Genomic DNA, 113,259 nt, shown 5'->3' with positions numbered 1-113,259 from the left:
TGCTGGCGACCATAGCAAGAGTGAACCACCTGATCCCTTCCCGAACTCAGAAGTGAAACCTCTTCGCGCTGATGGTAGTGTGGGGTTACCCATGTGAGAGTAAGTCATCGCCAGCTCATTATTCAAACACCCTCAACTAGCGTTGGGGGTGTTTTTTATGAGGGAAAGAAAAGTAGAAAGAAATCTGAACAGAACTTCTGATTAAAATCTTTATGTCTTTTAATGAATCTATGTTATACCTAATAAAACGGCATAGAAATTGCTTATCAAAAACTTATATATTAAGTTGTTGAAAAACATAAATTTAAAAGAGTGGGTGAAAATGAAGTTATCGGTTGGATTAAAAGTTGCAAACTCCTTGTCACTGACACCGCAGTTACAACAAGCCATTCGTTTGCTTCAACTTTCGAGCTTGGAACTTGAGCAAGAAGTTCAAATTCAGTTGGATAGTAATCCCTTATTAGAAAAAGTCGAAGAACAAAGTAGTGTTGAAAGTTTATCCACCTTAGAAGAACAAGAACGTGATCAAAAGGATTTAACCAAAGAATTAAATGCAGATCATCTACCGAATGATTTGCCTGTCGATACAGACTGGGATGATGTGTACACCCATCTACCAACGAGTTTGGGAGCAGCGGAATATGAAGAGCGCGAGGATAATCGTCAGGGGCATTTAGGTTTAAAAGAGCACATGATGCAACAAATCAATCTGTTGCATTTTTCTCAAGTCGAGCAGCTCATTGCCTATTGTATTGTTGATGCTTTGGATGACAATGGTTTCTTGGATTGTGAAATATCTGAAATCACTGCATCTGTACAGCATTTATTGATCTCCATGGAATACGAAGATGAAGTTGAAGACGATGAAGTTTTGGTGGTTTTGAAACATATTCAGCGTTTAGAGCCGATTGGTATTGGTTCGCGTAATTTGGCGGAATGTTTATCTATTCAGCTTGAAAGTTTGGCTACAGATGTGCCTTATCGGCAGGAAGCACTGCAACTCTTGCAGCATTATGAGTTATTAATTTCGAATGATTTAGCCAAGTTAATTAAGCAAACGGGGTTAAGCGCAGATCAGCTACAGCATGCAGTGGCTTTATTAAAAACCTTGAAAGCGCATCCTGGTACAGCATTTGAAGATCAGGAGTCAGATTATCAAATTCCAGATGTAGTGGTCAGTAAAAAGCAGGACCATTGGCAGGTGCAGCTGAATCCTGATGTTGTACCGAAGCTTAGAATCAATTCATTTTATGCCAATATGATTAAACGCGCAGATCAAAGCGAAGACAATCAATATTTGCGCAATCAAATGTTGGATGCAAAAAACTTTATTAAAAGTGTCGATGAGCGTCATAAAACTTTATTAAAAGTTGCAACCTGTATTGTGCAACATCAACGTGAATTTTTAGAAATTGGTGCTGAAGGAATGAAACCGTTGATTTTGCGTGATGTAGCTGATGAGGTGGAGTTGCATGAATCTACAGTTTCACGGGTGACCACCAATAAATATATGTTAACTCCACGTGGTTTATTTGAATTGAAATATTTCTTTTCAAGTCATGTTGGAACAAGTTCAGGTGGAGAAGCATCCTCAACTGCGATTCGCGCGAAGATTAAAAAGTTAATTGCAGATGAAAATCCACGTAAACCTTTGTCAGACAACACAATTGCAAACCTTCTTAAGGAAGAAGGAATTGATGTGGCACGCCGAACAGTTGCGAAATATCGTGAGTCATTAAATATTCCGTCATCTTCTGAACGAAAAGTCTTGATCTAATTTTTAAAATCGGTCTATTCTAAGGATTCATTATGACCAAATAATGAATCTTTTTTGAAGGAATAGTTAGACATGATTTAAAGTGACCTCTACAGTGATCTGTTATTTGGCAATCAATCATGTGAACTATGCCTTCCTAATCCTAATGAAGGTGAGGGATAGAATTATGCAAATAACAATTCGTGGACATCACTTAGCTATCACCCCTGCAATTGAAGAAAATATTCGACTTAAGTTTGCACAAATGACCAAACATCTGGATCAGGTCAATAGTATGCAGGTGAAATTAAGTAAAGATCATCAAATCGATAAACATTCTAAAAAAGGCAGTGCCAATCATATTGCTGAAGCGATTATTCGCTTGCCCGGCACCGAGCTGTTTGCGCAAGCTTGTGCGGATGATATGTATACTTCTATTAAGATGATGACTGAAAAATTAAAACGCCAATTAGAGAAGCATCGGAAGATGCAACTGGACTATCAGCCTTTAGCGATTTAGCCGTAAGGTAGTTTTAAAAGAGGTTTTGGATAAACCTCTTTTTTTATTGCGATAATGTATACGATTAATGAATTATTTTTTCTATTTATAGTAAAATGACAGGTTTTTACACCGTTGGTCCTATATGAGGTCTTTGTGATGAATAGTGAACAGCTCACTGAAATTTTAAAAGCTGCTTTTCCAGAGGCTGAAGTTGCTGTAAGTGGGCAAGGCGGCAAGTTTGATCTTCGTATTGTAGATAATCAGTTTGAAGGTAAGCGTCCTGTTGCTCGTCAACAAGCAGTGTATGCACCATTGAATAGCTATATTGCCAGCGGTGAAGTTCATGCGGTTACAATTCGTGCAATGACACAAGAAGAATGGCGTAAAGCAAGCTTATTTGGAGCTTAATAATTTAATGGATAAATTTTTAATTCAGGGCGGTAAAAAGCTCGAAGGTGAAGTGCGTATTTCTGGTGCAAAAAATGCAGCGTTGCCACTTCTTGCTGCAATGATTCTTGCAGAAACGCCAATTACATTGAAAAACGTTCCAAATTTAAAAGATGTAAATACCTTGGTGAAGCTGATTGCGGGTCTAGGCATTACTATGTCCTATGAAGGCGATACAGTCATTGCAGATACATCAACGTTGGACAACCAATTTGCACCTTATGAATTGGTAAAAACCATGCGTGCTTCTATTTTGGTGCTTGGCCCATTGGTCGCGCGCTATGGTAGTGCAAAAGTATCTTTGCCAGGTGGTTGTGCAATTGGTTCACGTCCTGTCGATCAGCATCTTAAAGCACTTGAAGCTTTAGGCGCAGAAATTGAAGTTGAAAATGGCTATGTGAATGCCAAAGTTAATGGTCGCCTTAAAGGTGGCGAAGTGGTCTTTGATATGGTCACTGTTGGCGGAACAGAAAACATTCTCATGGCTGCGGTATTGGCAGATGGTGTTACCACTATTCGTAATGCTGCACGTGAACCTGAAATTACCGACCTTGCGCAAATGCTCATCAAAATGGGCGCTAAAATTGAAGGTTTAGATACCGATACTTTAGTGGTTACAGGTGTTGAACACTTGCATGGTTGTGAGTATTCAGTAGTTGCTGACCGTATCGAAACAGGTTCTTATTTGGCTGCAGCTGCAATTACGGGCGGTAAAATCAGAACCACACATACCGATCCTGCCTTGCTAGAATCTGTGTTAGATAAGTTTGAAGAAATGGGTGCGGAAGTCACACGTGGCGATGACTGGATTGAACTGGACATGATGGGCAAGCGCCCTAAAGCCGTGAGTTTCAGAACTTTACCACATCCTGAATTTCCAACAGACATGCAAGCACAGTTAATGGCGGTGAATGCGATTGGACGCGGTTTTGCTACCATTTCGGAAACTATTTTTGAAAACCGTTTTATGCATGTCCCTGAGTTGTCACGTATGGGTGCCAATATTCAGGTAGAAGGCAATGATGCGGTGGTGACAGGCGTAGAAAAACTTTCTGCTGCACCTGTTATGGCAACTGATTTACGTGCCTCATTCTCGTTGGTGTTAGCAGCATTGGCGGCAGAAGGCGAAACATTGATTGACCGTATTTATCATATTGATCGCGGTTATGAAAATGTAGAACAAAAGTTACAAGGTTTAGGCGCCCAAATTAAGCGAGTAAATTGATGAATGACATGAGAAACGATGATCCAAATTTTGACGTCATGGGCAATTTTGATCATGGTTTAACTTTGGCATTAAGTAAGGGGCGAATTTTAAAAGAAACTTTGCCTTTATTAGAAACTGCGGGAATTAATTTACTGGAAGATCCAGATAAATCACGTAAGTTGATTTTCCCAACCACACATAAACAAGTGCGTATTTTAATTTTACGTGCCTCTGATGTACCAACTTATGTTGAAAATGGTGCGGCAGATATTGGGGTTGCGGGTAAAGACGTGCTGATGGAGCATGGCGCTCAAAATGTATATGAGCCGCTGGATCTGAAAATTGCCAATTGTAAATTAATGACTGCGGGCAAAGTTGGTATGCAGCGTCCAAAAGGTCGTTTAAAAATTGCCACTAAATATGTGAATTTGACCCGTCAATATTATGCCAGCTTAGGTGAGCAGGTTGATGTCATTAAACTCTATGGCTCAATGGAATTAGCACCATTGGTCGGTTTGGGTGATTACATTGTCGATGTGGTTGATACAGGTAATACTTTACGTGCCAACGGTTTAGAGCCGCTAGAAGAAATCTGTAAAGTATCTTCACGTTTAATTGTCAATAAAGCCAGTTTTAAGCGCAAGCAAGATTTGCTCAATCCAATTTTGGCACAACTTGAAAAAGCTGTGGCAGAACGAGAGTTGGCAAAACAATCTGCTTAACTTTGTATCCATCATCCTGCCTTCTCAAAAAACCGTCATTTAATGGCGGTTTTTTTATGTTCGTGCATGATTCTGTTCTTGAATGATTTCGAACGTGAATTTCCATCAAAACATACTGCTTTCGCCATGTATAGATTCCCACAAAGCCCTAGAAACAAGGTAAACTAAACTTTTCTATCAAACCTTGTGGGTAAATTGATGCGACGTTTATCGACTCAAGATCAAAGCTTTAAACAAGCCTTTGCAGACTTGTTGGCTTTTGAAACTGTCAGTGATCCTGAACTTTTAAAAACTGTAGATCAAATTATTGCTGATGTACGTCAGCATGGTAATGCTCAGGTTCTTAAACTCACTCAACAGTTCGATCGACATCCAGCGCATCAATTTTCAGAACTTGAGTTAAGTCAGGAACAACTGAAAGCCGCATTTGATGCTTTAGATAATGAAGTCCGTGAAGCTTTGGAATTGGCTGCTGTACGTATTCGTGAATTTCACCAAGCGCAAAAACAGGATGGATGGAGTTATGTTGATGCTTTGGGCAATACACTTGGGCAAAAAGTCACGCCATTAGATCGCGTTGGTATTTATGTACCGGGTGGCTTGGCATCTTATCCATCTTCTGTGCTCATGAATGCCGTGCCTGCGCATGTTGCTGGTGTACCTGAAATTATTATGGTTGTGCCTGCACCGAATGGTGAACTCAATCCATTGGTTTTGGCGGCTGCATATTTGGCAGGGGTGACTCGTGTATTTACCATTGGCGGCGCGCAAGCCGTTGCTGCGTTGGCGTATGGTACAGAAACCATCCCATCGGTAGATAAAATTACGGGGCCGGGTAACCGCTTTGTGGCGGCTGCAAAACGTGCTGTGTTTGGTCAGGTCGGCATTGATATGATTGCAGGGCCATCCGAAATTTTGGTTTATGCCGAAGGTGAAAATAATCCTGAATGGTTGGCGATGGATTTACTTTCCCAAGCCGAGCACGACACGGTTGCACAATCTATTTTTATTACACCAGATGCGCAATTGCTGAATCAGGTTGAACAAGCGATTGAACAGCACTTGGCGAATTTGCCTAAAGCTGAAATTGCCCGCACTTCTATTGCAAATCGTGGTGCATTGATCTTAGTCAAAGATCGTCAAGAGGCGATTGAATTGATCAACCAAGTTGCGCCCGAACACTTGGAGTTGTGTATGGATGATCCACAAGTGATGGCAGAAGAAATTCGTCATGCGGGTGCGATCTTTATGGGGCGCTATACACCAGAAGCTATTGGTGATTATTGTGCAGGGCCAAACCACGTATTACCAACGTCGGGTACAGCACGTTTTTCATCGCCATTGGGTGTTTACGATTTCCAAAAACGCTCAAGTCTGATTATGTGTTCAGCTGAGGGCGTGAAAAGTTTGGCGAAAACCGCTGATATTTTAGCGAAGCAGGAAAATCTGGATGCGCATGCACGATCAGCACGTTATCGTTATCAATCATAAATAGCATTACAACCTCTCCCTGACCCTCTCCTAATAAAGAGAGGGGAATTTAAACCACACAAATTTTGTGTCTTTAGTAATGAAAATTCCTCTCCCTTTGGGAGAGGTTAGGAGAGGGTTTAAAGAGAATACAAAATGAATATCACAGCAGAACAAATGCGTTTTTGGAGCCCTGAAGTACGTGAGCTAGAGCCTTATGTACCGGGTGAGCAGCCAAAAATTCAAAATTTATTAAAATTGAATACCAATGAAAACCCGTATCCACCTTCGCCTAAAGTGGTGGAAGCGGTGCAAAAGGTTTTAGAAAACTCGGCAGATGCACTGCGTTTATATCCAGATCCAGATGCGTCTGAGCTTAAGCAAGCCATTGCGAAACAGCAAAATGTAGCTGTGGGAAATGTCTTTGTTGGCAATGGTTCAGATGAAGTCCTTGCACATATTTTTAAGGCTTTTTTTGTTCAGGAACAGCCGTTACTGTATCCGGATATCACCTATAGCTTTTACCCTGTATATAGTCAATTTTTTGGGGTGAAAACTAAAATTTTGCCTTTAAATGATGATTTTGAAATTGTAGTTGATGACTATAAGCAAGCCAACGGTGGCATTATCATCACCAATCCGAATGCACCGACCAGTATTGCTTTAGGTTTAAACGCTATTGAAGAAATTTTACAGGCCAATCCAAATTCAGTGGTCGTGATTGATGAGGCTTATGTCGATTTTGGTGCAGAGTCTGCAGTAAAATTGGTGGAAAAGTACGAGAATCTAGTGGTGTGTCAAACCACCTCTAAATCACGTTCTTTGGCAGGTTTACGTGTTGGTTTTGCGATTGCACAACCACATTTAATTGCCGCATTGGAAGCCGTAAAAAATAGTTTTAACTCATATCCAATGGATCGTTTTGCCATTGCAGCTGCGGTGGCATCTTTTCAAGATCAGGCGTATTTTGAAGCCCAATGCCAGAAAGTTATTGCTAGCCGTGAGAAATTGGTGATGGATTTAACCAGCTTGGGCTTTAAGGTATTACCATCACATGCCAATTTTATTTTTACATCACATCCTCAACAGGATGCGGGTGAATTAGCTGCAGCATTACGTGAACGCGGTATTATTGTGCGTTATTTTAATAAACCACGTATCAATCAATATTTGCGCATTACGATTGGTACTGATGAGCAAAATCAACGCTTAGTCGAAACTTTAAAACACGAGATTTTGGTCTAATAATCAAAATATAATAGTAGCGAGTGAAGTTTTGAATTCACTCGCTTTTTTTGTTTTTACTTCATGCTATAGCACAGGTTTATACCAACGATTCAATAAGTCCAACATCGCTGAAACCTTGTCAAAACATTCTTGATATTCTGCTTCACATACAGATGCAATCGTGACTCCGCCACCTGCCCATAATGAAACATCTTGCTGATATTTTTGAATAGAACGGATCAAAATATTCCAGGAACCCGTTCCATCTGCATCAAAATAACCCATAGAGCCGCAATAGGCGCCACGTGCTGCACCTTCTAGTTCATCTATAATTTGCATGGCACGAATTTTCGGTGCGCCTGTAATTGACCCACCTGGCAAGGCAGACATCAACACATCAAAAGGATTCATCTCGGCTTTTAGTGTTGCGGTCACTTCACTGACCATGTGATGCACTTGGTTAAAAGACTCAATATTGAATAACTTTGGCGTTTTGACGCTGCCAGTTTCGGCATAAACACTTAAATCATTACGTAATAAATCCACAATCATCACATTTTCGGCCTGATCTTTTTTAGATTCACTTAATTGTTGTTTCGATTGTCGGTCTAATTCAGGATCATCATAGCGTGGCATCGTGCCCTTAATGGGTTTGGTGGTAATTTTTCGATTTTCCTCAAAATCGATAAAGAGTTCGGGCGAACAACTTAAAATTTCAAAATCACCAATACGTAAATAACCTGCATAAGGTGCATTGGTCAGTTGCCAAAACTGAGCAGCAGTTGCTAAAAGTGGACCTTGAGCCTCAGCGCTAAACTCTTGCGTAAGATTAATTTGATAACAATCTCCTGCCACTATATAGTCTTGAACATGTTGAAAGGCGCGTTGGTAATCTGTGAAATTCCAGCGTGCTTGACACTTTTGGCTTAATTGGAACTGTTCAACTACGGTTGATTGAGTATATAAATTAAAGATAAAATCAAAAGTTTGTGTTGCATTGTCGTCTGAACTATAAAAATACCAGCCATCTGGTTCTTGCTGTAAATAGCTTTTAAATTGACCTAAAAAAATACTTGGCTGGGGACGAGACTGCATATTGATGTGTTGCTGTGCTGCTGCATCATACGAAACAAACCCCATTACACTGCAAAATGGGGCGGTGTCAGCATCTTCTAAAGCACCGAGATGAGCTGTTAAATCTAATTGAGTTGGACTTAATTCATATTGATCCAATGCCGTTTTTTGAAAGTAAAAATGTTGATGGTTTTGTTCCACACAATAGCGTTCAGCCAAAAAAGCAATACGTGCCTTTCCATTATTTTGCAAATAAATACAATGTGAAAGTGCTGCCAAAGCTTGCAGAATTTTTGCAGCCTCGCATTCAGATTCACAGAATAATTTTTTAAAATGAGTAGGATAGGACATAAAGTGTAAACAGCTGAGAGATTTTAAAAGGCTATTTTACATGATTACAGCACATAAAAAGCAAATAACCGTTTGTCGGTAAGATGTGGATTGCGACCAACAGCAGTTGAACAAAAAATAACTCAGATATACCTTTGTATGTGCAAACCGGCTACTCAAGGAATGTGTGTCAGTGTTGTCCTCATCAAATAAAAACACAATCACTGGCACTGAGTGGTAAAACCAAAAAAATAATACTCTCGGGAGAGTAACAAGATGAAAAAATTTACTAAACTTGCTTTGGTGTCATCAATTGCGTTAACGACAAATGCAATGGCAATGCAGGCAATGGACGATACTGCATTAAGCGCAACTACTGGTCAAGATGGTTTAAGCATCGGGATTGGTATTTCTAAAATCGAAATTGAAAAGCTTTTTATTCACGATAACGATGGTTTGGCTGCTAAAGGTGTTGCTGGTGACCTAGGTTTTGGTGGTACTGGAAAGGCTGGTGCGATTGTAATTAAAGGTAATGGAGAAGGAAAAACAGCGAATCATGGTGTAGTCATTGAAGCTAATATGTCTGATTTAAGTAATCCGACAAAATATTTATTAGATTCTCATAATTTAGCAGATTTAGTCATTGATACAGATGCTGGTGAGACTGCTAATGGTGGTGCATTTATTAATGTAGCTGCTCAAGTAGCTGGGCTTGAAATTAATATTGGTGAAATTGGTGTCTCTGCATCGAATGCTAAGCCAGTAGCTGGTGCTACGAGCATTCGTCGTGGTAATGATGATAACAACTATAATGCAATTTTATCTGGCTTAACGTTAAAAACAGGTAAAATGGATGCCAATATTCAATTGGGTGCAGCGCCACAAGGTGCAATGATTAAATTAAATACCACAATGCTGGGTGGTTTAGAAATCGCAAACTTAGGTATTTTGGACAACTCAACTAAGCAAGGTACTGGTGATGGTACTAAAGGTAATCGTGCAGCAGGTCAAATCTTTATTGAAAGCATTAAGTTTGCAGATGCTAATTCTACGGACTTAACCTTAAAGCAAGATATTAGTGTGATAGGTAAGGAAGGTGCAAACAATGGCTATATTCAAATCATTAGCCATGGTGGTGCAAAAGATAATTATGTACAAGGTATCCGTTTAGGCAGTAAGACTGCTGCTTCTATTGGTGATATGGAAGTTCAAGGCTTACAAACTTATTACGGTGGTAATACATTGCAACCTGCTGGTTATACACAAGGTGCAAAAATCACCATTTCTGGTCACTAATTTAAACACTGAAAAAGCGCGTGAATTCACGCGCTTTTTTTTACAAATAAACTGATGAGTTCGCAAAAAAATAAAGAAAGCTCTTTTTTTTTCTATAAAACGAGTATCTTTCTAAATACAAGGAAGTAGAGTGAAAACTCTAAAAATAAAAATATTAGGCAGGTATTGCCGAGAACTAAAAAGTAAAAATATATGTTAGAGATCGCTTTGGGCTCGGCATTGATCTATTACGCTGCCACACAAGCCTTTGATTTAAAAGAACAGCATCCTGAAACTGTGCGTTACACAGAAACTTTGGATTCTAGAAATAATTCATTTACCCGTATGCACAGAGAGCCTGTGCAAATTAAACCTGCTTTAGAAGATCAATTTCGTGGAATTGTGCGCCAAGCCTATGACTATAGTTGTGGTTCAGCGGCTTTAACAACCTTGCTGAATGGTTATGTAGGAACACAATTAAACGAGCAACAAACCATGAGTGGCTTGCTACGTTATGGAGAGTACGAACGAATTATCGAGCGTCGTAGTTTTTCACTATTGGATATGAAGCGCTTTGTCGCAGCTTTAGGCTTTGAAAGTGGCGGATATCGCGGGGAATTTTCAGATTTAGTGAAACAAGGACAGCCTGCAATTGTGCCGATTTCATATGCAGGATTTAAACATTTTGTGGTGTACAAGGCATATAAAAATGGACGTGTCTATGTGGCAGACCCTGCATTAGGCAATATTAGTTTCGATGAAGAACGCTTTAAGGAGGTTTGGGAAAACAATACTCTGTTCTTAATTAATGTCGCACCGCAAAATCGTCAAACTATGTTGGCATTACAAGAAACAGATTTACGTCACGTGGAAGATGCAACAGTGAATCGCTATGCCTTTGTTGATATTCAATATCCGCAATTTGCGATGGAAAAAATAGCTGATAAAGCATCGACCATACGTCTAGAACGCAATGTAAATAAAGATTCTGAAAATTATGGACAGTACGAGCAGCGTTTTTTAAGACTCTACTACAAAAACAAGTAATTAGTTGTTCACGAAATACAAAAATAAAAATGGAAGGGGTAAATCATGGATCGTAAATGGATGAATAAAACCTTATTGGCTCTCAGTATTCAAATGGTATTTGGAGTGGCTTATGCCGCAGAGGAGCCGCAGTTAGGGGAATATGAAACCACAGCTGAACAGGCAGAAGTCTCAGATACAGCAGCATCTACTGCAGATACAAGTGTTGAAACGAATAGTGCAGTTGTATCTGCAAATGGTGCGCAAGCAGCATCATCTGCTTTGCAACAGCAAGAGGGCGATGCAACCAAAGAGGCGAATTTAGAGGAAGTTTTTACCTCGAATGAGCGTCAATATTCCCTCATGAAACAAGGTGAAATTTCATCTTATTATGATATTGATTATACCTATCATCGTGATACGCAGCTCGATCTAGAAATGGCTCAAGGTCAGTTGTATCAGCTTCGTGTGCAAGAAAATGCCTCGCATGCATTAACTAACACCTTCACCGCACAATATGGTTTGCGTGACAATTTAACTTTATCTGCTTCTGTACCATTGGTTGCAAAGTCAGATTTATTAAAGGATGCTACTGCAGCAGGTTTGGGGGATATTTCTTTAGGCGCACGTTGGGAGCCATTCCCATTAAAAGCGGGGCGTTTACCTTTAATTTTATTCGCAAATTTATCGACTAAAACGGGTGATAGTCCTTACGAGATTAACCCTGTTAAAGATTTATCAACAGGTAAGGGTTATTACTCTGCAGGCATTGGTGCAAGTACGCGTAAGTATATTGACCCTGTTGTATTGTTTGCTTCTGCTTCAGCCAACTATGGTTTTAAAGAAAGCGGTCTCAATCAAATTCGCGGTAGCCGTATAATTGAAGAATTTGAGCCAGGTATTAGTGGTGGTTTTGCTTTTGGTTTTGCTTATTCGTTTAACTACGATGTGTCGATGACCATGTCCTATCAGCAAAGCTTTAATACAGGTTCGGAGTTTACTTATCATACGGGTGAAAGCTATTCACCTGCAGACCAGACCAGTTCGACTTTGGCTATTTCATTAGGCGTTCGCGTTTCACCTGAAACCATTGTGAATGGTACGGTAGGAATCGGTCTGACCGAAGACGCGCCAGACGTATCACTTGGTTTGTCATTCCCACTGGATATTCTCGGTTTCGGTAAAAAAATTCGCTAAGAGGCTAGTCGCATGAAAATGATACGACTTCGCCCGTTAGTGACTGCAATTATACTGTCGGGCTGTTCAGGGGCTGCTTTTGCGCAGCTTGGACAAAACTTATCTGTCGATATTCGTTCTTTGACTATGGGGAATGCGGTCACTGCAGATCCTCCTGGTATTAGTGCGATTCACTTTAACCCTGCTGCACTGACCAAGATTGAAGGTTTGCAAACAGATGTGCAAGGGGTGTTGGCACATTTTGATGTACAGCGTGAGCTTTCCGTTCCAGCAGGTTATGACGTATTTGGTTATTCTGATGACCCTGTGGTGTGTAACGATGGACCAGAAATTTTGGCCGATTTTTGTACCGATTTTAAAGGTACAGTACAAGCCGATGTAGAATATCCAACGCTGTATGTCCCGATTCTGAAAAAATTTGTCGATTTGGGTAAAGGCATGCCACTGGCAGCGCCAACCAACGGTATTGCCTATAATCCACCAGGTTCCAAAGTGACCTTTGCCACCGCATTATATGCGCCGTTGATTGCGGGCTTTGGTGCCGAAAATGGTAACCCTGGTAACTTTATGGGACAACAGGTTGCCTTAGAGCGTATTACTTATCTTTCTCCATCTATCGCCTATCAAGTCAATGATGAATTGTCAGTCGGTGCGTCAATAGGGATGTCTTACCAAGCCATCGCCATGAATACCGATTTACGCTTCCCGAATGAACTGATCGGGATGTTACGTATGGTGGATGAAGTGGTCTGTACGCCATTTAAAGAAAACGCCAATATCATCACCGATATTTTGTTGCTCGGGATTTGTAATGCCGAAGAAGGCATGAATCCATTTTCCCGTTTTGGGCAAATGCAACTGGCGGTTGAGCAAAGTTTAAGCCCGAGTTATAACTTGGGTATTTTGTGGGAACCGACAGAAGATTTTAGCTTTGGTATGGTGTATCAGAGTGCAGCTAAAATGCGCTTAAAGGGCAAATATCATATTGATAACTCGAAAGCACCGCGTGAGTTAATTAATGGTTTGATGTCTTCACCAACAGGTCAGATTTTAGCGGCAATTTTAGGTTTCCCAAGTTATATTCCAGCCAGTGAGTCTGGTTTGGTTTCTATGGATTTTGAATATCCTGCGCACTTTCAAGCGGGGATAAAATATAAAGTCATGCCTGATTTACAAGTCAATTTTGATGTGGGCTGGACTGACTATAAAGCATGGGATAAATTCAAATTCGAGTTTGACCGTCAAATCTCGGCATTAAAAATTGCAAAATTGCTTTCGGAGCATGTGTCTGATGACAGTTTAGCTTTGCCATTAGAGTTTAAGTCACCGTGGAACTGGGGTGTTGGCATCGAATATTCAGCCACAGACCGTTTAAAACTGCGTGCGGGTTATGAACCACGTGGTAGTGCGATTCCTGACAATAAACGTAACACCATGGTACCAATTAATAATGCACGTTTATTCGGTCTAGGTGTGGGATATCGTTTTGATGCAGATACAGACCTTGATTTATCCATCGGCTTTTTACAAAGCAAGGATAAAATTCCAGCCAATACCAGTAGTTTAGCTAATAAGGAAGGTGTGAATAACCTACTGTTAAACCCTTATGCGGGTTTGAATGTGAAAACGGATACAAAAATTACAATTCTTGGATTGAGTTATAGAACACGATGGTAAGTTCAGTACGGAAAATAAAACGGACTTTATTTTCAAAGTCGATACTCACACTGATTTTCAGTATGGGATCTGTGTGTTACGCGAATCAGTTTTACACCATTATTGGACCAGATGGTCGTCCAATTGTGGTGCAGCGTAATGCTGCAGAAAAAAAGCAAACGATACAGGCGTTGGAAACCGCACAAAAACAAAAGAAAGAGCAGCAAAAACCAGCTCAAACCGCTGTTCAAGCTGTTCCTGCACAACAAGTGATACCAGCCACCTCACTACAACTTAAAAGTGCATCGGAAAATGCTGCTCAAAAGACTCTCAAAGAGCAAATACAAGAAACTGCACCAAGCTCTAAAGTTGTTGTTCAGCAAGCAAGAACGATGCAACAGCAGCAAAAAGTACTCGTAACTCAAGATGTTGAGCAATCCAAGCCATCTTTAATTGCAGAGAAAACTGACATAGCCTCAAGCACACAGAAGCTTGTAAAAGCATCTAGCGTAGATGTTGAGAAAACCAAGCCAAAAATATCGAGTGTAATCGGCTTGGAAGAAAATTCTGCATCACCTCTTTCTCAGTCTGCAATTGTGGTTGAGGCGAAAGCTGAAACTGACGCGACATCATCAGGTTTTATGGAGATGGCGGGTGAGCAATATGTCAAAAGTGAATATTTAGAAGACCAAGAGTTTAATTTAGAAGGGAAAAAGCGTTTTTACAGCATGCCAGAAGGGGTAATTGATACGAAGCATGGTGGCGGTGCACGTATGCAGGTGGTTGAGCGTGAACGTGGTGTAAGCCGTTCCGTTCTCAATAAATTATTTAAAAAGCAATCGGTTGCTGAGCCTCACGCTATTGTTTTGGCTGCAGACTATTATCGTGTTAATCAAGCTGAAGCAATTGAGGGTTTGGGGCAGCAATGTTTTGCTGAAAGCAAAAAAAATAAAGCTAAAACCTTAAAAGCACAACAAGATTTAAATTTGTGGCCTAGAGCTCCCTTAACCGAAAAATTTGATTATGAATTGGTGAAGTTAGAAGGCAATATTCAAAATATTCAAATCAACTCTTATGCCATGAAGCAAAATCAACCGACCTTTTATTGGCCGTTTGTGGTTTTTCTGGATCAAAAAGGCTGTGTGATTGAAGGTGCTGGTGGTTTTAGAAATCAGGATACTGCAGGCAATGTCTTACAACATGAGGTGATAGAGGGCATGCTGCAACTTCCAAAAAATAGCCACTATGTATTATTAACGCCATTGGCTTCTGCAGTGGATATGGAACATCGCGCGCTCAGTAACCAAGGGCAATTAAAACTCATTGCGATACGCTAACAACAATAAGAGAATTCAGGATGAAAACAAGACATATTTTACCTTTTGCAACGACAGCATTGATGGCGGCATTGAGTGGCTGTGGTGGAGAAAGTGCCAATATTAATCCAGAGCCTAATGCTGTGGCGTATATCAACGGGAGTTGTGCCAGTACAGCAAAAAACTGCGTGGAATTTGCATTAGATTATCCTGTGGATGGTTTGAATTTTACCTGTAGCAGTGATACCAGTAAAACCTACATCACCATGATTGAGCCGAAAAGTAATGCGGCAACAGGTAAATGTAGTGAAGGAGATAAAGTCCACTTCTTTATTCAGGAAAAGACCAATCAATATATTGATTTAGGGACAGTGTCATTGTCTGATATTGGAATGGTCAGTACTGCAGGTGCGGGTTATCCACGTTTAAGTGTGTTAGATATGGCACGTGGATTAACAGGACGCCAAGCAACGAGTTTAAGTAGTAGTGACGAAACGATACAGGTCGCGACTGCAATTGTACGCTTGCTACAAGCACTTTCTGTTGAAGGTGGAGGAACCATTGCAGGTGATATTCAGCCTTTAACGATTACGACACTCAAAAAAGAACAATTGGCAAATATTGCTGAGTCCGTTGACGTTGGGGATTATCGTTCAGGGGCTTATGCCAGTATTTTACGCCCATGGGTAGATGTGTCACAGGTGTCTCAAGATGATGCTTATCAAGCATTAAACACCTTGGTTTATATGAATAACTCGGCATCTTATCAAGCCAACTATCCAATTTTAGCCAAAGAAGATTCACAATTGCCACAAGGTTTATATGGCTGTAATTTGGCAGACTGTAAATCTACGGTCGCAGATTTGAAACACCTCATTGGGCAGTATCAACTGATCACAGACCGTTCTGGATATACCTTCGGTTATGGTATGCAATGGAAAGGTACAGTGTCTGCAAACACCACCAACCCAATTTTAACGGTGAGTGGTGAATTGATTCGTAAAGTTCGTCCTGAGCGAATGGTGGCATCAGCACAAACCACATGGGTTAACCCATTGAATAAACGTATTCAGGGGCCATTCCATTTTAGTGTGAATGAAAATGCGTCTGATGATTTTAAAATAATCCAAGGTAAGGTATTTAATGATTATTTAATTGCGGGTACGGAAGGTTTTTATAAATTATTGACAAAATCTACAACAGCAAATCCTGCAGATTATGGTCAATGGCAACAAACCATAGGCACCGATCAGTTCAAAGGATCTTTTGATGCCTATAAATTCTTTTCTGTGAACTTTTTGGATAATCGTGTTTTTAAAACTCAGAAAAATGTACCTTTAGGCAGTCGCTATATTTTCCCAATTTATGCAACCTTGACCTTTAATTTTGATGGTGGAACGACGACAGATAGCATCAAATTAGGTATTGTTTTAGATGAGGATGGCAATATTCGTACAGATATAGCACCAAATGCCACAGAAACCGATATGTCTGGTCAGTGTGCAGCAATTCGTCAGTCTGGTGCTGAATATGTTGATACAAATGGTGTGCAGCAATACCGTATAGGTGTGTTAGGTGCAACCGATATCGACAATAAAGCAGTCACTTTACGTATGATTTTAGCCAATCCAAAATTTCATAAACTTGATGGCGCAGTCATTGGTTTGAATACCAAAATTGAAGCGGTTGAAGGTGGAAATGGTCAAGTGGTGGGCGGTGCACGTGCCAATATTGGCAATTTAGTTGCAGCCAACTCTACACGTATTACATTGTCTGATTTCAATGGCTCAACAGTGAAGTGGAGCAATATTTATCATGCGCAACTTGCAACTTACGTGGCTCAAAACCCTGCTTTAGCAACTGATGCAGATAAAGCTTTGGTGAAAGCCCAAGGTGGAGCTGTAAGTCTAGATGTTGCTGAGTGTTATAACCCAAATAAAGTGCGTATTTAGCTTTCATTTTAGGTGACATAGTGATGAAAATAGCCCACTTTAGAGTGGGCTATTTATTATTCGAATTTTAGCTTGATTCAAATGAACATCATGTGGGGTTTTTAACCCGTATGATCTGTACGTGAACCTAAGGTTTCTAAGTGGGTCGTAAAATGATTGTTTTTTCGATCTGCAAAGTAGTGTTGTAAAGTACGTTCTACACTTGGGAAAGCCAATTCAGACCACGGAATTTCATCTTCACTAAACAAGCGTGATTCGATGGTTTCTTCACCTGCACCAAATTGACCATTCAACAATTGAGCTTTGAACAGCACATAAATTTGCCCAATCCGTGGAATGTTATACATGCAATAAAGTTGTTCGATTTCAATTTCCGCTTCGGCTTCTTCGCGGGTTTCACGGGCAGAACCTTGCTCCATGGTTTCAAACATTTCCATATAGCCTGCGGGTAAAGTCCACAAACCATAGCGTGGTTCAATTGCACGACGACACAACAATACTTTATTTTCCCAAACGACCAATGCCCCACAAATGACTTTTGGATTGACGTAGTGAATGCTGCCACATGCGCTACACACTTGACGCAATTGCTGATCGCCAAGCGGAATTTTCGTTATTGTTTTTTGCCCACAATTTCCACAAAAGTTCATAGTGATCGTCATTGTTAAAGGGAGCCCTCAGAATAACTGAAAATTTCAACTTTGGCATCCTCTCTATCTATTGCATGTCTATTTCAGCTATGATGAAAACTTAGACAAGGAGAATAATAAGGCATGATTGATCATTCGCTCACGCATCTATTACAGCAACGTTTGCGCTTTTCTAAAACGTTCATGGAAGCGCATGCAGCGGTATTGATTGCCATTACCGATGAGTCCGATCCTAAGGTGTTGCTCACACGCCGGTCTACCTTGCTCAATAATCATGCGGGTGAGGTGTCTTTCCCAGGCGGTAAACGCGATCCGCAAGATACCAGTAATATTGTGGTGGCGTTGCGCGAAGCACAGGAAGAAACCGCATTAAATCCATTTGAAGTGCAGTTGATTGGCGATTTGCCCATGCAAAAAGCCCGTAATGGAATGTTAGTCAAACCTGTGGTGGGGCTGATTCCCCCAAAAGTAGAACTAATTCCACAACCTTCAGAAATTGATCGCATCTTTTTTGCCTCTTTACAGCATTTGATGGAAGCGCCACCAACGCCGTATGAAGTGAGCTTTGCACAACAAAAATTATATTTTCCGAGTATGCAGGTTGAAGATGAAGTGGTTTGGGGTTTAACAGCGCGGATGTTAGTGTCTTTATTTGAATATGGTTTGGATTATCGTAAAGAATGGCCGTTTTTGTTAAATTCACCAACATTTAAGAAATAGAAAAATTTTGATGTGAGGATAGGAAAGAACCATGTTGTATAAATTTAAAGGATATGCGCCTAAAGCAATGCGGCAACCGTGGGATGGTTGGGTAGCGGATAATGCCACAGTCATTGGTCAGGTTGAGTTGGGACAGAAAGTCAGTATTTGGTTTGGGGCTGTGGTGCGCGCCGATAACAGCAAAATCAAATTGGGAAATTTTAGCAATGTTCAGGAAAATGCTGTGTTGCACACCGATGCAGGTATTGAAATGCAGATTGGTGATTATGTGACTATTGGCCATCAGGCGATGTTACATGGTTGTACTGTGGGAGATAACAGTCTGATTGGTATTAATGCAGTAGTGCTGAATCATGCGGTGATTGGTAAAAACTGTATTATTGGCGCCAATGCTTTAATTCCTGAAGGGAAAGTGATTCCCGATAATTCTGTGGTGATGGGTTCTCCCGGTAAAGTAGTTAAGACTTTGGATGAGTCTGCTGAAGCACGTTTAAAAATGAGTGCGCTACACTATGCTGAACATTTTCAACATTTTGTAAACCTAGAACCTTGCACACTTTAAAATTGAATTTGCATCGTACAGTCAAACGCATATTTTCGCTGTAATGACTTAGAATTTTATACGCAGGAATTGCAATCTGGTACGTGTAAAACCTCGCTTGAATTTCAGGACTGGAGTATCATAACGCCAATTTTTGATATTTAATTCTTGAAGGTTGTGCATGAAATTGCTGGCATTGGAAACTGCCAATGAGCAGTGTTCCGTTTCGATAGTAGATGAAACACAGGAACTTTTTTTTCAATTAGATGCGCGAGCAAAAGCACAAACGCAAACCATCTTACCGATGATTGAGCAAGGCTTTGCTGAAACTCAAATCAGTACAGCCGAGCTAACTGCAATTGCCTTTAGCCGTGGTCCGGGTTCTTTTAGCGGTGTGCGAATTAATGCTGCAGTGACGCAAGCTTTGGCGTGGTCACATGATGTACCTGCAATTCCTGTATCGACTTTGCAGGCATTGGCGCAAGCGGCTTATCGTCTTGAAGGATTAACTGCAGTTACTGCTGTGTTGGATGCACGCATGAATGAAGTGTATATCGCCAGTTATGAGCTAGATGCACAAGGGATTATGCAGGCGGTTGATCAGGAACAATTATTGAATTATAGCGATGCTGCTCAGGCGGTTCGCTTTCAATTGGTTGGTTCTGGGTCGGGTCTGATTGATCAAGAACAAATACAATACAAAGGCTTAAGTGCAACCGCACAAGATATTGCTACTATTGCACGCGTCTGTGTACAGCAACAGCAATGGGTCAGCGCAGAACAAGCATTGCCTGTTTATTTACGTGACAATGCTTGGAAAAAAATTCCAGAACAAGGCAAGGCATAATTAGGGTTATTTATGGATCTTTTACTGCTGCTCAAAGCAGCAATTATGGGTATTGTAGAAGGGATTACCGAATTTCTACCCATTTCTAGCACAGGACATTTGATTCTAGCTGCAGAGCTAATGGACTTTTGGACCAAAGAAAAAAGCGATGTATTTGTAATTGCCATTCAAATGGGGGCAATTGCAGCGGTCATATATGAGTATTGGGCACGTCTATGGGGCGCAGCCACAGGTATGTTTACAGGCGAAGAAAAAGGTCGACGCTTAGGCTTTGGTCTGATCATAGCATCTATTCCAATTATTCTGATTGGATTGACCTTTGGGCAGACTGTAAAAGAATTACTCTTTAATGATGTTGCCGTAGCGATTGGTTTGATTATTGGCGGCTTTATCATTATGTGGATTGAAAAACATCCACCACAAGTACGTGCCCATGAGGTTGAAGAACTAACTTACCGAGATGCGATTTGGATTGGTCTAATTCAGGTATTGTCGCTGATTCCGGGGACTTCGCGTTCAGGTGCAACCATTATTGGCGCGATGTTCTTAGGTGTGTCGCGTAAAGCGGCAACTGAGTTTTCCTTCTTTTTGGGGATTCCTGTCATTATTGGCGCAGGCTTGCTCGACTTATATCAAAGCTATGATGTATTCCAAACCACCGAAGATTGGACCGTACTCAGCTTCGGGATCATCGTTTCTTTTGTTTCCGCACTTTTGCTGATCCGTGCATTGGTGGCGTATGTGGCTAAGCGAGATTTTATGATTTTTGCTTGGTATCGTATTGCTTCAGGTTTAATCATTTTATTGTTCGCATTCACAGGCTGGAAACTATGGTAAGCGAACTTCGCTTATACACTGAAGCCGAGTGTCTCACTCAAGCACAGCATTATTCTGCTGTGCTTTTGTCTAGAGGCGTGCAAACGCGCATTGAAACAGTAGAAAAACTCAATGCGCGTTTTTTGCGTTTGACCCCTGAATTGGCATTGTGTGTCGATGCTGAAGGGCTGTGGTTGTGTGCCCATGGCATGAAAATGCAACCCGATTGGAAAGCTGAAATTGGGCGGTTAAAGCGTGCCTCGTTAAAATCGGAAATGATTGCTCGCGCCTGTAATTTGTCGGAAAAACCAAGTTTGATTGATGCTACGGCAGGATTAGGACACGACAGCTTACTCATGGCACACTTGGGTGCTCAGGTCACGTTGTTGGAGCGTCATCCTATTCTTTTTACTTTGTTGGAGGATGCTAAACGCCAAGCCGCAGATGATCCTTTTTTAGCAAGTGTTGTTGCCCGTATCCAGTTGGTTTTTACAGATTCAGCAGATTATTTACGCAACTGTGCGACGCAGGGCAAAGTGGTTGATGTGGTGTATTTAGATCCAATGTTTCCGCAGCGAGATCAACATCAACAGGCGCAGAAAAAGCAGGCGCAAGTCAAAAAACAAATGCAGTTATTACATTTGTTGTTACCTGAAGATGGTGAAATGGATTTGGGTGATCATTTACTGGGTTTGGCACAGCAAATTGCCAAACGTGTTGTGGTGAAGCGTCCACGTTTAGCAGTGTTTTTGGCGGGGCAGGAAACCACACATCAATGGCAGGGTGATGCTTGCCGATTTGATGCTTATTTCCAAGCAAATTTGAACAACGGGTAGATTTCTACCACTAAAGCAGTGGCAAGGCGTTCAATGCTTCTATAATGCGCAAAGATTTGTTATATAGTTAAAATTGACAATTGATAATTACGACGACAAGCATAAACTTGGAGTGTGGAAACGCGAGCTGCGATTAACAGAATCCTATGATTGACTTCAAACCCTCCATTAATTTTTGGCACGATTTTAAAAGCAACCAAGCCGCGGGCGTTTGGTTATTTTTGGGTTCGCGACGCTCTTTACAAATTATTCGACCTTCTATCTTACAACTGATTTTTTGGGGGGTTTTAGGCGGTCTTGCCAATACCTTATTCAGTTGGTTGGTGGCGGGAGAAGTGGGGGAATTTAACCCACAGGGTTTGGTTAGTTATGCTTTGTGGCCTTTTATTGCCTTAATTGTCGGAATTATTCTTTCTCAGCGTGTCAATAACCCGCGTTTATTGTTAGTACCTGCTTTGTTGTGGTTGGTATTAGATACTCACGTTGCTTTATTGCAAAGCTTGATTCAATACATGGGCATGATGGATGTCTTGCCGTATGTGTTATATGACTATTTACCTACCATTTTTATGGTGCTGTTTGTTTGGCAAAGTTTGGCAGTAGTGTGGGTGTTTTCACGTGAGCTGCATTGGCCGTGGTGGGAACGTGCGCTGATTGTTTTAGCGACCTTATTCACTTTGGTGGTTTGGCAAATGTCAGTGAAAAGTCAGCCCATTTGGAAGGTAGAAGAAGTTCCACCAAGTCTAAGCGAAGCAGCTTTTTATGCACAAAGCCGTGTACTCAATAAAGCTTTAGACAGTATTCAATATGGGGAATTTGCCCAATCGCATTGGTACTTTTTAGGGGTTGCAGGGGCGAGTTATCAAGACGTATTTATGTCTGAAATTGAACGGATTCGTGAACAGTTTGATACTCGTTTTGGTACTTTTGGGCGTTCGATGGTGTTAATTAATAACCCAATGACCCGCAATGTAATTCCAATTGCTTCACAAACTAGTATTGAATTAGCGCTGCGCCGTATTGGACAACGCATGAACCGTGAAAGTGATGTGCTGTTTTTATATATGACCTCACACGGTTTAAAAGATCATTTTGAAATTGAAAATGCACCACTTGACTTAAATCAGGTCGATCCGAAATGGTTACGCGATACTTTGGATAAATCGGGTATTCGTTGGCGTGTGATCGTCATTTCGGCCTGTTATTCAGGTAGCTTTGTATCTGCTTTGCAAGATGATAATACCTTAGTGATTACTGCTTCGGCGGCAGACCGTGAGTCATTTGGCTGTTCAAACGAAGCTGACTATACTTATTTTGGTCGTGCCTTTTTTGATCAGGCTATGCGTGAACAAAACTCTTTTGCTAATGCTTTTAATGAAGCCAAAGTGACTGTGGCGAAATGGGAGCAAGCGCAAGGTTTTGAACCTTCAGAGCCGCAATGGGCGATGGGTAAAAATATGGAATTGATGTTGCCACAATTAGAGCAGCGTTTGTTTCCTCAAAAAAGTGTTGCAACATCGGCTGAAATTCAATTGAGTGCGCAATCTGTTCAATAAGCCAAAGAGGAGAGGGTGATGGAGTTAATTCAGAACAACCGCTGTTTTGAGGGTGAGCAACGAATTTATCGTTTTCATTCCAATGCTTTACAGACTGAAACTCAGTTTGGCATTTTTTTACCAGAACAAGCTTTGGCGGGGCAGGCTTGTCCTGCGGTATTTTATTTGGCAGGTTTAACCTGTAACGAAGAAACCTTTGCGATTAAAGCACATGCGCAGCACATGGCAGCGCAATTGGGACTGATTTTGATTAGTCCAGATACTTCACCGCGTGGCGAAGCTGTTGCCAAAGGCGACCATTGGGATATTGGACAGGGTGCAGGTTTCTATATCAATGCGACACAAGCACCGTGGGCGGCACATTATCAAATGGAAACTTTTGTCACCGATGAGCTTTATCAATTGGTGCTGCAACAGTTCCCAATTCAGGCACAGCACCTTGGCATCATGGGGCACAGTATGGGCGGTCATGGTGCATTGACCCTCGCGTTTAAATATCCTGACAAATTTAAGTCCGTGTCTGCTTTTGCTCCGATTTGTGCGCCAAGCCAATGCCCGTGGGGTGAAAAAGCATTTTCTAATTATTTAGGTACAGATCAGCAAGTATGGTTACAGCACGATGCGACTGCTTTGGTGCAGGTCAAAGGTGCATTGTTCAGTGAAATTTTGATTGATCAGGGATTGAAAGATCAATTTTATAGTCAGCTCAATCCTGCATTATTTCAGCAAGCTTGCGATGCGGTTGGGCAAAAATTGAGTTTGCGGGAACATGCAGGCTATGATCATGGCTATTATTTCATTCAAAGCTTTATAGATCAGCATTTGCAATTCCATGCGGTACAATTGCAAACGGACTAAGCCAAGTACTCAATTTTACGCATTGATTTTTAAACTTTTCTAGGCAAGTTGTTCACTTTTTATTAGAATGGTGAACACTTGCTTTTTTACCATTTGGAAACATTGCTCATTTGGGTTTGAGTGTCTGGGTAAAATAACGACCGCACAATAAAATAAATAAGGCATCACATGCACAATTCAGAATGGGATTCACCACAACAAGCAACGCCATCTTCCCCGTTTTTTCCAGTGGAACCGACAACGCCACCCGCACGGAATCCATTACTTGGACGGATTCATCATTTTCAGTTTCATGGTAGCGCCTCAGAGTATTTTGGTATTTGGATTGTCAATATTCTGTTGATGATCGTGACCTTTGGGCTGTATGCACCGTGGGCAAAAGTACGTCGTTTGCGCTACTTTTATGGCAATACCGAATTAATCAAACGTCGTTTTGATTTCACGGGCATCCCACATAAAATTTTATTGGGACGTTTAATTGCTATTGGAATTTATGTTGCGATCTCGGTGATTTCCAATTATTCAGTAAAAGCAATGGTCATTGGCGTGGTGGTTTTATATTTGGCTGTGCCGTGGTTGATTCGAGCGACCATCCGTTTCAAGGCGCGAAATAGTAAATTTGGCAATGCCCGTTTTTATTTTTCAGGCAGTAACAAAGAAGCCTATTGGGTATTTTTAAAATGTATCGTAATTAATTTGTTTACTTTGGGCTTATTTTTTCCTGTGTTGGTGTGGATGTATAAGCGTTATTGCCTAGACCATTTATATGCAGGACAGCTTAAATTTAAGCTGAAAGCAGATTGGCCAGCCTATATGCGCGCAATGTACATACCTGTTTTTTTGTTCTTTGGCATTTTGCTTGCAGTCGGGATAATGTTGGCTTTGGCAGGACAGTTGAGTCGTAATCCTGCGCAGTTGATTTGGTTATTTGTAGCGGTTTATCTGTTGGGGTTGTTTTTAATTTGGCCATTAATGTCGGCGCGAATTTTTATCACTACATGGAACAATACCAGTATCAGTCGTAGTGAATTTCAGACCGATTGTGGGCAGTGGCACTATACTTGGATTGTGGTGACCAATTGGATTGTGAAAGTCCTGAGTTTGGGTTTAATGACCCCATGGGCAGCTATTCGTTTATATCGCTATCAGGTTGAGTCTTTAAGTCTACATTTAAAAAATGATCCAGATTTGATGATCAATCAACTGCAAGCTGAACATAGCGCACTAGCAGAAGAAATCAGTGATATTTTTGATATTGATGTATCGCTGTAAGGTAGGAGATGAAGATGGCGGCACAGATCGTGGATGTGGTGTTTTATGATGGTGTGGTGTCTAAACCATGGGCAGCTAAAATCTCTCCTATAGATGCTCAGTCGGTATTTATTCGTTATGGTGAAAATTTAGAGCAACAGCGGCGCTATCATTATCAAGACATGATGTTGGTGGGGGCACTAGGTAAAATTCAACCTGTCATTGAACTCAAAGATGATGCGCGTATTGAATTTTCCCAAGCCTTGCCTGAGTGGTTTCAACTGCGAAATAAACAGGTGCAGCATTCCATCTGGAAATTGGAACGCACGCCAAGTCTGATAGTATTTAGTCTGGTTTTTGTGTCGTTGATGGTATTTGTCACAGTGCAGTGGGGCATCCCAAGTGCATCAAAATACGTTGCCTTTCAATTACCTGCGAACACCTTAAATCAAATTGGTGATGAAGCAGAGCGTTATATCTTAGACATGACATCGCCAAGTCAGCTCCCCGTAGCGCGACAGCAGAAAATTCTGACAGATTATCAACAGCTCATTGCAGGAGATTCACCTGCCAAAGTGTTGTTTCGACAAGGTCATGGAATAGGAGCGAATGCTTTGGCAATTCCGAATAACACCATTATTTTGACCGATGAATTGGTGGAATTGGCGCAGAATGATCAGGAAATCATTGGCGTGTTGGCACATGAACAAGGGCATTTGGCAGAACGACACAGCTTGCAACAGGCTTTATCGAGCTTAGGGTTTAGTATTATTTTGCTCGCCATTACAGGAGATGGTACAGATTTAGTTTCGACCTTGCCTGTGGCGCTCGTGGGGGCAAATTATTCACGTAATTTTGAATCTGAAGCAGATCATTATGCTTTAAATACGATGCACGCTCAGGGTATTCCAACCATTCATTTCACTCATTTTTTGGAGCGTTTGGCAGAAGATGCAGGTGAAGACACCGCCAAAAGCCCTTTGGATTTTCTGCAAAGTCATCCTGCAACACAAAAACGTATTCAAGCGGTTAAGGATTTTGAGCAGACGCAGCGTTTAGCGCCTTAACATGAAACAGTTAGTGTCGTTGCCAAACCGCGCTCAATTCTGTTTGTCCCATACGACTTAAATGATCAAGCACGACGTGTTCGAGGTAACTTAAATCTGTTTCAGCATCTTTTACCTGAATTTCAACTACAAGCTCATGTGTTTGAGGTGTAAGCAGAATTGTGGCAGCTGGCATCATAATTTGGTATTGGCTTGCGTTTTCTGCAACATCAAATTTATGTTTCCAGTGGTTGAGTAGACGCTTGGCAATACGGCTTGCTTGCGTTGTTTGAATATGGGCAGAACTGTTCATTGTCTATAGAAACCAGCATTTTGTTCAAATGAGTAAAGATGTTCACCATAACAAAGCCAGACTAAAAGAACAGTGGAATGCTGCAACAGAGCGTTGCGGAGATAGAACTATCAAATTGGCTGATCGACCTGAATCATCCAACTGAATGATCCAATCGTAACAGAATCCACCACACCAAGCAGTCTTTGCTATAATGCGCCACAATCCCAATATTTAGCTAGGTTCTCCCATGTCCAAGCCTTATTTAATTGCGCCGTCTATCTTATCTGCAGATTTTGCTCGTCTAGGCGAAGAAGTGGAAAATGTACTTCAGGCGGGTGCTGATGTGGTGCATTTTGATGTGATGGATAATCACTATGTACCAAATTTAACCTTTGGTGCAGGTGTATGTAAGGCATTGAAAAACTATGGTATTACTGCGCCAATTGATGTGCATTTAATGGTAAAACCTGTAGACCGCATGATTGGTGATTTTCTGGAAGCGGGCGCAGATATTATCACGTTCCATCCTGAGGCTTCAGAGCATATTGACCGTTCATTGCAACTGATTAAATCGGGCGGGGCAAAAGCGGGTTTGGTCTTTAACCCTGCTACACCGCTACATTATTTAGATTATGTACTTGATAAAGTCGATCAGATTTTACTCATGAGTGTGAACCCAGGGTTTGGTGGGCAAAAATTCATTCCGATGACTTTAGAGAAATTACGTCAGGCACGTCAAATTATTGATGCGTCAGGTCGTGATATTCGTTTAGAAGTCGATGGTGGTGTGGGACCTGCCAATATTCGTGAAATTGCAGAAGCGGGTGCAGATATGTTTGTTGCAGGTTCAGCAATTTTTGGCAAGCCAGACTATAAAACAGTGATTGATGACATGCGCGCTGAATTGGCAAAAGTTGGCGCAGTCGACGTATAAGTATCTATAATCACAAGGTCTTAAGCTGTGGATAACTTTGTAGATAACCGTATGGATATCTATGTTGATAACACTATGGATAAACAGATTAATTTATAAACATTGGTACATCAGTGGTTTATGAATTATACAAAATAAGTATAAAAAGGATTCAATCGAATCCTTTTTGTTTATTTTAAATACACTGAATTTATTGAGTATTTACTCAGTTAATTATAAAAATAAGTTGCTTAATATATAACTTGATTGTTTTAGTTGGCTTTCAAATCGCACTGATTCATTCTGTTTTTCAATGTAGAACATATTGTGTATAAGTGGAGCATGAATTATATTGAGTGAATTGTAGATTGTGGATTGCACTTGGCAAAAATGTTCAATTCTTGTGCAAGTTCAGGTCTGCATCTTTCATACTCAGGAATTTATTTAGTGCTGACTCAACCCTACAAACAAATGTGGTTTGTTGTCCTGATGGCATTTGTCATAGGGTGGAGTGGTATTGTTAGTGCTGCGGTAAAACCTGCACATGATTGGATGATGTCAAATCAGGCAGCAGGGTCTGAGATTCGACATTCTGCAACCGCAGCGAGTGAAATGACATCTTTACCAGATTGTCATACCACAGCTTTACAAACGTATCCTGAAACCAAGCAGCATATATCTGGGCATGATGCCAAGGCCAACCATCATCTCAGTCAGCACACATCCGCAACGGATACCGATTTAAATGCGGCAGATTGTTATGGCTCGGCTGATTTTTCTACTGCAAAGACGAATTGTCAGGACTGTGCGCAGTTGCATTGTCAAAGCTTAAACAGTGTGTTGAATGTGCAAGTCCCTGAACTGATTCAACCTATAGCACTTACATCGGTCAATATTCTATTGCCTGCTTATCAAGCTCAACATTCACTTGGGCATTGGCAGCAAATTTTACGTCCACCCAAAGCTTAATCCTGAATTCAAAACACCTTTACGTTTTATTTTAAGGATTAAGTCATGTCTAAATTTTATCAGCCTGCGCTGTTTTTAACAGTCTGTGCATTGTGTTCGAGTTCTGCATTTGCTGCGGTCAAGGAATATCACCTGACCATTGCAGAACAAACGGTCAATATCACGGGAAAACCTGTTCAACGTATTACAGTCAATGGACAATTTCCCGCGCCTGCACTCGAATTTGAAGAAGGCGATGAGGCGGTAATTCACGTTAATAATCAATTAAAAAATCAGGACTCATCTATTCACTGGCATGGTTTATTGTTGCCCGGTTTGATGGATGGAGTGCCTGGATTTAATGGTTTTCAAGGGATTAAGCCACAAGGACATTTTGTTTATCAATTTAAAGTACGTCAAAGTGGTACCTATTGGTATCACGCACATTCCAAAGGTCAGGAACAAGATGGTCTATACGGCTCTTTGGTGATTCATCCTAAAGCCAAGCCAGCCGTAAACGCACATGAATACACAGATCGTGATTATGTGGTGATGCTGTCAGATTTTCATGAAAAATCTAGCAATCAAATTCAGAAAGATTTAAAAATTTCAGCCGAGTTTTATCAAAATCAGCGTGAAACCTTAGGTGATGTTTGGCGTCAAGTACAGCGTGATGGGCTAAAAGCCACATGGTCAGACCGCAAAATGTGGAATCAGATGCGCATGCTGAAAACCGACCTTTCCGATGTCACAGGCTATACTTTTTTAATGAATGGCAAGACACCTGAACAGCACTGGACAGGTGTATTTAAGCCAAATGAAAAAGTGCGTTTACGTTTTATCAATGCCTCTGCCATGTCGTTTTATGATGTGCGGATTCCAAACTTAAAAATGACAGTGGTCAGTGCCGATGGTCAGCCAGTCAAACCTGTTACTGTGGATGAATTTCGTATCGGCACTGCAGAAACCTACGATGTGATTGTTGAACCTCAAGCAGCACACTATCAAATTGAAGCAGAATCGATAGACCGCTCGGGTTTTGCAGTGGGGAGCTTGCAGAGTGAATTTCATTCTGCAACATCAAATCTACAGCTACCGGCAGCGCGTCCGCGTGCTTTACTCACCATGCAAGATATGGGGCATGCCACAGAGCATTCAGGTGATGATCATTCCAAAATGAATCATGCATCAATGTCTGAGATGGATCATTCCAAGATGAGTCATGTTGCGATGTCTGAAATGAATCACTCCAAAATGAATCATGCGGTAATGTCTGAAATGCATCACTCTAAAATGAACCATGCAACGATGTCTGAAATGGATCATTCCAAAATGAATCATGCAGCGATGTCTGAAATGGATCATTCCAAAATGAATCATGCATCAATGTCTGAGCCGGATCACTCCAAAATGAACCACGCTGCAATGTCTGAAAATGCCAATACACAACATCGTATGCCTTCAGCAGAACACAAAAATGCGATGGTATATGGATGGGCGAATGCTTCTACACCTGCAGGGCATAAAGCCTTGCACTATGAAGATTTGAAATCGCTGCAGCCACAAGCAGATACACGTGAACCAAGCAGTGAATTGGTCGTGCGTTTAGGTGGTACGATGGAGCGTTATATCTGGACAATCAACGGTAAGAAATTTAGTGATGCCACACCACTCAAGGTGAAATATGGTGAGCGTATTCGGATTAAATTTATCAATGACAGCATGATGGCACATCCAATGCATTTACATGGCATGTTTATGCAGTTGGAAAATGGTCAAACGGCAGCAGAAATGCCGAATAAACACACCTTAATTGTGCCGCCAGGTCAAACTGTAACTGCACTGCTTACTGCAGATGAATTAGGTGAATGGGCAATACATTGTCATTTGCTCTATCACATGAGCGCGGGAATGATGAATAAATTGATTGTAGCGCAGGTGAGTGAAAATGAACCGCTTTCAACCACAGCAATTCAAGCCACTCAAACCCCTTCAGCGACAGCGCAAAAAGGAGCAGCACATGCACAACATTAATCTTTTTGCGAAAACAGTTTTAAGTATTTCTGTCTGCTGCATCAGTACAGTTGGGCTAGCAGCGACAGAGGTGCATAGTGCACATGCCAGTTCAGCAGAGATTGCAACAATTGCAGCTCAGGCTGATACTCAATCGCATCAATCGCATCAATCGCATCAATCGCATCAATCGCATCAATCGCATCAATCGCATCAATCGCATCAATCGCATCAATCGCATCAATCGCATCAATCGCATCAATCGCATCAATCGCATCAATCCGATTCGTCCGTGCAAGAGTCGCAGTCACACGATCATCGTAAAGAACATGGTGCGCAGGTGTACGCGGTGAGCACTTTAGATACGCAATGGCAAGTGAATGATCATGCCGAGGGAGTGCTCAAATCTAAATTACAAACTCGTATCGGAACTGATGAAAACAAGTTGTTTGTGAAAATTCATAGCGATAAGCAAGAGTCACAAGCGACTGAATATGATGCCAAGTTGTTATACAGTCGTATGATTTTAGATTTTTGGGATGTGCAAGCAGGTGTGCGTTATCGACACGAAGTGAATCAGCAAGAGCATCAAACAGACCGAGAAGATAAGTTTGACGCTGTGTTTGGCTTACATGGTTTAGCTCCATATTTTTTTGAAACCGATGCTTATTTTTATTTGGGTGAGGATCAATGTGCGGCTTTGAGTTTGGAAACCACACGGGATCTGTTATTGACTCAGAAATTGATCGCACAGCCTTATTTAGATGTAGATGTTATTCTGCAGGATGATGCCAAATATGCGAAAAAAACAGGACTCAACCGCGCAGCTGTGGGTGTGGAAATGCGTTATGAAATCAGCAAGAACATCATGCCGTATATCAGTGCAGGTTATGAGTATACGAAAGGTGATCAACACACTGCTTGGCAGTCTGCAACCGATTCCGAGCAGAGCGGCTTATATGCGCTAGGCTTGCGTTTCAGGTTTTAATGATTAGGGGTATTTATCAATGATTAAGTCAATGGATCGTTGCTGCTTCTAAATAGAATAGATTGTCCCTAAATACATAGGCTTGGTTTATACTGAGCCTATTGTATTTTTGGGTGTGGCGTATGTCTTCATCAACTCAAGATCCTCAATCTAATCAAGATAAAAACTTAGAAAACCAAAATCTAAACAATATTGGCTGTGGTTGTGATACGCAAAAAAATGTAAACCAGCCTTGTGCAACTGCGCCTACACACTCCAAGTCATGTGGCGATACAGGCTGTGGTTCGTCTTGCGATACAGAAAAAAGCTGTGCTGATCAAAATAGCTGTACATCTGCAACGACTGCCAAGACAGATAAAGCAACAATTTTGGATTCGGAACTTTTGAGTCCGTGGGTGAGTGCATACCATATTCCTAAAATGGATTGTGGCGCAGAAGAACAAATGGTGCGGATTGCTTTGGCAGATCATAATGATATTGCAGCCTTGTCTTTTGATTCACCTGCACGACTTTTAAAGGTTTATCACAGCAACCAATCTGCCACAGAAATTACCCATAAATTAGAAGCATTGGGTTTGGGTGCTGTGTTGCAACAGACTGAAGCCAATACACAAACTGAACTGCCTGTATCTAACAGCGCTGCACAACAAAAAGTGCTATATGCCTTGCTTGGTATTAATGCCGCTATGTTTTTGGTGGAATTAATTGCAGGTTTAATTGCATCTTCGACTGGGTTAATTGCTGACTCCTTAGATATGTTTGCCGATGCCGCCGTGTATGGTTTGGCTTTATTTGTCGTGGGTCAATCCGCCAAGAAACAGCTCAAAGCTGCACATTTGTCTGGTTGGGTACAACTGGGTTTGGCTGCACTGGTTATCTTTGATGTCCTGCGCCGTTTCTTCTTAGGCAGTGAGCCTGAATCCATGTTGATGATGGTCATTGGTGCTGTGGCATTGCTGGCAAACGTCACCTGTTTATGGCTAATTTCAGGGCATAAAGATGGTGGAACCCACATGCAAGCCAGTTATATTTTTTCCGCCAATGATGTGATTGTGAATTTAGGTGTGATTATCGCGGGCGGTTTGGTGATGCTGACAGGGTCGAATTATCCAGACCTGATTATTGGCTTAGTTGTGGCCATGTTTGTATTGAATGGTGCGCGCAAAATTTTAAGTTTAAAATAGACGGATCATCGCTGCGCGGTGGCTTAAATTGCAACAGGAGGAACGACCTCCCTTGTTTGGGTTTTTAGAAATAGTCAAAGTGACTGAACACTCGACAAGAAAAATCTTCAGGACGGCCTGATTTCATGCTATTGAAGGAGGGCGTTATGGCCTGGATGATGTTGATATCGGCGGGTATTTTTGAAGTGGTTTGGGCATACTCCATGAAGTTGTCTGACGGCTTTAGTAAATTAACGCCCAGTATCGTGACTATCTTTTTTATGATTTTAAGTTTTGCGCTTTTGGCCTATGCCATGCGTACTTTGCCATTAGGCACGGCTTATACGATTTGGACAGGTATAGGCGCAGTCGGTTCATTTTTAGTCGGTATTTTTGTTTTAGGCGAACCTGCCAGTGCTATGCGTATGTTGGCTGCAGTTCTGATTATTTCAGGTTTGGTGCTTATGAAAATTTCATCCAGCTAACTTGGAATGCAGTCTTTTAGTGTGTGCTCAATAACAGATCGGTTTGAGTTAAAAACAGGATGACCTGATACCCAACCTGCTTGAGGAGAAAAATAATGCAATTGGCATTTACTGAAATGGACACTCCTGTAGGCGTGCTTAAATTGGTGGCTCACGATCACGCATTGGTTGCGGTAATGTGGGATAACGAAGATCATAAACGGGTACGTTTAGCCAGTTTAGTTCGACAAGATGATCATCCAATTTTGCTCAAAACTCAGCAGCAACTCCAAGAGTATTTTGCAGGTCAGCGTCAGCAATTTGATGTGCCTCTTGATTTTGAAGGCACTGAATTTCAGAAGAAAGTCTGGCAGGCGTTATTAAGCATTCCTTTTGGGGAAACTCGTAGTTATAAGCAAATTGCCGAACAAGTTGGTAGTGAGAATGCGATGCGTGCCGTAGGGGCGGCAAATGGCAAAAATCCAATTTCGATTATTGCACCGTGTCATCGGGTGGTGGGTGCAAGTGGAAAATTGGTGGGCTTTGCAGGCGGGTTGGATAATAAAGCGATTTTGTTAAAGTTAGAATCTTCAACTTCAAAAGTTTAAATGACTGAGATTCAACAACAATTTTGATCAAAATAAAATAGAGCAGGGGAAATGTTAAAAACATTATTGTTGCAGTTTTGGTGGCTTATTCTGCTTGTTGCAGGTGTAGGGCTGATCAAAATTTTCAAACCTTTTCTAAAGGGAAAGGTGGGGGAACTCGCAGTAAGTACGCATGTGAAGTTGTATTTAGATGAACGTTATATCTTGTTGAATGATGTAACTTTGCCTGATGAGTTCGCAGGAACAACTCAAATAGATCATATTTTATTGAGTCCTTTTGGGGTTTTTGTGATTGAAACAAAAAACTATAAAGGCTGGATTTTTGGTGGAGAACGCCAAAAAGTATGGACACAAAAAATTTATAAAAAGACCTACAAGTTTCAAAATCCTGTCTATCAGAACTATAAGCATATAAAAGTCTTGGAATCAGTATTGAGCGATATTGTCGAGCCTGAATATCTGCATTCTGTGATTGTATTTATGCCAGACTGTGAGTTTAAGACCTCTTTGCCCAACAATGTTTTTAAAGGCAGTGCATGGGTTGAGTATGTCAAAGGTTTTCGGCATGAAGTCATTTCACCGATGAAACTGAAACGTATTCAGCTGAGAATTGAAAAAGAACTACTTGATAAGTCTTGGAAAACCAATCGTCAACATGTCGAAAATTTGAAACAACGGCACGAACGTTAAAAAGTTGCAATGAAAAACCCTGATACAAGGTGATCAGGGTTTGAAGGAGTTGAACGATAAGCACTAAAACCTTTTCGGAATTTTCTGTCCGTTCGGTACAGGCGTTTCCGCATATTTAAGCACACCAAACAACCAAGTTTCAGCATGTTGTACCGCTTGTTTCAGTTGATCTCCCATTGCCAAGCGCCCTGCAATAAAGCTCGCCAATGAACAGCCTGAACCGTGATATTCACCTTCAAGCCGTGGACAGCGGGTTTCTGAAACCATTTCATTGTTAATATACAGTGCATTACGAATATGATCAGGGGTATCTTCATGCCCACCTTTGACCAAAACGGCCTGCGCGCCCATTGCAAATAATTTAGCTGTTGCGCGTTCTAAATCATCTTCACCCGTTAAGGCACGTAATTCCACAGTATTTGGCGTGATTAAAGTCGCCAGTGGAATCAACTCGACAAATGCCTGAACCAAAGTCGCTTGATTACCTAAAGAACCACCACTATTAGCAACCAAAACAGGGTCAAGCACATATAAATAATCAGGATGTGCACGTAAAAAATCTGCCAGCGCTGCAATATTGTCAGTGGTGCCCAACATGCCCGACTTTACAACTTTAATGGGCAAATCATTCACCACCGCATTGGCTTGCGCCAATAACAATTCTTTAGACGTTGCTTCAAAGCCAAATACTTGCTGAGAGTTTTGAATGGTCAGTGCTGTGCAGGCAATCGCTGCATGTGCACCGCTATTGCCAACGGCTTCAATATCAGCCTGTAAACCAGCGCCACCCGAAGGGTCTAAACCAGAAAAACATAGTACTGTTGGTCGCACACACATATCCTTAATTGCTTCTATTTACGTTAGTATAGGCAACTTTGGAGTAACACTCGATAGTCATTTAGGCACATAGGCTGACATTGTGATAAAGAACCTTTTAATTGATTTAGATGGCACGCTGACCGACCCGAAAGAGGGCATTACCGCTTCTGCGCGTTATGGTTTGGCTAAGGTTGGACATCCTATTGCAGATACGGAAAATATTGATTGGATTATCGGGCCGCCCTTAAAAGCCTCTTTGGCAAAATTACTTCATGTAGATGTGCATGACGTATTGGCAGAGCAAGCCTTAGCAGGCTATCGAGAGCGTTTTGCTGCAACAGGCTTATTTGAAAATCATGTCTTTGAAGATGTTGCTGCAACATTGGCAGATTTAAAACAGCAAGGCTATCGACTGTTTTTAGCAACAGCCAAACCTGAAATTTATGCACGCCAAATTTTAGATCACTTCGATTTATTGCAATATTTTGAATATCCCTACGGTAGCGAACTAAATGGTGAGCGTACCAATAAAGCGGATTTAATTGCCTATATTTTGCAGCAAGAACAATTGCAACCTGAACAATGTTTAATGATTGGAGATCGTGAACACGATATTTTAGGTGCACGAGCCAATGGAGTCGATTGTGTTGCAGTCGAATACGGCTATGGTTCGGCTCAGGAGTTAGACTTGGCTGCACCAAAACATAGAATTCAGTGTTTTGCGCAAATTTTGTCGGTGCTTGAACAGTTATCTGGATGAGCGAGATGCTTACATCTGTTTGCATTTCTAGCGCAGTGTTATTGCAAAGATCGTGCTTCAATATTTAATTTGAATATTTAATTTTAATATTGAAAGAGGGTATGTGATGAAGATATTTAGTCAATCTATTGCAGTAGTAGCGGTTTCAATACTGATGACTGCATGTGCCAATCATGCTGCTACATCCACAACACCTACTGCGCAGGTCGAAATGTACACATCATTGCAACATCGACAGTGTGAGCCAGACTCAGGTTTAACCCTTACAGAAATTGTTCAGCGTCTACAGCAGGCACAGATTCAAGTGAAGCATGCCAGTGTAGGTTCAGATGGGCGGATGTATGCACAGGTCTGTGGCGGAGCAGATGGAAAAATTGCTATAGTCACGATTCCTCAATCTCAGCAGAAACAAGCAGCGGCATTGGGCTTTCAGCCTTACTCACAAATACGTTGAATTAAAGCATAAATGCTGTTTTTAGTTGTCACCCATAAAAAAACCTCAGTTCCTTAAACTGAGGTTTTTACAACCGAATCAGGTTGAGATGTCTAGATGCTTAACGTTTCAAATTTTAAAATTGTGGTTTTACCACGACTAAAATTACAATCGCTAATAACAGTACCGTTGGCATTTCATTAAAGAATCGCCAGAACTTGTGTGATTTATAATGTGCATTGCCAATCAGTTTTTGGCGGTAATAGCCACAAACTAAATGGTAAATCACCAATAACCCGACCAATGCTACTTTCAGGTAAAACCATAACGCATCGTGGTAATTGCGGGTCGCATCGCCCCAATCTACCAAAAAGTGTGCCGTAATGAGGGTGGCGATCATAGATGGCCACATAATCCCTCGGTACAACTTGCGCTCCATGATTTCAAAACGCTGATGACTCAGTGTATCTTCACTCATGGCATGGTAAACATATAAACGTGGTAAGTAGAACAATGCAGCGAACCAGCAAACCACGGCAATAATATGTAATGCTTTTACCCATAAAAAAGCATCAGAAGGTGCATCCATCGACTATCCTATAGGAGATTATTCATCCCACTTCTTGAAAATAAGGCAGGCATTTACACCGCCAAAACCGAAACTGTTACTCATGACAGTATTCAATTTTGTGTCGCGTTTTTCAAGTACGATATCAAATGCTTTCGCGCCTTCATCCAGTTCAGTGACGTTGATGTTTGGTGCAATGAAATCATTTTGCATCATCAAGACAGAATAAATTGCTTCTTGAACGCCTGCAGCACCCAAGCTGTGACCTGTCATCGACTTCGTTGAGCTGAGCGCAGGTACTTTACCTTCACCAAACGCACGTTCCATGGCTTTCAATTCAGTTACGTCACCTGCTGGGGTAGAAGTACCATGTGTGTTGACATAGTCAATTGCGTCTACACCGTGTTGTTTCGCTTCGTCTAAAGCCATCAAGATACAACGTGTTGCACCTTCGCCGCTTGGAGCAACCATGTCTGCACCATCAGAGTTTGCAGCATACGCAACTACTTCAGCTAAAATGTTTGCACCACGTGCTTGAGCGTGTTCAAGTGATTCAAGAACCACGAAACCACCACCACCAGCGATGACGAAACCATCACGGTCTGCAGAATACGGACGAGATGCTGTTTCTGGTGTGTCGTTGTATTTAGAACACAATGCACCCATCGCATCAAACAACAAGCTTTGTGACCAGTGATCTTCTTCACCGCCACCTGCTAGCATTAAATCTTGTTTACCCAATTGAATAAGGTTGTAGGCATAACCAATTGCATCGGCAGAAGTTGCGCATGCACTGGTAATTGAGTGCGCAATACCTTGTAATTTGAACGCAACGCCCAAGTTAGCTGTAATCGTGTTCGACATGTTACGTGGTACGAAGAAAGGACCAATTTTACGTGCGCCTTTTTCTTCAAGTAGCTCAATCATTTCTGCAACAGATGCTGTAGAGTTACCGCCTGAACCACCCGCGATACCGTAACGTGGGTTGCCTGCTAAATCTTCTTGCTTTAAGCCCGCATGTTCAATGGCATCTACTGCAGCATTGTAAGCGTACATCGCACACACGCCCATAAAACGTTTTAATTTTCGGTCAATATGGTCAAAGTTTTGTTCTGCTGCTGCACTTACGTGGCTTTTGAAATTAAGTTCAGCATAAGTTGGGTTGGAACGTGTCCCAGAAATACCGTTTTGTAAAGAATGAGTCACAGCTTCTAAAGTATTACCAATGCACGAGTTAATGCCCATGCCGGTGATTACAACACGTTTCATCTACAGATCCCTTTTATGGTGAAAATGTTGAGCCGAACACCGTAATTGCCAAGCAATCGCTGATACGGTATGACTCATGTCTTACAATTGCGTTCATAATAACAGAAAGAATTTTGAATTCTTATGGCAAATATGATGCCACTTTGCAGAGAAGATCAAACCGCAGTGAACCATCAAATAAGATGCAGGAAGCCAACCAAAAGATACACAATCACATTGAGATAAACTTAGACTACACCTAGTATTTACCTATAAATCATAGAAATTAAAAATGAGGAGTAAGAATGTCAGATTCCAACAATAAACAATCAAGCGGATTCTTCTCGAATGCGATTGGAGTGGCTAAAAAGCTCAGCAGAACAGGCATCCATGTTTTGCAGCAAGTTGCACCAAGTGCTGTAGCAAAGGATGAGCACAGTGCAAAATCAGGACAAATTATTGAAGGTCAAGCGCGTAGCTTTAGTGCTTTTCAAGCACGTCAATATGACAATCCTCAACACATGCTCAGACAGCATGTGCCTCAAGTTTCACGTCAGCTTTTAGGTCGTCATTATAACCGTGTCAATCAGGTGGCAAGTTTTGTGTCGCCCGATTTTTCTGACAAAATTTCAGATTATTTATTTGATCAGTTGAATAGTTTTACTTCCAATATTAGCTCAGTTGATGATGTGCTTGATCAGGCAGGCGTACGCGATTTAGAAGAATTGACTCAAGATGTAGATCGTTCTAAGCGAATTGGTCAAGCACTCGCAGAACAAAATAAATGGATTGCATCACTGCAAGGTGCATTGACAGGTGCAACAGGAGTAATTGGTTCAACCATTGATGTGCCTGCATCTATTGTGATGTCTTTGCGTACCATTTATCAGGTGGGGCGTGCCTACGGTTTTGAACTGAATAAAGATACCGAGCAAGAAATTGTTCAGTTTATTTTTAAACAAATTGATTTGGGCGTTATTGCAGAAAAGCAAGCAGTGCTGATGGGGCTGAAAACCTTATCCAATATGCTACAAACTCATGATGTGCATCAATTACAAAATATGCTCGGTTCAAGCAATGATTATGAGGCATTAAAGAAATACTTCTTGAATGAGCAAGGTCAAGTCAAATGGCCGTGGTTGAATCATGTACCTAAGTTTTCCATGTTGAATAAACTCACGCCTGTAGCAACCGCATCGGTGAGTGCAGTATATAGCTGGAAATTGGTGGAAGATGTGCATCACAAGGCACAGCAAGTATTTTCCAATGCCCGTAGCTATTTAATTCAGCATAAAGACAGCAATTTATCTGCCATTCATGCGTATGAAAAATCGTTGGAATTGCTGGCACAGGCTGCGCCTAAACTCTTGGAGCAATTGAAGGGCAATGAAGCTAAACATGCGGAGCAAGATGAATTAGTAGCGGGGCAAGAGCGCGCGGAATCTGCGCCGTCAGATGCTTTAGTGCAAACCGTATCAGACCATGAAAGTATCCGAGCGGTAAAAGTGCAGAAAAAATCGGACAAAGTGGAAACAATTGCAGCACAGCTCGATGAAAATATTCAGCAAGGTCTAGAAGAATTGGCAGATCAAATGCTAGAGCCACATGCTGAAGTTGCACCGCAAAAACCTGCTGTACCTGCAGAAGAAATTGATGAATATAGGCTGGAAGATGCTTTGGAGCCAGTGGAAGATTCAACTCAAGTGGCTGAAACTGTTTCGGAAAATCCAGTAACATCAAGCAAAGAAGCTGCAAAGCAGGTTACAAAAAAGCCGAGAACTCGTACAAGTACTCGCAAGCCAAAAGCTGAATAAAAACAAGTGATAAGTAGAAATTTGGTTGGTATTTTAACTGCCTATGAAATATTGACCATTTTTCTATCTTCGCTTACAATTGCATGCCCTCAAAAAGTAGTATGTTTTTGGGGCTTTTTATTAACGGGAGAATTGCCACATGGCAACAACAAATCAGTTGATCCGTAAGGGTCGTACGACTTTGGTTGAAAAATCAAAAGTTCCTGCGTTGAAGGCTTGTCCACAACGTCGTGGTGTTTGTACACGTGTTTACACAACTACACCTAAAAAACCTAACTCAGCAATGCGTAAAGTTTGCCGTGTTCGCTTAACTTCAGGTTTTGAAGTTTCTAGCTACATCGGTGGTGAAGGTCACAACCTACAAGAGCACAGTGTTGTTCTTATCCGTGGTGGTCGTGTTAAAGACTTACCAGGTGTACGTTACCATACCGTTCGTGGTTCTTTAGACTGTGCTGGTGTGAAAGATCGTAACCAGTCACGTTCTAAATACGGTGCTAAACGTCCTAAGAAATAATCTTTTAAAGATTAAACTCTTAGTTCGTAGAACTGCAATCCTTTATCGTCTCGCTTGTCTGATTTCTGCATTTAATTTTGTGAAATTCAAGCGACGTGTAGTAAGGCCAGCGAAATGCACACGACACTTTGTGCTACGGCTGGATCACCCTGAAGTGTCATATTTATAGGTAGTTTAAAATGCCAAGACGTCGCGTAGTCGCTGCTCGTGAAATCCTTCCGGATCCTAAATTCAGCAGCCAAACAATCGCTAAATTCATGAACCACGTAATGCAAGATGGTAAAAAATCTATTGCTGAAAGTATCGTTTACGGTGCTTTAGACCGCGTTCAAGAAAAATCTAAAGTAGACCCAGTTGAATTTTTTGAAGCTACGCTTGAAAAAGTTCGTCCAATGGTCGAAGTAAAAGCACGCCGTGTTGGTGGTGCTACTTATCAAGTTCCTATGGAAGTACGCCCATCCCGTCGTACTGCTTTAGCGATGCGTTGGTTGGTAGATGCTGCTGCTAAGCGTTCTGAAAAAACTATGGCGTTACGTCTTGCTGGCGAGTTGCTTGATGCATCTGAAGGTAAAGGCGCAGCGATCAAAAAACGTGAAGATGTGCACCGTATGGCTGAAGCCAACAAAGCCTTCTCTCACTACCGTTTCTAAGCGGATAAAACAGGCCCTAATCAGGAGGGTGATGAATCGGTTGTCACTGAATTGTCATCAAATCGCTTTAAGTTGCTAGGCAGCTTAAAGCGTCCTGTTTTAAACAACAAAATTTAGGAATGCTAGAAATCATGGCACGTCAAACCCCAATTTCTCGTTACCGTAACATTGGTATCTCTGCGCACATCGATGCGGGTAAAACAACAACTTCAGAACGTATTTTGTTCTATACAGGTGAAAGTCACAAACTTGGTGAAACTCACGAAGGTTCAGCAACAACTGACTGGATGGAACAAGAGCAAGAACGTGGTATTACTATTACCTCAGCAGCTGTAACATGCTTCTGGAAAGGTATGGGTAACCAGTTTGACCAACACCGCATTAACGTAATTGACACCCCAGGACACGTTGACTTCACAATTGAAGTTGAGCGTTCTATGCGTGTTCTTGACGGTGCATGTATGGTTTACTGTGCTGTAGGTGGTGTACAACCTCAGTCTGAAACTGTATGGCGTCAAGCAAACAAATATAAAGTACCTCGTTTAGCGTTCGTGAACAAAATGGACCGTACAGGTGCAAACTTCTTCCGCGTTGTTGAACAAATGAAAACTCGCTTGGGTGCAAACCCAGTGCCTATCGTTGTTCCAGTGGGCGCAGAAGACACATTCACAGGTGTTGTTGACTTAATCGAAATGAAGTCAATCATCTGGGATGAAGCTTCACAAGGTATGAAGTTTGAATACGGTGAGATTCCAGCTGACCTTCAAGCAACTGCTGAAGAATGGCGTACGAACATGGTTGAAGCTGCTGCAGAAGCATCAGAAGAACTCATGGACAAGTACCTAGAAAATGGCGAACTTTCTAAAGAAGAAATCGTTGCTGGTTTACGTCAACGTACATTAGCGGGTGAAATTCAACCTGCAATGTGTGGTTCTGCATTCAAAAACAAAGGTGTTCAACGTATGTTGGACGCAGTAATTGAATTCTTACCTGCACCAACTGACGTTGAAGCGATCAAAGGTATCTTAGACGACAAAGACGAAACTGAAGGTTCTCGTGAAGCGTCTGACGAAGCACCTTTCGCAGCGTTAGCGTTCAAAATCATGAACGACAAATTCGTTGGTAACTTAACGTTCGTACGTGTTTACTCTGGTGTTCTTAAAGCGGGTAGCCCGGTTTATAACCCAGTGAAAATGAAGCGTGAGCGTATTGGTCGTATCGTACAGATGCACGCAAATGACCGTCACGACATCGAAGAAATTCGTGCAGGTGACATCGCAGCGTGTGTAGGTCTTAAAGATACAACCACTGGTGATACATTATGTGACGAAAACCACGTAATTACACTAGAGCGTATGGAATTCCCAGAGCCAGTAATTGCATTGGCTGTTGAACCTAAAACTAAAGCTGACCAAGAAAAAATGTCAGTTGCTTTAGGTCGCTTGGCGAAAGAAGATCCATCATTCCGCGTTCGTACAGACGAAGAATCTGGTCAAACGATCATTGCGGGTATGGGCGAGCTTCACCTTGACATCATCGTTGACCGTATGAAGCGTGAATTCAACGTAGAAGCGAACATTGGTAAACCAATGGTTGCATACCGCGAAACGATCAAAAAGACGATTGAGCAAGAAGGTAAATTCGTACGTCAAACTGGTGGTAAAGGTAAATTCGGTCACGTATTCGTACGTTTAGAGCCGCTTGATCCTGAAGCTGGTAAAGACTACGAATTCGCTGAAGAAGTTGTAGGTGGTGTAGTACCTAAAGAATTCTTCGGTGCAGTAGACAAAGGTATCCAAGAACGTATGAAGAATGGTGTCTTGGCTGGTTACCCAGTTGTAGGCATTAAAGCGACATTATTCGACGGTTCTTACCACGATGTCGACTCTGACGAATTATCGTTCAAAATGGCGGGTTCTTACGCATTCCGTGACGGTTTCATGAAAGCAGATCCTGTTCTTCTTGAGCCAATCATGAAAGTTGAAGTAGAAACTCCAGAAGACTACATGGGCGATATCATGGGTGACTTAAACCGTCGTCGTGGTATGGTTCAAGGTATGGACGACTTACCTGGTGGTACTAAAGCAATTCGTGCAGAAGTTCCACTTGCAGAGATGTTTGGTTACGCAACACACATGCGTTCTATGTCTCAAGGTCGTGCGACTTACTCTATGGAATTTGCTAAATATGCTGAAACTCCACGTAACGTGGCAGATGGCATCATTGCTAAATTCCAGTCTGGTGGTAAAAAAGGTGACGACGAGTAATCTTTCGATTACTATAAGCGCAAACTAATTCATAGTTAAAAAACCTAATGCTCATGGAGTGATCCTCCATGAGTTGTTTTAAAAAGGAAGATCTCATGGCTAAGGCTAAGTTCGAACGTAATAAGCCACACGTTAACGTGGGCACAATCGGTCACGTTGACCATGGTAAAACAACTTTAACAGCTGCGATTGCTACAGTATGTGCACGTAAGTTTGGTGGTGAAGCGAAAGATTACGCTGCTATCGACTCTGCACCAGAAGAAAAAGCACGTGGTATTACAATTAATACTTCTCACGTAGAATACGATTCTCCAACTCGTCACTACGCGCACGTAGACTGCCCAGGCCACGCCGACTATGTTAAAAACATGATCACTGGTGCTGCTCAGATGGACGGTGCGATCCTTGTTTGTTCAGCGACTGATGGTCCAATGCCACAAACTCGTGAACACATCCTTCTTTCTCGTCAGGTAGGTGTACCTTACATCATCGTATTCTTAAACAAATGCGATATCGTAGACGACGAAGAGTTAATTGAATTAGTTGAAATGGAAGTTCGTGAACTTCTTTCTACTTACGACTTCCCAGGCGACGACACTCCAGTAATCCGTGGTTCAGCACTTGCTGCACTTAACGGTGAATCAGGTCAATATGGTGAAGATGCTGTAGTTGCTCTTGTTGAAGCGCTTGATACTTACATCCCAGAGCCAGTACGTGCAATCGACCAAGCATTCTTAATGCCAATCGAAGACGTATTCTCTATTTCTGGTCGTGGTACAGTAGTAACTGGTCGTGTAGAAACTGGTATCGTGAAAGTAGGCGAAGAAGTTGAAATCGTTGGTATCAAAGACACAGTTAAAACAACTGTAACTGGCGTAGAAATGTTCCGTAAACTTCTTGACGAAGGTCGTGCGGGCGAGAACTGTGGTGTTCTTTTACGTGGTACTAAGCGTGAAGACGTACAACGTGGTCAAGTACTTGCTAAACCAGGTACAATCAAGCCACACACTAAATTCGATGCGGAAGTATACGTACTTTCTAAAGAAGAAGGTGGTCGTCACACTCCATTCCTTAACGGTTACCGTCCACAATTCTATTTCCGTACAACTGACGTAACTGGTGCAATCCAGTTGAAAGAAGGCGTTGAAATGGTAATGCCAGGTGACAACGTTGAAATGTCAGTAGAATTAATCCACCCAATCGCAATGGACCCAGGTCTACGTTTTGCGATCCGTGAAGGTGGTCGTACTGTAGGTGCTGGTGTTGTTGCTAAAGTAACAGCATAATCACTTTATAGTGTGAAAAAGCGCTCCATTTGGGGCGCTTTTTTTATGGCTGTATTTTGTGTGCTAGTTTCCAGATGGATGAAAGCTTGTCCTACTGTATTGATGGATGAAATAGCTGTTCTTTAAACCTTGAATCAATCTAAAACCATTTTATGAACATTCTTTTGCTGCGGTTTAGTTGCCTTTTTTTCTCTTACATCATAAAAATAAATTTGCTGTCTAATTATTCTTGCTCTTACGTCATAAAAAATCATCGTCTATTTTTTTACTCTTGCGTCGTAAAAATAATTTCATTGTCTATTTTTTACTCTTGCGTCACAAAAAATAATTTCACTTATCATTATTTTTTATTCCTCATGTCCTGAACTGACAACTCACTGTCCTTAACTGCACTTAAATACCGCACAGAAAACCGTAATATGAACTCATACCGAAAAATAAAAAATATAGCGGGTTACAGGAAATGAATGACTTCATTGTTGTAACCTCAGGAGTGAGCAACATGAATGCTAAAGTGAGTATTAGTGAACGTGCAGGGGCGAGTTTTCCTGTCCGTCGAATGAATTTCAACTTTGATACTGTACCTGAATATTGGATGAATGGTAATGCAGGTCTAACGCATTTTATGACTGCATTATCTGCGTTATTTCCCGCAGGTGAGAAGTTCTTTATAGACAGTGTGCGTGCTGTGCGTTATCACCCAATGCTGAAAGACAATGCAGATTTACAGAAAGAAATCAGTGCATTTATTGGACAAGAAGCCATGCACACGCATGAGCATGTCGGTTTTAATGCCTCTGCACAGAAATTTGGGCATGATGTTGATACTTTGGATTGTTATACAGATACTGTGATTCAAACTACACGCAAATTTATGGCAAAGTTGGCTAAACCGATTGGCATTACACAGAAAATGGTAGATTTAACTGCGACCACTGCGCTAGAACATTTCACAGCTACGATTGCCTCACAATTATTGACCAATTCACATATTCAAGAATTGATGACCGATGACACCATGAAAACTATGTGGTTGTGGCATGCGATTGAAGAAAACGAACATAAAGCTGTTGCGTATGATGTATTTGAAGGTGTGTTTGGCAAAGGTCTGAAAGCCTATGCACTACGTACAAGTTCTTTGGTTATTTCGATGCTGACTTTATTTTTTGTACAAAACTATTTTTTGTTGCGTTTACTAAAACAAGACAAGCAGTTGAATTTGGAAAATTTACGCATGATTTATCGTTATGCCTATAGTCCATCTAAAGGGATTATTACAGGCATGGGCAAAGAAATGTTGTTCTATTTCAAACCGAATTTTCATCCTAACGATTTTGATACCACAACATTATTAAATACTTGGAAAGCTAAATTAGGCTTTTAAACTTTTCCCTTTGGTCAGGCAACGTAAGTTGCCTTTTTTTTTTGCTCGATTTTTTTGTCGTGAAATCTATAATGCCTACATCTTAGAACAGCACAAGATCATTTCTTATGATTCGTTTAATGCAAGCCCATGATGTCGCCGATGTGGTTGCGATTGAAAATTTGGTACAAAGTCATCCGTGGAGTGCCAAACAATTTGCCGAAGCGGTAGAGAGTTATCACACTACCGTGATTGAACATGCAGGGAGAGTGGTGGGTTTTTGTATTTTGCAACCTGTGTTGGATGAAGCAAATTTGTTGTTGATGGCGGTACATCCAAGTCAGCAAGGCAAAGGTTTAGGTTATCAACTGCTAGAACATTCTATTGCAGGTTTGAAAAACCAACCTGTGCAGATTTTTTTAGAAGTACGTGAAAGTAATTTAGCTGCGATAGCCCTGTATGAAAAGTCAGGTTTTCATCAAATTGATTTACGTAAAAATTATTATCCTAAAACGGATGGCACACGGGAGCATGCCATTATTATGGTGAAATCTTGTAGCGATGATTTTGCCAGTTTGTTTAAGTAAATCTGATCGATGCAAAAATAGTATTGCATCATTACATTTTTATTTGATGATGGAGTTATTCCAGCCTAAGGGCAGCGTGGTCATTAAGGAGTTTCCCAATTGCTGCACCTCATCGGTATTTAGGCTGCGGTTAATGCGTCGCCATTGACCATCGAGTAGTAGCTCAAGGGGCCCATATTGCGATTTATAATTCATTTTATTGGCATGTGGTACCCAATAGCCTAAGTAAACATATTGCAGTCCCAAATGCTGTGCCTGTTCAATTTGTTTTAATACCGCAAATGTTCCGAGTGAGCGACGACTTTCGTCTGGGTCAAAAAAGGTATAGACCGCAGAAATACCATCATCTAAATAATCACAGGTCGATACCGCAATTAGGCGATCTGCTTGCCAAACTTCTAAAAAGAAGCTGCTGGTACAACTGTGGATTAAAAATTTTTCAAATTGGTCACGGCTGGCAGGGAACATATCGCCATCGGCATGTCGTTCATTGATATAGCGTTCATACAGTGCATAATGCAAATCACCTGCATCTTGTGGCTTGGTGATTTTGATTTGTAAATCGTGATTGCGTTTCCAAGCTTTTTTTTGGGTGCTGTTCATTTTAAATTCAGCGACAGGAATACGCGAAGAAAGGCATTGGCGGCACAAATGGCATTCAGGACGATAGACAAAATCGCCACTGCGACGAAAACCGACCCGAGAGAGTTCAGACAAAGTCAGCACATCAATTTTATGTGCAGGGTCTAAAAAAACCATCCGCGCAGATTTTTCGGGTAAATAGCTGCAATCATGCGGCGGAGTAATGTAATACTGCAAATCATTTAGCAGGGATTTTGGGTGATATGAATTCATTTTCAAGATCCCTCTCTGTTATTGTCATTCAAATAGGCGCGCATACTGCGCTATTGTTTTACTTGAAAATACACTGTCCTGATATTTTTTCCAATTGATTGCAGGCTGTTTTACAACATCTTGTAACGATTTAAGATAGTCTTGGCGAGAAAGTGTACATGCGCCCAGACTAATTAAATGATCATTGACCAATTGACAGTCAATCCAAGGCAATTGTTGTTCTTGTCCGAGCAGCATCAAACTATAAAATGCCATTTTAGATACATCAGTGCGATGGCTAAACATGGACTCACCAAAACACCCCTTGCCAATGCTGACCCCATATAAACCACCGACCAAAAGATCTTGCTCCCAAACTTCGACACTGTAGCCATAACCTGCTGCAAAAAGCTGACTGTAACCTTGAATGATCTCTTCAGAAATCCAAGTTTCATTGGCATAGCTACGGGGCAAGGCACAATTGCGAATTACCTGTTCAAAGGCATGATTGATAGTAATGCGATAATCTATTTTTTTCATGTTGCGGATTAAAGACTTACTCGGCTGATAATGTTGCGGAATAATTACGCAACGTGGCTCAGGACTCCACCAACAAATAGGATCACCTTCTGAAAACCATGGAAATAAGCCATGTGTATAGGCTTCATATAAGGTTGAAGGGGAAAGGTCTGCACCTACACAAATCAAGCCTTCACCCTCAGGATCAACTTCAATGGGATCGGGGAAAATGAATTGTGAAGCCGGGAGCGTGTGCATATCAATTGCCGTATGAAGTTTTACGATGAACTTGATTTCATCATACCTAAAAATGCCGTGATAAAAAAACCGCTCAAGGAGAGCGGTCTTTAAACTTGGTCACTAAATTATTCACCAAGTGCATCTAAATATTTTTCTGCATCCAAAGCTGCCATACAACCTGAACCTGCAGAAGTAATCGCTTGGCGATAAATGGAATCGGCTACATCACCCGCAGCAAATACGCCAGCCACAGAAGTTTGTGTCGCATTGCCTGCAGTGCCGCTTTGTACTTGGATATAACCATCACGCAAGTTTAATTGACCTTCAAACATGCCTGTATTTGGTTTGTGACCAATTGCAATGAATAAGCCAGACACATCAACATCTTGAGTAGAGCCATCAGTGGTTGATTTTAAACGTACTGAAGTTACGCCTGTGTTGTCGCCCAAGACTTCATCAACTTGGTTGTTCCAAAGAATGCTGATTTTGCCTTCTTTCTCTTTGGCAAATAAATGATCTTGCAAGATTTTTTCAGAGCGAAGTGAATCACGACGATGCACCAATGTCACGTGTGATGCAATGTTAGACAGGTATAATGCTTCTTCAACAGCCGTGTTACCACCGCCAACGACCATCACTTTTTGGTTTTTATAGAAGAAACCATCACAGGTGGCACAGGCACTTACGCCTTGACCCATAAATGCTGCTTCAGATTCTAAACCTAAATATTGTGCAGTCGCACCTGTGCAAATGATTAAAGCATCACAGGTAAATTCTTCCATATCACCTTTCAGTACAAATGGGCGCACATTCAGGTTTACTTCATTGATATGGTCATACACGATTTCTGTGCCAAAGCGTTCCGCATGAGCTTGCATACGTTCCATTAACGCTGGGCCTGTTAAACCTTCAGGATCACCTGGCCAGTTATCAACTTCCGTAGTTGTGGTGAGTTGACCACCCAATTGTAAGCCTGCAATTAAAGTCGGTTTTAAGTTGGCACGTGCAGCATATACTGCAGCACTATAACCTGCAGGGCCTGAACCTAAAATAATTAAACGTGAGTGACGAGCGCTCATGCACAGCATCCTTTTTTTATTTAGAAATTTATGGAATTATACGTGAAACAGGATGAGTTTGCTGTGTGATTAAAGTTGATATTACTGATCATGTAAATCGATTTGAGCTATATAGAAAAAGTTAACAACACACTTCAATAATCTTGCATCTTTTTCTAGGCAACACATGCATAATAGAAGGTCTGTTATAATTTATAGCTTGCTGTGTGGTGAAGCTTGCATCGTGAAATGCAACTTAAATGACACAGCTAAATGAAATACAGACGCTCCGAATCAGGTGGCTTTTTAAGACCATCGAACAAACAAAAAACATTGATGAAGAATTGGCGACAGGACAATATATGACTGCGGTGTCGGGTGCTTATGCACATCGCTTAATAGCGACATTATTTTTGGTCTCTTTTGGAATATATCTGTTCCTTGCAACAGTGACCTATACTCCATTTGACCCAGGTTGGATGCACATTTCCAGTGACACCCAACAGGTTTCAAATGCGAGTGGAATCGCAGGTGCGTGGATTGCCGATTTACTGTTTGGCTTTTTAGGTTGGGCGAGTCTGCTTCTTCCTGCTTATTTTTTTATTGAAGCCTTACAAGTCTGGTGGCCACGTAGTTTTTTAAACCGTCCATTTCGTTATGCTGCACAATTCTTCATTTTATTGGCAACAGCAAGTTTGCTGTATTTATTTTGGCAAGTACCTGCCGATACGTTAGACAATGCCTCAGGCGGCATCATTGGTTTTGAACTTGGGAAAAGTTTATCGCAAATTTTAACCATTTATGGAGCAACACTTTTTTTAGTCGTCTTTTGGATTTTCTTATTTACCCTCGCATTTGGGGTGAAGTGGAACAGAACGTGGGCAACTTTAAAAGCTACACCTGCTTATCTGCAAGATTTGTTCTATCGCAATGTACCTGAAGCAGAATCTGACTTTGACCGTTCTACATCACAGGTGAAAAAGACCGTTGTCGCTGCTGCACCTGTGGTTGCTGTTGAAGTGGCATCAACTGATTTAGAAGCAGCAAGTGAACCCGTGGTTGCACAGGCGAAAGAAGCTGAAACAACTGCGCCACATCCTGCGGCAGAGCGTATGTTTAATCACATGCAGCAACGTGAAGAAGAAGAGCAACAGGCGCAGCAACAGCTATTGGTGCAAGATGAAATTGATGATGTTGAGTTAGAAAAAACCATCGAAAAGGCGCATCGCTTAGAACAAGACAGCCAGCGTATTGTTGCGACAGGCGAAGTGTGGCGTGCTTTACAAGAAAATACCGACAGTCAGCATAACCAAGACATTCATGCATTATTACGTGCTTCTGAAGAACCAGAGCCACATCTACAATCGAATCCTTTTGATGAAGTGCGTCCTGCATCTACGGCATCTCAAGCCACTGCAAAATCTTCGTTAGATTGGGATGATGATCAAATTTTTGATGAATTGCTCGCAGCAGTTCCGCAAGGCAAAGCTGCAAGTGATTTACACAGCCCATTCCAAAACAGCGGGGCAATGGATACTTTAGATGAGTCTGTGACCCAGCAAGAAACAGTGCATCCGCACTCGAATCCTACGGCTCACAATTTTAACGATGATCTCAGCAGATTTGAGTCAGATTTTAACCCGCCATCGTCAAGTGCTTCGAATACGCAAAATCATGCTGTACGCCAAGAGCGCCATTTGCAGCATGATTTAGACAGTTTAGATGACTTGTTGGTGGATGATCTTTTGGGTGATGAGTTACAGCAAGATGCATTTCAAGATCAAGCGCCTGTAGCGCGTAGTACCAGTAGCTATGCACAAAGTTCTGCTTTTGTTCAGGCACCTATTCAGACGGCAGCCACTGCCGCAGTGATGGCAAACGCAGCGACTGCTACACAGGCTGAACAAGCAGAAAAAGTGGCGTTATCCAAAGAAGCATTTATCGAAGCTTGGCAGGAAACCGCAGGCAAACCACTAGACGAAGATGACTTTGATTTTGATGCGCCGCTGACCGATGCACATGGTCGTCCGATGTCACGCGCCATGCAGGTTGCAGAAAAACGTCGTGATTTATCGCCATTACCGGGTTTGGATTTGCTTGATAAAGTCGATCCAAACAAAAAAGTGAACTTCACCGCAGAACAATTATCGCGCTTGTCGGAATTGCTGGAAATTAAATTACAGGAATTTAATGTCAAAGCCAAAGTGGTTGAAGCACAGCCTGGTCCTGTCGTGACCCGTTTTGAGCTGGATTTGGCACCTGGGGTCAAAGCTTCAAAAGTAACCAATATTTCTCGTGACTTGGCGCGTTCAATGTCGATGGCATCGGTACGTGTGGTCGAAGTGATTCCAGGCAAACCGTATATTGGCATTGAAGTACCGAATAGTTCACGTGAAATGGTACGTTTGATTGAGTTATTACAAACGCCTGCTTTTGAAGATCCAAACGGCATTTTATCTATGGCGATGGGGAAAGACATTTCAGGCAATCCTGTGATTACTGAATTGGGCAAAGCACCACACATGCTCGTAGCAGGGACAACGGGTTCAGGTAAATCAGTGGCAGTGAACTCGATGATTTTGTCGATGTTGCTGAAATACAAGCCTGATCAATTACGCTTAATTTTGATTGACCCGAAACAATTGGAACTCGCCAACTATAACGATATTCCACACTTATTGACGCCTGTAGTGACTGATATGAAAGATGCCGTCAGCGCTTTAAATTGGTGTGTCAATGAAATGGAACGTCGTTATAAGCTAATGTCTTTCCTGAAAATTCGTAAATTAAGCGACTATAACCGTAAGGTTGAAGAGTCTATTGCCAATGGTGAAGATTTAATTGATCCAACTTGGAAGCCGGGAGATTCAGCAACGCAAGAACGTGCACCGCGTTTAACACCATTGCCATCTATTGTGATTGTGGCAGATGAGTTTGCCGACATGATCATGCAAGTGGGCAAGAAAGCGGAAGAAATGATTACCCGTTTGGCACAAAAATCACGTGCAGCAGGGATTCACTTACTCTTAGCAACTCAGCGTCCATCGGTGGATGTGATCACAGGTCTAATTAAAGCCAACATTCCAACCCGTGTAGCTTTGCGTGTGAACTCGAAAATTGACTCACGTACTATCTTGGATGCGGGCGGTGCAGAAGACCTGCTTGGTCATGGTGATATGCTATTTTTAGGGCCGGGTAAAATTGAGCCAGAACGTGTGCATGGCGCATTTATTTCGGATGATGAAGTCAACCGTATTTGTGATGCGTGGCGTGAGCGTGGCGATCCTGACTATGTCGATGAAATCTTGACGCCATTTGATGAAGAACCATCTTCACGTGGTTTTGAAGATGGTGAAGGCAGTCCAGACCGTGATGTGTTGTATGATCAGTGTGTAGCATTTGTTTTGGAAACACGTAAAGTGTCGACCTCATCTTTACAGCGCAAATTTAGCTTGGGCTATAACCGTGCGGCACGTATTGTCGATCAGATGCAAGAGCAAGGCATTGTGAGCGAGCAAGGAGCAAATGGGAAACGTGAAATTTTAGTGTAAAGCTTTCACTTTCTGTTTGATTTTGAATCAAGTAGTGCTATAAAAAAATCCCGCAATTCAATTGCGGGATTTTTTCTTTTTACACTCAATCTTTTTGGCTGAATTTAGCCAGAGATTGTGTTTAAACAGTTTAAGCAAACTTGGCTAAAACTGCTAAAAAACCATCTTTTTGACGTGGAAATTCAGCAATCACATCGTGAATACGCTGACCTTCAGGATTAGTGGCATTGACATCGCGACCATCGGCAACAAATTGTGTCAATAGACGTTCATAGTCACTTGGACGCATGTGTTTAAATGCGTGATAGAGTACGTGAAAATCTGCATTCACACCTGCAGGTGGAAGTTGATTCAAATAGGCAAATACACGTTCATCCGACCATGCTTCGTTAAAGGTCGCAGGTTGAGATAATGCCATGGCAATCTCCTTTATATTCTTTTGAAAAAAATAGGGCAAAATAACTAGTGTTATTTTGCCCTGATTCAATTTGCTTGACTAATCAGTATTCAGATTATCGCTCTTCAGGCAAATTGATATTCATTTCCAACATTTCAATATTGGCTTCTGAACGCACAGACATTTGAATATGTTGTTCATCGACACCACGCACGTAGCGGTTTACCACTTGCATGATTTCTTTTTTCATCTGATCAATTTTGTCTTGGCTTAAGCGTTTACCTAGACCTTGTTCAGAAGCAACAATCACTTTTAAGCGATCTTTTGCTGTTTGTGCGCTAGATGGCTTATCTTCACCGCTAAATAATTTGCTCCAAAATCCTGCCATGTCTACGCTCCAAATAACCGTGCTAACCAACCTTTCGGTTTTGTTTCAATATGACGAAACGGACGTTCTTCACCCAAGAAACGTGCAACTAAGTCATCATACGCCTGACCTGCAGCAGCATCGCTATACAGAATGACAGGTTTACCTTCGTTAGATGCTTGAAGTACGCTCTTACATTCAGGAATCACGCCTAAAGTTGGTACACGTAAAATATCTTTAGAAATGTCGTCAATGGTCAGCATTTCTTGTTTATCGGCACGTTCTGGGTTGTAACGTGTAATACACAAGTGCTTACGCACACGACCTTCATTTTGTTCTACTTTTTTGGTTTTGCTGTCAAGCATACCAATAATACGGTCAGAGTCACGTACTGAAGAAATTTCAGGGTTAGTCACAATAATCGCTTCATCGGCATGGTACATTGCAAGAATGGCACCGCGCTCAATCCCTGCAGGTGAGTCGCAAATAATGTAATCAAACTCTTGTGCCAACTCATCCATAATACGTGCCACACCTTCATCGGTGAGGGCATCTTTATCACGGGTTTGTGAAGCTGGAAGAATATAAAGGTTTTCGATATCTTTATCGCGAATTAATGCTTGTTGTAAACGCGCTTCATTATTTAATACATTCACAAAATCATAAACAACGCGACGTTCACAACCCATAATTAAGTCAAGGTTACGTAAACCCACGTCAAAATCGATAACAACAGTTTTGTGACCACGTAGGGCTAAACCTGTTGCAAAAGATGCACTTGTAGTGGTTTTACCTACGCCACCTTTGCCTGATGTTACGACAACAATTTTCGCCACCGAATCCACTCCTGTTATGGTTTAAATTCCCCTATATTTTTTCGGGGATTTTTGGTGATTATTTATACATTAAAATTGTAGAGCTTCAAATACAAGCTCTTGGTTATCATTTAAGTAAATATGCACAGGTTTTTTAGTCACATGCTGAGGAATATCGTCCGCCACGCAATACGTGCCTGCAATAGATACCAATTCTGCTTCTAGGGAATGACAGAAAATTCGTGCCGCAATATTCCCGCCCGCGCCGGCAATGACTCTACCACGTACACTACCATAAATATGTATATTTCCTGAAGCAATCACTTCAGAACCGCTGTTAATGCCTGCGGTTAAAATAATGTCGCCCTGATGTTGTACCAAGCATTGGCCTGTACGCAAAATTTCATCGTGATAAGACGTAATATGCGCCACAGCAGGTGCAGTTTCAGCGACTTGATTTTCCGTCTGTTGCTGTTCTGCCGCAGGTTCAGGTTTTACTTCAACCACTTGTTCTTTGGTGGCTTTCACTTCCTGCAATGGATGGTCTTGCGGGATGACAGGGAACTGAATAGCACGTGCCTGATCTGCCATAATGCCTTCAGTCACAGCAATTGGCTGTGCTTCTAGGCTAATTAGCAATTGAATTAGCGCAATCAATTCTTGTTCGACTGAACTTTCAATGACCACCAAAACCCCTGGTGGAAATGATTTTTGCAACATTGGGCTTAGTTGCTGGCGGATCGCATCATGATCATTGGTGTCTAAGCTAATGCGAATCGCATTGACCAATCTGCCTTTTATCCGTATGTCAGCCATAATAATTCCTTAACACTTCTAACTTTGCTGGTTGTTGAAGTCATCTTATAAATAGAGCAAATCCTAGAACAAATTGGGTGAATTCTCTAGTTCAGTTACTAAAAATATTTCACATTGTTTTAGCTGAAATTATCGAAAGACCTTTATGAAATATCGTGTTGTTGTCCTTCATTTAAAATTTGTTGCCATTGTTTAACTTTTACTTGTTTGCGAATCGCTTCTAAACTTTCAAATATTGCCGATTCCACTAATTTATCAATATGCTGATTATGTTCAATCTCAATCTGACTAATTTTTTCAGCAATCATTTGATAAGTTGGATTTTGTACTTGTTGATGCTGCTGTGCAAAAGGTTCAATTAAACCTTGGGTGATATTTTCGCCCAATCGCTGTCCGATACTTTGAATTTGCTGTTCAATACGTCCACCGACCAATGGAATCAGGCGCAGCAATTGCGTCAGTTCAGGCGTATCTTCAATGGCTTGATTCACCACCAACCCGACATTTTTCGCAATCATGTGACGCTGCATTTGTAATTCTTTGCCTAAGGATTCCTGCAAAATATCGGCTAGGGCAATCGCGAGTAATTGACGATGATGCTCGACCAAATCATCAATAAATTGTTTGTGAGTGGTACTGGTGGTCAATTCACGTTGCACACCATTAAGTACCGTGAGCACCACACGGCTACTCAGTTCTTCCATTAGCAAGTTGTAGTAAAAGTTGCCGCGTTTATACCAACTGTCTGGAATGACTTTATAGCCATGGCTATGCAGGTTGTAACCAATCGCGATGGCACGTAATAAACGTAAAAAACGCAATTGCGGAATAATTGCAAGAATTTCATACCAGTGAATAAACGGGAAAAACCACCAACGCTGATGATGTTTGAAAATAATTGCAATACCCCAACGCACGCCCAACTCTACAATTAAAAACGTGGTAAACCAGCCTTCGGTAATCACCACCCAAGGGCGCAATTCTGTTCGATAAAACTGTAAAATTTCAGGTAGACGAATAAAATCGAACAACCATTCGCCAAAATCACTCATTAAAATGGCATTGGCACTTAAACAGAACAAGTTAAAGATGATTAAACCCATCAAAAACAAGTCATAAGCCAAGGCAATTTTCCATCCCCATGAATCTTTACGCAGGGGATGAAAAGAGGATTTGATGACAGGTTCTTCAGACTTTTTCATGGCGTACCTGAATGGTTATGCAGTCGGAGCTGCAAGTTTTTGTTGCATGGATTCAATCAGCTGATCTTTTTCCAACCATAATTCATGCACCCATTGCTGGAAACGCTCACGGTATTCAGCATCATCTTCGTAATTACCACCCAAGACCCAGTCTGGAATGTTGATTTTTCGTAAATTTACCGCAATGCGAGGAACTTCTCCGAGCCAGAACTCGCTATAGCCTGGTACACCATCTGGGTAAACAATGGTCATATCCACCAAAGCATCAATTTGATCGCCCAAAATATTCAAAGCCAGCGCTAAACCACCCGCTTTAGGCTTTAATAAATGTTGATATGGCGATTGCTGCTGATCATGTTTTTCTTGAGTAAAGCGAGTGCCTTCTAAATAGTTGAGCAGGGTAAAGGGCTGACTCAACAACTGTTGGCAGGCTTTACGTGCTTCTTCCATATCACGGTCTTTCAGCTCAGGTTTTTTGGCAATTTGTGCTTTGCTGTGACGCTTCATCATTGGGAAGCCTAAAATTTTAAAGGCTTGACCCACAAAGGGAATAAAGATCAGCTCCCACTTGGTAAAAAAGCGGGTCAAAGGCATGCGGGTTAAACCAAAGTATTGATTTACTGTGGTATCGACCCAACTTTGATGGTTACAGGTCATAAGATAACGACCTTGCATGCTCAGCTGCAAATTTTCATCAATGCTGATATCCCATTGGGTATTGGGTAACACATGATCAATCAGCCAGTTATTTACACTGAGCCAACTGTTGGTAATTTGAATATTGGCTTCATCGACCTTACTTGACTGCTTGAACAGTTTGGTTAAGCCTAAAGCCAACACAGGAGGGCCGTGAAAAAATGTACTGCCAGTAATGACTGTACCCACAGTGAGTCCTTTTGTGATTTTTTTTAATAAAGGCTGTTTTTTTGCTTGCGATGACATATAAATCAATCCTGAAGATAAATCGTCCAATTCGTCACGTATTTGTAGATTACTCCACTATAAATGTTGTTTTTAAAATAAAAAAGTGTAGAAGTGAAAGTGTGTAGAAATTGTGATGATGTTATGCCCAGATTTGTACATGATCATGTATATTTGTAAGTAAAAGTTTTTTTATTAACAAAAAATCAATGGTCTAAGTATATTTTTTCATTCAATATTCAGCCTGTACAACAAAACACAAGTAAGGAGGCATGCCATGCGTGCATTAGTAATATCGACAGCAGTTGTAGGGGCAATGGTATTAACAGGTTGTCAATCGACTGGTAACAACCTTGGTGGTATGGAATATGACAAAACAGCGTTAGGCACAGTAATTGGTGCTGCTGCGGGTTATGGTATTTCTAAAGGCAATGCAAATACAAGCGCACAAAATAACCGCGCTGCGGCAATTGGTGCTGTAGTGGGTGCTGCTGCGGGTGTTTATCTTGACAATAAAGAAAAACAACTTCGTCAGCAAATGGCGGGTACTGGTGTAGAAGTAAACCGTAATGCAGATGGTTCTGTTGGTTTGGTTATGCCTGGTAACATCACGTTTGATACCAACAAATCAAACATCAAACCTAACTTCTATACAACGCTGAACAAAGTTGCGCAAACGCTAACTGAAGATAACAAGAGCGGTATTTTAGTGACTGGTTATACCGACAGCACTGGTAATGACTCAATCAACATTCCATTGTCACAAGCACGTGCACAATCGGTTGCAAACTACTTGGCTAGCCGTGGTGTATCAACTTCACGTATTAATGCACAAGGTCACGGTGCTGCAAACCCAATCGCATCGAATGCTACCGCAGAAGGTCGTGAGCAAAACCGTCGTGTAGAAATCAGCATTTATGCAATCCAATAATCTGGCATTGTATAGATTGTAAAGAACCGCCTTCGGGCGGTTTTTTTATGCAAGCAATTTCTAGGGTCTACTCAGCAAATAGACAATGACGTCTAAAGTAGCATTTTAGATTAGTCATCTTTGGCGGAGATGACTATAATCGAGCTCGAACCGAAATAGAGGAAATACTATGTCACTGGCAAGTCAGTTAAACGACAAGCAACTTGAAGCGATGAAATACACTCAAGGACCCTTGTTAGTGCTTGCAGGGGCGGGTTCAGGCAAAACTTCGGTGATTACCCGAAAAATTGCCTATTTGGTTAAGCATTGCGGGATTCCTGCGCATCGTATTACAGCAATGACTTTTACCAACAAAGCAGCACGTGAAATGAAAGAGCGTGTGACCAAATTGTTGTCACGTGAAGAAGCTAAAGGATTATCGGTTTCGACTTTCCACACCTTTGGTCTGAATTTATTGCGTCTTGAATTAAAACACACGCCGTTAAAAGCCAACTTCTCTATTTTGGATGCCGATGACTGCAAACGTATTCTGATGGATTTAATGCACCGCGATAATTTGTCGGGTGCAGAAAGCAAGGAACTGATTGCCAAAGCCATGAAGATGATTTCAGATTGGAAAAACGATCTGATTGCACCAGAGCAGGCACATACCACTTGTGAAACGCCAGAAGACATTCAGTTTGCTCATTTATATCAACTCTATGAACGTAATTTACGAGCCTACAACGCAGTCGACTTTGACGATTTGATTGTGATGCCAACTCGTTTATTGCAAGAAAATGCTGAAGTACGTGATAAATGGCAGAACCGTGTTCGCTATTTATTGGTCGACGAGTATCAGGACACCAACACCGCACAGTATATTTTGGTGAAATTGCTGGTGGGGGTGATGGGTCAGTTCACCGCAGTAGGTGATGATGACCAATCCATTTACGCATGGCGTGGTGCCAAGCCAGAAAATATGGCTTTGCTTAAAGAAGACTTCCCAAATTTAAAAGTGATTAAACTTGAGCAGAACTATCGCTCGACCAGCCGTATTCTGAAAGCTGCCAATACCGTGATTGGTAATAATCCGCATATTTTTGACAAAAAACTGTGGTCAGATAAAGGTCATGGTGAAGTCATTCGGGTGATCACTTGCCGTAACGATGATGACGAATCAGAACGCGTGGTGAAAGACTTACTCACCCATAAGTTAATGAACGGTAAAAGCTGGAAAGATTATGCGATTTTGTATCGTGGTAACTTTCAGGCACGTATTTTGGAAACCCAATTACGCCAAATGCAAATTCCGTACAAGCTTTCAGGTGGTCAATCGTTCTTTGCGCGCGCTGAAATCAAAGACATCATGAGTTATTTGCGTTTGATTATTAACCCTGAAGATGACAGCGCATTCTTACGCATTATTAACACGCCTAAACGTGCGATTGGCCCTGTGACTTTGGAAAAACTAGGGCTGTTTGCACAGGAAAACCATTTGTCGTTATTGGCCGCCGCAGGTGATCAGCGCCTGACGATGGCAATTCCGAAAAAAGCCACGACACAGTTGGCAGAGTTTGCAGATTTTATTGGTAATTTTACCCGTAATTTATTGGAAGATGATGAGCCTGTGCCAATCATCCGTCAAATGATGCTCGAAGCAGGTTATATCGACTACATTAAAGAGCAAGCAGCCACCCCTGCGCAGGAAAAAACCAAGCTAGATAATATTGAAGTGCTGTATAGCAGCATCCAAAGTTTGATTAACCGTGCTGAAGATGTCGATGAAAAGAATATTGAAAGCGTGATTCGTAAAATGGTGCTGCTCGATATGCTCGAACAGCAACAGGAAGAAGAAGACACTGATAAAGTCAATTTATTGACCCTGCATGCGTCCAAAGGCTTGGAATTTCCGTACGTGTATTTGATTGGTTTGGAAGAAGAGCTTTTACCGCATAAAAACTCGATTGTGGCAGATACTGTCGAGGAAGAACGCCGTTTGATGTACGTGGGGATTACTCGTGCACGTCAGGGCTTAACCATTACTTTGGCAGAACAGCGCAAAGCGGGCGGGCAAATGAAACAAATGACCCCAAGTCGTTTTTTGGATGAATTACCACAAGATGAATTGGAATGGCTCGGACGTAAGAAAAAGTTAGCCGGTGATGTCGATCCGAAATTACAGGCACAGCATTATTTGGAAAATTTACGTGCCCTGATTAAGCGCTGAAAAACACAGGGGGTGTTGATGCAAGTACAGCATCAAATGGCACATCGAAAATCGAAAGCACATTGAAAATTTAAAAGCAGGATAAACTTCATGAAAGTTCAAGTTAAAGTCTTAGATTCACGTTTAGGCACAGAATGGCCAATGCCAACTTATGCAACCGCAGGTTCGGCAGGTTTGGACTTACGTGCTTGTGTAGACAGCAGCACCGTGATTGAGCCAGGTCAAACTGTATTGGTCAAAACAGGTTTAGCGATTTATATTCAAGATACAGGTTTTGCAGGCATGATTTTGCCGCGTTCAGGCTTGGGTCACAAACATGGCATCGTGTTAGGTAACTTGGTGGGTTTGATTGATTCAGATTATCAGGGTGAGTTGATGGTTTCGGTTTGGAACCGTAGCCAAACTGCATTTAGTCTAGAACCTGGTGAGCGTTTAGCGCAATACGTTTTGGTACCTGTGGTGCAGGCTGAGTTTGAAGAGGTAGATGAATTTGTCGCCACTGAACGTGGTGCAGGTGGTTTTGGGCATACGGGTAAAAACTGAGTTTACTGAGGTTTTAGCCTAAATCGTTTGGTAAGGTTTTACCTGAAACCTTACCAACAATTCTTGAAAAGTAACGAAAGATGTAATAATAATGACAAGCATATTGCTTGATGATTTGAGACGATAATTCTTACTTTAAAAAGTCTGATTAGAATTTTTTAAAATTTATAGAGCCAAGATTTATTTATTTTATGTTGGCTCATCTTTGTAGTTGTAAGCCTATGAACAATCCACAAACACTTTTTCCACAGCATATTTTTCGCGCTTACGACATACGTGGTAAAGAAACTGTGCTGACTGTGAAATTGATAAACGCGATTGCACAAGGATTGGTACAACAATATCAACAACAACAGCAAACTCAAATTAGTATTGGTTATGATGCGCGTTTAAATAGTCCTGCTTATGCTGAAATTGTGCGCCAAGTCTTTCTTGCCCATCAATTTCAAGTAAAGATGGTGGGTTGTTGTTCTAGCCCTATGCTGTATTTTATGGCACGACTTACGGCAGGCAATGGCATTATGCTTACGGCCAGTCATAATCCAAAATCAGACAACGGCATTAAATGGATAGTACAGGGCGAACCGCCCAGCCCTGAAATGATTCAACAAGTGGCACACGATGCAGCACCACATTATTTAAATACCGATGCAACAACATTCCTTGAATTACAACAAGCTGACAATATCTCTCATGAATTTATTGAAGATGCGTGTCAGCAATATCAAAATGCGATGTTGCAAGACCTGCATCTGGCACGCACTTATAAAGTTGTGTTGGATGGGATGTATGGCTCGGCTGGGCATTGTGCTGCTCTGGTGTTGCAAAAGATGGGTTGTGAGGTGATTGCTTTACGCTGCGAAGCCAATGGTCATTTTCCAGAGCATGCACCCGATCCATCTCAAGAAAAACACTTGCAGCATTTAAAAAATGCGGTGCGTGAACATCAGGCAGACATTGGCATTGCTTTAGATGGCGATGGTGACCGTGTCGTCTTGTTGGATGAACGTGCAAATGTGCTTTCTGCCGATCGCTTGTTGTCCTTATTTGCAGAAATGTGCTTAAAAACCCATCCTCAGCATCAAGTGGTATTTGATGTAAAATGCTCCACCATGGTACGCAAAACGGTACGTGATTTGGGTGGCGAACCAGTGATGATTCGTACAGGTAGCACCTTCTTACGTCGTTATTTGGCTCAGTCACAAAACAAAGCAGTGTTTGGTGGCGAATACGCGGGACATTATGTATTTAATGATGGACGTGGTTTTGGCTATGACGATGGTATTTACGCCGCCTTGCGCGTGCTGGAATATTTAAGCCACAGTTCTTACAGCAGTCTTTCAGCACTGATGCAGAAATACCCTGAGCGTTGCTGCACTGAAGACACTTATATCAGCACACGTAATATTGAACCGAGTATGGTTTTAAATGATGTTGAAAGTTCTAGCCATCGCAGTGGTGCAGAATTAAGTAAAATAGATGGTGTAAGACTTGATTTTGAAGATGGATTTGGCATTATTCGAGCATCCAATACAGGCGAATATTTTACGGTGCGTTTTGATGCCGATAATCCATCACGACTGAATGATATTCGCGATACATTTGTTTCCATGTTAAGTGAGCGATACCCTGAAATCGCCCAAGACATTCTAGATGCTCAATAAGGAGAGGCGAATGCCACATCAACAGACTGGTATCGACAAAGCACAAATTTTGACCGAAGCTTTGCCGTATATTCAACGTTTTGCGGGCAAGACCCTTGTTGTAAAGTATGGCGGCAATGCCATGACTGATCCTGAGCTGGAAAGTTCTTTTGCACGTGACATTGTGCTGCTTAAAACAGTCGGATTAAACCCGATTGTCGTGCATGGTGGCGGCCCACAAGTAGATTCTATGCTTAAGCAATTGGGACGCGAGTCTGACCGTATTGACGGCATGCGTGTGACCGATCCTGCTACCATGGAAGTGGTGGAAATGGTGCTCGGTGGTAGTGTGAACAAGTCCATTGTGAATCTGATTAACCAACATGGTGGTCGCGCCATTGGTTTGACAGGTAAAGATGGTAATTTGATTCGTGCACAAAAATTATTGATGCAAAAAACCACCGAAACAGGCGAAGTCGAGCAGATTGACCTTGGTTTAGTCGGTGAAGTGGTTGGGGTAAAAACTGACGTTTTAGAAATGTTTACCAGCAGCGACTTTATTCCTGTCATAGCACCTTTAGGTGTCGATGATACAGGCAATACCTATAACATCAATGCCGACTTGGTGGCTGGTAAAGTTGCAGAAGCATTAGGTGCAGAAAAACTGATTCTACTCACCAATATTACTGGTGTGCTAGATGAAAATAAAAACTTATTGACCGGTTTGACTACGCAGGAAGTGGATCGTTTGATTGATACTGGTGTGATCTATGGCGGTATGATTCCTAAAGTTGGCTGTGCATTGGATGCAGTCAAAGGCGGTGTAATCAGCGCACATATTGTAGATGGTCGTGTGCCGCATGCAACCTTACTGGAAATCTTTACCGATCATGGAGTTGGTACTTTAATTACCAACCGAGTGCAGGCACGTAAGTAATAGTTCATTTGAGTGGGTTTGCACATTGTGCTAAGTCTGCAAAAGATTGAAAAGAGCTTCAAAGGAGGCTCTTTTTTTATGCCGTACAATAGTCATTTGTTGATTTTAAATGCCGAATCAGGCTGATTTGAGTAAAACAGAGTTCTGCTAAAAATCAGTCATCATAGTGTCATGCAGCTGTCCTAGTGTAAGAGAAAACACGAGGTATCTATGATGCTGCAAAAATTAAATCAATACCGTCAACAATTAAGTTTTCCATTAAGCAAAGTTGGCAAAGCACAGAAAAAAAATAGCAAAGCCACACAATATGCGTTTGAATGGGTCGAAAATTTAAAACAATTACAAGAGGTACAACGCTTTCGTGCTCAGCAATTTTCTAAACAATTTGGCATTGAGTTTGCGTCAGGGTTAGACCAAGACTTATATGATTTTAGCTGTGAACATGCTGTGCTTAGAGATAAAGCAACGGGTGAAATTGTGGCGTATACCCGTTTAAAACTTTGGCAAGGGCATGAGCTAGCCAACAGTTATAGTGCGCACGAGTTTAAAATTATAGATGAGTTAGGGCATCTCTCGAATATTGTCGAAATGGGGCGTACTTGTGTGCATCCACGTTATCGTTCAGGCAAAACACTCTCTATTTTATGGCTGAATTTAGTGCCTAAAGTGTTATGGGAAATGCGTGCCAAACACATGATTGGCTGTGTCAGTATTCGTTTGGAAGGTAATGAAGCACGCGCGTATCATACCCATCAAGCGATTCAACAATTGGCAGAAAATCAACGCTGCGATATTCAGTCACAGCAGCCGTTTGAGCCAAGTTGTCCAAGTCATAGCTTTAGCCAAGATGAACGAATACCTAAACTGTTTGATGTTTATCTGAAAATGAATGCTAAGCTGTCTGAGCAAGCATTTTATGACCGTGAGTTTAACTGTCTAGATTATTTTGTTTTGTTAGATGTGAAACAAATGGCGAAACATTTTATTCGCCAAAAGAAAGTGAAAGCATCTTAACTAGAATAATTAAGCAGAGATTTCTACAGCACTGCATATCTATGAAGTGGTACTGTAGAAATCTATTTATATTTTTCAGATTTGAATTATCCACATGGCTGATGCACAATAATCAGATAATTTCATTATTTGTATAAAGATAAGGCCTTATGTGTCAGTTGCTTGGAATGAATTGTGCGACACCTACCGATATTACCTTTTCATTTCGGGGATTTTCGCAGCGCGCAGGAATCACCTCAGATCATTCTGATGGCTTTGGCATTGCTTTTTTTGAAGATAAAGCTTGTCGTTTATTTGTTGATAACCAATCTGCAGTAGAATCACCTATTGCAGAATTGATCCGCAACTATCCCATCAAATCGCGCAATGTGATTGCCCATATTCGTAAAGCGACACAAGGCAAAATTAATTTAGAAAATTCGCATCCGTTTAGTCGTGAGTTGTGGGGACGCCAGTGGATTTTTGCCCATAATGGTGATTTACATGACTTTCATCCACGTTTATCAGGTCGTTTTACCCCTGTGGGCAATACCGACAGTGAACGAGCATTTTGTTATTTGTTAGATCAATTGGTAAATCGTTTTGGTTATGATGAACCTAGCCTGACACAAGTTTTTGATCTATTAGTCGAAATTTCTCCTACAATTGCAGAACATGGCACTTTTAATTTTTGTTTGTCCAATGGTCAGGCATTATTTAGTTATGCAGTGACCAAATTACATTGGTTGGTACGCGCTTATCCATTTCAACCTGCACAATTAATTGATTTAGATGTTGAGGTCGATTTTAGCCAAGTCACTACAGCAGAGGATTGTGTGGCAGTGATTACCACTGAACCCTTGACTCAAAATGAAACATGGACAGCATTTCAGCCAGGTGAAATGATTTTATTTCAACATGGACGCCCAATTAAAACCCAAATGACACATATTGCGCGTTTGGAACGTGAGCGTTTAAATCCTGAATTAAGACGGATCACCAAAGCGGATCAATACTAATTTATACGGGTATGTGTGGTTGAAAAATATTCATTTTATTATTGTATAATTCAATTAAATCAAGAATAAAAATGTATAAATTGGTTAATTAATAATTGATTCTTTTAGTCGGGTATTTTTGTTAAAATTTATTTAAATCAATGTCTTGTGTTGTTTTTGTGCGATTTAAACCAATCCCTACCAATTCGCTTCGTTTTTATTTATGGGAAATACTGCTACCATTCCACAGTATGATTAATCATTTATTTCTGTAAGGTGGTCGTATGAAGATGAAATGGATTCCAGAATACAACACTGGCATTGATGTGATTGACGATCAGCATAAACGTATCCTCGATTATATTAATGAAATTGTTGAAATTAACGATGGTACTGATCGAGCACGTGTAAAGCAGATTTTAGATAATATTATTGACTATACCCAGTCACATTTTACCTTTGAAGAATCATTACAAGAAGAAGCTGGCTATAATTACCGCGTACCACATAAACGTGTGCATGATTTATTCATTAAAAAAATTGAGTCTTATCGCGATCGTTTTGAAATGGGACAATCCATTGAAGGCGAATTGCATGAAGTCCTATCAAAATGGTTAATTAATCATATTCAACGCGATGATGCCGATTATGTTGGTGCTGTGAAAGAGAATATGATGGGCATTATTAAGGAAAATGAGAAGAAGAAAGGTAAAGGTTGGTTCGCTCGTTTCTTCTCATAAGTCTGAAGCCATAAAAAATGAAAGAATAAAAATTATAAATTTGCGCAGCAAACTGTCTAACGATAGTTTGCTTTTTTCTTTTTTGAGGTTTTGCTTTTCCTTGATGACAAAGGCAAAATAGCCGTAGATTTTTATTAGGACAGCGTCATGCAGGACAATGCTATGTCACGATGGTTATCGCCGCTGATGGCATTTGGTTTATCATTCATTATTATTGCCACACTCGCACCAATGACAGGTATTCAGGTTGAGCGCCAGCTCGACTTTTGGTTGTTGTGGTTAGCAACCATGCTGATTTTGGCATTACCGATTACTTATTTGGAAATTGCCTTAGCCAAACGCTCAAAAACGACAGCATTACAAGCACTTTCAAGTTTAACCCGTGATGCCGATGCTTCTCAAAAATGGCGTTTGGTGGGCTGGCTTGCAGTGGTGTTCATTCCATTTTTAGCAGGCGGTTTGTTGTCTAATGCTGCGCAAATTTTAAATCAATATGCCGCTGCAGACTTGGCTAGTCATGTCTTATTTGTGATTGTGGCTGTTTTAGCACTGGCATTGTCATTAGTTCCGCGTCAAATTTTATTGTTGTGTACTGCTGTTGCTATTGTGGCGGCTTTGGTTTTAGCAATGGTGATGGGTTCAGAACTTCCTGCATGGCAAGTCACCTCAATCGAGTTTAGTGAATGGGGCAGTGCAACCGTTTTGGCTTTGGTGGCCAGTGGTTTAGGCATGGGCTTGTACTGGCAAACCAGTTTGCCGCAAGTACAGCAACAATCTGCAGCAACTTCAACGGTATTGCCAATTTGGATTGCACAGCTATTGGCAGTCGTTGCTTTTGCATTCTTTGCCGTGCAAGCACAAATTCCAGCGTTGGCTTTGGTGGTGGCAACTGTTGCAGCAGCAGCGGTTCTATTGCAATTGGCACGTGAACAATTGGCACAACGTCAAATGGCGGTTGCGATTCAGTGGATTGTATTGATTGCAGCAACTTTGGTTTGGGCAATTCCTGCCATTGGTCCTGTATTTAATTTTGCCTTATTGCTTTGGGGCTTAGTTATTTGTTTGATTTACGCAATTTTTGCAGGCTGGATTATGAAAATCAGCCATTTGCGTAAAGCCATGAACTTTAGCAGTGAAGCCTTTTATAACATTTGGCGTATTGCGGTACGTGTGGTGTTACCTGTATCTATCGTAGTGGCGATGGTGGCGTTAATTGGACAGTGGATCGCATGATTCAAGTGGCGCAGGTTTGGGTGGCGTATGCCACACCAGAACAACAATGGCATGTGGCAGTCGCATTTCAGCAGGGTATGACTGTACTGGATGCAATCCAGCAAAGTGGACTTGTGACAGCAACGACATTGCCTGAACCGTTGATGGTGGGTGTTTTTGGCGTACGGGTTGAGCCGCAGCATGTATTACAAGCAGGTGATCGGGTTGAGATTTATCGTGCTTTGACCATTAATCCGAAAGATATTCGTCGTAAACGTGCCGCAAAGAACCCAGTAGGGCGTTATGCCAAAAGCAATCGCTTGAGACAATTGCAATGATTTAAAAAACCCCTCAGATGAATTTCAGTGAGGGGTTTCTTTTTATTCTAAAGCGGCTATAGTGGTGGCGCGTTGAGAATCGCTTCTTTCGATCCTGGTAGACCTGGTTGAGATTCTGGAATCGTTTCCAAGCCTTCAACTTTTTCTACAATACCATTTGGATTGAAAAAGATTTTCAAATGCTGACCATGCGCGGCAGGGATCTTGGCTTTTTTAGCATAAGTTCCTGGGATATAGTTGTAAATGTAGTCCCAACGTAATGGATTCATCGGATCGGCGATGGTTGGACTGCCCAGCAAAAAGCGGACTTGTTGATGACTCATACCGACTTGGACTTTAGACGCTTGAGCTTGGGTTAATGGTGTACCCTGTGGAATATCGACTTTATAAACGCCCAAGGTCGAACAGCCTGCGAGCAGTGAAGTGACCAATAACGTCAACATGATTTTTTGCATTTTGCTACACTATCCCAAATTAATTATGATGCATTTGATCTTGATCCAGTGTTAGATCATACTGCATCTTAACTTTGTTGCATATTCCAACTTTAATTTTGTTGAGAGACCTTTTTTCATGCCTATTTCAAATCAAGAATTACGCAAAGCTGGACTTAAAGTTACCCTTCCACGAATTAAAATCTTAGAATTATTAGAAAATTCAAAACAACATCATTTAAGTGCAGAAGATATCTACAAAACTTTACTCGATCAGGGTGAAGATGTGGGTTTAGCAACTGTGTATCGTGTGTTAACACAGTTTGAAGCTGCAGGCATTATTGAGCGTCATAATTTTGAGAACAATCATTCTGTGTTTGAAATTATGCAGGAAGATCACCACGACCACTTGGTTTGCTTGAACTGTAGCAAAGTGGTTGAATTTATTAACGATACCATTGAAAAAGAACAGCATGATGTAGCTGAAAAATTTGGTTTTGAGCTCACAGGGCACTCGCTGAATTTATATGGTTATTGTGATGCGCCAGAATGTCGTGAAGCCTTACGCAAGAAATAATTTGCTGTAAGCATAAAAAATAGGCTTCCGTATGGAAGCCTATTTTGTTTGTGTTTAAGCGTTGTTGTGATGTTATTGCCCATCGAAGGTAATATTCGAAGTTGCATGTAACAAGCGCTCGCCACCTTCTTCTGCAAGTTTGATTTGTAGACGCAAATCGTTTGGCGAGTCGGCGTGTTTAAGTGCATCTTTGTAGCTAATTTGTTTGGCTTTATAAAGATCGTATAACGCTTGGTCAAAGGTTTGCATACCCAACTCACGTGAACGCTTCATCAGGTCTTTAATTTCGTGCACATCACCTTTACGGATTAAATCTGCAATCAGTGGTGAGTTAATTAAAATTTCAATCGCAGCACGACGTGAGTTGCCATCTATGGTTGGAATTAATTGCTGTGCCACAATTGCTTTCAGGTTTAGCGATAAATCCATGAACAACTGGTTATGACGGTCTGCTTCAAAGAAGTGAATAATACGGTCAATTGCTTGGTTAGCGTTGTTGGCGTGTAGGGTGGCAAATACCAAGTGACCTGTTTCGGCAAAGGCAATTGCATAATCCATGGTTTCGCGGGAACGAATCTCACCAATCAGAATTACATCAGGCGCTTGACGCAAAGTATTTTTTAAGGCGATTTCAAAGGAGTCAGTATCAATTCCGACTTCACGCTGGGTAATAATACAGCCTGCATGTTCATGCACAAATTCAATCGGGTCTTCAATGGTAATGATATGACCTTTGGAGTTTTGGTTGCGGTAACCAATAATAGACGCCAAAGAAGTCGATTTACCTGTACCAGTCGCACCTACAAAAATGATGATGCCACGTTTGGTCATCGCCAAATCTTTGAGAATAGGTGGCAGTTTCAAGTCATCCATGGTCGGGATTTTGGTTTCAATCCGACGGAGTACCATGCCCGGCTCATCACGTTGTTGGAATGCGCTGACACGGAAACGTGCTGTTTTTTCACGGTTGGTAATCGCAAAGTTACATTCACGGGTTTCGGCAAATTCCTTGCGCTGTTTTTCACTCATAATTGAGTTAAGCAGCTGACCGACAATTTCACCTGTAAGTTTACTTTTGGCTACAGGCACAATTTGTCCATGAATTTTCATGGAAGGTTCAACATCGGCTGTAATAAACAAGTCAGACGCTTTTTGCTGAATCATTAAATTCAGTAAATCATTAAAGTCCATCGCGTATCTCGAATTTTAAACTTATAAGAATGATTCAGGCTGTTTTGCAACCGTACGAGCCGTTTGTGGGCTAATCACACCGCGCGATACCAAGTTTTTCAAACTCTGGTCAAGGGTGGTCATACCGTAGTTGGCACCAGTCTGAATTGCCGAGTACATTTGAGCTACTTTGTTTTCACGAATCAGGTTACGCACTGCAGGAATACCAATCATGATTTCATGCGCAGCTACACGACCACCACCATTTTTCTTGAGCAGGGATTGTGAAATGACGGCTTGTAAAGATTCAGACAACATGGCACGTACCATGTCTTTTTCTTCGGCAGGGAATACGTCAATCACACGGTCAATGGTTTTTGCTGCAGAGGTGGTGTGTAGCGTACCAAATACCAAGTGACCCGTTTCAGCAGCAGTCAGTGCCAAACGAATGGTTTCTAAGTCACGCATCTCACCCACTAGAATAATGTCAGGGTCTTCACGCAGTGCCGAACGTAATGCTTCGTTAAAGCCATGCGTATCACGGTGTACTTCTCGTTGGTTAACCAAACATTTTTTAGATTGGTGTACAAATTCGATTGGGTCTTCGACGGTCAGAATATGGTCGTAGCGATTGTCATTAATAAAGTCAATCATCGCGGCAAGTGTGGTTGATTTACCTGAACCCGTTGGGCCTGTCACCAATACCAAACCACGTGGATATTCACAAATATCTTTAAAGATTTGTCCCATGCCTAAATCTTCAAGGGTCAAAACTTTAGAAGGAATGGTACGGAATACTGCACCTGCACCACGGTTTTGGTTAAATGCGTTCACACGGAAACGAGCCACGTCTGGGACTTCAAAAGAAAAGTCCGTTTCTAGATTTTCTTCATAATCACGACGTTGTTTATCATTCATAATGTCGTACACTAATTTGTGTACTTCTTTATGTTCTAATGCTGGTAAGTTAATTCGACGAACTTCACCATCCACACGAATCAGTGGTGGCATGCCCGCAGATAAGTGTAAATCCGAAGCGCCGTTTTTAGCGGAGAACGCCAATAATTCTGTAATATCCATGAAAGTCCCCGAGATCAATTAAATCTTAATTATTTTGATAGAATAATACGGCTTTCCATCAGCTTAACCAACTGTTAGTTGCTGGACAAGGTAAAAAAAGATGAATGAAATGAGAAATGCATCAATGAATAATCTGCAGCTTATGCGCACTCAGGTTTTGCAACAAATTCAACAGGCATGCCAGTTGGCACAGCGCGAGCCAAATACGGTGCAATTGTTGGCAGTGTCTAAGACTCATCCGAGTGAAGCCTTGCGTGAAATGTATGTGACAGGGCAGCGCGCTTTTGGCGAAAATTATTTGCAAGAAGCTTTGGATAAAATGCAGGCCCTGAGTGATTTAGAAATTGAATGGCACTTTATTGGGCATGTGCAGCGCAATAAAACCAAACATTTGGCAGAAAAATTTGCATGGGTGCATGGGGTAGATCGTTTGATTATTGCCGAGCGTTTATCGAATCAGCGCGATGCTCAACAAGTGCCCCTGAATATTTGTTTACAAGTAAATATTGATGCGCAAGACACGAAGGATGGTTGTCAGCCGAGCGAAGTTGCAGAATTAGTCCGACAGATCAGCCAATTACCGCATTTAAAACTACGCGGTTTGATGGTGATTCCTGCACCTGATCATCCTCAAGCTTTTCAAGATGCCAAACAATTGTTTGATGCAGTGAAAGCACAACATGCACAACCTGAAGATTGGGATACTTTGAGTATGGGCATGTCGGGCGATTTAAATGCTGCAATTGCAGCAGGTTCAACCATGGTGCGGATTGGGACAGCATTATTTGGTGCACGTGACTATTCCAAGGCTTAATTACTAGATGAACAAAGAGTCTGCCAAGATTTTACAAATGCTATCTTGTACGTTTTAGCTGACATGAAATGCGGAATTTTGCGGCTAGTGCTGAAGGCTGGTTTTTCTTAATATGAACTTATCGGGAAACAGGGAGTTTCCTAAATAAGAAGAATAAGAAATAGAACAACACGGAAGTGCTTGGTACGACAGGAGTTATACCAAAAACTGAATCTAGAAAGCCTCGACAGGATGTCGAGGCTTTTTTAGTTATGTATGCTGTAAAGCTGTCAAAGTTTTGGCTTGTGTAGATTATTTTTAATAACCTTCACTATTTTTAGAAAGCGCCACTTCCGTCCAGTAAATAGGTGAAGTAGACATTCAAGATTTATTTTCTATCCAGATTCGAATACGGGCAATCAGTAAAAATAGCAAAAAACAGAACTGAAAGAAGCCTGTGAAAATGATGATCCAACCGCTATTTCCAGGTGTTTTTCTTGCATCCAACTCAATGACTAAAGTGCAGACGGTGAGAATGATTTCAAAAATTAAAACCGCTTTAAAAACCCAAGGTTTAGGGAAACGTATTAACCATGTGAGAAAAATAATACTTAAACTGGGCAATACAGCAAAGAGAACAATCGTTTTTATATCCATAAAATTAAGTACTTAAAGTGTGGGTGATTTTAAAATAAATTCAATACAACTTCATGGAAGCCTAAAATCTGAAATCTCACAGTCATTTCAATAATTCTTCAATCGACAAATAATCTTCAGATTTTAGGCAGTATTGGCTTTAACCCACCACATTGACTTCACTTGCCCCTGCACCCACTGGTTTGACTTGAATTTGCACAGGAATTCGTTCGTGCATTTCCTGAATATGCGAAATCAGCACCACTTTACGTCCCTGACTTTGCAGATGGTCTAAGGCATTCATCACCATGTGCAAGGAAGTCGGGTCGAGAGTGCCAAAGCCTTCATCAATAAATAGCGATTCCAGTTTCATTGAGCCAGATGCCATATTGGCAATTGCTAGTGCCAAAGCTAAAGAAACCAAAAAGGTTTCGCCACCCGATAAAGACAGAACAGGGCGAATTTCACTGTTCATATCTAAATCAATAATCGCCAACCCCAAACTGTCAGGAATACGATGCAACTGATAACGCGAACTCAGTGGCAGCAATTGCTGATTGGCGTATTCCACCAAAATATCCAAGTGATGTTCTTGAGCAATTTTCTTAAATTTCGTACCTTCTTTATGCCCAATTAAATCGTAAATACGTCCCCAGCGGTATTCTTCAGCTTTGATACTTTCAATTTGAGTTTGATAGGTAGCAAAAATCCCTTGATTGGTGCTATTCAGGCGTAGCTGTGCCTCAATCTCATTATAGTTTTGCTGTTGTTTGGCTTTGTCTGTTTGCAGCGCTGCCAGTTGCGTGGTGACCTCGTCAAAACTCAGTTGTGGCTGTTGCTTTAAGTGTTTTTGATATTGCTCTTCCAATGTTTGCCAAGCCGTTTTAGCACTCTCCAAACTGTTTTGTTGTTGCTGCAGCATGTTGCGTATTTGCTGATGTTCGGCATAAGAAATCTGTAAACATTTATCAATGATGCTGGCTTGAAAATGCGTGTGTGTCGCTTGCCACGTTGCAATGTGTTGCTGACATTCAGTGTGTTGCTGCATGCGCTGTTGAATTCTACTATCCAAACCATGTTTTTGCAGTTGTAAGTCTTTTAACACCTGTTCTGCTTGATTAAGTACAGTTCGTTGTGTGCTAAGTGCAAGATTGAGTTGCTGTTGTTGCTGATCTAAAGCCTGCTGCCATTCTTGATAGGTCTGATATTCACATCCCGCATGAGTTCTTGTAAGCTGCTTAATTTGATCACGCAGCTCACTTCCTGCAGTTTTAATCTGCTGCAGTTGTAGGGTTTTCTCTGCATGTTGCTGTTGTAAAAATAGCAACTTTTCTTGCACTTGCTGCTGTTGTTGAGTCAGTTGTTCAATCGTTTTGCTCAGTTGAACTTGCTGCTGCTGCAAGTGATGACGTTGCTCTAACTGTTGTAAGGCATTTTGATAGTATTCAATCGGTTGATTGAGCCAAGCGTGTCTTTGTTCTGCATCTAAAAGCGACAAAATAGGCTGTAAACGCTGAGCGAGGTCTTGGCGTTGTTGAATAGCATATTTGAGTTGTTCTGCCTGCTGTGCAGCACTGCGCCATTGTTTCAGGGTATCGTTTGCTTGTTGAATACTCTGCTGCAAGTGTTGAGTGGATTGATGTGTTGTTGCCCAATGTTGCTGTACGTGTTCAATTTGCTTTGCAACAGGCAGCGCTGCATCCAAATCTAAAGATAAGGATGTTGCAAGCTGTTGCACCAATGTCTGTTGTTGTTCAAGTTGCTGTTGCAGTTCAAGACTGCGTTGTTGTTGTTGATGATAAGTTGCATCGTATTGACTGCGAGCACGCTCCAATTGTTGTAGCTGTTTTTGCGCATGCTCAAATTCAGTTTTGGCCTGCTGCAATTGCTGATCCTGCAATTGGTTTAAAGCGTCACTGAGTAAATTTTCATGCTGAATAAACGGATGTTCATGGCTGCCGCAGACCATACAGGCTTCATTCGGTTTTAATTGGGCACGTAAATCCTGCACACTTTGATGCTGCAATAAACGCTGCTGTTCAAAGATCTGCTGTAATTGTTGCAAGGCTTGTTCAGTAATTTGCACTTGCTGCTGTTGGGTTTGAATTTGAGTCTGTGTCTGCTGTTGCAGACTTAAAGTTTCTTGCTGACGCTGTTGTAACTGCTCAAATAGGGTGGTCTGTTGTTGCCATTGTTCAAGTGCCTGTTGCAAGCGCTCTAAAACATGCACACTCTTTAAAGCATGTTGTAATTGCTGTTGCTCTGCCGTGAGTTGCTGCTCAAGTTGTTCAGGATGTTGATATTGTTTTTCCCAAACCAACAGTTGTTGCTGTGTATGTTGTTGTTGCTCAATTAAAGTATCTAATGCAGATTGGAACAGCGTAGGGTTTTGCTGACGTAGCTGCTGTTCAAGCTGCAAATAATCTTGCAGACGTTGCAACGTAAGGGCTAAATTATCATCAAAATTTGCCCATGCCGCAGTCTGTTTGAATTGCTGTTGTAAATGTTGCTGTTGTTGTTGCTCGGTTGCAAGTTGAGTCGTCAGTTGCTTCAAATTATTTTGCACAGGCTGAATTTGCTGCTCTGCAAATAATTTTTGTGCAGCATCCAAAGCGGTATATTGTTGAAGTTTGCTAGAAATTTCATGTTGTAACTGTGCCGCAATTTCAAGTTGTGGTTTCAATTGTTCAACATGCTGCTGCCATGCCTGAAGGTCTTTTTCCGCTTGCTGTTGCTGACTAATCGCTTGCTGTTGTGCGTATTCCGCTTGTTGCAAGTTTGGTTCAAATTTCAAAAGCTGATGATTCAGATTTTTTAGCTCGGTATCTGCTTGCTGACGCAAGACAAATTGCTCGCGGATGGTTTGAAATTCATCTAAATGTTTGAGCAATTGTTTTTGAGAGGCGAGTTTAAGATCGGCATCGACTTGAACATCATATATTTCTTTTTTAGCTTGGGTGCTGGCATAGAGTTCATGGCAATCTTTGTGCCATTTCACATCATTTTCATACAGTTTTTCGGTTTGGGTCAGCAAAGCTAATTGTTGACTTAGGTCATGTTGTTGGGTTTCTAAGTCTTTTAGTGTTTCATCGCTGAGGAGCACCACATGCCCCATGACATTTTCAAGATCTGTTCGCTTTTGTTTAATTTCACTAAATTTAACGGCTGCACGTTTACTGACTTCGGTAAAAATTTGCGAATTGGTTAAATATTCAAGCAAATCTGCCCGTTCATGGTCTTTGGCTTTTAGAAATGCCCCGACTTCCGATTGTGCCAATAATACTGCTCGAGTGAACTGCTCAAAGCTCAAGCCAATTAACTGCTCTACAATTGGCGTAGCTTCAGAAATTCTTTGATTTAAAACCCGTTGCTCATCTAGACAGGTAATGGCACGTTCAACTTTTAAGTTGCCATCCACTTTGTTGTGCGCACGACGAATTTGCCAACGTGCCGAATAGCGTTTTTGATCGAGCGCGATAAATTCAAGTTCTGCAAAGCCAGAAGTCGTACCACGACGTAAAATATGTTTAGAGTCTTTTAAGGAAATTTCTTTGCCTGCGGTATCGGTCAGACTGCCTGTAGCACCTCTTAAACGTGGAATTTCATCATAAAGTGCCAAACACATGGCATCCAGCAAAGTCGATTTACCTGCACCCGTTTTGCCCGTAATTGCAATTAAACCTGCCTGTGCTAATGGCTCATCTTCAAAATTGATGACATGAGTGCCTGCCAAAGATGCCAAATTATTTAAACTTAAACGTAAAATTTTCATGGCAAATCCTTAAGCTTTATTCTGATCAAGTTCTTGTTGGGCTTCGGCCAAAAGCTGTAAAAAATCTTGGCTCACTTCTGGGTCTGGTTGATAGCCCATTTTTTCCCATAAATCTAAAAATAATTTTTCAGGCGTTGGCGGTTCTAAATCAATTTTTGATTGTTGCAAGTTCGAGTTTTCACTATTTTGAAACCGTCGTGCAATACGCAGTAAACGATAGCGGTTGGCAGGTAGTGCTTGTTCAATTTGTTGACGTAAATCAATGGGTGGTGGCGCATCGCTGATATATTCAATTTCTAAAAAATGCCGTGCGCAGACTTCTGCAATTTCATCTTTTGGCAATTGATGAAGTTCTGTGATTAATTCAGAAAGTTCGCAGCGAATCCGAAGCAGCTCTACCGTGCGTGGAATAAGCAAGCTTTCATATTGGAAACGCTGTGCATCTGCCTGCAACGGATCAATTCTGACCTCAAGAACTTGGTGTTTATAATTCAGCTCGCTAAATGATAAGGGAATGGGTGAACCGCTATAACGGATATGCGGCTGTCCGACCTGTTGCGGTTTGTGTAAGTGTCCGAGTGCGACATAGTCAATCACCTCATCAAACAGTGCAGTCGATAAGGCCTCTTCATTCCCCACTACAATGGGGCGTTCTGAGTCGGAGGTTTCGCCGCCTTGCATGTGCGCATGTGACATTAAAATTAAGGCTTGATCGGGCTGTTTACGGGCTTTGGCTTCTGCAATGAGTTGTTGATGCAAATAAGCAACTGCAGATTGATTGTCACTGCTATGTTCATTTAAACCTGTAATTTCTGCACTGCGTAAATAGGGCAGGGTCAGACACCAGGCCACAATATTTTGCGCAGCATCATAAATAGGCACTAAGAGTTTATCTAAATCTAATTTTTGCTCAGCTGTTTTGCCAATCACGCCCACGGCTTTGGCGTTGAAGCGATCTAAAAAGGGTTCAACTTGCTCAATGCGATAGCCAGAGTCATGATTACCAGCAATCATTAAGGTTTGCATGTGTGGCGCAAGTGCATGCGCCTCGGTAAGGAATTGGTAGAGTTGTTTTTGAGCGCTCGAAGCAGGATTCACTACATCAAAAATATCGCCTGCAATGAGCAGGGCATTCGGCTGTTTGCTTTTAATTTGAGTTAAGAGCCAATTCAAAAATTCAGTATGTTCATATTCACGATCATGGTGATGGAAAAATTGCCCCAAATGCCAATCAGACGTATGTAAAAAATGAACAGCCATGCGTGTTCCAATCTTGATGTTGAATTATGAGATAACTTAACATAACTGAGCGCAACACTGCGGCAAAAAACCAGTTTTCTGCTTTTAAAGCGACAATTTAGGTCGCAGAAATTTTAAAGAGAAGAGAAAATAAAATCTGTCGCGATCTGTATAGAAAAATAGGAATAGTCAAAGTCTGATGCTAAATAAGCGAGATAAAAAAGGTCTTAAAAAATAAAGACCGACGATTCGAGTGATGATGAAATCGTCGGTCAAAGAAAAACTTGCGATACAGTAAAGCTTGGGCTGCTGTTCAAAGCATGACTGTATGCGATTTATTGCTTTAGTAGGTCACCGAAAATATTGTGGATGCCATACACATTAACGGTTGTTGTGACCTTGTAGCCTATATAACGTCAGGCTTTTGTATTCGGTTGACAATTTCATGAAAAAAAAACCAATTTTTTTTATACTAGGCTGAATCTTTTGTCTGAGTCTTCTTCATGGTATCGCTAAGCCGTTATTTTCTCTGGTTTTTCTTGTATTGCTTTGTGATGACCTGTATTTGTGGCATATTGGCTGCATTATTACCTGCGGGTGTAGGCGGGATTTTAACTGCAGTGCCTTATTTGGTTGCCATGATTTTAGTGCTGTATAAGTTTTTAAAACAACAACGCCGCGCACCGAATGACAAGGAACGCAAGACATTTACTTTGGGATTTAGCCTGATTTTCTGGGGCTATAACTTGGCATTTTTATTATTAGGTTTGGCCATATTCTCTCGCCAAAACCCAAGCATTTGGCAAGATTTTTTACAATATTTGCAAAAGCCACAATTTATAAGCGTGGTGGTGATCATGTTCTTGTTGATCGCAATTCCATTGTATCTGCTGACCTATTGGTTTTATGGTAAACAGGCACAGCGTATGGCAGTTAAAATGTTTGGCTGATAAAAGAAGTTGTTAATATCTGATTTTCTTCAAATATACATGATCAGTTATGTGATGATGATTTGCTTAGACTTGAACATTCAGTCTAAATCACGTATAGCTAAAACTATATTTTTCATCATGCTGAGATTGGAAGATGCATAAACCTTTGGTACTGGTAACAGGGGCAAGTGGTTTTATTGGTTCACAATTGTTGCCGTTTTTATTGCAACAGGATTATCGGGTGGTGGGGCTAACCCGACAGCCCAATCGAGTATCCAAACATCCACAATTACGCTGGATTCAGCAGTTAGATGAACTCGAAACCGACCAAATTGATTATGTGATTAATTTGGCGGGAGAAAGTATTGGGCAGGGCAGATGGACAGCAGCACGCAAACAAAAATTGCTTGATAGTCGAGTTCAGACCACACTGCACTTATATCAATATCTTGAAAAGCGCCGTATTTTCCCCAAGTGTATTATTTCAGGCTCGGCAGTGGGGTATTACGGAATTGACCCGCAGGAACAATGGTCAGCAGTATGTACCGAACACAGTGCAGCACAAGATATTTTTATGTCGCAGTTGTGCCAGCAATGGGAACAGGCTGCGTTAAGCTTCAGCCAGCAAAATACTAAAATTATGCGCTTGGGCGTGGTGTTTGGGCGCGGTGGTGGCATTTTACCGCAAATGTTATTACCAATTCGTTTAAATGCCGTCGGGCGGATTGGGCATGGACGGCAGCCTGTTGCATGGGTGCATATACAAGATGTTTTACAGGCCATTCACTGGTTAATGACGCAACCTGTAGACGCCAAAATTTTGAATGTGGTTGCACCTGAAAAAACCAGTCAGCAAGACTTTGCCGAAACCGCAGCTCGGCTTTTAAAACGTCGTCCATTTTTGGTGTTACCTGCTTTTGTCTTGCGTTGGTTATTGGGCGAGCAATCGCAATTGGTGCTGAATGGGCAATATGTTAAACCACAAGCGTTAGAACAAGCAGGCTATTGCTTTCAATATCCAAAACTTGAACAGGCGCTAGCGGCTTGTCTGGGTGCATGATCCTCTACTTAAACAGAGGATGCTGCTGAGTGTTATGCACAGATTGAGGTGGGCTGTAACTGCTTTGGATCATAAGCGGCAGGATCAACAATCGTTTCTTGCCCAAGCATGAGCTGTCTTAATAACTGCGCTGAAGCAGTGCCCATACATAAGCCATTACGGAAGTGTCCGAAATTCATCCATACATTATTTAGGCTTGGCACTTTGCCGATATACGGCACACCTGTAGGCGAGCCTGGACGTAAACCAGCCCATTGTTTCACAATGGGGAACTGTGCCAATTCAGGCACCATTTCAAAACAAGCCGTTAAAATATCTTGTTGGGTTTGCGGGTTTGGTGTGGTGTCAAAACCAACGTGACGCATACTGGAACCGCATAGCACATGCCCATCTTGACGTGGAATCAAGTACATCACCTTGTTCATGCACATGCTTGGCAACCATTGTGCAGGGGTTTTAAATAACACAATTTGCCCTTGTACAGGCTGTACAGGAATCTCTAAACCCAGTTGTGCCGCCCAGTGCTGTGACCATGCACCTGTCGCAAGTACGATATGATCTGCACGATGCAAGCGACCATCGGCAGATTGAATGGCTTGAATACGATCTTCAGTGATCTGAAATTGCTGAATTGGGCAGTGTTCAAAAAATCGCACGCGCGGATGTTGTTTCAAATATTGCGTGAGCGATTGTAATAAACGCGGATTGCGCACATTGGCAAGTTGTGAGAAATACAGGGCTTGTTTAAATTTGGGGTGGATATGCGGGTTAATTTGTTCGAGCTGTTCCCGATTCAGACATTCAGCTTGCTGCATCGGTTCATGATGACGTTCGGCATAATTTATACCAATCTCAAAATCATCTTCATCAAAAATCAACATGCCTGTTTCATGGATTTCAAAATCAATGCCTGTAATAGGTTTGAGTTTTTCATTCCATGCTTGGTACTGCGGTTTGGCAAATTGGGCTAAGTCATTGACCGCTTGAGGATAACGCCACGGATACATGGGAGAAAGAATTCCACCGCCCGCCCATGACGCCGCTTGTGCTGCTTGTTGTTGATCAAAAATACTGATAGAGCAGCCTTGCTCTACCAGTTCGAGTGCAGACAATAAACCGCTGATGCCCGCACCAATGATTGCGATGTGCATGAAAGTCGCCTGTTTATGCCATATCTTTAAGTTTGAGTGCTGCTTCTTCGGCAAAATACGTCCAAATACCATCTGCACCTGCACGGCGGCAACTCATGAGCGATTCAATAATCACGCTGTCTGACAACCAGCCATTTTGAATCGCGGCGGCAAGCATGGCGTATTCACCACTCACTTGATAGACAAAGGTTGGCACACCAAAGTTATCTTTCACTTCACGTACAATGTCTAAATAAGGCATGCCTGGTTTTACAATCACCATGTCTGCACCTTCTTGAATATCCAGTGCAATTTCATGCAAGGCTTCGGCACGGTTGCCAATATCCATTTGATAATTGTATTTGTTGCCGCCTTTTAGGTTGCTGGCAGAACCGACTGCATCACGGAAAGGACCGTAAAAGCTAGAGGCATATTTGGCTGAATAAGCCATGATAGAGGTATAGATATGCCCGTTGCTTTCCAACGCCTGACGAATCGCACCAATACGGCCATCCATCATGTCACTTGGCGCAACCACATCTGCACCCGCTTCGGCATGGCTTAAAGCCTGTTTAATTAGACATTCAACGGTTTCATCATTCAGTACATAGCCTGTGTCATCAATAATGCCATCTTGACCATGTGTGGTGTATGGGTCGAGTGCGCCATCGGTAATTAAGACCATTTCTGGCAATTCTTTTTTCAGCAGGCGTAGCGTGTTTTGCACCAAACCATCTTCACGCCATGCTGCTTCTGCGGTCAGGCTTTTGTCTTCTTGTGGTGTGACTGGAAATAATGCCAGTTTAGACACGCCCAACTGCATTAAACGCTCGGCTTTTTTGAGTAATAAGTCTGCCGATAAACGCTGAATATTGGGCATACTTGGAATATCTTGGGTTTGATTTTGTCCTGGTAAAACAAATACAGGATAAATCAAGTGATCTGTGGTTAAGTGAGTTTCGCGAACCATGGCGCGTAATTGATCATTTTTACGGATACGACGCATACGAGTGGCAGGAAATGCAGGGCGATTGAACGTATAGGTCATAAAAATCTCACTGATCAGTATTAAACTAGACGACTATTGTAGCCCCTTAAATTTCATTTGGGCATACATTGGCTGTTTTTATTGTTGGTAAATTGAGTTGTTTGGACTTTTGGGCACGTTATGAGTAATGCAGAGAAAAATTGGACTGGGAATATACATTTAGGCGCGAAAGTCGATATTGATGTCGTGCTAAGACAATTGGTCAATGCATTTAATGGATCGCCATTTTTTCAACACAATGGCATGAGCATGCGTGTGGTCGATGGTCAAATTGAAGCCTATATTGAGATGCAACCGTATATGGTGGGCAACGTGGCTTTCCAAATTTTACATGGTGGTGTTGCTGCAACCATTTTGGACAGTGTGGGCGGTATTGTGGCGATGGGTGAGTTATATAAAAGAACTGAACCTGACGACTTGCCCGATACCATAAAAAAAGTCACCCGTTTGGCTACGGTAGATATGCGGGTGGATTACTTAGCACCGGGACGCGGCAAGTATTTTATTGCCCGTGCGGAAACTTTGCGTTTAGGGCGTAAAGGCTGCACCATGCGTATGACGATGGTCAATGATGAAGATAAACCAATTGCAACGGCAATTGCGTCTTATGCCTATTAAAATCTAAGGTAGGGCGCGAACAATTGTGTTTTGCATAATTGGATGACTGTTTATTTTTGATTAGTTTATTGTTTTAAACATATAAGGAGTTGAGTGATCATCTCCTTTTTTTGTGTGCATGAAGAGTTTTTTGAATTGTGACAGTTTGTAGCGACTTAAGTTTTCTTTAAGTTTAGATTTCTATCTTGAGCATTGAGTTATTTTCTATCCAATGTGATGCACATGATCAAATTTAATTTTGATGCTCAATCATCCAGTCAAACGCATTTTCTGGATGCGAATTTTCATCAGAAAAAAAATAAAAAACAATTCAACGGGTATGCATCTGTAGCGCAGCCGTATAAACCACAAACGAACCCAAAACAGTTGAACCTAGAACAGCCACATTTAGATGTATTACACAGCTATGCCTCGGTGATTCAAGCACACACAACAGCACAACATTTAAATGTGACAACTGTGACCCAAGATGCTAGCAAACAACGCTTGGCATTAGAGCATTTTATTCGAGATAAATACCAAAAAGTCCATCAGGCATCCATAAATACTTTTTCAGATACCTTGTTTGCAGGCTATGTAAACCACGACATGCAAGTGGTGATTGGCATGCAACCATTGGGCGCAAACCAAGCCTTTTTGGAACAGTATTTAGGTGCACCCATTGAAACCATTTTAACCCAATTGAGCCAAGTGCCTGTAACGCGCGCGCAGATTGTTGAAATTGGCAACTTGGCAGCGCAAGACATGAGCAAAGCCAAATTGATGGTGGCTTTTTTGGTCTTTCACTTATCGCAGAACAATGTGTCGTGGGCAGTTTGCACAGGAACAGCAGCAGTGCGCTATGTGTTACAGCAAATGGGTTTGCATTTTCAGGTACTAGAAAAAGCCAACCCCGAAGCCTTGGGCGATGCACAGCATCAATGGGGCAGTTATTACCAACAGAAGCCTTATGTACTGGCGATTGACGTTGCAGCAGCGTTGGCGGTCACGCAACAGCAATATTGTTTTTATGCCTAAGGTCATGCAGAAAGGCGGAAATTGAAAGATGAATGAGTTATTTGAAAACCTGAATCACTATGCTCAAACAGACCCTGAGCGTGAAGCAATTGTGACGGCACAAACCACACTGAGTTATGCCACATTACAGCAACGGGTTGAGTTGCTCAGTGCAGAATTGGCAACTTATCAAGTACAGCGTTTGGCGTTGTGGGGTGTGAATCAGGCCGATTGGATTGTGGTCGATTTAGCCGCACGTAAAGCTGCAATGACAGTCATTCCTGTGCCTTTATTTTTTACTGCTGCACAAGTGCAACATTTACTGCAAGACAGCCAAGCGGAGTTGCTGTGTATTTTGACGGATACTGCACAAAGCGATACTCCGTCCAATGTTAACTCGGCTATTGGAAATACTGCTATTCCAGAAGCTTTGTTGGAGATGATTGATGCAGTTCAGGCACAGGTTTTGCCACCATCAGATTTATATCAAGGGCAGTTGTTTCGTCTAAGCGTTGAAACAGCACAACCGCATTTATCCCCAAATTCTGCTGAGCAGCCTACAAAAATTACTTATACCTCGGGCAGTACAGGTACACCCAAAAGTGTGTGTTTGGCAGAAGCCACCATCAATTCAATTACACACTCTTTAAGTCAGGCATTACAAAGTAGCCAGCTTGGGCGGCATTTGTGTCTAATTCCATTTGCAACATTGCTTGAAAATATCGCAGGCGTGTGTGTGCCTTTTCACATGGGACGTGCAGCGGTGGTGGGTGAAGTCAGCCAGTTCGGTTTGCTGTCCAACCATGAGTTTGATGTTTCACGCTTTGTCGATGCCGTGCAGCAATATCGCATTGAAAGCGTGATTTTATTGCCGCAAATGCTCAAAGCGATTGTGGAATATATCCATCAACACGGCGATTTGGGCTTGCGCACTTTGAAGTTTATTGCCGTGGGTGGTGGCAAGGTGTCTGCAGATTTACTCAAGCAGTGTCAGCAATTCAATTTACCTGTTTATGAAGGTTATGGTCTGTCTGAATGTGCATCGGTCGTGAGTTTAAACCTGCCTGAAGCTCGCAGAATTGGCAGTGTTGGCCGCGTATTGCCGCATGTTCAAGTCGAAATTGCTGCCAATCAAGAAGTGGTGGTCAAGGGCAGTGCCATGTTGGGATATATGCATGAACTTGGGCGTGAGCAGGATGCGGTATCAGCCGATATTCACACAGGCGATGCAGGTTATTTTGATGAAGATGGCTATTTATATATCACGGGGCGTATCAAGCAAATTATTGTCAGCAGTTTTGGGCGCAATATTTCACCAGAATGGGTTGAATCGAACAGTTTGAGTGAGCCTGAAATTCAACAGATTGCCGTGTTTGGTGAAGCGCAGCCGTCATTATCTGCAGTGATTTATGCCGAGGAACATCGTTCAGATGCGCAATTGGCAGCCGCGATTTATCGTGCCAATACCCGTATGCCTGATTATGCCCAAATTAAACACTGGTGCCGTGCTGAACAACCTTTTTCTTTAAATAATCAGATGTTAACCGATAACGGAAAATTGCGTAGAGCAGTCATTCAGCAACAGTATCAGACAGCTTTGGCACATCCTACAACGTATTTAATGGCTGATCTTGGAGATGTTTCACAGATAGACATCAACCTGTCAGTCATCAATAGAGATAGAGAGAAATCACATGAATATTGCACAACAGCAATTCAAACATTCCCCACAACAAATTAAAGATCGTTTGGTGGATCACGGTTGGGTTTTACTTAGAAATGAACATTATGATGTGAATGCGTTTAGTGGGCTGATGAGCAATATTTGCCAAAAGCTGACCTATGACCCTGCACGTGAAAATGTGACCCGACAATCGCAAAAAGTAGATGCAGGTACACAGGCAATGGGACTGCATATAGAAAATGGTTCAACCCCAATGCCGCCTGATATTATTGCTTTTTTTAGTGAAAAAAGTGCTTCGCGTGGTTCGCAGACTACTTTATGTGATGGACATGAGGTATGGCAAAAACTGCCTGACACACTGAAGCAGAAATTTGCTGAACCGATGACCATCAGCCGTTACTTACCCAAAGCGATGTGGCAAAAGTATGTGGCGACAGCACTCAATATTGCCGATGCCGTACAGGTCGGGCAGCAGGAACTCGCTCATTTTATTGAGATGATTCCTAGACAACGGATTCGCCCTGCGCATGATGAAGGCGTACAGTACGATTTAAGCATGCCGATGATTCGCCATGACAATTTAAAAGCTGTGCCTGCCTTTGCCAACACCTTGTTGGGGCCTTCTTATAATTACGAAAAGCCGCGTTTTTACTTTGCCGATGGCAGCGAAATCCAAGCGGAATTATTGGAAGAGTTGGCAGAGCGATGCGAGCGTGAAACCTCAGAAATTGACTGGCAAGATGGTGATGTGGTGCTCATTGATAACAAGCGCTTTATGCATGGCAGACGTGAAATATTGGTGCCATTAGAAGATCGTAAACTCTATATTTGTATGGGCTTGGGACTGAATCCTGCATTTTTATAATTGAGTTGTATCGAATATCTTAAAATTGAGAGTATCTTTTATGTCAAATTTAACTGCGGTGATTTTCGGGGCAACAGGCGGGATTGGTCATGCGATTGCGCATCATTTTGCTAAAAAAGGCTTAAACTTAATTTTGGTTGGGCGTAAGCAAGACACCTTGCAACAACTAGAGCAAAGTCTGGCGCAGCAGTATCCTCAGTTGCAATTACACAGTCTGCGTTGTGATTTAATTGATGCCAGCAGTCGTCATGATTTTATTCAGGCACTTGCCGTATTAAAACAGCCGATTCATTACTATATTAACAATGCAGGCATGAATGATTTTCGTCTGTTTGCGCAGCAATCACAGGATACCATTGAGCAAATGATGTTGGTCAATGTGGCTTATCCGCTGCAACTGATTCAGGATGTGATTCCATATATGTCGGACAGTCAGCCGAGTCAGATCATCAATATTGGCTCGACTTTTGGCAGCATCGGCTATCCTGGCTATGTGAGTTATTGCGCCAGTAAGTTTGCCTTGCGTGGTGCAACTGAAGCGTTGGCGCGAGAGTATTGTCAGACTGCCATTCGTTTTAGATATTTCTCCCCACGCTCGACCAATACCAGTATGATTAATCCCGATGTCATTGAAATGAATATCAAAATGGGTACAAAAGTGGATTCACCTGAATTTGTGGCACAAGAACTGTATCAATTTTTACAAACAGACCGTCAATCCTATCAGGTCGGTTATCCTGAAAAAGTCTTTGTAAAACTTAATCAGTTGATGCCTAGCCGAGTCGCAGCTGCCATTCAAAAAGATTTAGACACCATTTATGAATATGCAGATCAAAGCAAAGCGTCCTTTATTCAGCAAACTTCCGCCTCATAAATGATATTTTTTTCGATAACGCCATAAGGTGGTTCGGCTAATGCCCAAGGCTTGTGCCACCAATTCAGTTTGCCCCTGATATTTTTCCAGTAAATCCTGCAGTGTGTCTTTATCTACTTTATTGTTGGTTTTGATGGGCAGCTCAATAGGTTGTGGCGTTGGGGGAGCTGTGGCGAGTTTCAAACTAGCATGCACAATTTCATCGGGTAAATCGTGTTGATCAATTTCCGTTTTACCTGCTGACATGGTCAATGCATACAGCAAGGTATTTTTTAATTCACGCACGTTGCCCGGCCAGTCGTAATTGATTAATACCTTCAGTACTTGCTCGGTCAAATGTGGCGTGACCTGAAACTGGGCTTGTTGTTGCAAAATAAATGCTGCAATTTTAGGGATATCTTGTTTACGTTCACGTAGTGGTGGCACAAAAATTGGAATCACCCGTAAACGATAAAGTAAATCTTGGCGAAATCTGCCTAAACGCGCTTCTTCACGTAAAGCGCGATGGGTTGCGGTAATAATTCTGACATTCGATTTAATCGCTTTTTCACCGCCCAAAGGGGTGAATTCGCCCGTTTCTAATACTCGCAATAATTTGGCTTGCAGTTCCAGTGGAATTTCTGCAATTTCATCTAAAAATAAAGTACCACCTGCAGCACGTTCAAACACACCTTTATGCTCACGAATTGCCCCTGTAAATGCACCTTTCACATGCCCAAACAATTCACTTTCTAAAATATTGGCATTTAAAGCCGCGCAGTTAATCGCAATAAAGACTTGTGTATGCCGTTGGCTGCGTGCATGTACTGCTTGCGCCACCAACTCTTTACCACTACCAGATTCACCACGCACCAAAACAGGAAACTCAGTAATCGCTACCCGTTCAATAATGGAATACATATGCTGCATTTGTGGCGAATCACTATGGAAAAACTCCGCCAAACTATTTTGTGCTTGGGCAGATGGGGTGAGTGTTTGTGATGACACTGTTGCAACGCTAGGCTGCAGAAAGAATAAACATCCTGTGAAATCGGCTGTATGGACACGAATATTTAAGCTGTGGTAGTGCCATGCCTTAGCACTATTCGGGAGTTGCAGCAGACCTGTCTGTGGTTGTGATGCTGATTGTGATTGTAGTTTTAATTTCAATAATTGGTTTTTTAATGTTTTACCCGTAGCTGCAGAAACAGAAGCGTCTTGTGCATATTCATAAATCCATGTTTGAGCAATGTCGTCATAAACATAGAGCAAACTGTCTGGACAAAGTTGTTGTAAATGAAACAAAAAGCTTTCAAGACTGGCTTGTTGTTCAAAGTCATGTATCGCATTCATAATGTTTCATCTTTTGTTTCATTGGTGATTCAATTGAAACATAAAATGCAACAGATGTGAAACATGGAGGATGATCTAAATTAAACAATATCTCTTAATATATTGTATTTTATTAATATATTTAAAAGAGATTAAGTTGGCACTATATTTGCAAAATTAAGAATAACAAAATATAAAACTCAGTATCTATCTCATGATCTTTCATCAATTTTTTGAAGCTGACAGCTCGACCTATACTTACTTATTGGCATCTGAACAAACCCGTGAAGCGGTGCTGATTGACCCTGTAATTTCAGAGGTTGAGCAATATGCTGCTTTTCTAGAACAGCATGATTTGCAATTGGTGTATAGCTTAGATACGCACGTACACGCTGACCATATTACTGCTGCCAACGAACTCAGAACACGTTTTGGTTGTAAAACTGTATTACATCGTAATTCAGGTGTGGTGTGTGGCGATATTTTCATTACCGATGGCAGCGCCATTCGTGTGGGTGAATTATTGATTGAAGCACGTTATACCCCGGGTCATACCAACGCCTGTACCAGCTATGTGGTCAATGGCATGGTATTCACTGGCGATGCGTTGTTAATTGATGGTTGTGGTCGTACTGACTTTCAGGAAGGCAACCCAGCGACTTTATATGACAGCATTCATCTACAAATTTTTAGCTTGCCTGATGACACTTTGGTGTATCCAGGGCATGACTATAAAGGGCGTTTATCTTCTACCGTTGGGCAGGAAAAACGCAATAACTCGCGTTTAGGACAAGGACGTACCAAAGCGGAATTTATTACCCTCATGCAGAATTTAAACCTGCCTTATCCAAAACATATTGATGTGGCTTTGCCTGCCAATAAAGTTTGTGGCAAGTGATGTTTGCACAGCACAACATAGTGATGGAATAGGGGGAAATACGCATGTGGATGTTAATCCTAGAAGGCTTGGCGATTGGTACTTTGCTGGGTTTGACAGGGGCAGGGGGCGGTATTCTTGCCGTTCCTGCTCTTATGGCAAGCCAAGGCTGGACTGTGGCGCAGGCTGCACCCGTGGGTTTATTGGCAGTCACTTTGGCAGCTTTGGTTGGCACAGTTGAAGGCTTGTTCAAACGTATTGTGCGTTATCGTGCTGCATTGTGGATTGCCTTAATCAGTATTCCATCTGCACGTTATGGGGTGCATTTGGCAGGTATTGTGCCGCCCATGTGGTTAACACTGGCGTTCAGTCTGGTCATGTTTATTGTGGCGTATCGTATTTTCTTTAATAAGGTCAACGACCAAACTAATCCACCGTGTAAGGTAAACCAAAACACAGGACGCTTAATTTGGAATGTTAAAACGGCGTCTTTGCTTGGTGGTGTGGGTGTAATTGCAGGCTTATTGACGGGTTTGTTGGGTGTGGGCGGTGGTTTTATTATTGTGCCGTTATTGCGTAAATTTACCGATTTGGATATGCGCAGTATCGTCGCAACCTCTTTGATGATTATTTTTCTGATTGGTGGCGTGAGTATTTCAGCACACGTTTTAGATGGCTTTCAGTACCCAATGGCAGTCACCATCACCTTTGTTCTGGCATGTATTGTCGGGATGTTACTTGGACGTACTTTGGTACATCGCATGAATAGCAATACTGTACAAAAGGTATTTGCTACGACAGTTATTGGTGTTGCGTTCTACCTCATTTATACAGCGATTATGGCTTAAGTCTAATATTTGGATACTATGTTTTTACTTTGAACTGCAGTATTGTGAATAGGTAACGTATTGTTAAGTGTAAGAAAAAGCACTAGACCTAGACCAAATTAAAGATTAGTTTAGCTGTATAAGATGACAAGGAGCCAAGAATGAAAAAACATTTATTTTGTGTGGGTGTCGAGTTCCGCAAAGCATCCGATGAAACAGGCTCTTATGCGTATTTGACCGCATATTTAGGCGCAGATGACTTACATGAAGCGATTGATCGCGTTCAGAAACAACTGGAGCAAGAAGGCAATAAAGTATTGTTCGTTCGTGGTTGCTGGGTTGTCGATGCCGATTGTGATGATGGTTTCTGCCCAACTGAAGAAAGTAATGCTGCCTCTAAAGCAGACCTACTGTTCAACGATGAAATCTATTATGGCAAATTGCAGCAATGGTCAATCAACAATGGCTATGAATACTGAGTAAAATGTTGGCTGAGTAAGATGCCGATGGGTTCAGTTTACTGACCTGTGAATATTTAAAAAACCGCGTTTGAATGATTCAAGCGCGGTTTTTTTATTCTTCATCAACCAAATGAACAAGTACATATTTTTCAAACCAGATCGGAAACTCTCCTTTAAAATCTGGATTAATGATCAATGTATCTCCGTTAGTCACTTCACAGATATAAGAAGCCATATTCTTGGTCGCATTACTTGAGTTATCAAATAAATACGCTCGGTCGGATATTTCAATCGCATCAATCAACATGTGCATAGTGCGGAAATAGCGTTCACGGATTTTAATTTCTTCGACTGGATGACCACCATTTTTCACACGTTGTTTAACTCGGTCCACATTAATATCAGGGTCCTCAGTCGTCACAAAGTATAAATAGGTACGATAGCCTTGCGTTTTAGCATCTCGCAAAAACTCGATTTTACTCTCATGAGACATTACGGTTTCAAATGTAAATCCAACCTTAAGCGTAAGTAACTCTTTACGGATGACATCAAGAATTCGGGCTGCGAGGTAGGAATCAATCGTGTTCCCGCTTAAGTCGATTAAGCTTCCATCAATCACAGGATCTACTGAGAGGAGAGGACTTTTGCTTAGAGTACCATCTGCATTTTTTAGTGGTCGACTTGCTTGAGTAAGATAATCAACCAATATGTTTGCATTAATGCGTATATCAAATTGACTTAGATCAAGAATGGGTGTGGCTTTAAGATCGCGCTCAAGGTTGTCAGCATTCAAAAACAATTTAGATAAACGGCTATCTAAACCATTAATCATCGTACTTTTGCCCGATCCATTTGGACCCGCAAACATTCTGATTCGAGGTGTTTTTGGCAACATAAATTATTCTGCAGTAGCCTCTATGTTACGTTTTCTAATTTTAAAGGTTCTGCGACCATTAAACTGGCGGGCTAGATCAGGGTTCCGACCAGATAACTGTTTGATTAAAACTGGTTTGCCATTCGGGGTTTTGCTGACTAAGGCATCATTTTCCACATAAAGTACTCGATCACTGTGAGCTACTGCAATGAAGCGTTCACGCAAAACGTCAGCTGCAGCTGTAGCGATTTCACTTTCATTGGTTCGGTTTCTAGTTGACATATCTAAAACCTCTAGGTGATTAAGTTTCATGGTTAGCGCGTCAATTCTTGGATTAAGAATAAATTGCTCTATTTAATCAATATATGCGTATTTTGATTAAATTCCAAGAACAGTATGAAGCTAGTAAGTATTATATTTTTGCATTTCTGATGCTATCAGAATACCACATCAACCGTTTTTTGGCATTGTGTCGCATGTAACTTGAAATGCAGATATTTTATTGCTTTTGATATTGAGCTAAAACATCAGTTTCCAGCGCTGAAAACTTTAGAGCCTACTTAAAAGGACGTCCTTCGCCTTGTTCTTCATAAGTCACACCATCTCGAATGTGGTACAAGCGTTTAAAGGTAGGGATGATTTTATCGTCATGTGTGACTACAATAATTGCAGTTTGAAATTTTTCTGCCATTTCGTGTAATAAGCGAATCACGGTCATCGCGCGTACACTATCCAATGGTGCAGTGGGTTCATCGGCTAAAATCACAGGCGGTTGATTAATCAAACCACGTGCAATGGCGACACGCTGTTGTTCACCACCAGACAATTGCCCAGGCATGGCATGTACCCGATGCTGCACATCGAGCGCCGTTAAAATTTCCAATGCGCGGGCGCGGGCAATGTCATTGGCTACGCCTGCTAACATCGGCAGCAGCGCTACATTATCCAAAACATTTAAAAAAGGAATTAAGTACGGGGTTTGGAACATAAAACCAATTTTATCGCGGCGTAAGGCACTTAAGTCTTTGACTAACCAACGTTGATCAAAAATCACCTCATCGCCCAAAGTCATGCGTCCTTCGGTAGGATCAATCACGGCACCTAAACATTTGAGCAAGGTGCTTTTACCCGAACCTGAGGGGCCAATCAGCCCAACCACTTCACCGGATGCAACCTGCATATTGACATCTTTTAAGGCATAAAAGGCATTGTCACCTTGTCCAAAACGCTTTTTTAAACCTTCAATTAAAATGCCGTGTGTCATGTTATCCCCCAATTGCTTCGGCAGGGTCAATGCGCAGTGCCATCCGAATTGCAACCAAACTGGCTAACATGCAAATCAGCATCACCGCAATAAATCCAAAAATAGAATCTTGCGGAACCAATAAGACATATTTCGGGAAATATGGTGCGGCAAAGGTTGAACTGATTTTACCAACAGCAAACCCAATTAATCCAAGCGCGAGTGCTTGTTGCAAGATCATCCAAGCGATTGTGCGATTGCGTGTGCCAATTAATTTTAAGACCGCAATTTCACGAATTTTGTCCATAGTCAGGGTATAAATAATAAATGCCACAATCGCGGCGCTGACCAAGGCCAAAATCACCAAAAACATGGCAATTTGTTTGGCGGATGTGGCAATCATTTTGCTGATTAAAATGTGTTCCATCTGCGGGCGGGTATAGACTGTTAGTTGTTGCCAACGCTGAATATGTGCTGCTGTTTCTTCAGCTGAAGCACCTGCATTTAAACGGACTAAAATAGCATTCACATAACGGTTGCTACTTTGTGCATTGAGTACGCTTTCAAGCAAGTCAGGATAAGCAGGGCGGTTATAAATTGGGTTTACTGCAATTCGTCTACGGTCTTGTAAAATGGCAGCATTGTCCTTTTGGAATTGCGCCTGTTGTGCATCTTTCAGCGGAATAAAAATCATCGGGTCACCACCCGAAGACACCATGCGTCGGGTTAAACCCACCACGGTAAAGGTGTTACGACGGATTTTAATACGATCACCCAACTTTAATCCCGTACTCATGTCGGCTACGGCTTCATAGTGCCCGCGGGTCAATTGACGTCCTGCCAATAAATGTGGCGGCCACCCCAAGTTATTCCACGCATGTTCACCTGTTTGAATCCCGACCACCATCGAGCGAATATCTTTATCTTGATGATGCACTTGCATGGTTAAATAAGTAATATTTGAAGCATGCGCCACCCCGGGGATATTCATCACGCTGCGATATAAATCATCACGCACACTTGAAGGTTCTGCATAAGGGCCAAGTGTATCTTGCTGCACTACCCATAGGTCAGCACCACTGTTATTCAGCAGGGCTTTGGCATCATCTACCATGCCGCGATACACGCCAGCCATAATTAAGGTCACACCAATCAGCAAGCCGAGTCCAAAGCCAGTAAATACAAATTTACCCCATGAATGGAAAATATCACGACCTGCCAGACTAATCATTTAGCTGCTCCTGCAAGTTGCTTGACAACCCGTAAACGGTTTTTGGCATGTAGGGGTTTTTCACTATACAGCACCACTTGATCATTTTCGGATAAGCCTGCGAGCACTTGCACATCGCCCGCTAAATTTGAACGTCCTAATTGAACTTCAACAAATTGCGGCTTTTCGGCCACAACTTTCCACACGCCTACTTGGTTATTGATACGGTGAACTGCCGCATTGGGAATGGTTAAGCTGCGTGCCAATGGTGCGAGGCTGATAGTGACTTCTGCTAACTCACCCAAAGGCGGAAGAGGCGTTGGAGGTTGATTAAAAACCACTTTAGCTAAAATTTCTTCGGTAATGGCATCGGCACGAGGTTCTACCCATAACACATGACCTGCCAAAGCATTATTTTGCCGTGAACGTAAATGAATTTGAGCTGGTAAGTCAGCAGCTAAACCAATCGCACTGGATTGATCGAAACGGGCATTCATCCAAATGGAGTTAGGATCGACAATTTCTAGTACGGTTTGACCTGCTACCACCGTTGAACCCGGTTCTGCATAACGTGCAGTGACGACACCTGCAGCTGTGGCCACTAAATTTAAATTATCACGCTGTGCTTGTAAGGTATTCAGGTCTGCACGTGCTTTATTGAGTTCTTGTTGCATCGCGCTGAGTGCCGCCGTTGCCAAATCGAGCTCTTGTTGTTTAATGGCTAAAGATTCTTGGCTGGTGGCATTGATTTTAGCTAGTTGTTGATAACGATTGACTTGTTGCTGCGCAAAATTTTGACGGATTTGAGTGTCTTGTTGCTGAGCGGTAATTTTTTGGATTATCGCACGTTGAGCCAATAAACGATCTTCCAAATCGACAGGATCCATTTCGCCTAACAGTTGTTCTGCTTGTACGTTATCGCCAATATCTACTTTTAAGTTTTTTAAGCGACCTGCTGCAGTTGGGCCAATTTTATAATTATAACGCGCTTCAACGGTTGCTACGCCAAACAGGCTAGGTTGAATGGATTGATATTTGACTTGCGTGAGGGTGACGTTGACAGGGGCAAATGGGCCTGTGCGTAAGACCACGTAAATTAACAATAAAACCAGAGCTACAATGACCACAATCACGGAAATAGTTCGCTTTCCTAAGGGAAATACCTGCATGTGTACTCCGCATAATTTTTTATCAATTAAGGATAATATAATCTATTTTGTTGTTGTGCGGGGGAGTTATTCGGTTTGGGGAGTGAAAGCGAAAAATGTTTGGAGATGAATAAACCACCCAATAAAAAGGCTCAAACCACTAAAAGTGAATTTGAACCTAGATCGCTTAATAGAAAGCTATCCTGATCATTTTTCGTGAAGTTTTAACTCAACTTGATAGTCGTCTTGAGTGACTTTAATTTTATGGTCTTTATATTTACGTTTGCTTGGCGAGAGTGCAGAGCTAGTCACTGCCTTATGGAAATCACTATCTGACATGAAAAAATAATAAGCCTTATAGCCCAATAATATTTTCTCAATTTTATTGCCTTTAGTCTGAGCATCACTGATCAATGAATTTAGATACTTTAAGCTGATGTTTGCTGACATTCCTGAACCTTAAAATATAAAGTTGAAATTTCTAAGAATTTATAAGCAACAAACATTACAAATTTATGACAAGGGTTGTTTGAGAGATGTACTTCGCTTCAGGTCATTATAGATCTAAAAGTTGTGGGTCAAATTGACGCAATTTTGACCCAATTTATTCAAATTTGGGTCAATTTGTTCTGGATAGCATTGGACGCAAAACCCATAGAAAAAGCCTTAAACACTGATGTTTAAGGCTTTTTTAGTCATATTTAGTTATGTAACTTCATATGAATTTAAGAATTTGGTGGAGATGGCGGGAGTTGAACCCGCGTCCGCCAACACTACACTCGAGAATACTACATGCTTAGATATCGTCTATTGTTTTAACACTCTAAGACCCGACGAACAGGGTTTAAAGTGCGATCCTCTAAGTTTGGTATAAAGTCCCGAGGCTCAACTCTATACGGACTTGTGTGCGTGCGCTTCAGTCGGGTTCACTGACCACAAGTATTCAGTGAAGCGGACAAGCGGCCCTTAGGCAGCTAGAGCGTAAGATTCGTCGTTTGCGACTATTTTAATGCAAATTTGATTTACGAGAGAAAATGCGCTCTCGGCATGCATCTATGAGCTTCATCATCAGCGTCGAAGCCAATAACATCCCCATATCACAGCGCAATCATAGCATAGCTGGCAAAAATTACGATGTATTTTCTGCACAATTACACATTTCGATGCGCTTAGTTACATAATTGCGCTAATATTTTATTTTTCAAGTCAAACACAATAAAAAATATGAGTTATTTACTAGCACTCGATCAAGGCACAACCTCTAGTCGCGCTATCATCTTCAATGAACACGGACAAGTTCAGGCAACGGCACAACGAGAAACCCATATTCAGACCCCACATTCAGGTTGGGTGGAACAAGATGCCCAAGAAATCTGGTCAAATCAAATTGCGGTGGTGCAACAAGCCTTGGCGACTGCAGGTATTTTGGCTAAAGACATTTGTGCGATTGGCGTGACCAATCAACGTGAAACGACTGTAGTGTGGGATAAACGCACAGGCAAACCACTGGCACCTGCCATAATTTGGCAAGATCGTCGTGCGGCTGATTGGTGTCATCACTTGATTCAAAATAACCAGATGCAATTGATTCAGGAAAAAACAGGTCTGCGTATCGATCCGTATTTTAGTGCAGGCAAACTGGTGTGGTTGCTTGAGCATGTCGATGGATTAAAAGCATTGGCACAGCAGGGGCATGTGGCTTTTGGCACCATCGACAGTTGGTTAATCTGGAATTTGACCCAAGGCGCAGAGCATGTCATTGAAGCGAGTAATGCTTCAAGAACGATGTTGATGAATTTACATCACCAAACTTGGGATGAAGAATTGCGGGAATTATTTCAAATTCCCGCATCAGTTTTACCTAAAATTATTGCATCCGACAGCTATATTGCAGATACCGCAACGGGTTTATTGGGGGCGAATATCCCAATTACAGGTATTTTAGGCGATCAGCAGGCGGCGTTGTTTGGGCAATCGTGCTTTGAAGTTGGTACAGCAAAAAATACCTACGGCACAGGCTGTTTTATGTTGTTTAATACAGGCAATCAGGTGCAATTTAGCCAAAATAAGTTACTCACTACTTTGGCGTGGCAATGTCAAAATCAAACCCATTTTGCCCTTGAAGGCAGTGTTTTTATGGCAGGTGCTGTAGTGCAATGGCTGCGCGATGGTTTGGGTATTATCCAAAAAAGCAGCGATGTGGAACAACTTGCCAATAGTGTAACTTCTAGCGATGGTGTAGTGCTAGTTCCTGCATTTACAGGGCTTGGTGCGCCACATTGGGACAGTGAAGCGCGAGCGCTTTTATGTGGAATGTCACGTGGCACCAACAAGGCACATATTGCCCGTGCTGCCTTGGAATCCATTGCATTTCAGGTGTCGGATGTACTCACTGCGATGCAATCCGATTTAGATCATCCACTGAAAGAGCTTCGAGTCGATGGTGGTGCTAGTCAAAATGATATGTTGATGCAATTCCAAGCCGATATTTTAAATGTGCCTGTGTTACGTCCTAAAATGTTGGAATCAACCGCTTGGGGAGCAGCAGCTATGGCAGGTTTAAAGGCGGGTGTATTTTCTGACTTATCTGAAATTTCAGCATCTTGGCAGTTAGATCGGGTATTTGAACCCCAAATGAATGAAGCAGAGCGTGCAGAACATTTAGCGCGTTGGCAACAAGCCTTAAAACGTGCTAAGTCAGACTTATAATCAGCGCTATTTCTAAAATAACGCTAAGTTGAAATAAATCTTTAAACCACAAGCCTCATCAGCAAAACTTTTGAGGCTTGTAGCTGTTTTTTCGTTACTTTGATCTTTTAGATTACGCCTTACATTGCCTCACGTTGAGCTTCATCTTCTAGATAACTTTCCAGAGAATCATCTAGTGCATAAAGCCATGGTGTGTGATGCGGTTTAGCCATTTTTCCTGTCATCACTGAGCGATAAACTTTATCTCTAAAGCCCATAATATTTTCTTTTTTATGCTTTTTCCATTGCATGAAAATATCGTGTACTGCATCAATATTGAAAGATGGATAGTCGGTCTGCGCAATCAGGCGTTTGATGTAATCCCCTTGGAAACGTGCAGATTGTTCATCGCTCATTAAGCGTTGTTCTTTTTCATACAAGGTTTGGGTATGGCTTTGCATTTCATCTGTACTTGGCAATGCAATTTTGCCTAAAATCACATCACGGACAAACCATGCCTGCGCATCGAACATATTGAAGGTGTACCATTGATCTTGCATACCCAAATAGAACAAACGTGGATTCTTTTCCCAAACCACACCTTGATATAAACCTAGTGGATAAAGGCAGTTATGCGTTCTGAGGCGCAAGCCATCTTCAATAAACGGGAAGTGGTGTAAATAGCCCGTACATAAAATAATGGCATCAATTTTGGCCGATGTTCCATCACCAAAATAAGCAGTATTTTCATCTACACGCAGTAATTGTGGTTTTTCAGACCAGTTTTTGGGCCACTTAAAGCCCATGGCTTTACTGCGATAGCAACTGTAAATTTGTTTGGCGCCGTATTTATAACATTGCGAACCAATGTCTTCGGCAGAGTAGCTGCTGCCCACCAACAGCACTGATTTACCTTTAAATTCCAGTGCATCACGGAAATCATGCGCGTGTAAAATACGACCATGGAATTGATCAAAGCCTTCATAAACAGGGACACGCGGGGTAGAAAAGTGCCCAGAGGCCACCACAACATAATCAAACTGTTCTGAATAATGACGTTGCTGTGCGTAATCTTCGACATCAACCGTAAATTTTTGCGTCGCATCATCATAATGAATATGCTGAACGGCGGTATTAAAGCGGACTAAGTCTTTCACCTGTGCTTTTTCTGCACGACCTTGAATATAATCCCACAACACTGCGCGTGGCGGATAAGACGCGATTGGTTTTTTGAAGTGTTCATCAAAAGTATAATCGGCAAATTCTAGCGCTTCTTTAGGGCCATTTGACCATAAATAACGGTACATACTGCCGTGGACAGGTTCGCCATGTTCATCTATACCTGTGCGCCAAGTATAGTTCCAGAGTCCACCCCAATCATTTTGTTTTTCGAAACATACAATTTCAGGAACTTGTAGACCTTTGGCCTTTGCTGACTGAAACGCTCTTAATTGGGCCATGCCGCTTGGGCCAGCGCCAATAATTGCAATTCGATCCATTGCTATCTCCATTAGTTTTTGAGTTCTTAATTACTTCTCCAATTTTGAGTGACACAATTCAGGATTTTAAATATCCGCATTATAAAAATAAGCAAATACAATCCTAAATTTAGAGATCAAGTAGATCTTGTCAAAATAGGATGTGAATTAAAAAAATAGAAAAAATAAAACACACTAAAGACAGTAAAAATTGCTTAAGCAACTCATCTTTATAAAAAAATGTGTTTTACAAGAAGCATGATCTTATCATAATTTTTGATTAATTTTGGTTTTGCTTAGTTGTAAAAGTGAATTTAAAGTCATTGCTGTTGTTGTTTTGGTTTGATCAATTGGTATATTTTATTGATTTTTATAGAGAAAATAAGATGAAAATTTAAAGCTAATTTTTATCTCATTTTGCCCAATATAAAGGTGATTTTGATGAGATTGTTGCAAAATCTACAATGATATACAGAGGATTGAAAACTGAATCTTAGGCAACATTTTCAGAGAGCCATACCCGAAGTGGACTTCTGAAAAATTAAAAGGATGCTGTGATTGATAGGTGTAATGAAAGTTTAGTTTTTATAAGCCATGAAAGCAGTAGCGTATTTATCAAGCTTTATCTAATGATTGAATGTGCTTTGCGTACATTCAATCATTAAAGTTTGTGGCGACTCAGTAATTAAAGTTTACGCCACACCTTATTTTCATCTTCTAAAGAGACAGTAAAGTTAAATTCGTCGTCTACGGTAACCAAGTAGGAGTTAGGATTAACCAATAAAACTTTTAAAATTGTACCTTGCTCGAATTCAATTGGTGCGCAGTTTTCTTTACGTAGAACAATAGGTTCAAGTAGCTCAATAGCAATGTTTTCTGTTGGAGATTCCATACCGCACCCTAAATGAGTTATTTTTAATCAACTGTATTATATAGTAAATTGATGAATAATCTACACAAAATCGTAAATTTGTGTCGGGTTTAAATATTTTGTACTTGAATTGTTGGTCAAAAAATCGCAATAAATTTGCCCAATACTTCATAATTTGACATTTTAAAAATATAAGAAATTGAAATTTGATGTAATTTCTTAGATGAATGGCAAATGAACAGCGCAGTAAAATATAGCCGATTGATGAAATTTACAGTTTTCAGCATAAAAATAAAATTATTGCTGAAAAAACAGCGTATAAAGTATAAAAGTTAAAGTATCCATTCACGCTTTTTTAAGTGGTGAAGGCACTGGGTTTTACATTCCAATTTAAAAAATAAAGGCTTTTTGTCTGCATGTTTAAGTCATTTTTTCCAAATCCAAAGTGGTTTTTTATTTCATTGCTTGTTTGGTTCGCGATCAATCTGGCTTTATGGTACTCGGGCGGTAGCGCATGGGGTAGTTGGATTGGCTTCCCGCAAGGCTATGCCGAAGCAACATTACCCATCGATGTCAGCCGTTTTTGGTCACCTGCATTTTTATGGTTTTATCTGTGGTTTTTTGTGGCAACGACGCTGTTTGCCATTTTCTGGAAACTTAAAGCAAATCACCCATGGCAGCGCTGGTCTGTATGGGGATCGGCATTCATCCTGTTTAATATTTGGTTTGGGGTACAAGTCAATGTTGTGGTGAATGCCTGGTACAACCCATTTTATGACCTGATTCAAAAAATGCTCAGTAGTGGCGGTGGAGATGTCAATGAACTCTATGCAGGTGTGCTGACCTTTTTATACATCGCCATGGTGGCAGTGACCTTAATGGTTTTGAATTTATTTTTTGTTAGTCACTATGTTTTTCGTTGGCGTACGGCAATGAATAATTATTACACCGCACATTGGGAAAAACTCAGACATATTGAAGGGGCTTCACAGCGTATTCAAGAAGATACCATGCGCTTTGCCAGAACCATGGAAACTTTAGGAGTAAATTTAGTCGAAGCCCTAATGACTTTGTTGGCATTTTTACCTGTGCTGTTTAGTTTGTCTGTGCATGTCAAAGCCCTGCCTATAGTGGGGGAAATTTCGTATGCCTTAGTTTGGGCTGCAGTGGGTTGGGCAGTATTTGGTACAGTGGTGTTAATTGTGGTGGGTGCGAAGTTACCAGGTCTGGAATTTAATAACCAAAAAGTCGAAGCTGCATATCGTAAAGAACTGGTTTATGGTGAAGATCACGCTGAACGTGCCGATCCGCTGAGTTTAAAAGAACTGTTTAGCAAAGTGCGTTTGAACTATTTCCGTTTATATTTCCACTATGCCTATTTTAACTTGGTACGCATTTGGTACATGCAATTGGACAATATTTACGGTTTATTTGTGTTGTTCCCAAGTATTGCCGCAGGGGCTATTACATTGGGTTTGATGATGCAAATTGCAAACGTATTTGGCAAAGTCCGTGAATCTTTTCAGTATCTGATTGCATCTTGGCCAACCATTATTGAGCTCTTGTCTATCTATAAGCGTTTAAAAGCATTTGAATCGACATTGGATCACTAGTTGTGGTGGCGACATCCATGATTTGTTGTGGATGTCGCGTTCACATGTTCAGAGCCATGATTGCTAAATATAAATAGATCTGAACAGTTGTATAAAAAATAATATGAGTGTTAGTATTCAAAATCATAAAAAACTGTGATGAATTGGATTTTTTTATAAAAATATCAAACTTGATTCAAATAAAATTATGATTAATTAACTATAAAATCAAGGTGTTGTATTTGTTATTTTGCACCAATTCATATATTTTCATTTATATAAAAACAATTGAGAATTGAGACGTGACCTGCAAAAAATTACTCTTGATTGGGGGGATTGGCAGCCTATTATTTGGTTGTGCAACAGTTGATCAATTTAGCCCAAATTCGGTGAAGCATTTTGCATCTGCACAAGAACTGATTGTTCAAAAAAACTTAAATCAGCCCAGTGGTGCTGCCAAAGAATATGTCTATTATTGGGGGCCGCAGCGCAAAGATCAGCCTGCTGAATCTATGATTCCACGTAAATATATGGGCAGCTATTGTCAGTCACAACATGGACGCTTAACGCTTGCCTATAAAAGCTCAATGAGTTTAGTCAAAAATGCGTGGTCTAAAAAATTACTCAATACGTATCGAGATGTAAAGCAAGGGATTGGGGCATACCGTTGTGTAGGTAATCAGGGCGAAAGTTGGATTGTATCGATTGAGCCAGTGGCGGAGCGCCAGTTGGAACAGCGTGGTGAAGCGCGAGTGGTGAGTTTGGTCACTAAAATAATGTCTGAAGATGAAGCGCGACGTTTTTATCGCACGGCTTCTGCACCTGCAAAGGCTGCACCTAAAGCAGCTCAAAGTAATCCAAAAACAACAAATGCAACCAAAGTTGCTGAAATGAAAGAAAAACCTGAAGAGAAAAAAGAGCCTGTAGTTGCGCCAGTAAAAACAGCTCCACCACGCGTGGTTGAGACACCACAACAGCAACAGACACGTTTATATGTGGCGGCACGTCGTGATTTAAACAGTGGGCGTAATCAAATTAATGCCTGTAATAATGCGCAACGTGCTTATAACTATGGCAAGTTACAGGGCGCAGAGGGTACGCGTATTTATACAGAATCTGGCATGTTGGTGGCACGTTGTTTAACCAGTGTGTCGAGTTATCGCAGTCGTTTTCCAAACGCAGAAGTGCAAGCCAAGCGCATTTTGCAGAATTTAGCCAAAAATTATAATCACGCAGGGGCTAAGAATATGTTGAGAGGCATGAAGTGAGGAGCGCATAATTTCTGATCTGCTCTTCATTTTAAAATTTAAATATTTATCTCTCCCTTGCACCACAGTGCAGTTTATCACTGGTGTTTGTTTTAAAGACCTTTCCAATATCCAATATTAAATTTTTTTAGGCATTTAATGGGTAATGGGAGCTACTTCTCCCACTTGGATGAGCAGTACTGCTGCGCAAGGGGGAGGGGTAATTTAAAAGGTAAAACTAAATAAGATCAGGATAAAACTGCTCAAATTCTTTATTTATCGCCTCACCACGTAATAAATAGCCTTTGGGCTGAATATAACTATAAATTTCTCGTGCAGGCTGTTCATGCCAGCCAATATTAAATGCACAAAGTTTTGGGAAAAATTGTAGATGGTTGTAATTCAAATTATTATGAATCCAATAGGCGAGTTGTTGCCAATTGACTTGATCTTTTTCATACAGTGCTAAAAATGATGGAATGACAATACACGCCGTTGCCCCATAACCTTTTGCATCGGGGTAGTCCCAAATATGACTGGCAAAGTTTTTCTCGTTGGTTGCGCAGTTATGTCCCTTTTCATTGCCAAGTTGGTTGACGCTTAGTGAACGATATGCTGAACGAATTGCAATACGTCCGAACTTTTCTTGAAGTGGCTCAAGGAGCTGTTCACACAGTTCTTTGCCTGTATAAATAGCTTTTTCAGGATGGTCAGGGAAATTTGGCACGCTGTACCAATTGGCGATTTCACTATAGAGAAAATCACGCATAAAGAAAGACTTTGAAAGTTGGATACGTCCTAAGTCTTCGAGTTTGGTGATGGTGGATACTTTTTTGATGATCATATTTTAAAGTTTTCTAATCGATTTTTGATATATTTTGCTGAATTTTCAATACTTGGATAAACCGTTCTTTGGTTGATGTTGAGTAAATCTAATTCATCTAATATTGGCTTTTTATCATCTTTTTTTATTCTGACTTTATGAACGGTGAAATCATTATTACCATGTTCTGGTATTGCTTCTGCATCTAAACCAAAGATTAGAAAAGAGCCTGATTGAGCAATAATTCTTTCTTGGTTTAACCGACCTTTTACACAGAAGGTATTTTTAAGATCTTTGATTTCAATTCTAGGTTTGAAGTATGGTTTTTCATTTAATATACAGTGTAAGTATTGTTCATAAACTTTCTGATTAAGATCAGACTCATTTAGAAGGGTTTTGGTTGAGTCGTTTTTTTGGCAATTAATAATATATTGGGATAGTTGATCTTTCTGATTAGAAGTAAGTTTTGCTAAATTTGTTAAACAAGAAATTTTATCAGAATCATAAAAACATATATCTGTTTTTTTTACGGAAATTATTACAACTTCAGCATCTTCATTGTGGTTTAAATTTTCACAAGCAAAGTAGAGTGCAGTTAATGGATTGCTAGATATATCAAGCAATCTAGTTGGCATTCCATAATGTTGCATTCGTGTGAGGATGTCAAAACCACTGATGTCATTACTGAATGAATTAGGTTCCATTGTGAGTAATTCACGGAATAACAGATGTTCACCTTCTAAATAAATTTTTCCTTTGCCACTGGGATCTTCACGTAAAAGTGATGGTAATAATTGGTACGAAAATTTTCCATGACCTCTATAAAAGACTTCGCTATTTTCTTTTTTGCTAGCAATGAATGTATTTATATCTTTAATTTTTTCTATATAAGTAGAAATACTATTTATATATGGTGGTGTAACAATAATTTCAGCTTCTACGCTAAAACTAGTTTCAATTGATACATTTATATGACCAATAATTTGAGGTGGACTTAGTAAGTCAATATTTTGATTTGGAAAAGTTTCTTTTATCTCTTCTAAATTTGAAAAGATATTAAGAGGTGCTAATTTTTCAAATAAATTAGAATTTTTAATCGCCCAATGTGTTCTGGTTTTTTCCCAACCCTCAAATTTTAATGCTTTTTCTAATTCTTCTAAATCACAAATATAAGTATATCTATTAGTATGTCCCTCTTTAGGTTTTAATGTTGATATTTTATCTGATAGTAATCTAAAAGTTGCGGTTATAGTATTATTATCATTATTTAACTTTGTCTCTCGTAATTCTGCTATTGCCACAAAATCTTGAAAGTTTTCAAAACAGATAAAGCAAGGGAAGTTACGTAAGATTAGTAAAGACTCTTCTGTTAGTTCTTTGAATTTTAATCGAATAGGCTCATCTGTATATTCAGCGAAACGACTGGTACTATAAGTAATGGATATAAAATTATTATCTAAAGTATCTATTTCTTGTTCTGAATAGCACTGTAGTAGATTGAAGTAAGCCATAAAAAACCCCGCATTGTGCGAGGTTTTTTATAACATGAAATCAAATGATTAGCGAATAAATCAACCAATCAATTTCTTCATCAATTCATTCACTTGAGCAGGGTTGGCTTTACCCTTAGATGCTTTCATCACTTGACCGACTAAACCGTTGAAGGCTTTGTCTTTACCAGACTTATATTCTTCAACCATTTTTTCGTTGGCAGCAAGCACTTCCTTAATAATTGCTTCAATCGCACCTGTATCAGTTTCCTGTTTCAAGCCTTTCTCAGCAATAATTTCGTCTGCAGTTTTGCCTTCATCCCACATAAAGCCGAACACTTGTTTTGCAATCTTACCGCTAATCGTGTTGTCTACAATACGTGCGATCATACCGCCAAGTTTCTCGGCAGATACAGGCGAGTCTACCAAATCTAAACCTGCTTTATTGAGTGCACCTGAGAATTCACCCATCACCCAGTTTGCTGCAATTTTACCTTGCGCCGCACCACCTGCTGCAGCAACCACAGCTTCGTAAAATTCAGACATTTCACGGGTAAGCGTTAAAACGTGAGCATCGTATTCAGTTACAGCAAAGTCTGCTACAAAACGTGCACGACGTGCCGCAGGCAATTCAGGCATAGTGGCTTTAATTGCTTCAATTTGCGCATCTGGAATAACCACAGGCAACAAATCTGGATCAGGGAAGTAGCGGTAATCGTTCGCTTCTTCCTTCGAACGCATTGAACGCGTTTCCATCTTCACAGGGTCAAACAAACGTGTTTCCTGATCAATGGTGCCATCCCATTCCAAGATTTCCATTTGACGTTCAATTTCAACATTGATCGCTTGTTCAATGAAACGGAATGAGTTCAGGTTTTTAAGTTCACAACGTGTACCGAAGGGTTGACCCGGACGACGTAACGACACGTTACAGTCCGCACGGAACGAACCTTCAGCCATGTTGCCGTCAGAAATACCTAACCAACGAACCAGTGTGTGAATCGCTTTAATGTAAGCAACCGCTTCTTCAACCGAACGCATATCTGGCTCAGATACGATTTCTAATAAAGGTGTGCCTGCACGGTTTAAGTCAATACCTGACATGCCTTCAAATTGGTCGTGAATCGACTTACCAGCATCTTCTTCAAGGTGTGCACGGGTTACACCAATGCGTTTGGTCGTGCCATCTTCAAGTTGGATGTCGATATGACCTAAACCGACAATAGGGTTGTCCATCTGGCTAATTTGGTAGCCTTTAGGCGAGTCAGGGTAGAAGTAGTTTTTACGTGCAAATACAGAAGCCTGATCGATATAAGCATCAATCCCTAAACCAAAGCGAATCGCTAAATCTACCACTTCTTTATTTAAAACAGGCAGTACGCCCGGCATGGCTAAATCAACAAGGCTGGCTTGCGTATTTGGGTCTTGACCAAACTCAGTGGATGAACCTGAGAAGATTTTAGAATTGGTTGCAAGTTGCGTGTGAATTTCAATCCCAATCACGACTTCCCAACCATCAATCAGGTTTGATTTTGGTTTAGCAGTATTCTTCGCCATTATGCGTTCTCCTCAGCAATTGCAGCGCGTTGAGTATGCCAATCGGTCGCTTGTTGATACTGATGTACCACAGATAGCAGTTGTGATTCAGACCAGTAATTGCCAATCAATTGTAAACCTACAGGCAAGTGATCTTGGTCAAAACCAACAGGCGCACTAATTGCAGGTAAGCCCGCTAAGTTCACCGCGATGGTGTAAATATCACCCAAATACATTTCAACTGGGTCTAAAGACGCGCCAATTTTGTAGGCAGTTGTTGGTGCAGTTGGTGCTGCAATCACATCGACCTGTTCAAAGGCTTTTAAGAAGTCTTGCTGAATTAAACGACGGACTTTTTGTGCTTTCACGTAGTAAGCATCGTAATAACCCGCAGAAAGAGCATACGTACCAATCAAGATACGACGTTGCACTTCTGCACCAAAACCTTCAGAACGCGAGCGTTTGTAGAGGTCTAAAATATCTTGAGGATTTTCTGCACGGTAGCCATAACGCACACCATCGTAACGAGAAAGGTTAGATGATGCTTCTGCAGGGGCAATCAGATAGTAAGTTGGCACGTAGCTTTCAGTCATGTTGAGATCAATCTCAACCAATACTGCGCCCAATTCTTCTAATTTTTTTAGTGATTCTTCAACACGTGCTTTCACCGCAGCATCTAAACCAGCCACATTGAAGTATTGTTTCGGAATACCAATGCGTAAGCCTTTGAGCGTTGTTGCATTCAGGTTCGCCACATAATCTTCAACCGCTTTATCCATAGAGGTTGAGTCTTTGGCGTCATGACCTGCCATTACATTCATTAAATATGCACAGTCTTCTGCAGAGCGTGCCATTGGGCCTGCCTGATCTAAAGACGATGCATAAGCAATGATGCCGTAACGTGAAACACGTCCGTAAGTTGGTTTTAGACCTGTTAAACCACAGAAAGACGCAGGCTGACGGATTGAACCACCTGTATCTGTACCTGTAGCAAATGGTGCAAGATCAGCCGCCACGACAGCAGCCGAACCACCTGACGAACCACCCGGTACATGGTCAAGTGCCCATGGGTTTTTGGTCGCGCCATAGAACGAACTTTCAGAGGTTGAACCCATTGCGAATTCATCCATGTTCACTTTACCCAAAGTGACCAAACCTGCATTTTTACCTTGTGCCACCACAGTTGCGTCATAAGGCGAGATAAAATTGTCCAGCATTTTTGAACCCGCAGAGGTTTTAATGCCTTGGGTACAAAAAATATCTTTATGTGCAACAGGAATACCTGTCAGTGCTGTCGCTTGACCCGCCTGACGTAATGCATCGGCTGCATCCGCCTGTGCCAGTGCTACTTCATTGGTCACGGTGACATAAGAGCGCACTTGCGGATCAATTTTGGCAATACGTTTTAAATAATGTTCTGTTAGTTCGCGAGAGGAGAATTTGGCTGCCGCTAAACCCTCAGAGATTTCACGAATCGATAAGCGATGTAAATCTGTCATGAGAAAAATTCTTTTACCTTTTTATGAAGTCAAAATGTAACAGCCGAATAAATTATTCAATCACACGTGGAACAAGGTACAAGTCATCCTGAACTGCAGGGGCAACAGCTTGATATTGCTCACGATGATTCTGTTCGGTTACGACGTCTTCACGTAATGGTTGAGGGTGGTCAAATGGGCTTTTTAAAGGCTCAACGTCATCGGTATTTATGCCTTTTAAGCTTTCCATCATGCCTAAAATTTTATTTAGACTTTGAGCATACTCAGCAGATTGCGTATCATTGAGTTTAAGACGAGCAAGATGGGCAATTGCTGAAACTGTTTGTGCATTTAAATCTGCAGAATGCTGAGCATCCGAGGTAGACATAACATCACCTAAAATCAGTATTAATAAAAAATTTCAAAATATCGTGCGTTATAATAAGCGATTGACTTGTTCAACGCACCACATTTAGTTAAAGTTGCCAACTTGCGTCCACAAAAAGTTTAATCGAGAACGACTCCGTGATTCTAAAACGACTAATTGGCTTGTTTTCGCCAGACCTAGCCATTGATTTAGGTACAGCAAATACACTTATTTATGCGCCAGGACGAGGCATTATATTAAATGAACCGACAGTTGTGGCAATTCGTCACAGCGGTTCACAGAAAATTGTTGCCGCAGTCGGTCTTGATGCCAAACAAATGTTGGGTCGTACCCCTGCAAACATTTCTGCAATTCGCCCAATGAAAGATGGTGTTATCGCTGATTTTGAAGTGACTGAAACCATGCTGAACCAATTTATTGGCAAAGTGCATGAAAAACGTTTATTCCCACCTGCACCGCGTGTAGTGGTGTGTGTACCATGCAAATCTACTTTGGTAGAGCGCCGTGCGATTCGTGAAGCCGTGTTTAACGCAGGCGCACGTGATGTACGTTTAATTGAAGAGCCAATGGCAGCAGCAATTGGCGCAGGTATGCCAGTCGAGCAAGCCTGTGGTTCAATGGTGGTAGATGTTGGTGGTGGCACGACAGAAATCGCGATTATTTCATTACAAGGTTGTGTTTATTCAGATTCATTGCGTATTGGTGGCGATGTGTTTGATGAGCAAATCATTAACTACGTGCGCAAGGCACATGGTTGTGTGATTGGTGAAACCACAGCAGAAACTATTAAGAAAGAAGTTGGCATGGCATTGCCAGATGAAGGTGCTAAACCACTGGAAATTGAAGTGCGTGGTCGTAACTTGGCAGAAGGTGTGCCACGTGCCATTACTGTAACTTCTGATGAAATTACCCAAGCCATTTCTGATCCGTTACAAAGCATTGTATCGGCAGTAAAATCTGCACTGGAACAAACTCCACCAGAACTTTCTTCCGATATTGCAGAGCGTGGAATTGTGCTCACCGGTGGCGGTGCGTTATTGCGTAACCTAGACAAGCTTTTGGCACAAGAAACTGGCTTGCCTGTGGTAGTCGCAGAAGAACCATTAACTTGCGTTACCCGTGGTGGTGGCAAGGTCTTGGAATTCTTTGATAATCCAAACCACGATATGTTATTTGTTGGCTAATACATAGGATTCGGCGGTGCAAACAAATCTGTTTTCCAGACAACCGCCATCTTTTCGCTCTTTTATAATTGCGGTCATTACTTGCTTGGTCATCCTGTTCTTTAACTGGCGTGTCCCGCATGTAATTCAACCTGCACGTGATGTTTTGTATGCGGCATATAATCCAATTTATGCCCTTGCAAGCTATCCTGTATTGTCGCGAGAATGGCTAAGTCAACAAAGTAAGTCTGAGGCTCAATTGCGTCGTGAAAATACCGCGATGCAGGCAGAGCTATTACAGGCTCAAGTCCGTTTGCAAAAATTGTCTGAACTCTCTGCAGAAAATACCCGCCTGCGTGGTCTACTCGATACGCCTCTAATCATTGATGGACGCATGGAAATTGCTGAAGTAATTGGTACCGATGCCGATCCTTTGCGCCACATTATTGTGATTAACCGTGGTTCACAAAATCAGCTCAAAGTCGGGCAAACCGTTTTGGATGATAAAGGCATTATGGGGCAGATCATTGCTGTGTATCCACACAGTAGCCGTGTCATGTTGCTTTCTGACAAAGAACACTCACTTTCAGTGCGTTTGGAATATACAGGCATGCGAGCCATTGTGTCGGGTACGGGCGATTTAGGGCGTTTGAAAATGGAATATGTACCGACCAGTGCCAATATTCAGGTTGGAGAGAAAGTCTATAGCTCAGGCTTGGGCGAGCATTTCCCTGCAGGATATTTGGTTGGAAGCATTGCCAAAATCAGCCGACATAATTCTGGTGAGTTTGCACAAATTGATGTGATGCCTGCAGCACAATTGGCGGGTGGTCATCATGTGGTGGTGCTGTTCTCAGAATCTTTAGCGAAGGAGCAGCCAAATGCCAATCGCTAAAATTGGACAAACCCGACTCGGACAAAACAAGAATAAAGATCCACTATTTCCGATTATTTTTTCTGTAATTGCTGCATCTGTACTCATGGTGTATCCGCTGTCTTATACAGGCTCGGGTTGGCGACCATTGTTTATGTTGATGGTGACCTTGTTTTGGGTGCTTGGGCAACCAACATGGTGTGGCATCTGGTTTGCCTTTGGTACAGGCTTGTTTGCAGACTTGCTCCTCGATGCACCTTTGGGCATGAATGCCTTGAGTTTTGTGGTGATTACTTTTGTGGCACGTTTCCTGACTCGTGAACGCCGTATTATGACGTTTGCAAATTTATGGGTCATCAGTGCAATCGCAATTTTGGCACACCTCGCCCTGATTTGGGTGATGCAAGTCATGGGTGGGATTCAGTTCCCATTTGCCCGTCATTGGCAACCTTTGCTGAGTAGTATTTTGCTCTGGCCTGTGCTGTATTATTTCTTGCGAAAATGGCGCATTTAATTCTTGCCTCAAGTTCACCGCGCCGTCGGGAACTCCTGCAACAGCTTGGGCTGGAATTTGAAATTTACAGTCCTGACATTGATGAATCTATTTTGGCGGGCGAAGATGTTGCCGCGTATGTTGAGCGGTTGGCATGTGCCAAAGCTGACGCAGTTTTACAGCTATTTCCTGATGCTATTGTGATTGCTGCCGATACCAGTCTAGGCGTAGATGGGCAGATTTTGGGCAAGCCAGAATCCAAAGCACATGCCTTTGCCATTTGGTCACAACTCTCTGGTCGAAAACATGATGTTTTTTCAGGAGTTTGTGTGCGTACAAAACAGAAAAAATCCAGTATAGTGGTACGTACACAGGTTGAATTTCAATCGCTTAGCCTAGATGATATGGAAAGTTACTGGGCAACAGGTGAGCCGATTGGCAAAGCGGGAGCGTACGCAATTCAAGGCATTGCAGCACGTTATATTCCGCGCATAGAAGGGAGCTACAGTAATGTGGTGGGCTTACCTTTGCATGAAACCGTACAGTTATTACAGACAGTTAAGGCACTAAATTAACTGCTGCACAAAAATTTTTATAATGTTTTGAGTTTTATTATGTCTGACGAGTTGTTGATTAATGTCACACCGATGGAGTGTCGGGTGGCGTTAATTCAAAACGGCACGGTCAATGAATTATTCGTTGAACGTACTGCCAAGCGTGGTCTGGTAGGCAATATTTATAAAGGCAAAGTCGTGCGTGTGTTGCCAGGTATGCAAGCTGCTTTTGTCGATATTGGTTTATCACGTACTGCTTTTTTACATATTAATGACATGATTTGGCCACGTAGCCAGCCGACACCCAATGTATTTGAGTTGTTGCAGCCAGGGCAAATTCTCACGGTACAAGTCATGAAGGATATGCTAGGTACTAAAGGAGCCCGACTGAGCACTGATCTTTCCATTCCTTCACGTTATTTGGTCTTAATGCCGTATGGCAGTCATATTGGCGTATCACAACGCATTGAGTCGAGCGAAGAACGAGAACGTTTGCGTGGCATCATAGAAAGCATTCAGGCAGAGCATAAACTTCCAGGCTCAGTGATTGTCCGTACAGCAGCTGAAGGGGTAGATGAAGCTGCTTTGGTGCAAGACATGTGCTATTTGGCAAAACTGTGGGAATACATTCAGCGTAAACAAATCAGTATTGCCGTACCCTCTTTAATTTTTGAAGAATTACCTTTACCACAACGCGTGATTCGTGATTTAGCCAATGACAATACCGCCAAAATTTATGTCGATTCACGTGAAATTCATGCCAAATTAAAAGAGTTTGTAGATGAATTTGTGCCGAATATGCACAATCGTCTGATTCATTATCCTGGTGAGCGGCCACTGTTCGATTTATACAATGTCGAAGAAGATATTCAAAAAGCATTGCAAACCCGTGTGGCATTAAAGTCGGGTGGTTATTTGATGATTGATCAAACCGAAGCCATGACTACTATTGATGTAAATACGGGTTCTTATGTCGGTGGTCGCACTTTAGAAGACACTGTATTTAAAACCAATATGGAAGCCACACAGGTCATTGCTCGCCAATTACGTTTGCGTAATTTGGGCGGTATTATCATTATTGACTTCATCGATATGCAAGAAGTGCAGCATCGGGATGAAGTTTTGAGTCAGTTTGAGCGTATGCTTGAACGAGATCATGCCAAGACCAAAATTACCCAAGTGTCTGAGCTAGGCTTGGTCGAGATGACCCGTAAACGCACCCGTGAATCATTAGAACATTTACTTTGTGAAGCCTGCCCAACTTGTCAGGGGCGGGGATATGTTAAAACAGCAGAGACAGTGTGTTACGAAATTTTTCGAGAAATTTTGAGATATGCACGTGCATTTGAATCACAACGTGGCTTTACTGTCGTTGCGCACCCATCGGTGATTGACCGTTTGTTAACTGCAGAAGCGCCAGCAGTGGCAGATTTAGAGCACTTTATTAGCCGTGTAATTAAATTTCAGGTGGAAAATTTATATACGCAAGAGCAATACGATATCATTCTGAGTTGAAATTGTAACAGGATATCGCTAAACAGTTGTTACATCTGAAATTTTACTTTTTTGAGCGAATTCTCAATACTAAGGATACAGCGTAGCCAAAGCCGAATATCTCCTTCGGTTTAGCAAATGAGGTATGTCATGGGTATGAGTGAAGTAGTAATTCAAAAGAGTTTAAAAGTGTTAGATCGTAAAGTGACACATAACGGTTATATTGTGGATGAGCAAGGTAAAGAAACTCAAATTACCACTGCAATGATTAGCGCAGTTTGTCAGCAATTATTAAAAC

At 41.5% G+C, this 113,259-nt stretch carries 108 protein-coding genes, 1 rRNA gene and 1 other RNA gene (1 of these 110 running past the window's edge); 72 read left to right on the top strand and 38 right to left on the bottom strand.

The genetic code is table 11. The annotated features are described in order from the left end of the window. Position 1 precedes the first annotated feature (1 nt). From rrf to hisC, 8 genes are all read left to right on the top strand, one after another. Positions 2-116: ribosomal RNA gene (gene rrf / locus HX743_RS01090) — 5S ribosomal RNA — on the top strand. 206 nt (positions 117-322) lie between these two features. Next, positions 323-1,777, top strand: a complete 1,455-nt coding sequence (locus HX743_RS01085) for an RNA polymerase factor sigma-54 (protein ID WP_178318281.1) — start codon at positions 323-325, stop codon at positions 1,775-1,777. Positions 1,778-1,943: 166 nt separating this feature from the next. Beyond that, positions 1,944-2,276 carry a ribosome hibernation-promoting factor, HPF/YfiA family gene (gene hpf / locus HX743_RS01080; protein ID WP_096902101.1) on the top strand — a complete coding sequence of 111 codons (333 nt, stop codon included), beginning with the start codon at positions 1,944-1,946 and terminating at the stop codon, positions 2,274-2,276. Positions 2,277-2,414: 138 nt separating this feature from the next. Continuing rightward, the gene (ibaG, locus tag HX743_RS01075) at positions 2,415-2,666 is read left to right on the top strand and encodes a BolA family iron metabolism protein IbaG (RefSeq protein WP_004975198.1); all 252 of its coding nucleotides are present in this window, start codon (positions 2,415-2,417) and stop codon (positions 2,664-2,666) included. Between the two features lie 7 nt (positions 2,667-2,673). Beyond that, positions 2,674-3,930: a UDP-N-acetylglucosamine 1-carboxyvinyltransferase gene (gene murA / locus HX743_RS01070; protein ID WP_154320395.1), complete on the top strand. Its 1,257-nt coding sequence runs from the start codon at positions 2,674-2,676 to the stop codon at positions 3,928-3,930. Beyond that, positions 3,930-4,634, top strand: coding sequence for an ATP phosphoribosyltransferase (hisG, locus tag HX743_RS01065; protein WP_004975201.1), 705 nt, complete (start codon positions 3,930-3,932; stop codon positions 4,632-4,634). Before murA ends, hisG begins: the two co-directional genes overlap by 1 nt. 186 nt (positions 4,635-4,820) lie before the next feature. After that, positions 4,821-6,125 (top strand): histidinol dehydrogenase, encoded by a 1,305-nt coding sequence (hisD, locus tag HX743_RS01060; RefSeq protein ID WP_178318280.1) that lies wholly within the window; start codon positions 4,821-4,823, stop codon positions 6,123-6,125. A 135-nt stretch (positions 6,126-6,260) separates the two neighbouring features. Beyond that, positions 6,261-7,349 carry a histidinol-phosphate transaminase gene (gene hisC, locus HX743_RS01055; protein ID WP_178318279.1) on the top strand — a complete coding sequence of 363 codons (1,089 nt, stop codon included), beginning with the start codon at positions 6,261-6,263 and terminating at the stop codon, positions 7,347-7,349. A 66-nt stretch (positions 7,350-7,415) separates the two neighbouring features. Here the strand turns inward: hisC and HX743_RS01050 are convergent, their stop codons facing one another. Beyond that, complete coding sequence (locus tag HX743_RS01050) at positions 7,416-8,756, bottom strand: anthranilate synthase component I family protein (protein WP_178318278.1); 1,341 nt, start codon at positions 8,754-8,756, stop codon at positions 7,416-7,418. A 255-nt stretch (positions 8,757-9,011) separates the two neighbouring features. Here HX743_RS01050 and HX743_RS01045 point away from each other — a divergent pair, with 255 nt between their 5' ends. From HX743_RS01045 to HX743_RS01020, 6 genes are all read left to right on the top strand, one after another. Further along, positions 9,012-10,031 carry a DUF6160 family protein gene (locus tag HX743_RS01045; RefSeq protein WP_178318277.1) on the top strand — a complete coding sequence of 340 codons (1,020 nt, stop codon included), beginning with the start codon at positions 9,012-9,014 and terminating at the stop codon, positions 10,029-10,031. Between the two features lie 192 nt (positions 10,032-10,223). Further along, positions 10,224-11,057 carry a C39 family peptidase gene (locus tag HX743_RS01040; RefSeq protein WP_178318276.1) on the top strand — a complete coding sequence of 278 codons (834 nt, stop codon included), beginning with the start codon at positions 10,224-10,226 and terminating at the stop codon, positions 11,055-11,057. 45 nt (positions 11,058-11,102) lie between these two features. Beyond that, on the top strand, positions 11,103-12,233 hold the full coding sequence (locus HX743_RS01035; RefSeq protein ID WP_178318275.1) for a hypothetical protein: 1,131 nt from the start codon (positions 11,103-11,105) through the stop codon (positions 12,231-12,233). A gap of 12 nt (positions 12,234-12,245) precedes the next feature. Then, entirely contained in the window at positions 12,246-13,910 is a 1,665-nt protein-coding gene (locus HX743_RS01030) for an OmpP1/FadL family transporter (protein ID WP_070154334.1), read from the top strand. After that, on the top strand, positions 13,904-15,226 hold the full coding sequence (gene filE / locus HX743_RS01025; protein WP_178318274.1) for a putative pilus assembly protein FilE: 1,323 nt from the start codon (positions 13,904-13,906) through the stop codon (positions 15,224-15,226). The genes HX743_RS01030 and filE overlap by 7 nt, the downstream gene beginning before the upstream one ends. A 20-nt stretch (positions 15,227-15,246) precedes the next feature. Continuing rightward, positions 15,247-17,157, top strand: a complete 1,911-nt coding sequence (locus HX743_RS01020) for a flagellar protein FilF (protein ID WP_178318273.1) — start codon at positions 15,247-15,249, stop codon at positions 17,155-17,157. A 101-nt stretch (positions 17,158-17,258) separates the two neighbouring features. Here the strand turns inward: HX743_RS01020 and HX743_RS01015 are convergent, their stop codons facing one another. Then, positions 17,259-17,807, bottom strand: a complete 549-nt coding sequence (locus HX743_RS01015; RefSeq protein ID WP_178318289.1) for an NUDIX hydrolase — start codon at positions 17,805-17,807, stop codon at positions 17,259-17,261. A gap of 123 nt (positions 17,808-17,930) precedes the next feature. Here HX743_RS01015 and HX743_RS01010 point away from each other — a divergent pair, with 123 nt between their 5' ends. The 9 genes from HX743_RS01010 to HX743_RS00970 all read left to right on the top strand — a co-directional run bounded on the left by HX743_RS01010 (position 17,931) and on the right by HX743_RS00970 (position 26,299). Next, positions 17,931-18,527 carry a CoA pyrophosphatase gene (locus tag HX743_RS01010; protein WP_004975226.1) on the top strand — a complete coding sequence of 199 codons (597 nt, stop codon included), beginning with the start codon at positions 17,931-17,933 and terminating at the stop codon, positions 18,525-18,527. A 31-nt stretch (positions 18,528-18,558) separates the two neighbouring features. Further along, entirely contained in the window at positions 18,559-19,089 is a 531-nt protein-coding gene (locus HX743_RS01005; protein WP_178318272.1) for a gamma carbonic anhydrase family protein, read from the top strand. Between the two features lie 160 nt (positions 19,090-19,249). Next, positions 19,250-19,915 carry a tRNA (adenosine(37)-N6)-threonylcarbamoyltransferase complex dimerization subunit type 1 TsaB gene (tsaB, locus tag HX743_RS01000; RefSeq protein WP_178318271.1) on the top strand — a complete coding sequence of 222 codons (666 nt, stop codon included), beginning with the start codon at positions 19,250-19,252 and terminating at the stop codon, positions 19,913-19,915. Between the two features lie 12 nt (positions 19,916-19,927). Next, the gene (locus tag HX743_RS00995; protein ID WP_096902125.1) at positions 19,928-20,752 is read left to right on the top strand and encodes an undecaprenyl-diphosphate phosphatase; all 825 of its coding nucleotides are present in this window, start codon (positions 19,928-19,930) and stop codon (positions 20,750-20,752) included. Further along, complete coding sequence (locus tag HX743_RS00990; RefSeq protein ID WP_178318270.1) at positions 20,746-21,567, top strand: class I SAM-dependent methyltransferase; 822 nt, start codon at positions 20,746-20,748, stop codon at positions 21,565-21,567. Before HX743_RS00995 ends, HX743_RS00990 begins: the two co-directional genes overlap by 7 nt. Positions 21,568-21,713: 146 nt before the next feature. After that, positions 21,714-23,123, top strand: a complete 1,410-nt coding sequence (locus tag HX743_RS00985) for a C13 family peptidase (protein ID WP_178318269.1) — start codon at positions 21,714-21,716, stop codon at positions 23,121-23,123. 18 nt (positions 23,124-23,141) lie between these two features. After that, on the top strand, positions 23,142-23,981 hold the full coding sequence (gene fghA / locus HX743_RS00980) for an S-formylglutathione hydrolase (RefSeq protein WP_178318268.1): 840 nt from the start codon (positions 23,142-23,144) through the stop codon (positions 23,979-23,981). A 168-nt stretch (positions 23,982-24,149) separates the two neighbouring features. After that, on the top strand, positions 24,150-25,253 hold the full coding sequence (locus HX743_RS00975) for a YjgN family protein (protein ID WP_178318267.1): 1,104 nt from the start codon (positions 24,150-24,152) through the stop codon (positions 25,251-25,253). 14 nt (positions 25,254-25,267) lie between these two features. Beyond that, positions 25,268-26,299, top strand: a complete 1,032-nt coding sequence (locus HX743_RS00970; protein ID WP_178318266.1) for a M48 family metallopeptidase — start codon at positions 25,268-25,270, stop codon at positions 26,297-26,299. Positions 26,300-26,309: 10 nt separating this feature from the next. On the opposite strand, the gene HX743_RS00965 is transcribed toward HX743_RS00970, so the two are convergent. After that, the gene (locus HX743_RS00965) at positions 26,310-26,591 is read right to left on the bottom strand and encodes a DUF2218 domain-containing protein (protein WP_178318265.1); all 282 of its coding nucleotides are present in this window, start codon (positions 26,589-26,591) and stop codon (positions 26,310-26,312) included. A gap of 229 nt (positions 26,592-26,820) precedes the next feature. Here HX743_RS00965 and rpe point away from each other — a divergent pair, with 229 nt between their 5' ends. The 8 genes from rpe (at position 26,821) to HX743_RS00925 (ending at position 34,360) form a co-directional block, all read left to right on the top strand. Further along, entirely contained in the window at positions 26,821-27,507 is a 687-nt protein-coding gene (rpe, locus tag HX743_RS00960) for a ribulose-phosphate 3-epimerase (protein WP_178318264.1), read from the top strand. Between the two features lie 426 nt (positions 27,508-27,933). Beyond that, positions 27,934-28,455 (top strand): hypothetical protein, encoded by a 522-nt coding sequence (locus tag HX743_RS00955; protein ID WP_348637012.1) that lies wholly within the window; start codon positions 27,934-27,936, stop codon positions 28,453-28,455. A gap of 45 nt (positions 28,456-28,500) precedes the next feature. Beyond that, positions 28,501-30,468 carry a multicopper oxidase domain-containing protein gene (locus HX743_RS00950; protein WP_178318263.1) on the top strand — a complete coding sequence of 656 codons (1,968 nt, stop codon included), beginning with the start codon at positions 28,501-28,503 and terminating at the stop codon, positions 30,466-30,468. Further along, positions 30,455-31,435 carry a copper resistance protein B gene (locus HX743_RS00945; RefSeq protein WP_178318262.1) on the top strand — a complete coding sequence of 327 codons (981 nt, stop codon included), beginning with the start codon at positions 30,455-30,457 and terminating at the stop codon, positions 31,433-31,435. The genes HX743_RS00950 and HX743_RS00945 overlap by 14 nt, the downstream gene beginning before the upstream one ends. Before the next feature lie 122 nt (positions 31,436-31,557). After that, a complete protein-coding gene (locus HX743_RS00940; protein WP_178318261.1) occupies positions 31,558-32,619 on the top strand; it encodes a cation transporter in 1,062 nt (353 codons plus the stop codon). Between the two features lie 146 nt (positions 32,620-32,765). Continuing rightward, the gene (gene sugE, locus HX743_RS00935) at positions 32,766-33,083 is read left to right on the top strand and encodes a quaternary ammonium compound efflux SMR transporter SugE (protein ID WP_178318260.1); all 318 of its coding nucleotides are present in this window, start codon (positions 32,766-32,768) and stop codon (positions 33,081-33,083) included. 95 nt (positions 33,084-33,178) lie between these two features. Beyond that, a complete protein-coding gene (locus HX743_RS00930; protein WP_004975257.1) occupies positions 33,179-33,670 on the top strand; it encodes a methylated-DNA--[protein]-cysteine S-methyltransferase in 492 nt (163 codons plus the stop codon). Between the two features lie 51 nt (positions 33,671-33,721). Next, positions 33,722-34,360, top strand: coding sequence for a nuclease-related domain-containing protein (locus HX743_RS00925; protein ID WP_004975258.1), 639 nt, complete (start codon positions 33,722-33,724; stop codon positions 34,358-34,360). Between the two features lie 63 nt (positions 34,361-34,423). On the opposite strand, the gene HX743_RS00920 is transcribed toward HX743_RS00925, so the two are convergent. Further along, positions 34,424-35,191, bottom strand: a complete 768-nt coding sequence (locus tag HX743_RS00920) for a hydroxymethylpyrimidine/phosphomethylpyrimidine kinase (protein WP_131261907.1) — start codon at positions 35,189-35,191, stop codon at positions 34,424-34,426. A gap of 88 nt (positions 35,192-35,279) precedes the next feature. Here HX743_RS00920 and HX743_RS00915 point away from each other — a divergent pair, with 88 nt between their 5' ends. Together HX743_RS00915 and HX743_RS00910 are read left to right on the top strand one after the other, a co-directional pair. Continuing rightward, positions 35,280-35,939 (top strand): HAD-IA family hydrolase, encoded by a 660-nt coding sequence (locus HX743_RS00915; protein WP_019837216.1) that lies wholly within the window; start codon positions 35,280-35,282, stop codon positions 35,937-35,939. Positions 35,940-36,045: 106 nt separating this feature from the next. Then, the gene (locus HX743_RS00910; RefSeq protein WP_178318259.1) at positions 36,046-36,393 is read left to right on the top strand and encodes a hypothetical protein; all 348 of its coding nucleotides are present in this window, start codon (positions 36,046-36,048) and stop codon (positions 36,391-36,393) included. A gap of 115 nt (positions 36,394-36,508) precedes the next feature. Here HX743_RS00910 and hemJ read toward each other — a convergent pair whose 3' ends face one another. Further along, positions 36,509-36,961 (bottom strand): protoporphyrinogen oxidase HemJ, encoded by a 453-nt coding sequence (hemJ, locus tag HX743_RS00905; protein WP_004975266.1) that lies wholly within the window; start codon positions 36,959-36,961, stop codon positions 36,509-36,511. Positions 36,962-36,979: 18 nt separating this feature from the next. After that, positions 36,980-38,209, bottom strand: coding sequence for a beta-ketoacyl synthase N-terminal-like domain-containing protein (locus HX743_RS00900; RefSeq protein WP_019837217.1), 1,230 nt, complete (start codon positions 38,207-38,209; stop codon positions 36,980-36,982). Positions 38,210-38,493: 284 nt separating this feature from the next. Between HX743_RS00900 and HX743_RS00895 the strand changes: the two genes are divergently transcribed. From HX743_RS00895 to rimI, 7 genes are all read left to right on the top strand, one after another. Next, positions 38,494-40,002, top strand: a complete 1,509-nt coding sequence (locus HX743_RS00895) for an EcsC family protein (protein WP_178318258.1) — start codon at positions 38,494-38,496, stop codon at positions 40,000-40,002. Between the two features lie 139 nt (positions 40,003-40,141). Continuing rightward, positions 40,142-40,516, top strand: coding sequence for a 30S ribosomal protein S12 (gene rpsL / locus HX743_RS00890; protein WP_000246374.1), 375 nt, complete (start codon positions 40,142-40,144; stop codon positions 40,514-40,516). Positions 40,517-40,695: 179 nt separating this feature from the next. After that, on the top strand, positions 40,696-41,166 hold the full coding sequence (rpsG, locus tag HX743_RS00885; protein ID WP_004975277.1) for a 30S ribosomal protein S7: 471 nt from the start codon (positions 40,696-40,698) through the stop codon (positions 41,164-41,166). 131 nt (positions 41,167-41,297) lie between these two features. Further along, positions 41,298-43,433, top strand: a complete 2,136-nt coding sequence (gene fusA / locus HX743_RS00880) for an elongation factor G (protein WP_004975278.1) — start codon at positions 41,298-41,300, stop codon at positions 43,431-43,433. Positions 43,434-43,528: 95 nt separating this feature from the next. Then, positions 43,529-44,719, top strand: a complete 1,191-nt coding sequence (gene tuf, locus HX743_RS00875; RefSeq protein WP_004975768.1) for an elongation factor Tu — start codon at positions 43,529-43,531, stop codon at positions 44,717-44,719. Positions 44,720-45,221: 502 nt separating this feature from the next. After that, positions 45,222-46,103: a metal-dependent hydrolase gene (locus tag HX743_RS00870; protein ID WP_178318257.1), complete on the top strand. Its 882-nt coding sequence runs from the start codon at positions 45,222-45,224 to the stop codon at positions 46,101-46,103. 107 nt (positions 46,104-46,210) lie between these two features. Further along, the gene (gene rimI / locus HX743_RS00865; RefSeq protein WP_178318256.1) at positions 46,211-46,669 is read left to right on the top strand and encodes a ribosomal protein S18-alanine N-acetyltransferase; all 459 of its coding nucleotides are present in this window, start codon (positions 46,211-46,213) and stop codon (positions 46,667-46,669) included. A gap of 39 nt (positions 46,670-46,708) precedes the next feature. Here rimI and HX743_RS00860 read toward each other — a convergent pair whose 3' ends face one another. From HX743_RS00860 to trxB, 3 genes are all read right to left on the bottom strand, one after another. Continuing rightward, positions 46,709-47,524, bottom strand: coding sequence for an arginyltransferase (locus HX743_RS00860; protein ID WP_178318255.1), 816 nt, complete (start codon positions 47,522-47,524; stop codon positions 46,709-46,711). A gap of 24 nt (positions 47,525-47,548) precedes the next feature. Beyond that, positions 47,549-48,280 carry a leucyl/phenylalanyl-tRNA--protein transferase gene (aat, locus tag HX743_RS00855; protein WP_178318254.1) on the bottom strand — a complete coding sequence of 244 codons (732 nt, stop codon included), beginning with the start codon at positions 48,278-48,280 and terminating at the stop codon, positions 47,549-47,551. A gap of 107 nt (positions 48,281-48,387) precedes the next feature. Beyond that, positions 48,388-49,341, bottom strand: coding sequence for a thioredoxin-disulfide reductase (gene trxB, locus HX743_RS00850; protein ID WP_070154293.1), 954 nt, complete (start codon positions 49,339-49,341; stop codon positions 48,388-48,390). A 341-nt stretch (positions 49,342-49,682) separates the two neighbouring features. On the opposite strand from trxB, the gene HX743_RS00845 reads away from it, so the two are divergent. After that, positions 49,683-52,871 carry a DNA translocase FtsK gene (locus HX743_RS00845; protein ID WP_178318287.1) on the top strand — a complete coding sequence of 1,063 codons (3,189 nt, stop codon included), beginning with the start codon at positions 49,683-49,685 and terminating at the stop codon, positions 52,869-52,871. 130 nt (positions 52,872-53,001) lie between these two features. Here HX743_RS00845 and HX743_RS00840 read toward each other — a convergent pair whose 3' ends face one another. From HX743_RS00840 to HX743_RS00815, 6 genes are all read right to left on the bottom strand, one after another. Beyond that, a complete protein-coding gene (locus HX743_RS00840; protein ID WP_004975291.1) occupies positions 53,002-53,289 on the bottom strand; it encodes a PA4642 family protein in 288 nt (95 codons plus the stop codon). A gap of 94 nt (positions 53,290-53,383) precedes the next feature. Continuing rightward, complete coding sequence (minE, locus tag HX743_RS00835) at positions 53,384-53,656, bottom strand: cell division topological specificity factor MinE (protein WP_096902698.1); 273 nt, start codon at positions 53,654-53,656, stop codon at positions 53,384-53,386. Positions 53,657-53,658: 2 nt separating this feature from the next. Next, on the bottom strand, positions 53,659-54,471 hold the full coding sequence (gene minD / locus HX743_RS00830) for a septum site-determining protein MinD (protein WP_096902697.1): 813 nt from the start codon (positions 54,469-54,471) through the stop codon (positions 53,659-53,661). Between the two features lie 69 nt (positions 54,472-54,540). Further along, positions 54,541-55,266 carry a septum site-determining protein MinC gene (minC, locus tag HX743_RS00825; RefSeq protein ID WP_178318253.1) on the bottom strand — a complete coding sequence of 242 codons (726 nt, stop codon included), beginning with the start codon at positions 55,264-55,266 and terminating at the stop codon, positions 54,541-54,543. 143 nt (positions 55,267-55,409) lie between these two features. Then, positions 55,410-56,468 carry a hypothetical protein gene (locus HX743_RS00820; RefSeq protein WP_004975298.1) on the bottom strand — a complete coding sequence of 353 codons (1,059 nt, stop codon included), beginning with the start codon at positions 56,466-56,468 and terminating at the stop codon, positions 55,410-55,412. Between the two features lie 15 nt (positions 56,469-56,483). Next, complete coding sequence (locus tag HX743_RS00815; RefSeq protein ID WP_096902695.1) at positions 56,484-57,410, bottom strand: acyltransferase; 927 nt, start codon at positions 57,408-57,410, stop codon at positions 56,484-56,486. A gap of 256 nt (positions 57,411-57,666) precedes the next feature. Between HX743_RS00815 and HX743_RS00810 the strand changes: the two genes are divergently transcribed. From HX743_RS00810 to HX743_RS00765, 10 genes are all read left to right on the top strand, one after another. Continuing rightward, complete coding sequence (locus HX743_RS00810) at positions 57,667-58,320, top strand: OmpA family protein (protein WP_178318252.1); 654 nt, start codon at positions 57,667-57,669, stop codon at positions 58,318-58,320. 169 nt (positions 58,321-58,489) lie between these two features. Then, positions 58,490-60,529 carry a UvrD-helicase domain-containing protein gene (locus HX743_RS00805; RefSeq protein ID WP_178318251.1) on the top strand — a complete coding sequence of 680 codons (2,040 nt, stop codon included), beginning with the start codon at positions 58,490-58,492 and terminating at the stop codon, positions 60,527-60,529. A 90-nt stretch (positions 60,530-60,619) separates the two neighbouring features. Next, positions 60,620-61,072 carry a dUTP diphosphatase gene (dut, locus tag HX743_RS00800; protein ID WP_178318250.1) on the top strand — a complete coding sequence of 151 codons (453 nt, stop codon included), beginning with the start codon at positions 60,620-60,622 and terminating at the stop codon, positions 61,070-61,072. A gap of 221 nt (positions 61,073-61,293) precedes the next feature. Next, the gene (locus HX743_RS00795; RefSeq protein WP_178318249.1) at positions 61,294-62,736 is read left to right on the top strand and encodes a phosphomannomutase/phosphoglucomutase; all 1,443 of its coding nucleotides are present in this window, start codon (positions 61,294-61,296) and stop codon (positions 62,734-62,736) included. A gap of 10 nt (positions 62,737-62,746) precedes the next feature. Continuing rightward, positions 62,747-63,652, top strand: coding sequence for an acetylglutamate kinase (gene argB, locus HX743_RS00790; protein WP_168418240.1), 906 nt, complete (start codon positions 62,747-62,749; stop codon positions 63,650-63,652). 213 nt (positions 63,653-63,865) lie between these two features. Beyond that, positions 63,866-64,666: a GNAT family N-acetyltransferase gene (locus HX743_RS00785; protein WP_178318286.1), complete on the top strand. Its 801-nt coding sequence runs from the start codon at positions 63,866-63,868 to the stop codon at positions 64,664-64,666. 149 nt (positions 64,667-64,815) lie between these two features. Continuing rightward, the gene (locus HX743_RS00780; protein WP_178318248.1) at positions 64,816-65,664 is read left to right on the top strand and encodes a class II glutamine amidotransferase; all 849 of its coding nucleotides are present in this window, start codon (positions 64,816-64,818) and stop codon (positions 65,662-65,664) included. Between the two features lie 263 nt (positions 65,665-65,927). Continuing rightward, on the top strand, positions 65,928-66,383 hold the full coding sequence (locus HX743_RS00775; protein ID WP_178318247.1) for a bacteriohemerythrin: 456 nt from the start codon (positions 65,928-65,930) through the stop codon (positions 66,381-66,383). Between the two features lie 147 nt (positions 66,384-66,530). Further along, entirely contained in the window at positions 66,531-67,616 is a 1,086-nt protein-coding gene (locus tag HX743_RS00770) for a hypothetical protein (RefSeq protein ID WP_096902264.1), read from the top strand. Further along, positions 67,613-67,933 carry an RnfH family protein gene (locus HX743_RS00765; protein ID WP_096902265.1) on the top strand — a complete coding sequence of 107 codons (321 nt, stop codon included), beginning with the start codon at positions 67,613-67,615 and terminating at the stop codon, positions 67,931-67,933. Before HX743_RS00770 ends, HX743_RS00765 begins: the two co-directional genes overlap by 4 nt. A 56-nt stretch (positions 67,934-67,989) precedes the next feature. On the opposite strand, the gene HX743_RS00760 is transcribed toward HX743_RS00765, so the two are convergent. Then, positions 67,990-68,388, bottom strand: coding sequence for an outer membrane protein assembly factor BamE (locus HX743_RS00760; protein ID WP_178318246.1), 399 nt, complete (start codon positions 68,386-68,388; stop codon positions 67,990-67,992). A 118-nt stretch (positions 68,389-68,506) separates the two neighbouring features. Here HX743_RS00760 and fur point away from each other — a divergent pair, with 118 nt between their 5' ends. Next, the gene (fur, locus tag HX743_RS00755) at positions 68,507-68,944 is read left to right on the top strand and encodes a ferric iron uptake transcriptional regulator (protein ID WP_004975325.1); all 438 of its coding nucleotides are present in this window, start codon (positions 68,507-68,509) and stop codon (positions 68,942-68,944) included. Between the two features lie 72 nt (positions 68,945-69,016). On the opposite strand, the gene HX743_RS00750 is transcribed toward fur, so the two are convergent. Continuing rightward, entirely contained in the window at positions 69,017-70,135 is a 1,119-nt protein-coding gene (locus HX743_RS00750; RefSeq protein WP_104852406.1) for a PilT/PilU family type 4a pilus ATPase, read from the bottom strand. A gap of 21 nt (positions 70,136-70,156) precedes the next feature. Beyond that, entirely contained in the window at positions 70,157-71,194 is a 1,038-nt protein-coding gene (locus HX743_RS00745; protein ID WP_104852405.1) for a type IV pilus twitching motility protein PilT, read from the bottom strand. 124 nt (positions 71,195-71,318) lie between these two features. Here HX743_RS00745 and HX743_RS00740 point away from each other — a divergent pair, with 124 nt between their 5' ends. After that, positions 71,319-72,008, top strand: a complete 690-nt coding sequence (locus HX743_RS00740; RefSeq protein ID WP_167846204.1) for a YggS family pyridoxal phosphate-dependent enzyme — start codon at positions 71,319-71,321, stop codon at positions 72,006-72,008. Positions 72,009-72,368: 360 nt separating this feature from the next. Here HX743_RS00740 and HX743_RS00735 read toward each other — a convergent pair whose 3' ends face one another. The 3 genes from HX743_RS00735 to HX743_RS00725 form a co-directional block, all read right to left on the bottom strand. Then, the gene (locus tag HX743_RS00735) at positions 72,369-72,644 is read right to left on the bottom strand and encodes a hypothetical protein (RefSeq protein WP_104852403.1); all 276 of its coding nucleotides are present in this window, start codon (positions 72,642-72,644) and stop codon (positions 72,369-72,371) included. A 139-nt stretch (positions 72,645-72,783) separates the two neighbouring features. Next, complete coding sequence (locus HX743_RS00730) at positions 72,784-76,395, bottom strand: AAA family ATPase (RefSeq protein WP_178318245.1); 3,612 nt, start codon at positions 76,393-76,395, stop codon at positions 72,784-72,786. A 9-nt stretch (positions 76,396-76,404) separates the two neighbouring features. Continuing rightward, positions 76,405-77,655 carry an exonuclease SbcCD subunit D C-terminal domain-containing protein gene (locus HX743_RS00725; RefSeq protein ID WP_178318244.1) on the bottom strand — a complete coding sequence of 417 codons (1,251 nt, stop codon included), beginning with the start codon at positions 77,653-77,655 and terminating at the stop codon, positions 76,405-76,407. Between the two features lie 482 nt (positions 77,656-78,137). On the opposite strand from HX743_RS00725, the gene HX743_RS00720 reads away from it, so the two are divergent. Further along, complete coding sequence (locus tag HX743_RS00720; protein WP_178318243.1) at positions 78,138-78,584, top strand: ABZJ_00895 family protein; 447 nt, start codon at positions 78,138-78,140, stop codon at positions 78,582-78,584. Between the two features lie 136 nt (positions 78,585-78,720). Beyond that, positions 78,721-79,626 carry a TIGR01777 family oxidoreductase gene (locus HX743_RS00715; protein ID WP_178318242.1) on the top strand — a complete coding sequence of 302 codons (906 nt, stop codon included), beginning with the start codon at positions 78,721-78,723 and terminating at the stop codon, positions 79,624-79,626. A gap of 32 nt (positions 79,627-79,658) precedes the next feature. On the opposite strand, the gene thiO is transcribed toward HX743_RS00715, so the two are convergent. Together thiO and hemB are read right to left on the bottom strand one after the other, a co-directional pair. Continuing rightward, complete coding sequence (thiO, locus tag HX743_RS00710) at positions 79,659-80,777, bottom strand: glycine oxidase ThiO (protein WP_004975341.1); 1,119 nt, start codon at positions 80,775-80,777, stop codon at positions 79,659-79,661. 13 nt (positions 80,778-80,790) lie between these two features. Next, positions 80,791-81,804 (bottom strand): porphobilinogen synthase, encoded by a 1,014-nt coding sequence (gene hemB, locus HX743_RS00705; RefSeq protein ID WP_004975342.1) that lies wholly within the window; start codon positions 81,802-81,804, stop codon positions 80,791-80,793. Positions 81,805-81,924: 120 nt separating this feature from the next. Here hemB and HX743_RS00700 point away from each other — a divergent pair, with 120 nt between their 5' ends. From HX743_RS00700 to HX743_RS00680, 5 genes are all read left to right on the top strand, one after another. Continuing rightward, positions 81,925-82,422: a thioesterase family protein gene (locus HX743_RS00700; RefSeq protein WP_096902274.1), complete on the top strand. Its 498-nt coding sequence runs from the start codon at positions 81,925-81,927 to the stop codon at positions 82,420-82,422. Positions 82,423-82,644: 222 nt separating this feature from the next. Then, positions 82,645-83,439 carry a thermostable hemolysin gene (locus HX743_RS00695; protein WP_178318241.1) on the top strand — a complete coding sequence of 265 codons (795 nt, stop codon included), beginning with the start codon at positions 82,645-82,647 and terminating at the stop codon, positions 83,437-83,439. Between the two features lie 28 nt (positions 83,440-83,467). Beyond that, entirely contained in the window at positions 83,468-85,159 is a 1,692-nt protein-coding gene (locus tag HX743_RS00690; RefSeq protein ID WP_178318240.1) for an AMP-binding protein, read from the top strand. Beyond that, positions 85,113-85,967 (top strand): TauD/TfdA family dioxygenase, encoded by an 855-nt coding sequence (locus tag HX743_RS00685; protein WP_178318239.1) that lies wholly within the window; start codon positions 85,113-85,115, stop codon positions 85,965-85,967. Before HX743_RS00690 ends, HX743_RS00685 begins: the two co-directional genes overlap by 47 nt. 40 nt (positions 85,968-86,007) lie before the next feature. Next, entirely contained in the window at positions 86,008-86,841 is an 834-nt protein-coding gene (locus HX743_RS00680; protein WP_178318238.1) for an SDR family oxidoreductase, read from the top strand. Here the strand turns inward: HX743_RS00680 and HX743_RS00675 are convergent. Continuing rightward, entirely contained in the window at positions 86,836-88,173 is a 1,338-nt protein-coding gene (locus HX743_RS00675) for a sigma-54-dependent Fis family transcriptional regulator (RefSeq protein ID WP_178318237.1), read from the bottom strand. The genes HX743_RS00680 and HX743_RS00675 overlap by 6 nt on opposite strands. A 193-nt stretch (positions 88,174-88,366) precedes the next feature. Between HX743_RS00675 and HX743_RS00670 the strand changes: the two genes are divergently transcribed. The 3 genes from HX743_RS00670 (at position 88,367) to HX743_RS00660 (ending at position 90,335) form a co-directional block, all read left to right on the top strand. Beyond that, positions 88,367-89,050 carry an MBL fold metallo-hydrolase gene (locus tag HX743_RS00670; RefSeq protein WP_004975362.1) on the top strand — a complete coding sequence of 228 codons (684 nt, stop codon included), beginning with the start codon at positions 88,367-88,369 and terminating at the stop codon, positions 89,048-89,050. A gap of 44 nt (positions 89,051-89,094) precedes the next feature. Continuing rightward, positions 89,095-89,877: a sulfite exporter TauE/SafE family protein gene (locus HX743_RS00665; protein ID WP_104852390.1), complete on the top strand. Its 783-nt coding sequence runs from the start codon at positions 89,095-89,097 to the stop codon at positions 89,875-89,877. 140 nt (positions 89,878-90,017) lie between these two features. After that, entirely contained in the window at positions 90,018-90,335 is a 318-nt protein-coding gene (locus HX743_RS00660) for a hypothetical protein (protein WP_004975369.1), read from the top strand. A 94-nt stretch (positions 90,336-90,429) separates the two neighbouring features. Here HX743_RS00660 and HX743_RS00655 read toward each other — a convergent pair whose 3' ends face one another. From HX743_RS00655 to ssrA, 7 genes are all read right to left on the bottom strand, one after another. Beyond that, a complete protein-coding gene (locus HX743_RS00655) occupies positions 90,430-91,212 on the bottom strand; it encodes a hypothetical protein (RefSeq protein ID WP_236093870.1) in 783 nt (260 codons plus the stop codon). Positions 91,213-91,215: 3 nt separating this feature from the next. Next, positions 91,216-91,473 (bottom strand): hypothetical protein, encoded by a 258-nt coding sequence (locus HX743_RS00650; RefSeq protein WP_004975373.1) that lies wholly within the window; start codon positions 91,471-91,473, stop codon positions 91,216-91,218. Between the two features lie 274 nt (positions 91,474-91,747). Continuing rightward, on the bottom strand, positions 91,748-92,455 hold the full coding sequence (locus HX743_RS00645; RefSeq protein WP_178318236.1) for an ABC transporter ATP-binding protein: 708 nt from the start codon (positions 92,453-92,455) through the stop codon (positions 91,748-91,750). 1 nt (position 92,456) lies between these two features. Continuing rightward, on the bottom strand, positions 92,457-93,665 hold the full coding sequence (locus HX743_RS00640) for an ABC transporter permease (RefSeq protein WP_178318235.1): 1,209 nt from the start codon (positions 93,663-93,665) through the stop codon (positions 92,457-92,459). Further along, complete coding sequence (locus HX743_RS00635; protein WP_004975381.1) at positions 93,662-94,813, bottom strand: efflux RND transporter periplasmic adaptor subunit; 1,152 nt, start codon at positions 94,811-94,813, stop codon at positions 93,662-93,664. Before HX743_RS00635 ends, HX743_RS00640 begins: the two co-directional genes overlap by 4 nt. 186 nt (positions 94,814-94,999) lie before the next feature. After that, complete coding sequence (locus HX743_RS00630) at positions 95,000-95,242, bottom strand: hypothetical protein (protein WP_178318234.1); 243 nt, start codon at positions 95,240-95,242, stop codon at positions 95,000-95,002. A 284-nt stretch (positions 95,243-95,526) separates the two neighbouring features. Beyond that, positions 95,527-95,886: a transfer-messenger RNA gene (gene ssrA / locus HX743_RS00625) on the bottom strand. A gap of 130 nt (positions 95,887-96,016) precedes the next feature. Between ssrA and glpK the strand changes: the two genes are divergently transcribed. Beyond that, a complete protein-coding gene (gene glpK, locus HX743_RS00620; protein WP_178318233.1) occupies positions 96,017-97,501 on the top strand; it encodes a glycerol kinase GlpK in 1,485 nt (494 codons plus the stop codon). Positions 97,502-97,620: 119 nt separating this feature from the next. Here glpK and HX743_RS00615 read toward each other — a convergent pair whose 3' ends face one another. Together HX743_RS00615 and HX743_RS00610 are read right to left on the bottom strand one after the other, a co-directional pair. Beyond that, complete coding sequence (locus tag HX743_RS00615; protein ID WP_178318232.1) at positions 97,621-98,979, bottom strand: NAD(P)-binding domain-containing protein; 1,359 nt, start codon at positions 98,977-98,979, stop codon at positions 97,621-97,623. Between the two features lie 664 nt (positions 98,980-99,643). Continuing rightward, positions 99,644-99,850, bottom strand: coding sequence for a hypothetical protein (locus tag HX743_RS00610; protein ID WP_004975391.1), 207 nt, complete (start codon positions 99,848-99,850; stop codon positions 99,644-99,646). A 395-nt stretch (positions 99,851-100,245) separates the two neighbouring features. On the opposite strand from HX743_RS00610, the gene sbmA reads away from it, so the two are divergent. Both sbmA and HX743_RS00600 read left to right on the top strand, forming a co-directional pair. Further along, entirely contained in the window at positions 100,246-101,442 is a 1,197-nt protein-coding gene (gene sbmA, locus HX743_RS00605; protein ID WP_004975393.1) for a peptide antibiotic transporter SbmA, read from the top strand. Positions 101,443-101,723: 281 nt separating this feature from the next. Beyond that, a complete protein-coding gene (locus tag HX743_RS00600) occupies positions 101,724-102,689 on the top strand; it encodes a hypothetical protein (protein ID WP_178318231.1) in 966 nt (321 codons plus the stop codon). Between the two features lie 217 nt (positions 102,690-102,906). Here the strand turns inward: HX743_RS00600 and HX743_RS00595 are convergent, their stop codons facing one another. From HX743_RS00595 to gatC, 5 genes are read right to left on the bottom strand one after another with little or no spacing between them, the layout of a single operon-like run. Next, a complete protein-coding gene (locus tag HX743_RS00595) occupies positions 102,907-103,512 on the bottom strand; it encodes a hypothetical protein (protein WP_178318230.1) in 606 nt (201 codons plus the stop codon). Further along, complete coding sequence (locus HX743_RS00590) at positions 103,509-105,002, bottom strand: FRG domain-containing protein (protein WP_178318229.1); 1,494 nt, start codon at positions 105,000-105,002, stop codon at positions 103,509-103,511. Before HX743_RS00590 ends, HX743_RS00595 begins: the two co-directional genes overlap by 4 nt. Before the next feature lie 60 nt (positions 105,003-105,062). Beyond that, entirely contained in the window at positions 105,063-106,538 is a 1,476-nt protein-coding gene (gene gatB, locus HX743_RS00585; protein ID WP_178318228.1) for an Asp-tRNA(Asn)/Glu-tRNA(Gln) amidotransferase subunit GatB, read from the bottom strand. Beyond that, the gene (gatA, locus tag HX743_RS00580; protein ID WP_004975402.1) at positions 106,538-108,016 is read right to left on the bottom strand and encodes an Asp-tRNA(Asn)/Glu-tRNA(Gln) amidotransferase subunit GatA; all 1,479 of its coding nucleotides are present in this window, start codon (positions 108,014-108,016) and stop codon (positions 106,538-106,540) included. Before gatA ends, gatB begins: the two co-directional genes overlap by 1 nt. A gap of 52 nt (positions 108,017-108,068) precedes the next feature. Further along, positions 108,069-108,383: an Asp-tRNA(Asn)/Glu-tRNA(Gln) amidotransferase subunit GatC gene (gatC, locus tag HX743_RS00575; protein ID WP_178318227.1), complete on the bottom strand. Its 315-nt coding sequence runs from the start codon at positions 108,381-108,383 to the stop codon at positions 108,069-108,071. A 137-nt stretch (positions 108,384-108,520) separates the two neighbouring features. Here gatC and HX743_RS00570 point away from each other — a divergent pair, with 137 nt between their 5' ends. The 6 genes from HX743_RS00570 to HX743_RS00545 all read left to right on the top strand — a co-directional run. After that, the gene (locus tag HX743_RS00570; RefSeq protein ID WP_004975408.1) at positions 108,521-109,567 is read left to right on the top strand and encodes a rod shape-determining protein; all 1,047 of its coding nucleotides are present in this window, start codon (positions 108,521-108,523) and stop codon (positions 109,565-109,567) included. 16 nt (positions 109,568-109,583) lie between these two features. Continuing rightward, positions 109,584-110,441 (top strand): rod shape-determining protein MreC, encoded by an 858-nt coding sequence (gene mreC / locus HX743_RS00565; protein WP_178318226.1) that lies wholly within the window; start codon positions 109,584-109,586, stop codon positions 110,439-110,441. Continuing rightward, positions 110,428-110,934, top strand: coding sequence for a rod shape-determining protein MreD (mreD, locus tag HX743_RS00560; protein WP_178318225.1), 507 nt, complete (start codon positions 110,428-110,430; stop codon positions 110,932-110,934). Before mreC ends, mreD begins: the two co-directional genes overlap by 14 nt. Beyond that, entirely contained in the window at positions 110,922-111,488 is a 567-nt protein-coding gene (locus tag HX743_RS00555) for a Maf-like protein (protein WP_178318224.1), read from the top strand. The genes mreD and HX743_RS00555 overlap by 13 nt, the downstream gene beginning before the upstream one ends. A 39-nt stretch (positions 111,489-111,527) precedes the next feature. After that, positions 111,528-112,982: a ribonuclease G gene (gene rng / locus HX743_RS00550; protein ID WP_178318223.1), complete on the top strand. Its 1,455-nt coding sequence runs from the start codon at positions 111,528-111,530 to the stop codon at positions 112,980-112,982. Between the two features lie 129 nt (positions 112,983-113,111). Beyond that, on the top strand, positions 113,112-113,259 hold the 5' portion of the coding sequence (locus HX743_RS00545; protein WP_019838370.1) for a PA1571 family protein. The gene runs 23 nt beyond the window's last position; the window shows 148 of its 171 coding nt (coding positions 1-148); the start codon lies at positions 113,112-113,114; its stop codon lies off the right edge, out of view.

Origin of the sequence: Acinetobacter sp. Swhac1, from assembly GCF_013390985.1 — a bacterium.
Lineage (GTDB): Bacteria > Pseudomonadota > Gammaproteobacteria > Pseudomonadales > Moraxellaceae > Acinetobacter > Acinetobacter towneri.
Note: the sequence above shows the minus strand (reverse complement) of the source record. Positions and strands in the feature narration are given on the sequence as shown.

Bases quoted from the DNA above. Each gene is read 5' to 3' on its own strand.
- HX743_RS00645 (WP_178318236.1), bottom strand. From the start codon at position 92,455: ATGACACACGGCATTTTAATTGAAGGTTTAAAAAAGCGTTTTGGACAA.
- ibaG (WP_004975198.1), top strand. From the start codon at position 2,415: ATGAATAGTGAACAGCTCACTGAAATTTTAAAAGCTGCTTTTCCAGAG.
- HX743_RS00990 (WP_178318270.1), top strand. From the start codon at position 20,746: ATGGTAAGCGAACTTCGCTTATACACTGAAGCCGAGTGTCTCACTCAA.
- HX743_RS00940 (WP_178318261.1), top strand. From the start codon at position 31,558: ATGTCTTCATCAACTCAAGATCCTCAATCTAATCAAGATAAAAACTTA.
- hisG (WP_004975201.1), top strand. From the start codon at position 3,930: ATGAATGACATGAGAAACGATGATCCAAATTTTGACGTCATGGGCAAT.
- HX743_RS00730 (WP_178318245.1), bottom strand. From the start codon at position 76,395: ATGAAAATTTTACGTTTAAGTTTAAATAATTTGGCATCTTTGGCAGGC.
- HX743_RS00555 (WP_178318224.1), top strand. From the start codon at position 110,922: ATGGCGCATTTAATTCTTGCCTCAAGTTCACCGCGCCGTCGGGAACTC.
- HX743_RS00745 (WP_104852405.1), bottom strand. From the start codon at position 71,194: ATGGATATTACAGAATTATTGGCGTTCTCCGCTAAAAACGGCGCTTCG.
- HX743_RS00930 (WP_004975257.1), top strand. From the start codon at position 33,179: ATGCAATTGGCATTTACTGAAATGGACACTCCTGTAGGCGTGCTTAAA.
- sbmA (WP_004975393.1), top strand. From the start codon at position 100,246: ATGTTTAAGTCATTTTTTCCAAATCCAAAGTGGTTTTTTATTTCATTG.
- HX743_RS00665 (WP_104852390.1), top strand. From the start codon at position 89,095: ATGTGGATGTTAATCCTAGAAGGCTTGGCGATTGGTACTTTGCTGGGT.
- HX743_RS00860 (WP_178318255.1), bottom strand. From the start codon at position 47,524: ATGAATTCATATCACCCAAAATCCCTGCTAAATGATTTGCAGTATTAC.
- HX743_RS00640 (WP_178318235.1), bottom strand. From the start codon at position 93,665: ATGATTAGTCTGGCAGGTCGTGATATTTTCCATTCATGGGGTAAATTT.
- HX743_RS00595 (WP_178318230.1), bottom strand. From the start codon at position 103,512: ATGATCATCAAAAAAGTATCCACCATCACCAAACTCGAAGACTTAGGA.
- HX743_RS01010 (WP_004975226.1), top strand. From the start codon at position 17,931: ATGATTGATCATTCGCTCACGCATCTATTACAGCAACGTTTGCGCTTT.
- hisC (WP_178318279.1), top strand. From the start codon at position 6,261: ATGAATATCACAGCAGAACAAATGCGTTTTTGGAGCCCTGAAGTACGT.
- HX743_RS00950 (WP_178318263.1), top strand. From the start codon at position 28,501: ATGTCTAAATTTTATCAGCCTGCGCTGTTTTTAACAGTCTGTGCATTG.
- glpK (WP_178318233.1), top strand. From the start codon at position 96,017: ATGAGTTATTTACTAGCACTCGATCAAGGCACAACCTCTAGTCGCGCT.
- HX743_RS00630 (WP_178318234.1), bottom strand. From the start codon at position 95,242: ATGTCAGCAAACATCAGCTTAAAGTATCTAAATTCATTGATCAGTGAT.
- HX743_RS00925 (WP_004975258.1), top strand. From the start codon at position 33,722: ATGTTAAAAACATTATTGTTGCAGTTTTGGTGGCTTATTCTGCTTGTT.
- HX743_RS00965 (WP_178318265.1), bottom strand. From the start codon at position 26,591: ATGAACAGTTCTGCCCATATTCAAACAACGCAAGCAAGCCGTATTGCC.
- rpsL (WP_000246374.1), top strand. From the start codon at position 40,142: ATGGCAACAACAAATCAGTTGATCCGTAAGGGTCGTACGACTTTGGTT.
- tuf (WP_004975768.1), top strand. From the start codon at position 43,529: ATGGCTAAGGCTAAGTTCGAACGTAATAAGCCACACGTTAACGTGGGC.
- HX743_RS01035 (WP_178318275.1), top strand. From the start codon at position 11,103: ATGGATCGTAAATGGATGAATAAAACCTTATTGGCTCTCAGTATTCAA.
- HX743_RS01015 (WP_178318289.1), bottom strand. From the start codon at position 17,807: ATGAACTTTTGTGGAAATTGTGGGCAAAAAACAATAACGAAAATTCCG.
- HX743_RS00945 (WP_178318262.1), top strand. From the start codon at position 30,455: ATGCACAACATTAATCTTTTTGCGAAAACAGTTTTAAGTATTTCTGTC.
- HX743_RS01040 (WP_178318276.1), top strand. From the start codon at position 10,224: ATGTTAGAGATCGCTTTGGGCTCGGCATTGATCTATTACGCTGCCACA.
- fusA (WP_004975278.1), top strand. From the start codon at position 41,298: ATGGCACGTCAAACCCCAATTTCTCGTTACCGTAACATTGGTATCTCT.
- HX743_RS01050 (WP_178318278.1), bottom strand. From the start codon at position 8,756: ATGTCCTATCCTACTCATTTTAAAAAATTATTCTGTGAATCTGAATGC.
- HX743_RS00675 (WP_178318237.1), bottom strand. From the start codon at position 88,173: ATGAATGCGATACATGACTTTGAACAACAAGCCAGTCTTGAAAGCTTT.
- HX743_RS01020 (WP_178318273.1), top strand. From the start codon at position 15,247: ATGAAAACAAGACATATTTTACCTTTTGCAACGACAGCATTGATGGCG.
- HX743_RS00740 (WP_167846204.1), top strand. From the start codon at position 71,319: ATGAATAATCTGCAGCTTATGCGCACTCAGGTTTTGCAACAAATTCAA.
- HX743_RS00910 (WP_178318259.1), top strand. From the start codon at position 36,046: ATGAAGATATTTAGTCAATCTATTGCAGTAGTAGCGGTTTCAATACTG.
- HX743_RS01085 (WP_178318281.1), top strand. From the start codon at position 323: ATGAAGTTATCGGTTGGATTAAAAGTTGCAAACTCCTTGTCACTGACA.
- HX743_RS00975 (WP_178318267.1), top strand. From the start codon at position 24,150: ATGCACAATTCAGAATGGGATTCACCACAACAAGCAACGCCATCTTCC.
- HX743_RS00735 (WP_104852403.1), bottom strand. From the start codon at position 72,644: ATGGATATAAAAACGATTGTTCTCTTTGCTGTATTGCCCAGTTTAAGT.
- rpsG (WP_004975277.1), top strand. From the start codon at position 40,696: ATGCCAAGACGTCGCGTAGTCGCTGCTCGTGAAATCCTTCCGGATCCT.
- HX743_RS00970 (WP_178318266.1), top strand. From the start codon at position 25,268: ATGGCGGCACAGATCGTGGATGTGGTGTTTTATGATGGTGTGGTGTCT.
- HX743_RS00845 (WP_178318287.1), top strand. From the start codon at position 49,683: ATGACTGCGGTGTCGGGTGCTTATGCACATCGCTTAATAGCGACATTA.
- HX743_RS00690 (WP_178318240.1), top strand. From the start codon at position 83,468: ATGAATGAGTTATTTGAAAACCTGAATCACTATGCTCAAACAGACCCT.
- trxB (WP_070154293.1), bottom strand. From the start codon at position 49,341: ATGAGCGCTCGTCACTCACGTTTAATTATTTTAGGTTCAGGCCCTGCA.
- HX743_RS00615 (WP_178318232.1), bottom strand. From the start codon at position 98,979: ATGGATCGAATTGCAATTATTGGCGCTGGCCCAAGCGGCATGGCCCAA.
- HX743_RS00725 (WP_178318244.1), bottom strand. From the start codon at position 77,655: ATGGCTGTTCATTTTTTACATACGTCTGATTGGCATTTGGGGCAATTT.
- tsaB (WP_178318271.1), top strand. From the start codon at position 19,250: ATGAAATTGCTGGCATTGGAAACTGCCAATGAGCAGTGTTCCGTTTCG.
- hemB (WP_004975342.1), bottom strand. From the start codon at position 81,804: ATGACCTATACGTTCAATCGCCCTGCATTTCCTGCCACTCGTATGCGT.
- murA (WP_154320395.1), top strand. From the start codon at position 2,674: ATGGATAAATTTTTAATTCAGGGCGGTAAAAAGCTCGAAGGTGAAGTG.
- HX743_RS00795 (WP_178318249.1), top strand. From the start codon at position 61,294: ATGAACAATCCACAAACACTTTTTCCACAGCATATTTTTCGCGCTTAC.
- HX743_RS00840 (WP_004975291.1), bottom strand. From the start codon at position 53,289: ATGGCATTATCTCAACCTGCGACCTTTAACGAAGCATGGTCGGATGAA.
- filE (WP_178318274.1), top strand. From the start codon at position 13,904: ATGGTAAGTTCAGTACGGAAAATAAAACGGACTTTATTTTCAAAGTCG.
- argB (WP_168418240.1), top strand. From the start codon at position 62,747: ATGCCACATCAACAGACTGGTATCGACAAAGCACAAATTTTGACCGAA.
- HX743_RS00760 (WP_178318246.1), bottom strand. From the start codon at position 68,388: ATGCAAAAAATCATGTTGACGTTATTGGTCACTTCACTGCTCGCAGGC.
- HX743_RS00715 (WP_178318242.1), top strand. From the start codon at position 78,721: ATGCATAAACCTTTGGTACTGGTAACAGGGGCAAGTGGTTTTATTGGT.
- HX743_RS00765 (WP_096902265.1), top strand. From the start codon at position 67,613: ATGATTCAAGTGGCGCAGGTTTGGGTGGCGTATGCCACACCAGAACAA.
- HX743_RS00685 (WP_178318239.1), top strand. From the start codon at position 85,113: ATGAATATTGCACAACAGCAATTCAAACATTCCCCACAACAAATTAAA.
- HX743_RS00870 (WP_178318257.1), top strand. From the start codon at position 45,222: ATGAATGCTAAAGTGAGTATTAGTGAACGTGCAGGGGCGAGTTTTCCT.
- HX743_RS00770 (WP_096902264.1), top strand. From the start codon at position 66,531: ATGCAGGACAATGCTATGTCACGATGGTTATCGCCGCTGATGGCATTT.
- HX743_RS00985 (WP_178318269.1), top strand. From the start codon at position 21,714: ATGATTGACTTCAAACCCTCCATTAATTTTTGGCACGATTTTAAAAGC.
- gatC (WP_178318227.1), bottom strand. From the start codon at position 108,383: ATGTCTACCTCGGATGCTCAGCATTCTGCAGATTTAAATGCACAAACA.
- HX743_RS00700 (WP_096902274.1), top strand. From the start codon at position 81,925: ATGAGTAATGCAGAGAAAAATTGGACTGGGAATATACATTTAGGCGCG.
- minC (WP_178318253.1), bottom strand. From the start codon at position 55,266: ATGGCTGACATACGGATAAAAGGCAGATTGGTCAATGCGATTCGCATT.
- minE (WP_096902698.1), bottom strand. From the start codon at position 53,656: ATGGCAGGATTTTGGAGCAAATTATTTAGCGGTGAAGATAAGCCATCT.
- HX743_RS00695 (WP_178318241.1), top strand. From the start codon at position 82,645: ATGATCAAATTTAATTTTGATGCTCAATCATCCAGTCAAACGCATTTT.
- hpf (WP_096902101.1), top strand. From the start codon at position 1,944: ATGCAAATAACAATTCGTGGACATCACTTAGCTATCACCCCTGCAATT.
- HX743_RS00805 (WP_178318251.1), top strand. From the start codon at position 58,490: ATGTCACTGGCAAGTCAGTTAAACGACAAGCAACTTGAAGCGATGAAA.
- HX743_RS00660 (WP_004975369.1), top strand. From the start codon at position 90,018: ATGAAAAAACATTTATTTTGTGTGGGTGTCGAGTTCCGCAAAGCATCC.
- HX743_RS00775 (WP_178318247.1), top strand. From the start codon at position 65,928: ATGAAGATGAAATGGATTCCAGAATACAACACTGGCATTGATGTGATT.
- HX743_RS01030 (WP_070154334.1), top strand. From the start codon at position 12,246: ATGAAAATGATACGACTTCGCCCGTTAGTGACTGCAATTATACTGTCG.
- HX743_RS00720 (WP_178318243.1), top strand. From the start codon at position 78,138: ATGGTATCGCTAAGCCGTTATTTTCTCTGGTTTTTCTTGTATTGCTTT.
- HX743_RS00750 (WP_104852406.1), bottom strand. From the start codon at position 70,135: ATGGACTTTAATGATTTACTGAATTTAATGATTCAGCAAAAAGCGTCT.
- rpe (WP_178318264.1), top strand. From the start codon at position 26,821: ATGTCCAAGCCTTATTTAATTGCGCCGTCTATCTTATCTGCAGATTTT.
- aat (WP_178318254.1), bottom strand. From the start codon at position 48,280: ATGCACACGCTCCCGGCTTCACAATTCATTTTCCCCGATCCCATTGAA.
- HX743_RS00670 (WP_004975362.1), top strand. From the start codon at position 88,367: ATGATCTTTCATCAATTTTTTGAAGCTGACAGCTCGACCTATACTTAC.
- HX743_RS00610 (WP_004975391.1), bottom strand. From the start codon at position 99,850: ATGGAATCTCCAACAGAAAACATTGCTATTGAGCTACTTGAACCTATT.
- HX743_RS00655 (WP_236093870.1), bottom strand. From the start codon at position 91,212: ATGTTGCCAAAAACACCTCGAATCAGAATGTTTGCGGGTCCAAATGGA.
- HX743_RS00815 (WP_096902695.1), bottom strand. From the start codon at position 57,410: ATGTCATCGCAAGCAAAAAAACAGCCTTTATTAAAAAAAATCACAAAA.
- gatA (WP_004975402.1), bottom strand. From the start codon at position 108,016: ATGACAGATTTACATCGCTTATCGATTCGTGAAATCTCTGAGGGTTTA.
- HX743_RS00780 (WP_178318248.1), top strand. From the start codon at position 64,816: ATGTGTCAGTTGCTTGGAATGAATTGTGCGACACCTACCGATATTACC.
- HX743_RS00810 (WP_178318252.1), top strand. From the start codon at position 57,667: ATGCGTGCATTAGTAATATCGACAGCAGTTGTAGGGGCAATGGTATTA.
- HX743_RS01045 (WP_178318277.1), top strand. From the start codon at position 9,012: ATGAAAAAATTTACTAAACTTGCTTTGGTGTCATCAATTGCGTTAACG.
- fur (WP_004975325.1), top strand. From the start codon at position 68,507: ATGCCTATTTCAAATCAAGAATTACGCAAAGCTGGACTTAAAGTTACC.
- thiO (WP_004975341.1), bottom strand. From the start codon at position 80,777: ATGCACATCGCAATCATTGGTGCGGGCATCAGCGGTTTATTGTCTGCA.
- HX743_RS01005 (WP_178318272.1), top strand. From the start codon at position 18,559: ATGTTGTATAAATTTAAAGGATATGCGCCTAAAGCAATGCGGCAACCG.
- HX743_RS00895 (WP_178318258.1), top strand. From the start codon at position 38,494: ATGTCAGATTCCAACAATAAACAATCAAGCGGATTCTTCTCGAATGCG.
- fghA (WP_178318268.1), top strand. From the start codon at position 23,142: ATGGAGTTAATTCAGAACAACCGCTGTTTTGAGGGTGAGCAACGAATT.
- HX743_RS00785 (WP_178318286.1), top strand. From the start codon at position 63,866: ATGCTGCAAAAATTAAATCAATACCGTCAACAATTAAGTTTTCCATTA.
- HX743_RS00995 (WP_096902125.1), top strand. From the start codon at position 19,928: ATGGATCTTTTACTGCTGCTCAAAGCAGCAATTATGGGTATTGTAGAA.
- rimI (WP_178318256.1), top strand. From the start codon at position 46,211: ATGATTCGTTTAATGCAAGCCCATGATGTCGCCGATGTGGTTGCGATT.
- HX743_RS00650 (WP_004975373.1), bottom strand. From the start codon at position 91,473: ATGTCAACTAGAAACCGAACCAATGAAAGTGAAATCGCTACAGCTGCA.
- HX743_RS00635 (WP_004975381.1), bottom strand. From the start codon at position 94,813: ATGCAGGTATTTCCCTTAGGAAAGCGAACTATTTCCGTGATTGTGGTC.
- sugE (WP_178318260.1), top strand. From the start codon at position 32,766: ATGGCCTGGATGATGTTGATATCGGCGGGTATTTTTGAAGTGGTTTGG.
- HX743_RS00900 (WP_019837217.1), bottom strand. From the start codon at position 38,209: ATGAAACGTGTTGTAATCACCGGCATGGGCATTAACTCGTGCATTGGT.
- HX743_RS00820 (WP_004975298.1), bottom strand. From the start codon at position 56,468: ATGAAAAAGTCTGAAGAACCTGTCATCAAATCCTCTTTTCATCCCCTG.
- gatB (WP_178318228.1), bottom strand. From the start codon at position 106,538: ATGGCGAAGAATACTGCTAAACCAAAATCAAACCTGATTGATGGTTGG.
- dut (WP_178318250.1), top strand. From the start codon at position 60,620: ATGAAAGTTCAAGTTAAAGTCTTAGATTCACGTTTAGGCACAGAATGG.
- HX743_RS00680 (WP_178318238.1), top strand. From the start codon at position 86,008: ATGTCAAATTTAACTGCGGTGATTTTCGGGGCAACAGGCGGGATTGGT.
- hemJ (WP_004975266.1), bottom strand. From the start codon at position 36,961: ATGGATGCACCTTCTGATGCTTTTTTATGGGTAAAAGCATTACATATT.
- mreD (WP_178318225.1), top strand. From the start codon at position 110,428: ATGCCAATCGCTAAAATTGGACAAACCCGACTCGGACAAAACAAGAAT.
- rng (WP_178318223.1), top strand. From the start codon at position 111,528: ATGTCTGACGAGTTGTTGATTAATGTCACACCGATGGAGTGTCGGGTG.
- HX743_RS00590 (WP_178318229.1), bottom strand. From the start codon at position 105,002: ATGGCTTACTTCAATCTACTACAGTGCTATTCAGAACAAGAAATAGAT.